Genomic DNA, 115,343 nt, shown 5'->3' with positions numbered 1-115,343 from the left:
CTGGCCGCGCTGGCCGTCGCGCTCGGCGTCGAGAAGAACAAGCGCCCGCGCGACACCGCCGCGGCGATCGAGGCCGCACTCGGCGCGCTGCAGGCCGGCGGCGAGGCGGCCGCGGCGTTCGATGCGCTGTGGTCCGCGCTGCACACCAAGGACGACACGTTGCGCGCCCATCTCGCAGGGCCGCTGTCCGAAGCGGCGGCGCAGGTGCTGGCGCAGTTGCGCCTTGCGCGCGACCAGCAAGCCGCGCACGAGGACCACGTCGCGATGGCGCGACTGGCGCGCGCGCTGCTGGCCTGCTGGCGCGAGCTCAAGCGTGCGCGGGGCCTGGCCGACATGGCCGACCTCGAGGTCGCCGCCGAACAGCTGCTCGCCGATGCGCCGCTGGCCGGCTGGGTGCTCGAGCGGCTCGACGCGCGCGTGCGCCACCTGCTCGTCGACGAGTTCCAGGACACCAGCCCGCTGCAGTGGCGCACGCTGTCGTCGTGGCTGGCCGGCTATGCCGGCGCCGGCGGCGGCGCGAGCGGCCAGCGGCCCTTGTCGGTCTTCATCGTCGGCGACCCCAAGCAAAGCATCTATCGTTTCCGCCGCGCCGACCCGCGCGTGTTCGCGGCGGCCGGCGATTTCGTCGTCGGCGCGCTGGACGGTGCCCACCTGGCCTGCGACCACACGCGGCGCAACGCCCCGGCGGTGATCGACGTGCTCAACCGCGTGTTCGATGCCGCGCAGGTGGCAGGCGAGTTCGACGGCTTTCGTGCCCACACGACGGCCAGCGCGGCGCACGGCCGTGTCGCGCTGCTCGCGCCGGTGGACCGCGCCGAGCGCGCGCCGCGGCGCGAGGCGCAGACCACCTGGCGCGACAGCCTCACGCAGCCGCGCGACGAGGCCGAGGTCGCGCACCGCATGGTCGAGGCGCGGCGCGTGGCCGCCGCGATCGGCCGGCGGCTGCAGGCCGGCTTGCACCCGGGCGAGGTGATGGTGCTGGCGCGCAAGCGCGCGGCGCTCGCGCTGGTGGCGCAGGCGCTGCGAGAGCTGGGCGTGCCCTGCGTGGTGCCGGAGGAGCGCGAGCTGATGGCCTGTGTCGAGGTGCGCGATCTGGTCGCGCTGCTCGACGCGCTGGTCTCGCCGGCGCATGCGCTGTCGCTCGCGCAGGCGCTGCGCAGTCCCTTGTTCGGCATCGACGATGCGACGCTCGCCGCGCTGGCGCCGCGCGCCCGCGCGCTGGGCTGGTGGCAGGCGGTCACGGCCGGCGAGGCCTGGCCGCTGCCGCCGGACCAGGCGGCGGCGCTGGCGCGCGCCGCGCGCTTGCTGATCGCCTGGCGCGAGGCTGCGCGCTGGCTGCCGCCGCACGACCTGCTGGACCGCATCGTGGGCGAGGGCGAGCTGCGCGAGCGCGTCGCGCAGGCGGTGCCGGCGGCCCAGCGCGAGACGGCGCTGGAGGCGATCGACGCGCTGCTGGAGCAGTCGCTGTCGCTCGACGGGGGCCGGCTGCTCACGCCCTACGGCTTCGTGCGCGCCCTCAAGCGCCGGCGCCTGCTGCTGCCGCGCCGCCCGCGCGGCGACGCGGTGCAGCTGCTCACGGTGCACGGCGCCAAGGGGCTGGAAGCGCAGGTGGTGTTCCTGGTCGACGCGCTGCCGCAGCGCCCGCAAGGCGATCTCGCGAGCCTGCTGGTGGACTGGCCGCCGCATGCGCAGGCGCCGGCCTGCCTGGCCTTTCTCGCGTCGGCGCGGCGTTGTCCGCCCTCGCTGCGGCCGGCCTACGAGGCCGAACTCGCGGCGCGCTCGCGCGAGGAACTCAATGCGCTCTATGTCGCGATGACGCGCGCCGAGCACGAGCTGGTGCTCAGCGCGACCGAGCCCTACGCCGCCGCGCCGGGCAAGGCGCCGTGGCAGCGTCTGGCCGACGCGGGCGTCGCGCTCGAGGAGGCGGGCGACGAGGGCGCGTCGCCGTCGCCGCGCGAGGCGACGCGTTTCGAGCTGCTCGAACTGCCGCGCCTGTCAGCGCCGCCGGTGGTGGCGGCCCCGGTCGAAGCGGACGCCGGTTCGGCCGCGGCCGAGCTGGGTCGTGCCCTGCATCGCGTGCTGGAGTGGCTGCCCGCGCCGAATGAACTCGATGACGCCTGCCAGGCCGCCGCCGAGCAGCACGCGCTCGACGACCTCGCGCGCCAGACGCTGGCGCAAGCCGCGCGGCGCGTGCTCGAAAGCCCGCAGCTGCGCCGCTGGTTCGACCCCGAAGGCATCGCCTGGGCCGCCAACGAATTGCCGCTGCTGTGGCAAGGCGCCTGGCTGCGGCTGGACCGGCTCGTCGCGCTGCACACGCCGCAGGGCCGCGAATGGTGGGTGCTGGACCACAAGCTGCATCCGGCGCCGCAGACGCAGCCGGCATTGCGTGCGCAGCTGGCGCGCTACCGCGACGCGGTGCGCGCGCTGCAGCCGGGCGAACGCGTGCGCGCGGCCTTCATCACCGCCGAGGGGCAAGCGGTCGAGCTGACCGACGACTGAGCCACGCTCAGCAAAGTGCGTCGGCGGCCGCCAGCCCCGAGCGCACCGCGCCCTCGATCGTGGCCGGGTAAGGACCTTCGACGTGGTCGCCGCAGGCCAGCAGGCGCGCAGCGATCGCCATCGGCGCGCGCGCCAGGCCGGGGGTGCAGAGAAAGGTCGCGCGCTTCTCGACGAAGCTGCGCAGCAGCGCGGGCGGGCCGTCGAGCCAGTCGGCGACCTGGCTCGCCACCTGCGCCTGCACCGCCGCCGCGGTGGCATCCAGTCCGCGCTCGACCCACGGTGCCGCGCCGCTGATCACCGCGGCGAGCACGCCCTGCGCGCCGGGTTCGCGCGCCGGGTCGCGCAGCTGGCCGAGATCGAACAGGAACTGCGCGGGCGCTTCGGGGCCGTCGTCCAGCGCGACCATCGGGGCGGGCAGGTGAACGGCTTCGGCCTGCAACAGCACGGTGACGATCGGCTCGTGGCGCAGGTCGGCGGCGCGGCGCGACCAATCGGGCGCAATCGACGCGGCCAAGCGGGCCGACTCGCCTGCGGCCGCGGCGAGCAGCACGGCATCGAAGTCATCGCCGTCGAGCGCCCAGCCCTGGCCCTGGCGATCGATCGCGTGCACGCGTTGCGACAGGCGCAGCGTCGCGCCGCGCTCGCGCAGCCGCGCGCTCGCGGCATCCGGCAGCAGCGCGCCGAGGTCGACGCGCGGCAACAGCAGGTCCGAGGCGCCGCGGCCCGCGAACAGCGCGTCGCGCAGCACGCGCAGGAAGACCTGCGCGCTGGCAGTCTCGGCCGGTGTGTTCAGTGCCGCGACGCACAGCGGATCGATCAGCCGCCGGCGCAGCGTCGCGGGCAGGTCTTGCGTCAACCGCGCCACGGTCCAGGCCGGGTCGCAGCGAAAGCCGCGCACGAGCCAACCGCCGGCGCAGGTGAGCAAGGCCCAGCGCTCGCGCACCGACCAGCCGCGGGCGGCCAACGCGCCGCGCGCGAACGCAACGAGCGCCGGCCCCGGCGGCAGCGCGAGCCCGTGGCCGCGCGCGTCCAGCAGCGTCAGCGGGCGGCGTTGCAGCACGGCGCGCTCGTCGATGCCGAGCTCCTTCATCAGGCCCAGCGTCGCGCTGTAGGCGCCGATCATGATGTGCTGGCCGTTGTCGAGCGCGAGGCCGGCGCGCGGCGAGGCGCCCTCGGGCAGCCGGCGCGCACGCCCGCCCACGGCGGGTGCCATCTCGAACACGGTGACCGCATGGCCGCGCGTGGTGGCGCGCCACGCGGCGGCCAGGCCGGCCCAACCCGCGCCGACCACCGCGACCCGCAAGGCCTTGCTCACCGTTCCTGCCAGTTCGTCTTCCAGGCCAGCCACAGTTTGCGCAACGGGGTCAGGCTCACGCGCTGGTGCAGCACCTGGAAGCCGCCGCGCTCGATCTCGTCGAGCAGCTTGCGGTAGATCGCGGCCATCATCAGGCCGGGGCGCTGGGCGCGGCGCTCGTCGGCCGGCAGCAGGGCCAGGGCCTCGTCGTAGCAGGCGCGCGCGCGCTCGGCCTGGAAACGCATCAGCGCGGTGAAGCGTTCGCTGTAGCCCCAGGGCGGCTCGCGCTTGAGCAGCTCATGGGCCTTGACGTCGAAGCGCTGCAGCTCGTTGACCGGCAGGTAGATGCGCCCGCGCCGTGCGTCGTCGCCGACATCGCGAATGATGTTGGTGAGCTGGAACGCGCGCCCGAGCCTGTGCGCGTAGGCGCGCGTCGCGTCGGACAGCGGCCGCTCGGACGTGGCGCCAAAGATGCTGGCCGCGACCTCGCCGACCACTCCGGCAACCAGGTGGCAGTAGCCGAGCAGCGCGGCCTCGTCGAGGTAGCGGTTCTGGCGCAGGTCCATTTCGCAGCCCTCGAGCACCTGCAGCAGGTGCTCGGCCCGGATGCCGAACGCCGCGACGTGCGGCATCAGGGCCTTCGTCACCGGATGCTGCGGCAGGCCGGCGAAGGCGCCTTGCACCTCCGCGCGCCACCAGGCGAGCTTGGTCGCCGCGACGCCTGGGTCATGGACCTCGTCGACCACGTCGTCGATTTCGCGGCAGTAGGCATAGAACGCGGTGATCGCGGCGCGCCGCTGCGGCGGCAGGAACATGAAGGCGTAGTAGAAGCTTGAGCCGCTGGCGGCGGCCTTCTCCTGCACGTACTGTTCCGGAGTCATCGATGTCGGTGTTGTCGTTGGGCGATGCGCGGCGGATTGTCGTTGCAAATCGTTGGCCCCCACGCTTGCGGCTGCGCCGCTGCGCTGCCCCCCCGAGGGGGCTGGCCGGCCTTGGGGCGGCCCGGCGGCCGGCCGGGGCGGACTACCAATGCATCGTCAGCACGCGCCAGGCCAGCAGGGGCAGATCGCGCCGGGCCAGCGCGGGGCGCCGCGAGAGCGTGGTGTGGTCGAGCGCGGCGATCTTGTCGAGGATCGCCAGTCCGCCTTGCACGACACCGCGCAATTCCCAGCCGATGCGCCCAGGCAGGTCCAGCGCGAGCGATGCGCCGGAGTTCATGAGCTGGCGTGCCCAGTCGCACTGCTGCGCAACGAGCGCCTGCGTCGCGGGCGTATCGAAGCCCGCGGCCAGCGTGGCCTGATCGACGCCGTGCGCGGCCATCGCGTCCTGCGGCAGGTAGCAGCGCCCGCGCGGCAGGTCGACGCTCAGGTCCTGCCAGAAATTGATCAGCTGCAAGGCCGTGCAGATGGCGTCGGAGCGCGCGAGCGACGGCGCCGCGGTCGCCTCGGGTGCGCGCTTGCGGTACAGGTGCAGCAGCAGCCGCCCGACCGGATTGGCCGAGCGCGCGCAGTAGTGCAGCAGCTCGCCGCGGTCGGCGTAGCGATGCTTGACGACGTCCTGCTCGAAGGCGTCGAGCAGAGCTTCGAGCAGCGGCACGGGCAGCTCGTGGCGCTGGATCGCGCGCGCCAGCGGCGCGAACACCGCGCGCCAGCGCGGCGAGGGCGCTTCGCTGGCGGCGGCGCGCCGCAGCTCGGCGCGGTAGGCGGCGAGGTCGGCCTGGCGCTGGGCCGGCGCCGCATCGCCCTCGTCGGCGATGTCGTCGGCCGTGCGCGCGAACCAGTAGATCGCCGCGACCGCCGGGCGCAGCTCGGCCGGGCACAGGATCGACGCGACCGGGAAGTTCTCGTAGTGATCGACGCTCATGATGGCGGCGCGCATTGTCGTTGCGCCGGTCCTGCCGCAACGCGTTGACGCGCCGGAAGCGCGCGAATACATTACTGACCGGTTAGTCAGTTACTGATTCAGGTGCCCCGAATGCCGTTGTCCGATCCTTTCGCTCGCGCGCGCTCTCTCGCCTGGTGGCTGCCCGCCATGGCCGCCGTGGCCGTGCTGGCGGCTTGTTCCAAGGCCGCACCGGCGCCCGAACCGGTTCGCGCCGTGCGCACCCAGACGATCGCGGCCGATTCCGCCGGCGCGACGCACGAGTACGCCGCCGAGGTGCGCGCACGCGTCGAGTCGCGGCTGGGCTTTCGCGTCGCCGGCAAGGTGGCGCGCCGCAACGTCGATCTCGGCGACGCGGTGAAGGCGGGGCAGGTGCTGGCGCAGATCGATCCGCAGGACCTGCGGCTGGGCCAGGAGTCGGCGCAGGCCGCGCTGGCAGCGGCACAAGCCAACTTCGTGCAGGCGCGGGCTGATTTCCAGCGCTACCAGGAACTGCGCGCGCAGGGCTTCATCGGCGCGGCCGAGCTCGAGCGCCGCGAGACGACGCTCAAGTCGGCACAGGCGACGCTGGACCAGGCCAAGGCGCAGGCGGCGGTGCAGGGCAACCAGGCCGCGTACTCGGCGCTGGTTGCCGATGCGCCCGGCGTCATCACCGCGGTCGAGGCCGAGCCGGGCCAGGTGGTCGCTGCCGGCACGCCGATCGTGCGGCTCGCGCACGACGGCCCGCGTGACGTGGTCTTCTCGGTGCCCGAGGACAAGCAGGCGCTGGTGCGCCCGCTCGAGGGCAAGCCGGGTGCGCTGCGCGTGCGGCTGTGGGGCAGCGACACGGTGCTGCCGGCCACGGTGCGAGAAGTCGCGGCCGCGGCCGATGCGACGACGCGCACCTTCCTCGTCAAGGCCGATCTGGGCCGCGTCGACGTCAAGCTCGGCCAGACCGCCACGGTGCTGCTCGACGCGCCGCGCGTGGACGGCGTGATCAAGCTGCCGCTGGCCGCGGTGTTCGAGCACCAGGGGCAAAGCGCCGTCTGGCGGCTCGATCCGCAGCAGATGACGGTGCAGCCGCAGCCGGTGAAGGTGGTGGGGGCCGAAGGCAACCTCGCGCTCGTCGCCGCCGGCATCGCGCCGGGGCAGGAGATCGTGACCGCCGGCGTGCATGTGCTGACGCCGGGCCAGCCCGTCAAGCGCTACGGCGTCGCCGCGGCGGGGCCGGCTGCGGCCGCTTCGGCTCACTGACCGCGAAGGGCTCCCATGGACGCCAAGGTGCACGATGTGCAGACCCAACTGCGCCCGCAATCCGGCGCGGCAGCGAACGACACGCCCAAGCGCTTCAACATCTCGCGCTGGGCGCTCGAACACCCCGAGCTGACGCGCTACCTGATGGTGGTGCTGATGGTGCTGGGCTTTGCGGCCTATTTCCAGCTCGGGCAGGACGAGGACCCGCCGTTCACGTTCCGCGCGATGGTCGTGCAGGCCTACTGGCCGGGCGCAAGCGCGCAGCAGATGGCCGAGCAGGTGACCGACAAGATCGAGCGCACGCTGCAGGAGGTGCCGTATGCCGACAAGATCCGCAGCTACACGAAGCCGGGTGAATCGCTGACGATCTTCCAGCTCAAGGACAGCTCGCCGCCCAAGGAGGTGGCCAACGTCTGGTACCTCACGCGCAAGAAGATCGGCGACATGCGCGGCCAGCTGCCGCAGGGCGTGCTGGGCCCGTTCTTCAACGACGAGTTCGGCGACGTCTACGGCTCGATCTATGCGCTGTCGGCCGACGGCTTCTCCGACGAGGAGCTGCGCCAGAAGGCCGAGGACGTGCGCTCGCGGCTGCTGCGCGTCAAGGACGTGGCCAAGGTCGAGCTGTTCGGCGTGCAGGCCGAGAAGGTCTTCGTCGAGATCTCACAAAAGCGCCTGGCCCAGCTGGGCATCGACCTCAACGCCGTGCTGGCGCAGCTGTCGGCGCAGAACGCGGTCGAAGGCGCGGGCATGCTCAACGTGGCCGGCCAGACGCTGCAGGTGCGCATCGGCGGCGTGTTCAAGTCGATCGACGAGCTGCGCGCGTTCCCGATCCGCGCGGTGAACCCGCAGACCGGCGCGGCCAGCAGCCTGCGCCTGGGCGACATCGCGCAGGTCACGCGTGCCTACGTCGATCCGCCGACGCTGAAGGTGCGCCACCAGGGCAAGAACGTCGTGGGCCTGGGCATTTCGATGGCCAAGGGCGGCGACATCATCGAGCTCGGCAAGCAGCTCCAGGCTGCGACCAGCCAGATCCAGTCGGAGCTGCCGGCGGGCATTGAGCTGGCGCAAATCCAGGACCAGCCGCAGGCGGTGTCGCGCTCGGTCGGCGAGTTCGTGCGCGTGCTGATCGAAGCGGTGGTGGTGGTGCTGGCGGTGAGCTTCATCAGCCTGGGCCTGCACACCAAGCCCACCGGCCTGCGCTTTCGCATCGACGTGTGGCCCGGCATGGTGGTGGCGATCACGATTCCGCTGGTGCTCGCGATCACCTTCGTGACCATGTACTACTGGGGCGTGGGGCTGCACAAGATCTCGCTGGGTGCCTTGATCATCGCGCTGGGCCTGCTGGTCGACGACGCCATCATTGCCGTCGAGATGATGGTTCGAAAACTCGAGGAGGGCTACGACAAGGCGCGCGCGGCCACCTTTGCCTACGAGATCACCGCGATGCCGATGCTCACCGGCACGCTGATCACTGCGGCGGGCTTCCTGCCGATCGGCCTGGCCAAGTCGGCGGTGGGCGAATACACGTTCGCGATCTTCGCGGTCACCACCGCGGCGCTGCTGATCTCGTGGCTGGTGTCGGTGTACTTCGTGCCTTACCTGGGCACGGTGCTGCTGCACACCAAGCCGCATGCGGTGAAGCCGGGCGAGGACCCGAGCCCGCACGAGCTGTTCGACACGCCGTTCTACCTGCGCTTTCGCGCGCTGGTGAACTGGTGCGTCGAGCACCGCTGGATCACGATCGGCGCGACGCTGCTGACCTTTGCCCTCGGCATCGTCGGCATGGGCCGAGTGCAGCAGCAGTTCTTCCCCGACTCCAGCCGGCCTGAGATCCTGGTCGACCTTTGGTTGCCCGAGGGCTCGAACTTCGAGGCCAGCGAGGAGGTGGCCAAGCGCTTCGAGGCGCGCATGATGAAGGAGCCCGGCGTGCAGAGCGTGAGCACCTGGGTGGGCTCGGGCGTGCCGCGCTTCTATCTGCCGCTGGACCAGGTGTTCCCGCAGACGAACGTCAGCCAGGCGATCCTGATCCCCAAGGACCTCGCGGTGCGCGAATCGCTGCGCCAGAAGCTGCCCGCGCTGCTGGCCGAGGAGTTCCCCGAGGTGCGCGGCCGCGTGAAGCTGCTGCCCAACGGCCCGCCGGTGCCGTATCCGGTTCAATTCCGCGTGGTGGGCGACGACGCCAAGGCCGTGCGCGCCTGGGCCGACCAGGCCAAGGAGATCCTGCGCGCGAATCCGAACATGCGCGGCGTCAACGACAACTGGAACGAGTCGGTCAAGGTGCTGCGCATGGAGATCGACCAGGACAAGGCGCGCGCGCTCGGCGTCACGAGCCAGGCGATCGCGCAGGCGTCACGCACCATCCTGTCGGGCACCACGGTCGGACAGTACCGCGAGGGCGACCGGCTGATCGACATCGTGCTCAGGCAGCCGGCCGACGAGCGCAACGCGATCACCGATCTGGGCAATGCCTATGTCCCGACCAGCAGCGGCCGCTCGATCCCATTGACGCAGATCGCCAAGATCAGCAACACGTGGGAGCCGGGCGTGCTGTGGCGGGAGGGCCGGCATTTCGCCGTCACCGTGCAGGGCGACGTGGTCGAGGGCATGCAGGGCGCAACGGTGACCGCGCAGGTGTGGCCCAAGCTGCAGGAACTGATGGCCCGCATGCCGGCCGGCTACACGATCCAGGTGGCCGGCGCGGTGGAGGAGAGCAGCAAAGGCCAGGGCTCGATCGCCGCCGGCGCGCCGCTGATGCTCTTCATCATGTTCACGCTGCTGATGCTGCAGCTGCACAGCTTCAGCCGCGCAATGCTGGTGTTCCTGACGGGACCGCTGGGCATCGCCGGCGTCGCCGCCGCGCTGCTGCTGCTGAACCGGCCGTTCGGCTTTGTCGCGCTGCTCGGCGTGATCGCGCTGACCGGCATGATCATGCGCAACTCGGTGATCCTGATCGACCAGATCGAGCACGATCGCCTGCGCGGCGTGCCGGCCTGGGATGCGATCGTCGATTCGGCGGTGCGGCGTTTCAGGCCGATCGTGCTCACCGCCGCGGCGGCGGTGCTGGCGATGATCCCGCTGTCGCGCAGCGTGTTCTGGGGCCCGATGGCGGTCGCGATCATGGGCGGCCTGATCGTTGCGACGGCGCTCACCTTGCTGGCGCTGCCGGCGATGTACGCGGCCTGGTTCCGCGTGAAGCGCGAACCCATGCTGGGAAGCGCCGCCGCGGCCGGTTAAAATCCCCGGCTCAGCGTACGCCACGGGGCGCCTGCGCTGCAGGATGCGAGAGCGTCATTGCAGCGACGGCACCCCGTTTCCATCCGCGCGGGTGGCGAAATTGGTAGACGCACCAGGTTTAGGTCCTGACGCCAGCGATGGTGTGCGGGTTCGAGTCCCGCCCCGCGCACCAGTCACAACAACGCAGCAAGAGTTCTCACCATGGCCGTCACTGTCGAAACCCTCGAAAAGCTCGAGCGCCGCATCACGCTGACCCTCTCGGCCGACGTCATCAAGAACGAGGTCGAGTCGCGCCTGAAGCGCCTCGCCAAGACCGTCAAGGCCGACGGCTTCCGCCCCGGCAAGGTGCCGATGAGCGTCGTCGCCCAGCGCTACGGCTACTCCGTGCAGTACGAGGTGATGAACGACAAGGTCGGCGAGGCCTTCAACAAGGCCGCCAACGAGGCCAAGGTCCGCGTCGCCGGCATGCCGCGCATCAGCGAGAAGGAGGGCGCGCCCGAGGGCCAGCTGGCCTTCGATGCGACCTTCGAGGTCTATCCGGAAGTCAAGATCGCCGACCTGTCGGGCGTCGAGGTCGAACGCGTCTCGAGCGAGGTCACCGAAGAGGCGATCGACAAGACGCTCGAGATCCTGCGCAAGCAGCGCCGCACCTTCGCGCAGCGCCCGGCCGCCGAGGGCGCCGCCGACGGCGATCGCGTGACGATCGACTTCGAGGGCAAGATCGACGGCACGCCGTTCGAGGGCGGCCGAGCGGAGGGCTTCCAGTTCATCCTGGGCGAAGGCCGCATGCTCGAGGCCTTCGAGAAGGCCGTGCGCGGCATGAAGGCCGGCGAGTCCAAGACCTTCCCGCTGCAGTTTCCCGAGGACTACCACGGCAAGGACGTGGCCGGCAAGGAAGCCGACTTCCTGGTGACGCTGAAGAAGGTCGAGCAGCAGAACCTGCCGGAAGTGAACGAGGCGTTCGCCAAGTCGCTGGGCATTGCCGACGCCACGATCGAAGGCCTGCGCGCGGACATCAAGAAGAACCTCGAGCGCGAGGTCAAGTTCCGGGTCGCGGCGCGCAACAAGGCGGCCGTGATGGAAGCGCTGGTCAAGGCGGCCGAGCTGGAACTGCCGAATGCGCTGGTGCAAAACGAGATCGGCCGCATGACCGAGCAGGCCCGCGCCGACCTGAAGCAGCGCGGCATCAAGGACGCCGACAACGCGCCGATCCCGGCCGAGGTGTTCCAGCCGCAAGCCGAGCGCCGCGTGCGCCTGGGCCTGGTGGTGGCCGAACTGGTGCGCGCCAACCAGCTGCAGGCCAAGCCGGAGCAGATCACCGGCCACATCGAGGAGCTCGCCCAGAGCTACGAGAAGCCCGACGACGTGAAGCGCTGGTACTTCGGCGACTCGCAGCGCCTGGCCGAGGTCGAGGCGGTGGTGATCGAGAACAACGTCGCCGAGTTCGTGCTCGGCAAGGCGAAGGTCTCCGACAAAGCTGTCGCGTTCGACGAGCTGATGCAGCAGGCCTGATCCGCCGGCCTGCCAGGGCCGTCGAAGCGCCGGAAGGCGTCGCTCCTGCGGGGCGACGCCTTCGTCGTTTCAGGGCCTTCTTGTGACCGTATGATCCGTCCGCATCTACCGACGATTCCAACCACGGAACGAGCCATGAGCGCGCTGGAAACGCAGAACCTGGGCATGGTGCCCATCGTGATCGAACAATCGGGCCGCGGCGAACGCGCCTACGACATCTACTCGCGCCTGCTGCGCGAGCGTGTGATCTTCCTCGTGGGCCCGGTCAACGACCAGACCGCCAACCTGGTCGTCGCGCAACTGCTGTTCCTGGAAAGCGAGAACCCCGACAAGGACATCTCGCTTTACATCAATTCGCCCGGCGGCAGCGTCAGCGCCGGCATGGCGATCTACGACACGATGCAGTTCATCAAGCCGGCGGTCTCGACGCTGTGCATGGGCATCGCGGCCAGCATGGGCGCCTTCCTGCTGGCAGCCGGCGAGAAGGGCAAGCGCTTCGCCTTGCCGAACTCCAAGATCATGATCCACCAGCCGCTGGGCGGCGCCCAAGGCCAGGCCACCGACATCGAGATCCACGCGCGCGAGATCCTGAAGACGCGCGAGCAGCTCAACCGGATCCTGGCCGAACGCACCGGCCAGAGCCTGGAAAAGATACAAGCCGATACCGAGCGCGATTTCTTCATGGACGCGCCCGATGCCCGCACCTACGGGCTGGTCGACGAGGTGATCGCCAAGCGCGGCTGAGGCTGACGCTGCTTGCGCCTCAACAGCGTCGGCAACGGGGCCTTTTTCCAGTGGAAGGCCCCGTTTTCTTTTGCACTATCATCCCCTCGAACCCCTCCCTGTAGCACCGCACGCCCATGCCCGAGAAAAAAGGCTCCTCCAGCGAAAAGGTGCTGTATTGCTCGTTTTGCGGCAAGAGCCAGCACGAGGTCAAGAAGCTCATCGCAGGACCGTCGGTCTTCATCTGCGACGAGTGCATCGAGCTGTGCAACGACATCATCCGCGACGAGGTCCCGGCCGAGTCGCCTGACGCCAAGGGCGGCAAGAGCGACCTGCCCGTACCCGGCGAGATCAAGGCCATCCTCGACCAGTACGTGATCGGCCAGGACACGGCCAAGCGCACGTTGGCCGTGGCGGTCTACAACCACTACAAGCGGTTGAAGCACGTCGGCGAAGGCGCCGGCAAGAAGAAGGATGACGTCGAGCTCGCCAAGAGCAACATCCTGCTGATCGGCCCCACCGGCTCGGGCAAGACGCTGCTCGCGCAGACGCTCGCGCGCCTGCTGAACGTGCCGTTCGTGATCGCCGACGCGACGACGCTGACCGAAGCCGGCTACGTCGGCGAGGACGTCGAGAACATCATCCAGAAGCTGCTGCAGAACTGCAACTACGACGTCGAGCGTGCGCAGCGCGGCATCGTCTACATCGACGAAATCGACAAGATCTCGCGCAAGGCCGACAACCCCAGCATCACACGCGACGTGTCGGGCGAAGGCGTGCAGCAGGCCTTGCTGAAGCTGGTCGAAGGCACCATGGCCAGCGTGCCGCCGCAAGGCGGGCGCAAGCACCCGAACCAGGATTTCCTGCAGATCGACACGACGAACATCCTGTTCATCTGCGGCGGCGCCTTCGATGGCCTCGAGAAGGTGATCCAGAACCGCTCGGAGAAGTCGGGCATCGGTTTCGGCGCGGCGGTGCGCAGCAAGTCGGAGCGCAAGATCAGCGAGGTCTTCCGCGAAGTGGAGCCCGAGGATCTGATCAAGTTCGGCCTGATCCCGGAACTGGTCGGCCGCCTGCCGGTGGTCGCCACGCTGGGCGAGCTGACCGAAGACGCGCTGGTGCAGATCCTGACCGAGCCCAAGAACGCGCTGCTCAAGCAGTACCAAGCGCTGTTCTCGATGGACGGCGTCGACCTCGAGATCCGCAGCTCGGCGCTGCTGGCGATCGCCAAGAAGGCCCTCGCGCGCAAGACCGGCGCACGCGGCTTGCGTTCCATCATGGAGCAAGCGCTGCTGGACACGATGTTCGACCTGCCCACGCTCGATGGCGTGGCGAAGGTGGTGGTCGACGAACACACCATTGACGAGGGCACGAAGCCCTTGCTTGTCTACCGCGAACAGGCGAAGGCCAGCGCCTGAACGCCCCGAGCCGACGCAATGATTGATGCCCAACGCCGCCATGCACCGTGCGGCGCTGCGGCACCGCGATTGCCGCACTTGCAATTCCCGTCTGGGCCCGCACCTCTGTGCCATCGTGCACGCCTGAAGTTGCGCGTCGCCTGAGAAAGTGAGAACCCCCATGTCCGGACATCCGATCCTGCCTGCCGAGCCGATCACGCTGCCGCTGCTGCCGCTGCGCGACGTGGTGGTCTTCCCCCACATGGTCATCCCGCTGTTCGTCGGGCGGCCGAAATCGATCAAGGCGCTCGAAGCGGCCATGGAAGCCGGCCGCCAGATCATGCTGGTCGCCCAGAAGGCCGCCGGCAAGGACGAGCCCAAGGCCGACGACATGTTCGAAGTCGGCTGCGTCTCCAGCATCCTGCAGATGCTCAAGCTGCCCGACGGCACCGTGAAGGTGCTCGTCGAGGGCATGCAGCGCGCGACCACCACGTCGATCGAAGACAACGGCGAGCACTTCGTCGCGAGCATCGTGCCCGTGGCGCCCGAGCAGACCGTCTCGCCCGAGGTCGAGGCGCTGCGCCGCGCCGTGACGCAGCAGTTCGACCAGTACGTCAAGCTGAACAAGAAGATTCCGCCGGAGATCCTGACCTCGATCGCAGGGATCGACGACGCCGGCCGCCTGGCCGACACGATCGCCGCGCACCTGCCGCTCAAGCTCGAGAACAAGCAGGCCGTGCTCGATCTGATCTCGGTGTCCTCGCGTCTTGAGAAGTTGCTCGAGCAGCTCGAGCACGAGGTCGACATCCTGCAGGTGGAAAAGCGCATCCGCGGCCGCGTGAAGCGGCAGATGGAAAAGAGCCAGCGCGAGTACTACCTCAACGAGCAGGTCAAGGCGATCCAGAAGGAGCTCGGCGAGGGCGAGGAAGGCGCCGACCTCGAAGAGCTCGAGAAGAAGATCACCGCCGCGCGCATGCCCAAGGAGGCGCGCAAGAAGGCCGAGGCCGAGCTCAAGAAGCTCAAGCTGATGTCGCCGATGTCGGCCGAAGCCACGGTCGTGCGCAACTACATCGACACGTTGGTCAACCTGCCCTGGAGCAAGAAGACCAAGATCAAACACGACCTCGCGCACGCCGAGGAGGTGCTCAACGAGGACCATTACGGCCTCGAGCGGGTCAAGGACCGCATCCTCGAGTACCTTGCCGTGCAGCAGCGCGTCGACAAGGTGAAGGCGCCGATCCTGTGCCTGGTCGGCCCCCCGGGCGTGGGCAAGACCTCGCTCGGCCAGAGCGTGGCGCGCGCCACCGGCCGCAAGTTCGTTCGCATGGCGCTGGGCGGCGTGCGCGACGAGGCCGAGATCCGCGGTCACCGCCGCACCTACATCGGCTCGATGCCGGGCAAGGTGCTGCAGAACCTCGCCAAGGTCGGCACGCGCAACCCGCTGTTCCTGCTCGACGAGATCGACAAGCTCGGCATGGACTTCCGCGGTGACCCGTCGTCGGCGCTGCTCGAGGTGCTCGACCCGGAGCAGAACCACACCTTCGGCGACCACTACATCGAGGTCGACTTCGACCTGTCCGACGTGATGTTCGTGGCCACCTCGAACTCGATGAACATCCCGCCGGCGCTGCTCGACCGGATGGAAGTGATCCGCCTGTCGGGCTACACCGAGGACGAGAAAGTCAACATCGCGCAGAAGTACCTGCTGCCCAAGCAGCGCAAGAACAACGGCGTGAAGGACGAGGAACTCGACGTCACCGAAGGCGCGATCCGCGGAATCATCCGCTACTACACCCGCGAGGCCGGCGTGCGTTCGCTTGAGCGCGAGATCAGCAAGATCTGCCGCAAGGTGGTCAAGGGCCTGTCGCTGAAGAAGTACGAAGGCCGCGTCGTCGTGGACGACGAGAACCTCAATGACTTCCTCGGCGTGCGCAAGTACGACTTCGGCCGTGCGGAGAAGCAGAACCAGGTCGGCCAGGTCGTCGGCCTGGCATGGACGGAAGTCGGCGGCGACCTGCTGACGATCGAGTCGGCGGTGATGCCGGGCAAGGGCAACATCATCCGCACCGGCTCGCTCGGCGACGTGATGAAGGAGTCTGTCGAGGCTGCTCGTTCGGTGGTGCGTTCGCGTGCCGCTCGGCTGGGCATCAAGGACGAGCTTTTCGAGAAGCGCGACATCCACATCCACGTGCCGGATGGGGCGACGCCCAAGGATGGTCCCAGCGCCGGCATCGCGATGACGACGGCGTTCGTCTCGGCGCTCAGCGGCATCCCGGTCAAGGCCGATGTGGCGATGACTGGCGAGATCACGCTGCGCGGCGAGGTCACGGCGATCGGCGGTCTGAAGGAGAAGCTGCTGGCCGCCCACCGCGGTGGCATCAAGACCGTGCTGATCCCTGAGGAGAACGTCAAGGATCTTCAGGAGATTCCCGAGAACGTGAAGAACCATCTCGAGATCGTTCCGGTGAAGTGGATCGACCGCGTGCTGGAACTCGCGCTCGAGCGACAGCCGCAGGCCCTGTCCCTCGATGACGAGGTCAAGGCCGAAGCGGCGCCTGCGAAGGCCGATGCAACGACCACGGGCACCGCTTCGCAGGAGGCCGTGAAGCATTGAAGCGAAGGGGCTTGCAATGCCTGCGCAAGGCCCCCTATAATGCGAGGCTCACGACAACGATGAGGCCAGGACGAAACGCCAGGCAGCAACGGCATCGTGAGCAATGCGGGAGTAGCTCAGTTGGTAGAGCGTAACCTTGCCAAGGTTAAGGTCGCGAGTTCGAGACTCGTCTCCCGCTCCAGATACACAAAGGGAAGCAGCCGCTTCCCTTTTTTGTCGGTTAAAGTGCGGCGCGTTGCTCGCAACGTTCTTCACCGGCGCGGTAGCAAAGCGGTTATGCAGCGGATTGCAAATCCGTTTAGGTCGGTTCGATTCCGGCCCGCGCCTCCAAACATGTGAACGGCCCCCTCGGGGGCCGTTTTTCTTTGTCCGCCCGGAGACGCGTGCGGCTAGAAGGTGATCTCGAAGCGCTGGTCGCGATAGCGCAGCACGGCCGCCTTCAACTTGATCTGTTCGACGACGAGATCGGGCGCCACGCGGTCTTGCTCGCGATGGATCAGGCCGTTGAGGATCACGAAGCGCGCCGAAGGCGTATCCGAGTAGACCGCGCCTCCGAAGGCCAGCGGTGGCAGTTCCCGACGCAGGCTCTCTGGCAGCTCCGACAACTTGGGGATGCGTTCGGACGACTCCACCTTGGCGGCTGGCGGTGGCGTCGGTGCCAAAGCCCGTGGCGGAGTTCTCGGTGCCGTGCGCGACGGTTCGTCGGCTGGCTGGCGCGCCGGCATCGCGGCGGCTTCGATCGCTAGGCTGTGCGGTCCCGGGCCTTGCGGAGCGGTCGGTAGAGCCGCTCGTTCGAGCGGTCGCGGCTCCGCGGCCTGGCGGGGCACGGCCTCAGGCTGTGGTTGCGACCGTGGCGCAGCATTTGGCGGTGCAGGCATCGCCGGCATCGTGGTCGGGCCGTGGCCGGTCGCCTGAGGCACTGGCATGGGGTCAGGGCCGCTGCGGCCGAGCGCGAACCATAGGGCCGGCGCCGCCAGCCCAAGAGCGATGCCGATCATCACCCACAACAACACCGGTCGTTCACGGGGGACGGCCGGGTCGGCGCGCGACAGCGGTCCGGCAGCTTGCTGAGTGAAGAGCTTCGGTACGCCCGCCTGCTCGCGTTCGCGTTCGGCATCGGAGCGGCGCAGCGCGTCGAGGATGTACGACATGGCTTAACTCCCGCTCGCCAGCAGTCGCGGCTCGTCGATGCCGGTCGCGCGGTTGAGTTGCATCAGCGTCGCAGGGCCTGCGAGGCCGTCGGGACGCAGGCCCTGCGCGATCTGGAAGGCCTGGACGCGTCCCTTGAGCTCGGCGTCCAGCGTCTGGGGCGCGGCGGGCGCCGATCGGCCCTGCGCGGCGGCCAGTCGTGCGGCCAGCCAGTCGACAGCCGGGCCGCTGCTGCCTTCAGGCAGCGCGCCACCGCGGTAGCCGGGCGGCGCGCGCCAGAAGGTGCTGAACTCACCGCGCCACGAACTGGTCAGGCTGTCCAGCGGCAGCCGGCGGCTGCCACCATCGTCGGTGCCCAGCACGAGGCGGTCGCCTTCGATGGCGGCGAGCACGGCGTAGCTCGCGCGTCCGGCGTCGTCGTACAGGGTCAGCACGACCGGTCGATCGAGCCGGCGAATGAGGCCGAGCCCGCCGCTGATCTTGAAGCAGCGCATGCCGTGTCGCGTGGCTTGCTGGCACGGATCCTCGTCAGCCCCGATCGTGACGTTCCATCGCGCTGCGAGCCGACGCAGGGCCTGCGCTTCGGAGCGCAGCCACTCGGGTGCTGACGCCGTGGTCGCTTCGGCCGCCGACGCGGCCGCATCGCCGCTCATGGCTCGCCGCTCGATCGGCGCGGACGCGCCTGTCGGTGCAGGCGGTGTCAAGGCCGCGGTCCGCGACGCCGCGACAGCGGCGGGCGCCGCCGCCGTCGCGGCATGCGTCTCCGAACGGCTGCCCATCGTCCAGTACGTGCCGCCGCCGGCGGCCAGCATCAGCACCGCCGCCGTGCCGGCCGCGAGCGCGACGCGGCGACGAGGCGCCGGCTCGGCGTCCCCGAACACTTCGGCGGCTGCCTTGTCGACGGTCTTGCGGTCGACACGGGCCACGCCCGACGCGTAGGCGCCAAGCATCGCGCGATCGCAAAGCAGGTTGATGCGCCGCGGCACGCCGCGCGAGAGGCGATGGATGCGATCGAGCGCCGCCGGCTCGAACGGCAAGGCGGCGGTCAGGCCCGCCACGCCGAGGCGGTGCCGCACATAGTGCACCGTCTCCTCAGGAGACAGCGCGCCCAGGTGATAACGCGCGACCACGCGCTGCGCCAGTTGCTCGAGCTTGGGGCTGGCCAGCAGCCCGCGCAGCTCGGGCTGGCCGATCAGCACGATCTGCAGCAGCTTGCGTTCATTGGTCTCGAGGTTGGTGAGCAGGCGCAGCTGCTCGAGGACGTCGATCGAGAGGTTCTGCGCCTCGTCGACGATGAGGATGTTGTTCTGACCGACCGCGTGCGTCTTCAGCAGGTACTCGTTGAGCGGATCGACGTAGTCCTTGACTGTCGGTGCGCCTTCGCCGATGTGCCGGTACGGCACGTGGAACTCGTCGCAGATTGTGCGCAACAGTTCCTCGACGGTGAGCTTGGGGTTGAAGATGTAGGCGACGTTGCAGCGCTTGGGAATCTGCTCGAGGAAGCAGCGGCACACGGTGGTCTTGCCCGCGCCGATCTCGCCCGTGAGCAAGACGAAGCCGCCGCCGCTGCCGAGCCCGTAGAGCAGATGCGCCAAGGCCTCCCGATGGCGCTCGCTCATGTAGAGGTAGCGCGGGTCCGGGGCGATGGAGAACGGCTCGTGCTTCAGGCCGAAGAAGGGCGCGTACATGGGCAAAGCATAGCGGGCGCGCAACGCCGCGCCCGCAAATACGTCAGCAATCGGTCATGGGGCCGGCATTCGCGGGGCGGCGCGCGTGGCTAGAGTGCATCGGCAACCTCGTGCGTGTCCATGTCACCGTGCTCGACGACCTTGATTTCGCTTCGACCGCCTGGGTCATCGGTGCGGCCGCGCTCGCGCCCTGGCTGAGCCAACGCGGCGCGTCGGCGCGGCTGCCGGTGATTGCGCTGGAGCTGCTCCTGGGCGTTGCGATCGGCCCTCACGGCCTGCAGCTCGCCGAGGTCGATGGCGGCCTGCAGGTTCTTGCCGTGATGGGCATGGCCTTGCTGTTCTTCCTGGCTGGCATGGAGATCGATGTCCGCGAGTTGCGTGGGCCGTCGCTGGCTCGCGGCGTCGGCAGTTGGGCGATCTCGCTGGGGCTGGCGACTGTTGCTGCATGGGGCCTCGGCAGCGCGGGCGTCATCACCGATCGTCATGTGGTCGCGATCGCACTGGCGACGACCGCGCTGGGCATCGTCGCGCCGGTGCTGCGCGACATGCAGTGCGGTGCGAGCGACTTCGCACGTGCGGTGATCGCCTGTGCCGTGATAGGAGAGCTCGGGCCTGTGCTGCTGATGTCGCTGCTGTTGGCCGGACGAGGCGGCGAAGCGCGGCAGATCGGCGCGACGCTCGTGTTCATGCTTGCCGCGCTGGCGGTGTGCTGGGCATCGTTGCGCGTGCGCCCGCCAGGCTTGATCCGCGAGATCGGCCGCGCGATGCATCGCAGCGGCCAATGGCCGATCCGGCTGTGCCTGTTGCTGATGGTCGCGATGATGGGGCTGGCGCATTGGCTGCGCCTGGAGCTGGCGCTGGGCGCGCTGGTGGCCGGGCTGGCCGTTGGGCTGGCTCGACGCGAGCAGCGCGGCGCGCCGCTCGATGACGAGCTGGGCCACAAGCTCGATGCGGTGGGCTTCGGCCTGCTGGTGCCGATCTTCTTCGTCACGAGCGGCATGCGGCTCGAAGTGCGGCCCCTGATGGCGGACGCGGCATCGTGGCCCGACGTCGTGCTGCTGACCGCTGCGTTGCTCGCCGTGCGCGGGCTGCCGGCCGTGCTGTTCGTCCGCGATCTCGGCGTGCGGCAGACGCAGGCGCTGGCGCTGCTGTCGGCCACGTCGCTGTCGATGATCGTCGCGCTGTCTTCCGCGGCCGTGGCGGCGGGGCACATGGCGCCGCTCGAGGCGACGCGGCTGGTGGCCGCGGGTTTGCTGAGCGTCCTGCTGTTCCCGTGGCTGGCCATGTGCCGGCTTTCGCCCGGATGTGTCCGTGCTGCGGCTACGATCGCGCCTGGCCCCGATGGCGAAACAGGCAGACGCAGCGGACTTGATTCATCTTGAGCACCTGCACGGAAACGTGCAGCGTGAATCCCGTCAAACTCGGTGAACCCCCTGCGAGTCTGCTCGCGAGGCAACGCCGAGCCAAGCCGCGCGGCCGGTCCGTGCGGAAGGTGTAGAGAGCGGACGGCGGGCACCTACAGCGTCGGCAACGGCGCCAGGGTGAAGGCGCGCTCCAGACCCCAAACGCGATGTGCGAGCGTCGCGGCGGCGAAAGCCGTGGCGGGTAAGAAAATCCGCGGGACCGAGAAGGTCCATCCCGGTTCGATCCCGGGTCGGGGCACCAGGCTCGATCGAGCGCTTCAGGTGTCGATGCGCAAGGGCGGCACGTCGAACGGGAAGTCCAGCCACGCGCGCGCGATGTCGGCGAGCGCCTGCGGATCGCCGGTGGTCCCGAGCGTGGTGCTGGCGTCGGTGATGGCCAGGGGTTCGAGGTTGGCCGCCAGGCGCGCCGCCTGCTGTGCCACCGCGACGGCGGTGTCGAGCAGCGTCACATCGGGCCCGAGCGCGGCCGCGATCTCGGCTGCTGCGAACGGATAGTGTGTGCAGCCAAGCACGACGACGTCGACCCGAGCCTCGCGCAAGGGCCGCGCGTAGCGCTGCGCGAGTTCGGCTACCTGGGCCATCCCCGCGGGGCCCTGTTCGAGCGCGCGGGCGAGACCGGGGCACGGCTGCAATGCGACGTCCACCGAGGGATGAAGCGCGGCCTGCGCTTGCAGCAGCCGGCGAAAGCGCTCGCTGGACAGCGTGGCGCTCGTGGCCATCACACCCACGCGGCCAACGCGTGTGGCAGCCAGCGCCGGCTTGATACCCGGCTCGACGCCGACGAAGGGCAAGGACGGATGCGCTTCACGCAGCCCGTCGATCGCCAGCGCGGTGGCCGTGTTGCAGGCGACGACGACCAACTGTGCGCCCCGCTCGACGAGCACGCTCGTCATCGCGCGCGAGCGCTCGGCAACGAAAGCGGCATCGCGCTCGCCATACGGCGCATGTGCCGAGTCGGCGAGGTAGCTCAGGCGCGCGCCCGGCAAGTGCCGACGCAGCGCGCGCAACACAGACAGCCCTCCCACGCCGGAATCGAACACGCCGACATGGAGAGTGGGCGAGCCAATGGCTGCGGGTTCGGGCGACACACGGGCGGCGGACACGGCGCGCGAGTCTAGCTGCGGTGCCGGTTGTCGCGCAGGTGGCAGGCGGTCGAAGCCATTCGAGTAGAATCTGAAATCGAACGATCGTGCTTTTTTGTGGCCGACCCAGGCAGTTGCCTCCTCGTCGCTCCATAGAATGCCGTCAGGTTTTGCACAGACTTCCTTCGAGGAGAGCGTTTCATGAAGGCCCTGGTTCCGGTCAAGCGCGTGGTTGACTTCAACGTCAAGGTGCGCGTGAAGAGCGACGGCAGCGGTGTGGACATCGCCAACGTCAAGATGAGCATGAACCCCTTCGACGAGATCGCCGTCGAAGAGGCCACGCGCCTGAAGGAAAAGGGCATCGTCACCGAGATCGTCGCGGTGTCGTGCGGCGTGACCCAGTGCCAGGAGACGCTGCGCACGGCGATGGCCATCGGCGCCGACCGCGCCATCCTGGTCGAGACGGACGCCGAGCTGCAGCCGCTGGCCGTGGCCAAGATCCTCAAGGCCCTGGTCGACAAGGAGCAGCCCGGCCTCGTGATCCTGGGCAAGCAGGCCATCGACGACGACTGCAACCAGACCGGCCAGATGCTGGCCGCGCTGGCAGATCTGCCGCAAGCCACGTTCGCCTCCAAGGTCGAGGTGGCCGATGGCAAGGTCAAGGTCACGCGGGAGGTCGACGGCGGCCTGGAGACCGTGTCGCTGTCGCTGCCGGCCGTGATCACCACCGACTTGCGCCTCAACGAGCCGCGCTACGTGACGCTGCCCAACATCATGAAGGCCAAGAAGAAGCCGCTCGAGACGGTCAAGCCGGCCGATCTCGGCGTCGATGTCACGCCGCGCATCAAGACGCTCAAGGTCAGCGAGCCGCCCAAGCGCTCGGCCGGCATCAAGGTGCCCGACGTCGCCACGCTGGTGGCCAAGCTCAAGAACGAAGCGAAGGTGATCTGACCATGACCGTACTTGTCATCGCTGAACACGACCACGGCACCCTCAAGGGCGCCACGCTCAACACCATCACCGCCGCGACTCAGTGCGGCGGCGATGTCCACGTGCTGATCGCCGGCCACAACGCGGCCGGCGCCGCGCAGGCGGCCGCGCAGGTCCAGGGTGTCGCCAAGGTGCTGCTGGCCGACGCGCCGCAGCTGGGCGAGCAACTCGCCGAGAACGTGGCCGCGCAAGTGCTGGCCATCGCGGGCAGCTACAGCCACCTGCTGTTCCCAGCCACCGCGCACGGCAAGAACGTCGCGCCGCGCGTGGCCGCCAAGCTCGACGTCGCGCAGATCAGCGATATCACCAAGGTCGATGCGCCCGACACCTTCGAGCGCCCGATCTACGCCGGCAACGCCATCGCCATCGTGCAGACCAGCGATGCGGTGAAGGTCATCACCGTGCGCACCACCGGCTTCGACGCCGCGGGCACCGGCGGCAACGCGGCGGTCGAGAACATCCCCGCGGTGGCCGACTCCGGCAAGAGCGCCTTCGTCGGCCGCGAGGTCACCAAGAGCGACCGCCCGGAGCTCACCGCCGCGAAGATCATCGTCTCCGGCGGCCGTGCGCTGGGCTCGAGCGACAAGTTCAACGAGGTGCTCACGCCGCTGGCCGACAAGCTCGGCGCCGCGCTCGGTGCGAGCCGTGCCGCGGTCGACGCCGGCTACGCGCCCAACGACTGGCAGGTCGGCCAGACCGGCAAGATCGTCGCGCCCAGCCTGTATGTCGCCTGCGGCATCAGCGGCGCGATCCAGCACCTGGCCGGCATGAAGGACTCCAAGGTGATCGTCGCGATCAACAAGGATCCGGAGGCGCCGATCTTCAGCGTGGCCGACTACGGCCTCGAGGCCGACCTGTTCGAGGCCGTGCCCGAGTTGGTCAAGCAGCTCTGAGCTGCATTGCGCGTGATCTTCAAGCGCCTCGACGTCCTTGCGTCCGGGCGCTTTTTCTTCGGCTGTTGAGGAGACAAGAATGAGTTACCAGGCGCCCGTGAAGGACATGCTGTTCTGCATGAAGGAGCTGGCCGGCATCGAAGCGGTGGCCCAGTTGCCCGGCTACGAGGACGCCGGCTTCGAGACCGCGCAAGCCGTGCTCGAGGAATGCGCCAAGCTCAACGAGGGCGTGATGGCGCCGCTGAACTGGACCGGCGACCAGCAACCCAGCTTCTGGAAGGACGGCAACGTCACCACCACGCCGGGGTTCAAGCAGGCCTTTCGTCAGTTCGTCGAAGGCGGCTGGCAGGGCCTGCAGCATCCGGTCGACTTCGGTGGCCAGGGCCTGCCCAAGACCATCGGCGCGGCCTGCATCGAGATGGTCAACAGCGCCAACCTGAGCTTCGCGTTGTGCCCGCTGCTGACCGACGGCGCGATCGAGGCGCTGCTGACCGCCGGTACGCCCGAGCAGCAGCAGACCTACATCCCGAAGATGATCTCCGGCGAGTGGACGGGCACGATGAACCTGACCGAGCCGCAAGCCGGCAGCGATCTCGCGCTGGTGCGCACGCGCGCCGAGCCGCAGGCCGACGGTTCGTTCAAGCTCTTCGGCACCAAGATCTTCATCACCTACGGCGAGCACGACATGGCGGACAACATCGTCCACCTGGTGCTCGCGCGCGTGGCCGGCGCCCCGGAGGGCGTGAAGGGCATCTCGCTTTTCATCGTGCCCAAGTTCATGGTGAATGCCGATGGCTCGCTGGGCGAGCGCAACGACGTGCACTGCGTGAGCATCGAGCACAAGCTGGGCATCAAGGCCAGCCCGACCGCGGTGCTGCAGTTCGGCGACCATGGCGGCGCGACCGGTTATCTCATCGGCCAGGAGAACCGCGGCCTCGAGTACATGTTCATCATGATGAACGCGGCCCGCTACGCGGTGGGCATGCAGGGCATCGCGGTGGCCGAACGCGCCTACCAGAAAGCTGCCGCCTACGCGAAGGACCGCGTGCAAAGCCGCCCGGTCGACGGCTCGCTGCCGGGCAGCGGTCCGATCATCCACCACCCCGACGTCAAGCGCATGCTGATGACCATGCGCGCGCTGACCGAAGGCTGCCGCGCGATGGCGATCACCGCCGCGGCCGCGTACGACGCCGCGCACGCGCATCCCGATGCAGAGGTGCGCAAGCAGAACCAGGCCTTCTACGAGTTCATGGTGCCGCTGGTGAAGGGCTACAGCACCGAGATGAGCCTGGAGGCCACGTCGCTCGGCGTGCAGGTGCACGGCGGCATGGGCTTCATCGAGGAAACCGGCGCGGCGCAGTACTACCGCGACGCGCGCATCCTGCCGATCTACGAGGGCACGACGGCGATCCAGGCCAACGACCTCGTCGGGCGCAAGACGGCGCGCGACGGCGGCCAGGTCGCCAAGGCGATCGCACGGCAGATCGCCGCGACCGAAGCCCAGCTGTCGGATCGCAAGAGCGATGCGGCCAAGTCGATGCTCAAGCGCCTGAGGGCTGCGCGCGAGGCCTTCGAGCAGGTGGTCGACTTCGTGGCCGGACAAACCAAGGCGAGCCCCAACGCGGTGTTCGCGGGCTCGGTGCCCTACCTGATGCTGGCAGGCAATGTGGTGGCCGGCTGGCAGATGGCGCGCGCGCTGATTGCGGCCGAGGACAACGCCGCGAGCGATGCCGCCTTCATGGCCGCCAAGGTCGTCACCGCGCGCTTCTACGCCGAGCACATCCTTTCGCGCGTGCCGGCGCTGCGCGATGCCATCGTCGAAGGCGGCGAGAGCGTCAACGCGCTGGCGCCCGACGCCTTCTGATCTCCTTGCCGTTCGGAGTCCTCATGCCTTTGCCGCCCGTTCTTGCGAACCTGCCGCTGCCGATCATCGGCTCGCCGCTGTTCATCATCAGCAACCCCAAGCTCGTGATCGAGCAGTGCAAGGCCGGCATCGTCGGCTCGATGCCCGCGCTCAACGCGCGCCCGGCCTCGCAACTCGACGAGTGGCTGGCCGAGATCACCGAAACGCTTGCGGCCTACAACCGCGCCAATCCCGACAAGCCGGCCGCGCCGTTCGCGATCAACCAGATCGTGCACAAGAGCAACGACCGGCTCGAGCACGACATGAGCGTGTGCGCGAAGTACAAGGTGCCGATCGTGATCACGTCGCTCGGCGCGCGCACCGACGTGAACGAGGCCGTCCACGGCTGGGGCGGCGTGGTGCTGCACGACATCATCAACAACACCTTCGCGCGCAAGGCGATCGAGAAGGGCGCCGACGGCCTGATCGCCGTGGCCGCCGGTGCCGGCGGCCATGCCGGCACCAAGAGCCCGTTCGCGCTGGTGCAGGAGATCCGCCAGTGGTTCGACGGCCCCGTCGCACTCAGCGGCGCGATCGCCACCGGACGCGCGGTGCTGGCGGCACAGGCGATGGGCGCGGACTTCGCCTACATCGGCTCAGCCTTCATTGCCACCGAAGAAGCGCGCGCGGTCGAGGGCTACAAGCAGATGATCGTCGACAGCAGCTCGGACGACATCGTCTATTCGAGCCTGTTCACCGGCGTGCACGGCAACTACCTGAAGGGCTCGATCCTCAATTCGGGTCTCGATCCCGACAAGCTGCCCGAGGCCGATCCGAGCTCGATGAACTTCGGCGGCGGCGACAGCGCCAAGAAGGCCTGGAAGGACATCTGGGGTTGCGGGCAGGGCATCGGCGTCGTCGATCGCGTGGTGCCGGCGCGCGAGCTGATCGAGCGGCTCGCGCGCGAGTACGCCGAGGCGAAGCGGACCTTGCTCGCGGCCGCCTGAGCGGGCCGCTCAGATCGGCTCGGTCGGAACCGCCGGCGCGCGCTGGCGGTAGGCCTCCACCCACTCCGGCACGGCCGCGGCCGGCATCGGCCCGGCAATGCCATAGCCCTGGCCGACCACGCAACCGGCGGCCACCAGGGCGCGCGCCTGCGCTGCCGATTCGATGCCCTCGGCGATCACGGTGCAGCCGAAGGTGCGCGACAGCGCGATCACGCCTTCGACGATGGCCAAGTCCGCGCTGCTGGTCAGCATGCCGTGCACGAAGGAGCGGTCGATCTTCATCGAGTCGACCGGCAGCTCGCGCAGATAGGTGAGCTGCGAATAGCCGGTGCCGAAGTCGTCGAGCGCGAAGCGCACGCCCAGCGTGCGGCAGCGGTCCATCACCTGCGAGGTGCGGCCCAGGTCGGCCAGCGCAGCGGTCTCCAGCACCTCCAGCTCCAGACGACGCGCGAGCAGCGGGTCGTGCTCTTCAAGCAGCTCGCGCAGCCGTTCGGCGAAGTTGGGATGCTGAAGGTGACGGCCCGAGACGTTGACACTGAGCGAGAAGCGATGGCCCTGCTCGGTCCAGTGGCCAAGCTGGCGCAGCGCCTCGTTGAGGACCCAGTCGCCCAGCTTGACCGCTAGCTCGGCGTTCTCGACCAGCGGCAGGAATTCCGCCGGAGGCAGCAAGCCATAGTGCGGGCGCTGCCAGCGCAGCAGCGCCTCGAAGCCCAGCACCTCGCGGCGCTGCATGTCGACCTTGGGCTGGTAGTAAAGGCAGAACTCGCCGGCATCGAGCGCATGCTCGATGCGCAGCGCCGCCTCGCGCCGCGCGATGGTCTGGCGATCGAGCTCGGGATCGAAGAACTGCACCTGATTGCGGCCGGCCTGCTTGGCGCCGTACATCGCGTGGTCCGCATGGCGCAGCAGCGTGTCGGCATCGGCCCGGTCGAGCGGGTACACGGTGACCCCGATGCTCGCCGTCACGTGCCATGCGCGCGGCATGCCCACGGTGTAGGGCTGCGTCACCGACTGCAGCACGCGTTGCAGCCCCTGGGCGCATTCGGCCAGCGACGTGGTGCGCATCAGCAGCACGAACTCGTCGCCACCGAGGCGCGCGACGACATCGTGGCCGCGCAGCGTGGCCCGCAGGCGCCCGGCCAGCTCGGCCAGCAGGCGGTCGCCGGCGTCATGGCCGAACTGGTCGTTGAGCGGCTTGAAGTGGTCGAGGTCGAGATAGGCCACCGCGAGCCAGTGGCCATCGCGGTCGGCGGCGGCGATCGCCTCGCGCAGCAGCGTCGCGAGCCGCACGCGGTTGGGCAATTCGGTCAACGGGTCGTAGTGCGCCAGCCGCTCGAGCTGCTCGCGATGCTGGCGCGCGGTGGTGATGTCCGACACGGCCATCACGTGGTGCTCGATCTCGCCCGACGCGCCGCGCACCACCGACACCGTGGTCTGCTGGGTGTAGCGCTCCCCGTTGCGGCGGATGGCGACCAGCTCGCCTCGCCAGACGCCGCCTTCCGCGAGCGCATTGCGCACGTCTCCGCGCAGGGCATCGAGCTCGTCGGGCCGCGACGGGTCGGTCGCAGCGAGCAATGCGGGGACGCTGCCGATGAGCTCGTCGCGCGCGGTGCCCGTCAGTCGCGTGTAGGCAGGGTTGACGTGCAGGATGCGGCATTGCGCATCGGTGATCACCAGGCCTTCGTGAAGATGCTGCACGAGATGCGACGACAGGCGCTGACGGTCCTCGGCCATGCGTCGTTCGGTGATGTCGGTGCCGGCAGCGATCACGCGCAGCGCTTCGCCGCGCGGGCCGCGCTCGACCACCCGTGCATGCAGCTCGAACCATTTCCAGCGTCCGTCGCGGCATTGCAGGCGGTGCTCGATACGCAGCTCCTTGCTGCGCTGTGCCAGCAGGTCCTCGAGCGCTGCGCGCAGGCGCGGGTCGTCCTCGGGGTGGACTCGCGACTGCCACTCCTCGAGCCGGTCGCCGATCTCGTGGTCGCGATAGCCCAGCATGGCCTTCCAGCGTCGCGAATAGAAGATGCGACCGCTGCGCAGGTCCCAATCGCCGACGCCGGTGGCCGCGCCCTCGAGCGCGAGCTGCCAACGCTCCTCGCTTCGAAGGCGCTCGCCGATCAGTACCGAGATCGTCAGCGGTACGACGGCGAGCGTGGCGATGTAGCCCCATAGCAGCGCAAGTCCGCGCTGCACTTCGCCGCTGAAGAAGGGGCCAAGCCCGCGAGCGGTGCCCCAGGCAGCCGTAGCGGCCAGCGCCAGCGAGGCCAGCGATGCGACGTGCAGGCCCGCGCGCAGGACCAGCCAGCACAGCAGGGCATGCGGCACGAAGATGAGCGGCGTGAGGTCCGCCGAGGCCGGCCGCGTGAATGTGATCGCGCCACACAGCACCGTCACCGCGATCAGCGTGAAAGTCCCGATGTGCCGGCGCAGCTGGGCACGGTGACGCGCCGGCACCGGCTCCGTGGGCCAGGTCAGCAGTGGAACGCCAACCAGCAGGGCACCGACCGCGTCGCCAAGCCACCAGGCGAGCCATGCCACCGGCGCTCGCGGTGCCGGCAACAGGCCCGCGAAGTGAAGCGACAGTGCGCCGCACAGCGAGGTGATGGCCATTCCCGCCCCGACGCCGAGGACGAGGAAGGCAAGCACATCCTGCCGACGGTCGAGCTCGGTTCGAAAGCCGCGGCGCGCGAGCCAGTCGGCCGCGAAGGCCGGCCCAAGCGCGTTGCCGATCGACAAGGCCGCGGCCAGTGGCGCCGAGGAGCCCACGGCCAACGCAACGGCCAGCGCGCCGGCGGCCACGGCCGGTGTCATCGATGGCCCCCAGCGCAGCAACGCCGCGAGCGCGATGCCCGAGGGCGCCCAGATCAGCGTGACATACGCGCCCTGATACGGCAGCTGCAGGCCCAGACGACCGGTGATGTAGTACGCCAGTGCAACGACCAGCGAACGCAGGATCCAGCGCACGACATCGTCGATGCGACGCGAAGCAATAGCAGCAGTCCTGGCGTCGGGCGTGGCGCTCATGCGGTCAATGTCCTACGGCGGATCCGCCATGGACTGCCGCGCGACTGTCGACTGTAGCAATCGCGGCGGCGCTGCAAAACGATGAATGTCGAGCGGTCTGACGCGCCTGGACGAGAGGCTGCGGATCCGCTGTCGCCTATTGCGCGAGGCCGAAAAAGTGATGTATCATTTCAGCTTCACCGAAACGCTCAAACGCATTGAGGTGGACCGACGCGGAGTGGTAGTTCAGTCGGTTAGAATACCGGCCTGTCACGCCGGGGGTCGCGGGTTCGAGTCCCGTCCACTCCGCCAACAAATTTCAAAGGCCAGCTGCTGAAAAGCCGCTGGCCTTTGTCCTTTTGGGCGTCTTGCGTCGTGATGGTTGGGCGTCGTGCCGACGAACGAAGCGGATCAATCAGCCTCGGCCGCTACGCGCAACTGTTCGACCGTATAGCCTTCCAGCAGCAAGGCACGCTTGAGCCAATCGGGCTGCTCACCGAAGCCGTCCCAGGTTTCGCCGTTGGAGGGGTGCCGGTATTTGGGGCCGGCCAGTTGCGTTGGCGCGGGAACTGGCGAGGTTGGTTCCTGGGGTGCCGTCTCGATCTCGTCGATCGTGATGCCCCAGAACTCCATCAGGAAGCGGATGCGCTTCAGTGCGACGACCCTCTCGGGCGTCGAGTCGTCGTCGTGGGCCGTGGTCATTGCGATCCGCGGTGCACGAAACGGGCGGTAGGGCACCGCCCGCGACCGGTGCTCAGCCGGTCTGGCCGCAGGCAGGATCGCAGACGACCTGCGACTTGCCGAGGATGCGCTGGGTCTTCAGCTGGGCACGCGGACGGTGCTTGCCACACTTGAAGCAAGACATCGTCGCGGCCGAGAACACACCGCCAGTGCCAAACGGGGAGCCGGAGGCCTTCGAGCGATAACGCAGCCCGTCGGCGGTCACTTTGGTTTGAACGTCGTCTTTCGCCATCCGTCTATTGTCGCATTGCGCGGAAGGATTTGCGCGCTGCATCGACGAGACCGCGCGAGCAGGTGGCCCATCGTCGATTTTTTGCCTCAACGCGCGGTGCTCGGCGCGTTCGCCGTGCGCGAGCTGGGAGACCAGAAGCCGGTGGCCAGGCTCGTGCCGAGCAGGATCACCGCGCAACCCGCCAGCATCACGGTGCTCACGGCCTCGTGGAGGAAGATCCCGCCCCACAGCACGGCGAAGACCGGGATCAGGAAGGTGACCGCGATGGCGTTCGCCGGCCCGACGTGCGCGATGAGCCTGAAGTACAGCAGATAGGCCAGGGCCGTGCTGAGCAGCGCGAGCAGCACAGCGGCAATCCATGCGGTGCTCGAGATGGGCTGCGCCGGCCATGCCAGCAGCGCCAAGGGCAGCAGCGCGACGGCCGCGGCACATTGGCTGCCGGTGGCCACGGCCAGCGGCGGCACGCCGGTCAGGCGCCGCTTGGTGAAGCTGGCCGACCAGCCGTACAGCAGCGTCGCGCCCAGGCAGGCCAGCACCGCCCAGCCGGTCTGTTGCGCTCCGGGCTTGAACGAGGCCTTGTCCCACGCCAGCCACAGCACGCCGGCGAAGCCGATCACGAGTCCGACGACGCGCCACGGCGTGAGCCGGTCGCGCAGCCACAGCCATGCGATCAGCGCGCCCCACAGCGGTGTGGTCGCGTTGAACACCGACGCAAGCCCGGCGGTGATCGACAGGGCCGCGAAGCTGTAGGCCAGGAACGGCAGGGCGGAGTTGCTGATGCCCACCACCGCGATGGCGCGCCAGTGCTGCCTCAGCGCGGTGCCCTGTCCGGCGGCCAACGCGAGCGGCAGCAGTGCGAGACTGGCCAGGCCCACGCGCACGGCGGCCAGCGCGACCGGGCCGAACTCGCCCGCCCCCAGGCGCATGAACAGAAATGACGCGCCCCACAGCGCGGCCAGCAGCAGCAGTTCACACAGGTCACGAGGCTTCATGCGGCGAGCTCCAGGGGGCGCTGGAGGCCGGCACGAGCGCCCTCCAGGCGTAGCAAGGCGGCCTTGCGGTCGAGCCCGCCGGCATAGCCGGTGAGCGAACCGTTCTGGCCGACGATGCGATGGCAAGGTACGACGATCGACACCGGATTGCGTCCGACCGCCGCGGCGACGGCGCGCACCGCGTCGGCGCGACCGAGCGAACGGGCCAGCGCGCCGTAGGTCGGCGTCTCGCCGGCGGGCACGCTCAGCAGGGCTTGCCAGACGCTGCGCTGGAAGTCGCTGCCGGCGAGATCGAGCGGTGTCGCGAAACGCATCGACGCGCCGCGGAAGTAGGCCCACAACTCCTCGCGCAGCTGGGCGATCCAGCGCTGTGTCGAGTCGCTCGGCACGTCGAGCGCGCCGGGGTGGTGACGCTGACCGTCGAACCACAGGCCGGCGATGCCGCGCGCAGTGGCGGCGGCGAGCATGCCGCCCAGGGGCGTCTCGAAGCGGCCCTGCGCAACGAGCGCGCGGTGGTCGATCGTGTTCATGTTCCGGTCTCCAGGTGGTGCCACAAGCGCATCACGGCGTAGGAGCGCCAGGGGCGCAGCGGCTCGGCCAGGGTGTCGAGCGCGCGCTTGTCGCGCGTGCCGAGGGCATTCATCAGCCCGATGTCCGACGACGGCCAGGCATCGGGCCACGACAGCGCGCGCATCGCGATGACCTGCGCGGTCCACTCGCCGACGCCGGGCAACGCCCGCAATGCATCGAGCGTGGCTTCCAGGGGGGCGGCGCGGTGCAGCGCCAGGCTGCCGTCGGCCACGCCGGCTGCGATGGCCTGCAGCGCGCGCACGCGCTGGCGCACGATGCCCAGCGTGCCGATCGCTGCCGGGTCGGCCTGCGCGATCGCCTGCGCGCTCGGGAACAGGTGAGTGATGTCGGCCCAAGGCGTCGCGATCGGCGTGCCGAAGCGCTCGACCAGGCGCTGCGCCAGCGTGCGAGCCGCCGCGACGGTGACCTGCTGCCCCAGCACCACGCGCACCGCGGTCTCGAAGCCGTCGAGGGATCCGGGCAGTCGCAGGCCGGGGCGCACCGCCAGCGGCAGCGCGGCCAGCGCGGCATCGATCGACGGCGGCTCGACATCGAGATCGAAGGCCTGGCGCAGCCGTGCGCTGATCAGGCCCAGCGCAGGTGCGAGCGTCGGCGCCAGGCTCACGAGCAGTTCGCTGCGCTCGAGGTCGATGCGCGCATGCAGCCAGCCGGCCAGTTCGCGGCCGGCGTGCGTCACGCGAAGGCTGCGGCGATAGCCGTCGCCATCGACGGCCTCGATGCCGCGCATCGCGCGCCGCGCGATGAAGCCGAGCAGCGCCTCATGGTCGTAGGGCGGGCGCAGGCCGAGCCGCACGCGCAGCGCCGCGGCCGGCGGCGCCGCCGATTCGCCGCGGTCGCGGCGCAGCCGGCTCGGGCTCAGCCGGTAGCGCTCGGCAAAGGCCGCGTTGAAGCGCCGCAGACTCGCGAAGCCGCTCGCCAGCGCGACTTGCGTGATCGGCTGCTCGGTGTCGCTGAGCAGTTGCTTGGCGAGCAGCAGCCGGCGCGTGGTGAGGTAGTCAACAGGGCTCACGCCATGCTCGCCCTGGAAGATCCGGCGCAGGTGGCGATCGGTCACGCCCAGGCGCTCGGCAATCGTGGGCAGCGTGACGGCCTCGCCGGCATAGACCGCCTCGTCGAGCATCGCGGCGGCGGCTTGCGCGAGGCTGGACGAGGAATCCACCAACGACAGGCCCGGCGCGAGTTCGGGGCGGCAGCGCAGGCAGGGCCGAAAGCCGGCATGTTCGGCGCGCACGGCGCTGTCGAAGAAGCGGCAATTCGCGCGACGCGGCAGCCGCACGCGGCACACCGGCCGGCAATAAACGCCGGTGGAGGTGACGCCGACGAACAGCCGCCCGTCGAAGCGCGCATCGCGTGCTTGCCAGACGCGCCAGGCCGCGTCGGCATCGATGCCGGCGCCGGGCACGGTCTCGACGGCCGCGGGGACGTGGGTGGTTTGCGGGGGCATGAGGCGATGGTAGGTCGCCCACCGAGTGTGACTCGCCGTTTTCGGACGTGTGCCTGGAGGGGCTTGGCGCCCACATGGCGTCCCTACAATCCGCCGTCCCTTCTACACGGCGCGCCGGCGTCGATGTGTCCATGCAAGTCGATCCCAGCATCTTCAAGGCCTATGACATCCGCGGCGTTGTCGGGCGTTCGCTCGACGAGCGCGTTGCCGAGCATCTCGGTCGGGCCTTCGGCACCGAGGCGTTGCGGCAGGGCGAGAAGGCCGTGGCGCTGGGGCGCGATGGTCGGCTGTCCGGCCCGTCGCTCGTCGCGGCGCTGGCGCGCGGCCTGCGCTCGACCGGCATCGACGTGGTCGATATCGGGGCCGTGACCACGCCGATGCTGTACTACGTGGCCGCGACACGCGGCGCGCATGGCTGCAACTCGGGCATCCAGGTCACCGGCAGCCACAACCCGAAGGACTACAACGGCTTCAAGATGGTGCTGGCCGGTCGCGCGATCTATGGCGAGGACATCCAGGGCCTGCGTCGGCGCATCGAGGCCGAGGACTACGCCAAGGGCCGCGGCCGACTGGGCCGCATGGACATCCTGGCCGAGTATTCGCATCGCATCGCCAGCGACGTGAAGCTGGTGCGGCCGATGAAGATCGTGGTCGATTCCGGCAACGGCATCCCCGGCGCATCGGCGCCGGGCATCCTGCGCGCGCTGGGCTGCGAGGTGATCGAGCTCTATTCCGAGGTTGATGGCGACTTCCCCAACCATCATCCCGATCCGTCCAAGCCGGAGAACCTCGTCGACCTGATCCGCACCGTGCGCGAAACCGGCGCCGAGCTCGGGCTCGCGTTCGACGGCGACGGCGACCGGCTGGGTGTCGTCACGCGCGAGGGCAACAACATCTTCCCGGACCGCCAGTTGATGCTGTTCGCGCGCGACATCCTTTCGCGCGTGAAGGGCGGCACAGTGATCTTCGACGTCAAGTGCACGCAGCGTCTTGCACCGGCGATCCGCGAGGCCGGCGGCGAGCCCTTGATGTGGAAGACCGGGCATTCGCTCATCAAGGCCAAGCTCAAGGAGACCGGCGCGCCGATCGCCGGCGAGATGAGCGGGCATATCTTCTTCGCCGAGCGCTGGTACGGCTTCGACGATGCCACCTACACCGCGGCGCGGCTGCTCGAGATCCTGTCGCGCGAGCGCGACCCGAGTGCGCTGCTCGATGCGCTGCCGGCCAACATCAGCACGCCGGAGCTCAACGTGCCGTGCGCCGAGGGCGAGCACCATGACGTCATTGCCCGATTGCGCGAGACCGCCACGTTCCCCGGTGCCCGCGAGGTGATCACGATCGACGGCCTGCGCGCCGAATACGACGACGGCTTCGGCCTCGTGCGCGCCTCCAACACCACGCCGGTGCTGGTGCTGCGCTTCGAAGGCCGCACGCAGGCGGCGCTGGAGCGCATCGAGGCGCAGTTCCTCGCGGCGATCCGCGCGGTCAAGCCGGACGCGAAGATCGCGGCCGCGGCGCACTGAGCGAGCGCGCATGCAGATCGCGCGCTGGCTCTACAGCGGTTTGCTCGTGGCGCTGGCGCCCGCCTACCGGCTGCGGCTGGCATGGCGCGGCCGCCGCGAGGCCGGCTACAACGAAGCGGTCGGCGAGCGCTTCGGCCGCTACGAGTCTTCGCCGCCGACGCCCGGCGCGGTATGGATCCATGCCGTGTCGCTGGGCGAGACGCGCGCAGCCGCTGCGCTGATCGATGCCTTGCACGCGCGCCGCCCGCGCCTGCGCATCCTGCTGACGCATGGCACGGCCACCGGCCGCGAAGCAGGCCGTGCTTTGCTGCGCGAGGGCGATCGACAGGTCTGGCTGCCTTATGACACGCCGGGTGCCGTGCGCCGCTTCCTGCGTCATCACCGACCGTCGATCGGCGTGCTGATGGAAACCGAGCTCTGGCCCAATCTCGTGGCGATCGCGAACGAGCTGGGCGTGCCGCTGCTGCAGGCCAATGCGCGCCTGAGCGAGAAGAGCCTGCGGCGCGGCGAGCGCTTCGCCGCCCTGCTGCGCCCGGCGGTCGCCGGGCTGACCGAAGTGCTGGCGCAGACCGAAGCCGACGCCCAGCGTCTGCGCGGCGCCGGCGCGCGCACGGTGCAGGTGGTCGGCAACCTCAAGTTCGACATGACGCCGTCGCCCGATCTGATCGCGCGCGGCGCGGCCTGGCGCGCGGCCAGCGAGCGACCGCTGGTGCTCGCGGCCAGCACGCGCGAGGGCGAGGAGGCCGCATTGCTCGCGGCCTGGCGCGAGGCGGCCCCGCCGGCGCGGCTGCTGCTTGTGCCGCGCCACCCGCAGCGCTTCGACGAGGTCGCCCGGCTGGTCGGCGATGCAGGCTTGAGCCTCTCGCGCCGCAGTGCGTGGCAGGCCGATCGACCCGACGACGGCGATGCGCAGGTCTGGCTCGGCGACTCGCTCGGCGAGATGCCGGCCTACTACGCCGCGGCGCGCCTCGCGCTACTGGGCGGCAGCTTCGAGCCGCTCGGCGGCCAGAACCTGATCGAGGCCGCGGCGTGCGCCTGCCCGCTGCTGATCGGGCCGTCGACCTTCAACTTCGCTCAGGCGGCCGAGTTGTCGTTGGCCGCCGGTGCCAGCGAGCGGCTGCCCGGCCTTGACGCGGCGGTCGCCCGCGCGGTCGAGTTGCTGGCGGCCGAGCCCGCCACGCTGGAGGCGATGAGCCGCAAGGCGCTCGACTTCGCGGCTGCCCATCGCGGCGCCGCCGATCGCATGGCCGCCGCGATCCTGGCGCGGCTGCCCGCCGAACCGGATCAGCCGCGCAGCGCCTTTGCGGCCTCGCTGACCAGCGTCGAGCCGCGATAGATGAGCCCGGTGTAGATCTGCACGAGGTCGGCGCCCGCGTCGCGCTTGGCGCGCGCGTCGGCGCCGGACAGCACGCCGCCGACGCCGATGATCGGAAAGCCCGCGCCCAGCGCGAGGCGCAGCTGCCGGATCACGCGATTGCTGGCCTCGAGCACCGGCCGACCGGAGAGGCCACCGGCTTCGTTGGCATGCGCCAAACCCTGAACGGCCTCGCGCGAGATCGTCGTGTTGGTGGCGATCACCCCGTCGATCGCGTTCTTCTTCAGCGTCGCGGCGATCACGGTGACCTGCTGCTCGTCGAGGTCGGGGGCGATCTTCACGAACATGGGGACGGTGCGGCGATGCGTCGCGATCAGCTGCTGGCGGCGCTCCTGCAGGGCGCCTAACAGGCGGTCGAGCGCCTCGTCGCTTTGCAGGCTGCGCAGGTTCTGCGTGTTGGGGCTGGAGATGTTGACGGTCACGTAGTCGGCGTGCGGATACACGCCGGCCAGGCCGATCAAGTAGTCGTCGACCGCGTTCTCGATCGGCGTTGCGGCGTTCTTGCCGATGTTCAGGCCGAGCACGCCGCCGCCGTCGCGAAAGCGGGCGCGCGAGACGTTGGCGATGAAGGCATCGAGCCCGTCGTTGTTGAAGCCCAGGCGGTTGATCAGCGCCTGCGCCTCGGGCAGGCGGAACATGCGCGGCTTGGGGTTGCCCGGCTGAGCCTTCGGCGTGACGGTGCCGACCTCGATGAATCCGAAGCCCATCGCGCCCAGGCCGTCGATGCAGCGACCGTTCTTGTCGAGCCCGGCGGCCAGGCCGACCCGGTTCGGGAAACGCAGCCCGGCCACATGCACCGGATCGTCGACGCGTGCCTCGCGCCACAGGCAGGCCAGCGGCGTGTGCTGGAAGCGCGCCAGCGCGTCGAGCGTGAGTTCGTGGGCCTGTTCGGGATCCATGCCGAACAGGAAGGGGCGGGTGAGGGCGTAGGGAACGAGGGCCATGATCGGCGCGGATTGTCTCCGAGCCGAGCGCGCGGGCCGAGCAGGCGCGTCCTCGATAATCGCGGCCATCCCCGTGCGAGCCCCACCATGAACCAGGACGAACTCAAGGCCCTCGTCGGCCGTGCAGCGATCGAATACGTGCCCGAGGGCTCGATCATCGGCGTGGGCACCGGCTCCACGGTCAACTGTTTCATCGACGCGCTGGCCGACGTGAAACGGCGCATCCGCGGCGCAGTGTCGAGCTCGAACGCCAGCACCGAGCGGCTCAAGCGCCACGGCATCGCGGTGCTGGAAGCCGCCGATGTCGTCGCGCAGGGCGCGCGCCTGCCGGTCTACATCGACGGCGCAGACGAGATCGACGGTCGCGGCTGCATGGTCAAGGGCGGCGGCGCGGCGCTCACGCGCGAGAAGATCGTCGCCGACCTGGCCGAGCGCTTCGTCTGCATCGCCGATGCCTCCAAGCGCGTCGACGTGCTGGGCCGTTTTCCGCTGCCGGTCGAGGTGATCCCGATGGCGGCCGCGCAGGTCGCCAAGCGCTTCGAGGCGATCGGCGGCCAGGCCCTGCTGCGCGCGGGCGTGGTGACCGACAACGGCAACGCGATCCTCGACGTGCGCGGACTTGCGATCGCCGATCCGCTGGCGATGGAGACCGAGATCAACCAGTGGCCCGGCGTCGTCACCGTCGGCATCTTCGCGCGCCACCGCGCGAGCGTCTGCCTGCTCGGCACGCCCGAGGGCGTGCAGACCTTGAACTTCGCGTGATCAGAACTTGAAGCCGGGCGGGATCGGCGTGGCCGGTTCGTCCGGCCGCCGCTGCGGCGCATCCGACAGCGGCGTGCGCGGCACCGAGGGCGCGCGAGCGGCGTCGCCCGCGCGCGGCGCCAGCGGCGTTGGTGGCGTTGGCGTGTAGCCCACCGGCAGCGCCGACGACTTGGGATAGCCCGCGGCATCGAGATAGCTGGCCCAGGTCGATTCCTCGAAGGCCTCGAGCTTCTGGCTGCCGATGGTGAGCACCGGCACGGTCAGCGAGTTGTTGAAGCGCGCGGCGAACAGCGAGCGGTCCTCGATCGTGCTGATGGTGCTCTCCGCATACGGGATGCCGCGGCGGCGCAGGTAAGCGCGCGCGCTGTCGCAGACATTGCAGTCGGGCATCGTGTAGAGCGTGACCGGATAGCGTGCCGTGGCCTCGCGCAGCACCGGCGGCAGGTTGTTCGCCGGCAGCGGCGTCGCCTGCGGGCTGAGCTGCTGCACGCGCGCGGCCGGCTCGGACGGCGGCCGGTCCGAGTAGGTGACCTGGCCGTTGGGTCCGATGACCTTGAACACCGCCCATGCGGGCGACGCTCCGAGCAGCAGCGGCAGCGCGGCGAGCGCGATCGAGCGAATCGAGCGAATCGAGGGGGTGGGAGGACGTGACTTCATGGCCGGCAACCTCCGCTTCGGCAGACCTTGCCGGGCATGCTAGCAGTGCCGCGCCGGCCGGCAGCGATGAACATGTCTCAAGCCATGCCCTGGTGTCGCAGCAGCGCGTCGATGCTGGGCTCGCGGCCGCGGAAGGCCTTGAAGCTTTCGATCGCCGGGCGGCTGCCGCCGGCCTCGAGGATGGCTTCGCGATAGCGACGGCCGGTCTCGGCATCGAGCACGCCGGCTTCCTCGAAAGCGCTGTAGGCGTCGGCCGAGAGCACTTCGGCCCACTTGTAGCTGTAGTAGCCGGCCGCGTAGCCGCCGCCGAAGATGTGCGAGAAGCTGTGCGCGAAGCGATTGAAGGCCGGCGGCACGATCACCGCGACTTCGGCGCGCACTTCGTCGAGCAAGGCCTGCAGGCGCTGCTCCTGGCCGGGCTCGGCATGCATACGCATGTCGTACAGGGCGAACTCGACCTGGCGCAGCATCGCCAGTCCGCTCTGGAAGTTCTTGGCCGCGAGCATCTTGTCGAACAGCGCGCGCGGCAGCGGCTCGCCGGTCTCGACATGGGCTGTCATGCGCTGCAGCACCTCCCACTCCCAGCAGAAGTTCTCCATGAACTGGCTGGGCAACTCGACCGCGTCCCACTCGACGCCCGAGATGCCGGCGACGCCGCGCTCGCTGACCTGCGTGAGCAGGTGGTGCAGTCCGTGGCCGGCCTCGTGGAAGAGCGTGGTGACGTCGTCGTGCGTCAGCAGCGCCGGCTGGTTGCCGACCGGCGAGGCGAAGTTGCAGATCAGGTGCGCCACCGGCGTCTGCAGCGCCGCCGCGCCCTGCATGTCGGGGCGTTGCCAGCGGCCGCGCACGTCGTCCATCCAGGCGCCGGGCTGCTTGCCGTTGCGCGCGTAGGGGTCGAGGTAGAACTGGCCGACGAGCTGCGGCGCGGCGTCGCCCGAGCCGATGCCCGCGCGCCGCTCGATGCGGAAGAAGCGCACGTCGGGGTGCCAGGCCTCGGCATGGTCGGGGCGGATCGACACGTCGAACAGCGTCTCGACGATGCGGAACAGCCCGTCGAGCACCTTGGGCTCGGTGAAGTACTGCTTCACCTCGGTGTCGCTGAAGGCATAGCGCGCCTGCTTGAGACGCTCGGACGCATAGGGGATGTCCCAGGCCTGCAGCTGGGGCAGGCCCAGCTCCTTCGCGGCGAACTCGCGCAACTCGGCGAGGTCGCGCTCGGCGTGCGGGCGCGCCCGCGCGGCGAGGTCGCGCAAGAAGGCAAGCACCTCCCCGGGCGAACGCGCCATCTTGGGCACCAGCGAGACGTCGGCGTAGGTCTTGTAGCCCAGCAGCGCGGCCTCTTCCTGGCGCAGCGCGACGATCTCGCGCATCACCGGCGAGTTGTCGAGCTCCGTCGGACCATGCTCCGATGCGCGCGTGACGTAGGCGCGGTAGACACGCTCGCGCAGCGAGCGGTCGTGCGCGTACTGCATCACCGGCAGGTAGCTGGGCATGTGCAGCGTGATCTTGTGGCCGTCCTTGCGCTCGGCCAGGGCGGCGCCGCGCATCGCGGCGACCGCGTCCTCGGGCACGCCGGCCAGCTCCTCGGCGCTGGCGTAGTACGCGAAGGCGTCGGTCGCGTCGAGCACGTGCTCGGAGAATGACTGGGCCAGCGCCGCGAGGCGATCCTGGATCTCGGCGAAGCGCAGCTTGGCGGCGCCTTGCAGCTCGGCGCCCGAGAGCACGAAGTCGCGCAGCGCGTTGTCGAGCGCGCGCTTGCGTGCCGGCGCCAGTTGCGACGCCGAAGGCGCGGCGGCGATCGCCTTGTACTTGGCATACAGGCGCTCGTCCGAGCCGAGCTTGGTGAAGAAGGCGGTGACCTTGGGCAGGGCCTCGTTGTAGGCGGCGCGCAGCGCCGGCGTGTCGGCCACGGCGTTGAGGTGGCCGACCACGCCCCAGGCGCGGCCCAGGCGCTCGGTGGCCACGTCGAGCACGCTCGACAGCGCGTCGTAGTCGGCAGGCACGTCGGGGCCGGTGGCGCGCTCGAGCGCGGCTTCGCATTCGGCGATCAACGCGTCGACGGCCGGGCCGACATGCTCGGCGCCGATCTCGGCGAAGCGCGGCAGGTCGCTGGTGTCGAGCAGGGGATTCTGGGGCTGCGTCATGTTCAACCTCGGTTCAACCTCGTGGGTCGTGTCTCGAGCGATCTTGCCTTGCTCGCGCGGTGGCGCGATTGGATTCGGCCAATGTCTGCGATGGATCGCGGAAATCAGGTGGCGGCGCGTTCCGCCGCTTCAATGGTATTGACCAGCAGCATCGTGATGGTCATCGGACCGACGCCGCCCGGCACCGGCGTGATCCAGCCGGCAACTTTGGACACGCCGGCGAAGTCGACGTCGCCGCAGAGCTTGCCGGCGTCGTCGCGGTTCATGCCGACGTCGATCACCACCGCGCCGGGCTTGACCATCTCGGCGGTCAGCACGTTGCGCTTGCCGACCGCGGCCACCACGATGTCGGCCTGGCGCGTCATCGCGCCGAGATCCGGCGTTGCGCTGTGGCATACCGTGACCGTGGCGCTGGCGGCGAGCAGCATCAGCGCCATCGGCTTGCCGACGATGTTGCTGCGGCCGATCACCACCGCATGCTTGCCCTTGGGGTCGCAGCCGATCGATTCCAGCATCTTCATGCAGCCGTAGGGCGTGCAGGGCTTGAAGCCGGGCTGGCCGACGACCAGCGCGCCGGCGCTGGCGACATGGAAGCCGTCGACATCCTTGGCCGGCGAGATGGTCTCGATGACCTTGTGCGCGTCGATGTGCGCCGGCAGCGGCAGCTGCACCAGGATGCCGTGGATCGCTGCATCGGCGTTGAGCGCCTCGATGCGCGCCAGCAGCTCCGCCTCGGACATCGTCGCCGGGTACTGCTCCAGCACCGAGTGCAGCCCGCTGTCATGGCAGGCCTTGACCTTGTTGCGCACGTAAACCTGGCTGGCCGGGTTGTCGCCGACCAGGATCACGGCCAGGCCGGGTGTGGTGCCGCGCGCGCGCAGCGCCGCGGCGCGGGCGGAGACCTCGGCGCGCAGTTGCTTGGAGAGCGCGTTGCCGTCGATGAGTTGGGCGGACATGTTGCGGAATTCCTCGGTCTTGAAGCGCGAAGGCCGCTCGTCGGAGCGGCCTTCGGCGGGAGCGGGCGGTTCAGGCCTTGGCCTGGGCGCCTAGCGCGATCTTCAACAGATCGGCCACGGTGTTGGCGTTGAGCTTTTCCATGATGTTGGCGCGGTGCGCCTCCACCGTCTTGATGCTGATGCCCAGGTCGTCGGCGATCTGCTTGTTCAGGCGGCCGGCGACGATGCGCTCGAGCACCTGGCTCTCGCGCGTGGTCAGGCGCGACAGCAGCGCCTCGCGGCTGGCCTGTTCCTGGTGCTGGCTGAAGGCGGTGCGCGCCTGGTCGAGCATGCGCTCCACGAGGCCGAGCAGCTCTTCTTCCTTGAAGGGCTTCTCGATGAAGTCCATCGCGCCCTTCTTCATCGTGGTCACGGCCATCGGCACGTCGCCGTGGCCGGTGATGAAGACGACCGGCAGCGGGCTCTTGCGCTCGAGCAGGCGGTCTTGCAGTTCCAGGCCGCTCATGCCGTCCATGCGGATGTCGGCGATCAGGCAGGCCACCTCGCGAGGATCGAAGCGGGAGAGGAAGGACTCCGCCGAGTCGAAGCACTTGACCCGGTAGTCCTTGCCCTCGAGCAGCCACTGGAGCGAGTCGCGGACCGCTTCGTCGTCGTCGACGACGTACACGGTGCCTTTCTTGGGGATCAGGCTCATGCGTTGGGTGTGAGTGACGGTGAGGGCGGAGGAGCGGCCACCGCGTCGGCCGGGCTGCGCTCGTGGCTCGCGGATCCGGCCTCGACCGGCAGCGTGAACGAGAAACGGCATCCGATCACGGTCGAGCCATTGTAGAGGTTCTCCGCGCGAATCCGGCCCCGGTGCGACTCGACGATCGAGCGGCACAGCGACAGTCCGATGCCCAATCCGTCACTCTTGGTCGAGAAGAATGCTTCGTACAGCCGCGCGATCACTTCGTCGGGCAGCCCGGGGCCGTTGTCGGTGACGCTGAACTCGATCACGCCGCCTTCGTCGGGTGTGTGGCGCGGGATCACGCGCAGCTCGATGTGGCGCCGCGCGCTCGGCAGGCGCGCGTTGTCGATCGCCTCGGCCGCGTTCTTCAGCAGGTTGAGCAGCACCTGCTCGATCAGGATCGGGTCGACCATGATCGTCGGCAGGCGCTGCGCGACGTAGCTGTGGATCTCGACGTTGCGACGACGCAGCTCGATGCCGGCGAGCTCGACCGCGTCCTCGACGATCTCGCGCGCCTGCGCCGGCTGGCGCTGCGGCTCGCTGCGCTTCACGAAGGCGCGGATGCGGTGAATGATCTGGCCCGCGCGCTGCGCCTGCTTGCTGGTCTTCTCGAGCGCGGCGATGAGATCGGGCTCGCCGATCGAGCCGGCCTTCACGCGCGAGACCATGCCGTTGCAGTAGTTGACGATCGCCGTGAGCGGCTGGTTCAGCTCGTGCGCGACCGAGCTGGCCATCTCGCCCATCGTGATCAGGCGGCTGGTCTCCTGCGCCTTCTCGGCCTGGTGCTGCGCCTGCTCCTCGGCGCGGCGGCGCGCGGTGATGTCGGTCGCGATGATCATCTGCGCGAGGCGGCCGTCGGTCCACTGCAGGTAGCGCGCGCGCACGTCGAACCACTTCTGCTGGGGCGCGACGAAGACCTCGCGCGCATCGGACTTGGCTTCGGTGAGCTCCTGCGTCGGCAGGCCGCCCAGGCCGTCGACCTCGTCGTCGCGGTCGGCCGGAGACGGCGGCGGCGCCGCATTGCCGCCGGCCAACAGCGCATGGCCTTGCGCCTCGGCGCCGAACCACAGGCGGTAGGAGCGGTTCGCGAACAGCAGCTCGCCCTCTTGCACCGAGAGCACCGAGACGGCGGCCTCCAGACCTTCGAGCACGGTGGTGAAGCGTTCGTGCGAAGCCGAGAGCTGGTCGCGGATGCGCTTGGCCTCGGTGATGTTGGTCATCGAGGTCATCCAGCCGGTCTGGTGGCCGCGCGCGTCGATCAGCGGCGAGACGTACATGCGCGCGTCGAAGACGCTGCCGTCCTTGCGCAGCACCTTGACCTCGATGCCGCCGGCCGGGCTCTTGCCCTGCAGCTCCTGCTGGAACAGGCGCATGCTTTCCTCGATGCGGTCCGGCGGCCAATGAGGGAAGGGCGGCAGGCGGCCGATCAGTTCGTGCTCCGCAAAGCCGGTCATCGCGCAGAAGGCCGGGTTCACGTAGGTGATGCGGCCCTCCAGGTCCATCGCGCGCATGCCGGTGAGCATGGAGTTCTCCATCGCGCGACGGAAATTGGTCTCGGCGATCAGGGCCGACTGCATCTGCCCGCGCCGGCGCATGTGGCGCCAGGTGCCGCCGAGCATCCAGACGGTCAGCGCCGACAGCGCGACGACCATCCAGAACAGCGTGTTGCCGATCAGGCCGATGGAGGTGCGCCAGCCCTGGCCGCGCAGCGTGAGCCCGTTGCCGACCGGCGAGACCACCACGTCCTCGACGAAGGCCGGGCGCCGGCTGCTGTCGGCCAGCTCGCGCGAGACGGTGCTGGCCAGCACGCGACGGTCGGCGTCGAGCAGCGAGATGGCGTGGCGGCGCGTCACCTCGCCGGGCACGAAGTGGCGCAGCAGCGACTCGAGCGAGTACTCGGCGATCAGCACGCCCGAGAAGGCGCTGCGGTCGATCAGCGGCACGTGGATCTGGAACACCGGCTGGCCGCCCGCACCGGTGAACGGGCGCGAGTAGACGGGCTGGCGCAGATCGCGCGCGGCGCCGAAGGCCCAGTCGGGTTCGGCGCCCAGGCTGGGTGGCGCCGCCGGCGTGGCCGGCGGCGCCGACACGGCAGCGGACGGACGCTGGCCGCTGCGCGGCGCGAGCATGGCGCTGGCGGCCGGCGACGACGGATACGGCGCGCGCCGCTCGATCGCGCGCGCCGCGTCCATCGGATGGTTCGGCGAGAAGTGCTGGGTGCGGATCGCGCGGTCGGCGCCGACCCAGGTCAGGCTCACGACCTCCGGGCGCTCGCGCACGAAGCTGACCGATTGGCCGATCAGCTCGTCCTGGTCGATCGCCTTGGTTGCGAGCTCGCGCGCCATGCGCACCAACTGCTCCTGGTTCTCGATGAGGCGCAGGCGGATCTGCTGCTGCGCGATCTCGGTGTCGCGCTTGACGGACTCCTGCTCACGCTCGAACTCCTCGTTGCGCAGGTACCAGAAGGCCGCAATGATCGCCGCCAGGAACAGCAGCACCGACAGCACCGGGCCGAGCGTGACGAAGCGGTCCTGGCGCGCCGGCGACTGGCGCTTCCACCAACTGCCGAACAGGCGCCGGCGCCGGTCGCGGCGGGGATTGAATGAGGAATCGCTCGGCAACGTGGAAGCCATCGCGCGATTATCGAAGGGGATCGACGCGAAGGACCTGGCCGCTCGACAGCCCTCAAACCGGCGCGAGCCATGTTTTCATATTAAGAAATCGACTCGCATGATTTGGAAGTTCGCGGGAGCTATGCCAAACTAGGGGCGTTCACCTAAGACCGCCGGCGATCCGCGCGCCGCACCAGGAGACAAGCATGTCCGCACTGCCCGACAACCTGCCGGCCGCCGGCGCTGCCAACGACGCCGATGCCGGCGAAACGCGCGAATGGCTGGACGCCCTGTCCGCCGTGATCGGCGCCGAAGGCCCCGAGCGCGCCCACTTCCTCCTTGAACAGCTGATCGACCACGCCCGCCAGGCGGGCATCGACGTGCCGTTCTCGGCCACCACGGCCTACGTCAACACGATTCCCGCCGAGCAGGAAGAGCGCTGCCCCGGCAACCTCGAGATCGAGGAGCGCCTGCGCGCCTACATGCGCTGGAACGCGATGGCGATGGTGGTCAAGGCCAACCGGCTCGATCCGGCCGACGGCGGCGACCTCGGCGGCCACATCTCCAGCTTCGCGTCGGTCGCGACGATGTTCGGCGCCGGCTTCAACCACTTCTGGCACGCCGACACGCCCGACCACGGCGGCGACCTGCTCTACATCCAGGGCCATTCGGCGCCCGGCATCTACGCGCGCGCCTTTATGGAAGGCCGCATCAGCGAGGAGCAGCTGCTCAACTTCCGCCAGGAAGTGGAGGGCAAGGGCCTGTCGAGCTATCCGCACCCGAAGCTGATGCCGGAGTTCTGGCAGTTCCCGACCGTCTCGATGGGCCTGGGGCCGATCATGGCGATCTACCAGGCGCGCTTCCTCAAGTACCTGCACGCCCGCGGCATCGCCGACACCTCCAAGCGCAAGGTCTGGGTCTTCTGCGGCGACGGCGAGATGGACGAGCCCGAGTCGCTCGGCGCGATCGGCCTGGCCGCGCGCGAGAAGCTCGACAACCTGATCTTCGTCGTCAACTGCAACCTGCAGCGCCTCGACGGTCCGGTGCGCGGCAACGGCAAGATCATCCAGGAGCTCGAGGGCGAGTTCCGCGGCTCGGGCTGGAACGTCATCAAGCTGCTGTGGGGCAGCTACTGGGATCCGCTGCTCCAGCGCGACAAGGACGGCGAGCTGCGCAAGATCATGATGGACACCGTGGACGGCGACTACCAGGCCTTCCGCGCCAACGACGGCGCCTTCGTGCGCAAGCACTTCTTCGGCCGCCATCCCAAGACGCTGGAGATGGTCGCCAAGATGAGCGACGACGACATCTGGCGCCTGCAGCGCGGCGGCCACGATCCGCAGAAGGTCTACGCGGCCTACCACCGCGCGGTCAACCACAAGGGCCAGCCGACGGTGCTGCTGATCAAGACCGTCAAGGGCTTCGGCATGGGCAAGGCCGGCGAGGGCAAGAACATCGCTCACCAGGCCAAGAAGCTGACCGACGAGGACATCAAGACCTTCCGCGACCGCTTCAACATCCCCATCACCGACGAGCAGCTCGCCAAGGACATTCCGTTCTACAAGCCGGCCGAGCACACGCCGGAAATGAAGTACCTGCACGAGCGCCGCGCCGCGCTCGGCGGCTACCTGCCGCAGCGCCGCACCAAGGCCGAGGAACAGCTGCCGGTGCCGCCGCTGGACACCTTCAAGGCCGTGCTTGAGCCCACCGCCGAGGGCCGCGAGATCAGCACCACGCAGGCCTACGTGCGCTTCCTCACGCAGCTGCTGCGCGACCAGACGCTGGGTCCGCGCGTCGTGCCCATCCTCGTCGACGAGGCGCGCACCTTCGGCATGGAAGGCCTGTTCCGCCAGATCGGCATCTACTCGCCCGAGGGCCAGAAGTACACGCCGCAGGACCGCGACCAGGTCATGTACTACCGCGAGGACAAATCGGGCCAGATCCTGCAGGAAGGCATCAACGAAGCGGGCGGCATGAGCAGCTGGATCGCCGCGGCGACGTCGTACTCGACGAACAACCGCGTGATGATCCCGTTCTACGTCTACTACTCGATGTTCGGCTTCCAGCGCATCGGCGACCTGGCCTGGGCCGCCGGCGACATGCAGGCGCGCGGCTTCCTGCTGGGTGGCACCTCGGGGCGCACCACGCTGAACGGCGAGGGCCTGCAGCACGAGGACGGCCACAGCCACATCCTCGCCGGCACGATCCCCAACTGCGTGAGCTACGACCCGACCTTCGCGCACGAGGTCGCGGTGATCATGCACGAAGGCCTCAAGCGCATGGTCGAGCGGCAGGAGAACGTCTTCTACTACCTGACCCTGCTCAACGAGAACTACCCGCACCCCGGCCTCAAGCCCGGCACCGAGGAGCAGATCCTCAAGGGCATGTATTTGCTGGAAGAAGGCGCCAAGAAGACGCCGCGCGTGAATCTCATGGGCAGCGGCACCATCCTGCGCGAGAGCCAGGCCGCCAAGCAGTTGCTCGAAAGCGATTGGGGCGTGGCCGCCAACGTCTGGAGCTGCCCGAGCTTCAACGAACTGGCGCGCGACGGCCAGGCTTGCGAGCGCTGGAACCTGCTGCATCCGACCGAGGCGCCGCGCCTGCCGTTCGTGACGCAGCAGCTCAGCGCGCATGCCGGCCCGGTGATCGCGTCGACCGACTACATGAAGAACTACGCGGAGCAGATCCGCGCCTTCATCCCCAAGGGGCGCGCCTACAAGGTGCTCGGCACCGACGGCTTCGGCCGCAGCGACTTCCGCTATCGCCTGCGCGAGCACTTCGAGGTCAACCGCCACTACATCGTCGTCGCAGCGCTCAAGGCGCTGGCCGAGGAGGGCTCGGTGCCGGCCGCCAAGGTCGCCGAGGCGATCAAGAAGTACGGCATCGACGCCGACAAGATCAATCCGCTTTACGCGTAAGAACAACGAGCCGCACGGAGACAACGCATGGCGCTCATCGAAGTGAAGGTGCCCGACATCGGCGATTTCAAGGACGTCGAGGTCATCGAGGTGCTGGTCAAGCCGGGGGACGCGATCAAGGCCGAGCAGAGCCTGGTCACGGTCGAAAGCGACAAGGCCTCGATGGAGATTCCTTCGAGCCACGCCGGCGTGGTCAAGGAGCTGAAGGTCAAGCTCGGCGAAAAGATCAACGAGGGCAGCGTGGTGTTGGTGCTCGATGCTGAAGGCGCAGCCGCGCCGGCATCGGCTGCGGCCGCGTCCGCTCCTGCGCAAGCGCCCGCGCAGCCGCCGGCGCCTGAGGCCACGCCGCCTGCGGCGGCTGCCGCGCCTTCGGCCGGCAGCGGCCCGGTCACGGTCGTCGTGCCCGACATCGGCGACTTCGACGAGGTCGCGGTGATTGAGCTGCTGGTCAAGCCGGGCGATGCCGTGAAGACGGAGCAAAGCCTCATCACCGTCGAGAGCGACAAGGCCTCGATGGAGATTCCGTCGTCGGCCGCGGGGACCGTCGAGCAGCTGCTGGTGAAGGTTGGCGACAAGGTCTCCAAGGGCACGCCGATCGTCGTGCTCAAGGGCGCGGCCGGCGCACCCGCCGCGTCACCTGCGCCGGCTGCTGCGGCACCGGCGGCCAGCGCGCCCGCCGCGAGCGCGCCGCCGGCGCGCACCTCGCCGACGGCGGCGCTGCCGCCCCATGAACCGGCGCCGCCGACCGGCGCGCTGCCGCACGCCTCGCCGTCGATTCGCAAGCTCGCGCGCGAACTCGGCGTGCCGCTGGCCGAGGTGAAGGGCAGCGGCCCCAAGGGCCGCATCACGCAGGACGACCTGCACAACTTCGTCAAGGGCGTGATGGCCGGCGACGTGCGCACGCAGGCCCAGGCGGCCAAGGCGCCGGCGGCTGCCGCCGGCGGCGGTGCGGGTCTCGACCTGCTGCCCTGGCCGAAGGTCGACTTCGCGAAGTTCGGCCCCATCGAGCGCAAGGACCTCTCGCGCATCAAGAAGATCAGCGGCGCGAACCTGCATCGCAACTGGGTGATGATCCCGCACGTCACCAACAACGACGAAGCCGACATCACCGAGCTCGAAGCCCTGCGCGTGCAGCTCAACAAGGAGAACGAGAAGAGCGGCATCAAGGTCACGATGCTCGCCTTCGTGATCAAGGCGGTGGTCTCGGCGCTGAAGAAGTTCCCCGAGTTCAACGCCAGCCTGGACGGCGACGCGCTGGTCTACAAGCAGTACTTCCACATCGGCTTCGCGGCCGACACGCCCAACGGCCTGGTGGTGCCGGTGCTCAAGGACGCCGACAAGAAGGGCATCCTGCAGATCAGCGCCGAGATGAGCGAGCTCGCCAAGAAGGCGCGCGACGGCAAGCTCGGCCCGGCCGACATGACCGGAGGCTGCTTCTCGATCAGCTCGCTGGGCGGCATCGGCGGAACGCACTTCACGCCCATCATCAACGCGCCCGAGGTCGCGATCCTGGGCCTGAGCAAGAGCTACATGAAGCCGGTGTGGGACGGCAAGCAGTTCGCGCCGCAGCTCACGCTGCCGCTGTCGCTTTCGTATGACCACCGCGTGATCGACGGCGCCGCCGCGGCGCGTTTCAATGCCTACCTCGCGGGCCTGCTGGCGGACTTCCGCCGCGCCTTGCTGTGATCGGGGAGCGCTGAACATGGCCCTCATCGACATCAAGGTCCCCGACATCGGCGACTTCGAATCGGTTGCCGTCATCGAAGTGCTGGTCAAGCCCGGCGACACCGTCAAGCCGGAGCAAAGCCTCATCACCGTCGAGAGCGACAAGGCCTCGATGGAGATCCCGTCGTCGCACGGCGGCGTGATCAAGGAGCTCAAGGTCAAGATCGGCGACAAGGTCAGCGAAGGCACGGTGATCGCCGTGGTCGAGGGCGAGGCGGCTGCCGCCGCGCCCGCGCCGGCTGCATCGGCGCCGACCCCTGCACCGGTCGCGGCGCCTGTCGCCGCACCTGTCGCGGCCTCGACTTACGCCGGTGGCGTCGACCTCGAGGTCGACGTCGTCGTGCTCGGCGGCGGCCCCGGCGGCTACTCGGCGGCCTTTCGCGCCGCCGATCTCGGCCTCAAGGTCGCGCTGGTCGAGCGCTACGCCACACTCGGCGGCGTGTGCCTGAACGTCGGCTGCATTCCCAGCAAGGCGCTGCTGCACGTGGCCGCCGTGATGGACGAGGTCAAGCACTTTGCCGACGTCGGCGTCGCGTTCGGCGCACCGACGGTCGACATCGACAAGCTGCGCGCGCACAAGCAGAAGGTGATCAACAAGTTCACCGGCGGCCTGGCGGGCATGGCCAAGATGCGCAAGGTCAGCGTGGTGCGCGGCGTCGGCGCCTTCCTCGACGCGCAGCATCTCAAGGTGGAAGAGACCACCGGCAGCGGCCAGGAGAAGACCGGCAAGTCGCGGACGATCCGCTTCAAGCGCGCGATCGTCGCGGCCGGTTCGCAGGCGGTGCGCCTGCCGTTCCTGCCCAACGATGCGCGCATCGTCGACTCCACCGGCGCGCTCGAGCTGCCGCCCAAGGTCGAGAAGATGCTCGTCGTCGGCGGCGGCATCATCGGCCTCGAGATGGGCACGGTGTTCTCGACGCTGGGCGCACGGCTCGACGTGGTGGAAATGCTCGACGGCCTGATGCAGGGTGCCGACCGTGACCTCGTCAAGGTCTGGCAGAAGATGAACGCCCCGCGCTTCGACCGCGTGATGCTGAAGACCAAGACCGTGGGTGCCGAGGCCAAGCCTGATGGCATCTGGGTCAGGTTCGAAGGCGAGAACGCGCCGGCCGAGCCGCAGCGTTATGACCTGGTGCTGCAGGCCGTGGGCCGCAGCCCCAACGGCAAGAAGATCGGCGCCGAGAACGCCGGCGTCGCAGTCGGCGATCGGGGCTTCATTCCGGTCGACGTGCAGATGCGCACCAACGTGGCGAGCATCTTCGCGATCGGCGACATCGTCGGCCAGCCGATGCTCGCGCACAAGGCGGTGCACGAGGGCCATGTCGCGGCGGAGGTCATCGCCGGCGAGCTGCTCGGCGATGCGGCGCTGGCCAAGACGGCGTTCGATGCCCGCGTGATCCCGAGCGTGGCCTACACCGATCCCGAGGTCGCCTGGGTGGGTCTCACCGAGGACGAGGCCAAGGCAAAGGGCATCGCGATCAAGAAGGGCCTGTTCCCGTGGACGGCCTCGGCGCGCGCGCTGGCCAACGGCCGCGACGAGGGCTTCACCAAGCTGCTGTTCGACGCGGCCACGCACCGCATCCTCGGCGGCGGCATCGTCGGCACGCACGCGGGCGACATGATCGGCGAGATCGCGCTGGCCATCGAGATGGGGGCCGACGAGGTCGACATCGGCAAGACCATCCACCCGCACCCGACGCTGGGCGAGACGATGGGCCTGGCGGCCGAGGCCGCGCACGGCAGCTGCACCGATCTGCCGCCGCAGCGGCGCTGAAGCGCCCAGGGCGCAGCCGCGCCTTCTCGGCCGCCGCGGGCTCAAGTGCAGCCCGCGGCGGCCGAATACCATCCGGCATCCGCTCCCTCATCGTGCTGGGCCCCGCCGGCGGGCCGGGGGAGCCAGCGCCGTCATGCCGGTCCTCTACCCGATCGCCTTTCTCGCCGTCCAGCTCGCGATCTTCGTCTTCCTGCCGTCGGTGGCCGCGGCGGCGGCGTATGTCGCGATGGTCGCCGCGCCGCTGCTCGCCGCGCTGGCGCTGGCTGGGCGCGCCCGGCGCGAGACGGGTCCGGCGCGCGCCGGCTGGCGGGTGCTGGCGCTGTCTCTGACGATCTGGTCGCTCGGCGCTTTCGGCAACCTCTGGTACGAACTGATCGAGGCGCGCCAGTACGAGATGTACCGCGACGCGATGCTGGCGTTCAACCTCGCAGCCGTGCCGATCGCTTTCTTGCTGGCCAGCGATTGGCGAGCCACCGGCCATCGGCTGGTGCGCCTGATCGATGCCGTGCTCGCGTTGTCGCTCGGCCAGGGCTTCTTCCTCTACACCTGGGCGATGCTGACCGCGCATGGCGGGACGCCCGACGACGCCGGCGTCACGGCCATGGTGTGGCTGCTCGATGCGCAGAACCTGTTCCTCGCGATCGGCACCCTGGTGCGCTGGCGCGCCGCCGAAGACGAAGCCGAGCGCAGCCTGTTTCGCGCGCTGTCGTCCTACGAGCTGGTCTATCTCGGCATCGTCTTTATCAACAACCACTTCCTGGCCGGCAATCCGAGCTTCGGACCGCAGGAAAGCTCGATCGTGACGCTCGCCTTTGCGCTGCTGGCGTGGTGGGCCTTGCGCGGGCCGTCCGCGGCGGCCGAGCTGCATCGACGCAGCCCGGTGCTGGTGCGCGCGGTGCGCAGCGCGCGTCCCATCCTGCTGGCCGGTGCGCTGCTGATCGTCTCGCTGTTCCTGATCCGCGTCGACTACGCCTACGGCGCCGCCGGCGTGCTGATCGCGGTGATCGGCTACGCGATGCGCAACACGCTGGCTGAGGTGCGCCACATCGAGCACGGCGAGCTGCTACAGCGCGAACACTCCGAGCTGCGCAGCATCGCCTGGACCGACGCGCTGACCGGCGTGGCCAACCGCCGCGCGCTCGAGCACGCGCTCAGCGGCGCGGCTCGACGCGAGCTGCAGGAGCGCCAGTCGGTGGCCGTGCTGATGATCGACATCGATCACTTCAAGCTGCTCAACGACCGCTGTGGCCACGTTGCCGGCGACGCCTGCCTGCGCGCCGTGGCCCAGGCGCTTCGCCACGCGCTGGCGCGACCCGGCGACGTGCTCGCACGCTACGGCGGCGAGGAGTTCATCGCGCTGCTGCACGAGGCCGACGCGGCCGGCGCGATGGTGGTCGGAGAGCGGCTGCGTGCCGCCGTCGAGGCGCTACGCATCGAGCATCTGGGCAGCCCGTTCGGCGTCGTGACGGTCAGCGTCGGCGTGGCCGGTGCGATCCTGCACGACGACGCGGCCGCGGCGGCGCTGGTCGACGCCGCGGACCGTGCGCTCTATGACGCCAAGTGCGACGGCCGCAACCGCGTTGCGACCGCCCCGATTGGCGTCGCCGCGCGTCAGGCGCTCAGCTGATCGCGGATCGGCAGGCTGCGGATGCGCTTGCCGGTGGCAGCGAAGATCGCGTTGCACAGCGCCGGCGCGATCGGCGGTACGCCCGGTTCGCCCACGCCGCCCAGCGGCGCGTCGTAGTCGCCCGGGATCAGGTGCACGACGATGCGCTTGGGCGCCGCATTCATGCGCAGCACCTCGAACTGGTGGAAGTTGTCCTGCTGTGCGCGGCCGTCCTTGAACGTGATCTCGCTGCTCATCGCGTTGCCGATGCCCATGATGCAGGCGCCCTCCATCTGCGATCGCACACGCTCCGGATTGACGATCGCGCCGCAGTCGACCGCGATGTCGACGCGCGGGATCGTCAGTTCGCCCTTGGCATTGACCGCGACCTCGACCACGCTCGCCACGTAGGTGGTGAAGCTGTAGTGCGCGGCGATGCCGAGCCCGCGGCCCTTGGGCATCGGCCGTCCCCAGTTGGCGGCCTTGGCCGCCGTGGTCGTGACACGGCGCAGCCGGCCGATGTCGATCGGGTAGGCGGTCGGGTCCTCGCCGTGGTTCCAGGTGTCGTTGATCGAGCGCGGATCGATCAGGCGCGGCGGGCCGAGCAGTTCGAGCAGGAAATCCTTCGGATCGCGGCCGGCCGCATGCGCCATCTCGCAGACGAAGGACTGCACCGCGAACGCGTGCGGGATGTTGGAGACCGAGCGGTACCAGCCGATGCGCGTGTGCGCCGCCGCCTCGGGGTTCTCGACGCGCAGGTTGCCCACCGCGAACGGCACGTTGGTCAGGCCCATGCCGAGCTCGATCGGCGACTCGAGCTTGGGGTCGGGCATGAACAGCGACAGCAGCGTCGGCCCGACGCTGCGGTGCAGCCACGCGACCGGCTTGCCCTTCGCGTCGAGCCCGGCCTCGAGGTGCTCGACCGAGACCGTGTGGTAGTAGGAATGGTGCAGGTCGTCCTCGCGCGTCCAGACCACCTTGACGGGCTTGCCCTCGGTCTCGCGCGCGAGCAGCGCGGCTTCGGTCGCGAAGTCGCCCTTGCTCTTGCGCCCGAACCCGCCGCCCAGCAGCGTGACGTGGACGGTGATGCGATCGATCGGCATCTCGAGCCGCTTGGCGAGGTCGGTGCGCACCGCCTGCGGGCTCTGGAACGGCCCCCAGACCTCGCAGCGGCCGTCCTTGATCTGCGCGGTGGCGGCGGGCGGCTCCATCGGCGCTTGGGTGATGTGCGGGATGTAGTACTGCGCCTTCACCACCTTGGCGGCGGATTTCAGCGCCGCGTCGACGTCGCCGGCATTGCGGATCACCTTGCCCGGCCGGTTGGCCGCCTGCTCCATCGCGGCGCGGTAGCCCTGCGATTCGTAGCTGGCGTTGGGGCCGCCGTCCCAGTCGAGCTTGAGCGCCTTGCGGCCTTGCATCGCGGCCCAGGTGCTGGTGGCGATTACGGCCACGCCTGCCAGCGGCTGGAAGGCGCTGGGCACCGGCGAGCCCTTGATCTCGACCACCTTGACGACGCCCGGCACCTTCTTCGCGTCGGCCGCGTCGAAGCCGCGCAGCGTGCCGCCGTAGACCGGCGTGCGCGCGACCACGGCGAACAGCATGTCGGGCTGCACGACGTCCTGGCCGTAGACCGCGCGGCCGGTCGTCATGTCGAAGCCGTCGACGATCGGGACCTTGCCCTTGCCGATGTAGCGGAACTCGGCGGGCTTCTTGAGCCTGAGGTCCGCGGTGGCGGGCACCGGCAGCGCGGCCGCGGCGCGCGCGACCTCGCCGTAGCCCAGCGTGCGGCCGCTCTTGCGGTGCACGAGCTGGTGGTTGCGCGCCATCACCTCGCTGGCCGGCACGTTCCAGCGCGCGGCCGCGGCGGCCTCGAGCATCTGGCGCGCCGCGGCGCCGCAGCGGCGCATCGGCATGAAGAAGTGGCGCGTGGTGCGCGAGCCGTCGGTGTCCTGGTTGCCGAAGCGCGGCTCGTCGCCCGGCGCCTGCACGACGCGCACCTTGGACCACTCGGCCTCGAGCTCGTCGGCCAGGATCATCGGCACGCCGGTACGCACGCCCTGGCCCATCTCGGCGCGGTGGCAGGTGATGGTGACGATGCCGTCGTCGGCGATCGAGACGAACACCAGCGGGTTCTCGACCACGCCATGGGGCATGCCATAGGCGCCGTACTTGGGCGGGCCTTCCGGAGCAGCTTCCTGGGCGAACAGCTCGCCCGACGCGCCGAGCGCGAGCGCGAAGCCGCCGGCAGTCGTCGTGGTGATGAAGTCGCGGCGGGTGGCTTGCAAGGGCGCGTCCATGTCATGCCTCCTTCTGGCCAGAGGCCTGCTTGATCGCGGCCTTGATGCGCGTGTAGGTGCCGCAGCGGCAGATGTTGCCGGACATGGCGTTCTCGATATCGGCATCGCTCGGGCGCTTGTTGGTCTTGAGCAGCGCCGCGGCCTGCATGATCTGGCCCGACTGGCAGTAGCCGCATTGCGGCACGCCCTGGTCGCGCCAGGCCTTCTGCAGCGGATGCTGGCCCTTGGGGTCCAGTCCTTCGATGGTGGTGACGCTCTTGCCCGCGACGGCGCTCATCGGCGTGCTGCAGGAGCGGACCGCGGCGCCGTCGAGGTGCACGGTGCAGGCGCCGCACAGCGCCATGCCGCAGCCGAACTTGGTGCCGGTCATGCGCAGCTCGTCGCGCAGGTACCAGAGCAGAGGCATCTCCGGGTCGCCGTCGAAAGTACGCGGCGTGCCGTTCACGGTCAATGAAGCCATGGTCCGGTCTCCTTCGTCGGGGGTGTGCGCAATCTATGCCCGTGCAATGACCCACGCAAGGACGGGGCTTACCGGCGGCGCGCGAGCATGAAGAAGGGGCCCCGCAGGGCCCCTTGGCTGGTCTCGTGGCGCAGTGTTGTCAGCGCACGATGGCCGGTGTTGTGACGGCTGCCACCGGCTTGGCAGCCGATGCCTCGGCCTTGTGTGCAGGGCTGCCGCCGGTGCCCGGCAGCAGCGGCACGATCAGCAACGCCACGATGTTGATGATCTTGATCAGCGGGTTCACCGCGGGGCCGGCGGTATCCTTGTACGGGTCGCCGACCGTGTCGCCGGTCACCGCGGCCTTGTGCGCCTCGCTGCCCTTGCCGCCGTGGTGGCCTTCCTCGATGTACTTCTTGGCGTTGTCCCAGGCGCCGCCGCCGGTGCACATCGAGATGGCGACGAACAGACCCGTGACGATGGTGCCCATCAGCAGGCCGCCGAGCGCGGCGGGGCCGAGCAGCAGGCCCACGAGGATGGGCACGACCACCGGCAGCAGGCTCGGGACGATCATTTCCTTGATCGCGGCCGAGGTCAGCATGTCGACGGCGCGGCCGTACTCCGGCTTGGCGGTGCCTTCCATGATGCCCTTGATGTCGCGGAACTGGCGGCGCACTTCTTCGACCACCGCGCCCGCGGCGCGGCCGACGGCCTCCATCGCCATCGCGCCGAACAGGTAGGGGATCAGGCCGCCGATGAACAGGCCGACGATCACCATGTGGTTGCTGAGATCGAAGCTCACGCTCTTGCCCGCGGCCTCGAGTGCGTGCGTGTAGTCGGCAAACAGCACCAGCGCGGCGAGGCCGGCCGAGCCGATCGCGTAGCCCTTGGTCACCGCCTTGGTGGTGTTGCCGACGGCATCCAGCGGGTCGGTGATGTCGCGCACCGAATCGGGCATCTCGGCCATCTCGGCAATGCCGCCGGCGTTGTCGGTGATCGGGCCGTAGGCGTCGAGCGCGACGACGATGCCGGCCAGGCTCAGCATCGAGGTCGCCGCGATCGCGATGCCGTACAGGCCGGCGAGCCAGTACGCGCCGATGATCGACAGGCACACGAAGATCACCGGCCAGGCGGTGGACTTCATGCTCACGCCCAGGCCGGCGATGATGTTGGTGCCGTGGCCGGTGGTCGAGGCCTTGGCGACGTGCTTGACCGGTGCGTAGTCGGTGCCGGTGTAGTACTCGGTGATCCACACCAGCAGCGCGGTCAGCAGCAGGCCGACGACCGCGGCGCCGAACAGGCGCCACTGCGTACCGCTCGCATAGATGGCGTTGTCGGGCATCACCCACAGCGTGATGAAGTAGAAGCCGACCAGCGAGATCAGGCCCGAGACGATGAGGCCCTTGTAGAGAGCGGGCATCACGTTCTTCATGCCCGGCGTGGCCTTGACCGCGCCGCAGCCGATGATGGAGGCGATGATCGAGAAGCCGCCGAGCGCCAGCGGGTAGAGCACCGCTTCCATCGCGGCGCCGGTGATCATCAGCGCGCCGAGCACCATGGTCGCGATCAGCGTGACCGCGTAGGTCTCGAACAGGTCGGCAGCCATGCCGGCGCAGTCGCCGACGTTGTCGCCCACGTTGTCGGCGATCACCGCCGGGTTGCGCGGATCGTCTTCAGGAATGCCCGCCTCGACCTTGCCCACCAGGTCGGCGCCGACGTCGGCGCCCTTGGTGAAGATACCGCCGCCCAGGCGCGCGAAGATCGAGATCAGGCTGGCGCCGAACGCAAAGCCCATCAGCGGCTTGAGCGCATTGGACAGCGGGGCGGTCGGCGTGACCTGGCCGTTGGCGGTAAGGAACCAGAACAGGCCGCCCACGCCCAGCAGGCCCAGGCCCACGACCAGCAGGCCGGTGATCGCGCCGCCCTTGAAGGCCACCGCGAGCGCCGGCTCGATGCCCTTGGTCGCCGCCTGCGCGGTGCGCACGTTGGCGCGCACCGAGACATTCATGCCGATGAAGCCGCAGGCGCCCGAGAGCACCGCGCCGATCACGAAGGCCACCGCGGTTGGCAGGCCGATGAACAGGCCGATCAGCACCGTGAGCACGACGCCCACGATCGCGATCGTGCGGTACTGCCGCGCGAGGTAGGCGGCGGCGCCTTGCTGCACCGCCTGCGCGATCTCCTGCATGCGGGCGTTGCCCGCGTCCTGCTTCAGGATCCAGCTGCGCTGGATGAAGCCGTACGCCACCGCGGCAAGGCCGCACAACAGCGCGAAAACGAGCGCCCAGGAACTCGACATGAAGAAGATCTCCTTCTCCTCGGATTGAGGATTCCTCGATTGATTGGCGCGCTCCGCTTCTTGGACGGGCCCGTGGTGGACCCGGTCGGAGTCGCCGCGGCATGCTAGGGGAGGGCGGCAGGCGTGGCAACGCGCGGCGCATGGTGTTTTCCTGCGGAAACAACGCCGCGCCATGCCGGTGCACGTCAGGTCATGACAAGCTCGGCCCGTAGAATCCGGGTTTCCCCGCAGATCGATCTCCACGAGACAAGCCAGCCATGAGCCTTCACAACGTGACGCCCGGCGCCAAGGCGCCCGATCAGTTCAACGTCATCATCGAGATCCCGATGAATGCCGACCCGATCAAGTACGAGGTCGACAAGGACACGGGCGCGCTGTTCGTCGATCGCTTCATGAGCACGGCGATGCACTACCCGTGCAACTACGGCTACATCCCCCAGACGCTGTCCGACGACGGCGATCCGGTCGACGTGCTGGTGATCACGCCGTTCCCGCTGGTGCCCGGCGTGGTGGTGCAGTGCCGCCCGATCGGCATCCTCAAGATGGAAGACGAGGCCGGCGGCGACGCCAAGCTGCTCGCGGTACCGATCGACAAGATCCTGCCGATCTACACGCATTGGCAGAAGCCCGAAGACATGAACCCGCTGCGCCTGAAGCAGATCCAGCACTTCTTCGAGCACTACAAGGACCTCGAGCCGGGCAAGTGGGTCAAGGTGGTCGGCTGGGACGGCCCCGATGCCGCGAAGGAAGAAGTCCGCGCCGGCATCGCAAGCTACGCCAAGAAGCCTGCCTGACACGGCGGCCACGCAGCGCGGCGCACGCCGCAGGGCTCGTTAAACTGCCGGTCACTTTCTGCTGACCGGCCCACGAGGCCCGAGAGTGCGCTCATGACTGCTGAGAAGCTGCAATCCCCCTTCGGCCGCCTTCGTGCGGCCGTTGTCGTTTCTGGGCTGGCCTTGGTGGCGCTGTGTGCGACGCCGGCGCACGCCGCGCCGCCCGCCAAGCTGCCGCCGGGCATGAAGGCGGTGACCGAGGTCGAGGGCATCCAGGAGATCCGCCTGGCCAACGGGCTTCAGCTGCTGCTCGCGCCCGACGACTCCAAGCCCACGACGACGGTCAACCTGACCTACCACGTCGGCTCGCGCCACGAGAACTACGGCGAGACGGGCATGGCCCACCTGCTCGAGCACCTCATCTTCAAGGGGACGCCGAAGAACCCGGCCGTGTGGGCCGAGTTCAGCAAGCGCGGCCTGCGCGCCAACGGCAGCACCTGGTTCGACCGCACCAACTACTTCGCCAGCTTCGCGGCCAACGACGACAACCTGAAGTGGTTCCTGTCGTGGCATGCCGACGCGATGGTCAACAGCTTCATCGCGAAGAAGGACCTCGACTCCGAGATGACGGTGGTGCGCAACGAGATGGAGATGGGCGAGAACGATCCCCAGCGCATCCTCTACCAGCGCCTGCTGTCGGCGATGTTCGACTGGCACAACTACGCCAAGGACACGATCGGTGCGCGCGCCGACGTCGAGAACGTCGACATCGGCCGGTTGCAGGCCTTCTATCGCCAGTACTACCAGCCCGACAATGCGACGCTGATCGTCTCGGGCAAGTTCGACACGGCCAAGGTGCTCACCTGGGTGCAGCAGTCGTTCGGCGCGATCCCCAGACCCAAGCGCGTGCTGCCGCGCCTGTACACGCTCGATCCGGCGCAAGACGGCGAGCGCGTGATCCACGTGCGCCGCGTCGGCGGCACGCCGCTGCTCTACGTCGGCTACCACACGCCGCCGGGCGGCCATGCCGACAGCGCTGCGCTCAAGATGCTCGAGCTCATCTTCGGCGACGCCCCTGCCGGCCGTCTGCACAAGCGCCTGGTCGAGACGCGGCTGGCCTCGAGCGTGGGCGCGGAGAGCTTCTCGTTCCACGACCCGAGCGCGGCGCTGTTCGTCGCGGTGCTCGGTGCGGAGCACGACGTCGACAAGGCACGCGACGCCATGCTCGGCGCGCTCGAGTCGGTGGCGCGCGAGCCGATCACCGCCGAGGAGCTCGAGCGGGCGCGCGCCAAGTGGCTCAAGGGCTGGGAGCAGGAGTTCGCCAACCCCGAGGCGGTGGGCGTGAACCTGTCGGAGGCAATCGCGCTGGGCGACTGGCGCTTCTTCTTCCTGCAGCGCGACCGCGTCGCCAAGGTCACGCTGGCCGACGTGCAGCGCGTCGCCGAGCAGAACCTGCTGCCTTCGAACCGCACGCTGGCGCGCTACGAGCCGACGACCGAGCCCCGGCGCGCACCCGCGCCGGCCACGATCGACGTCGCAGCGCAGTTCAAGGGCTGGACGCCGTCGGCCGCTGCCGCCACCGTCGCGGCCTTCGACGCGACGCCCTCGAACATCGACGCCAAGACGCAGAAGTCGCAGCTGGCCAGCGGCCTGAAACTCGCGTTGCTGCCCAAGCCGACGCGCGGCAATGCGGTGCGCGCGACGCTCGTGCTGCGCTTCGGCGACGAGAAGAGCCTCGCGAACCAGGGCGACGTGCCGGAGATGGTGGCCGCCATGCTCGACAAGGGCACGGCCAGGCTGAGCCGCCAGCAGATCCAGGACCGGCTCGACGAACTCAAGACCGAGCTGAAGATCGCGCCGTCGAACGGCGCGGTGACGCTGGCCTTCGCGTCGCGCCGCGACACGCTGCCGCAAGCCATCGCGCTGGTCGGCGAGCTGCTGCGCGAACCGAACTTTCCGCCGGCCGTGCTGGAGGAGCTGCGTGCGCAGGGCCTGACGGCCATCGAGCAGCAGCGCCACGAGCCCGAGGCCGTGACCGAGAACGCGCTGGCGCGTCATGGCAACCCGTACCCGCGCGGCGACGTGCGCCATGCGCGCAGCTTCGACGAGCAGGTCGCCGACCTGAAGGCGGTGACCGCGGACCAGCTTCGCGCCTTCCACCAGCGCTTCTACGGCGCCTCCTACGGCGAGTTCGCGGCGACCGGCGACTTCGATCCCGCGGCGGTGCGCCAGGCGCTCGATGCGGCGCTGGGCAACTGGCGCAGCACGGCGACCTATGCACGGGTGCCGGAGCCCGCGCATCCGGTGCCGCCGACGCTGATGAAGCTGCCCACGCCCGACAAGCAGAACGCGCTGATGCTCGCGCAGCAGTCGGGCGTGCCGCTGAACGATCTCGATGCCGACTACCCGGCGCTGATGACCGCCAACTTCCTGCTCGGCGGCAGCGGCAGCTCGCGGCTGTGGGTGCGCATCCGCGAGAAGGACGGCCTGTCGTACGGCACCGGGAGCTTCGTCAAGTGGAGCCAGTTCGAACCCAATTCGAGCTGGGGCGCCTACGCCATCTTCGCGCCGCAGAACCGGCCGAAGGTGGAGAAGGCGTTCCGCGAGGAAGTCGCGCGCGCGCTCAAGGACGGCTTCACCGCCGCCGAGCTCGCCGAGGCCAAGCGCGGCCTGATCAGCCGGCGCAGCCTCGCGCGCGCGCAAGACGACCAGCTCGCCGCCAGCCTGGCGAGCAACCTTTACCTCGGGCGCGACTTCGCGGTCTCGCAGAGGGTCGACGACGCGATCGCCGCGCTGACGCTGGAGCAGGTGAACGCGGCGCTGCGCAAGTACGTCAAGCCGGATGCCTTCGTCCTGGCCTTCGGCGGCGACTTCAAGGAGTGAGGTTCAACGGCGTGACGCTGGGAAGCGTCACGCCGGCCGCTTGAACGGCGTGCGCTGCTCCAGTTCGTCGACGTAGGCCTCGACGCCTGCGCCCTCGCGCTCGAGGAAGCGGGCCACCGCATCGGCGAAAGCGGGGTGGGCGAGCCAGTGCGACGAGAAGGTGCGCACCGGCTCGAGGCCGCGCGCCATCTTGTGCTCGCCTTGCGCGCCGCCCTCGAAGCGAAGGTAGCCCTGCGCGATGCACCATTCCAGCGGCGCGTAGTAGCAGGCCTCGAAATGCAGGCAGCGCACCGGCGCGAGCGCGCCCCAGTAGCGGCCGTAGGCGACGCGACACGCGGGATCGAGCGCGATCAGCGAGCAGCCCAGGCGCTCGTCGCCGCGCTCGGCGATGAACAGCAGCCAGTGCTCGGCCATCCCGCGCGCCATGCGCGCGAAGAAGTCGCGCGTCAGGTAGGGCGTCGAGCGGTGCTCGCGGTAGGTGCGCTGGTAGCAGCGGTAGAAGAAGTCCCAGTCGGCGCCGGTGATCTGCGCGCCGGCCAGCGCGCGCATCGTCACGCCGGCTTCGCGCACGTAGCGGCGCTCCTGCGCGATCTTGCGGCGCTTGTCGCGCGTGAGACCGGCGAGGAAATCATCGAAATCGGCGTAGGGCCGGTGCTCGCGGTTGCGCCAGTGGAACTGCACGGTGCTGCGCTCGAGCCAGCCTTGCGCCTCGGCCGCGCGGCGGTCGGCTTCGTCGATGAACAGCAGGTGCACCGACGACAGCGCTTGCGCGCGTGCGAACTGCTCGATGCCGGCCAGAAGCGCCGCGCGCGCATCGTCGTCCACCGCCAGCAAACGGCTGCCGGGCACCGGCGTGAACGGCACGGCGCCGAGCAGCTTGGGGTAATAGGGCCGGCCCGCGCGCTCCCAGGCGTCGGCCCAGGCCCAGTCGAACACGTACTCGCCGTAGCTGTGGCTCTTGAGGTAGAGCGCGGCCGCCGCGACGAGCACGTCGCCGCGCTCCAGCGTCGCGAAGCAAGGCGTCCAGCCGGTCTCGGCAACCGCGCTGCCCGAGTCATGCAGCGCACACAGGAAGGCGTGGCGCAGGAAGGGCGTCGGGGCCGGGCTGGCCTCGAGCAGCGCATCCCAGGCCGAGGCCTCGATCGCATGCGGGTCGCCGGCAATGCGCATCACGAGCGCATCGGACCGGGCGCTACCATCGGCGCGAGCATCCTGCGTATCGTGATCCTTCATGGCCTCGTCGTCTTCCACGCTTCCTGTCGCGCTCCTGCAGTTCAATGCCACGGTCGGCGATCTCGATGGCAACGCGCGTCGCATTGCCGCGATGGCGCGCGAGGCGCACGCGGCCGGCGCGCGCCTCGCGGTGACGCCGGAGCTCGCGCTGACCGGCTACCCGCCCGAAGACCTGCTGCTGCGCCCGGCCTTCATGCAGGCCTGCGATGCCGCGCTGGCGCAGCTCGCCAAGTCGCTGGCCGATCTGCCGGACCTGCACCTCGTGGTCGGCCATCCGAAGACCGTCGGCGACGATGTTCGCACGCGCTCGATGGCCGTGCTGCGACGGGTGAATGCGGCTTCGGTGCTGCACGCCGGCCGGGTGGTCGGCGGGTACGCCAAGCGCGAGCTGCCGAACTACCAGGTGTTCGACGAGCGACGCTACTTCACCACCGGCCGCGAGCTCGGCCTCGGCCCGCTGGTGGTCGATGCGGGCGGCTTCAAGGTCGGCGTGCTGATCTGCGAGGACGCCTGGTTCGACGAGCCCGGCGCTGCGGCCAAGGCGGCCGGCGCGCAGGCGCTCGTGGTGCTCAATGCGTCGCCGTTTCATCTCGGCAAGGCGGCCGAGCGCGAGGCGCGCATGGCCGAGCGAGCGCGTGCGCTCAGTCTGCCGCTGGCCTATGCGCATCTCACCGGCGGGCAGGACGAGATCGTGTTCGACGGTGCCTCGTTCGCGGTCGATGCGACAGGTGCGGTACGCGCGCGCGCACACAGCTTCGAGGAGCAGGTGTTACCGCTGCGCTTCGACATCGCCGGCGGCGCGAGCGGCGAGCTCGCACCATTGCCGGGCGAAGAGGCCCAGGCCTGGGGCGCCCTCGTGACGGGCGTGCGCGACTACCTCGGCAAGAACGGCTTCCCGGGCGCGATCATCGGCCTGTCGGGCGGCATCGACTCGGCGCTGGTGCTGGCGATCGCGGTCGACGCGCTGGGCGCCGACAAGGTGCGTGCGGTGATGATGCCGTCGCCCTACACGGCCGACATCTCGTGGATCGATGCGCGCGAGATGGCCAGGCGCCTTGCGGTGCGCTACGACGAGATCGCGATCGAGCCGATGTTCGACGCCTTCCGCCAGAGTCTCGCGAGCGAGTTCGCCGGCCTGCCCGAGGACGCGACCGAGGAGAACATCCAGGCGCGCATCCGCGGCACGCTGCTGATGGCGCTGTCCAACAAGAGCGGGCGCATCGTGCTGACCACGGGCAACAAGAGCGAGATGGCCACCGGCTACTGCACGCTCTACGGCGACATGGCCGGCGGCTTCGCAGTGATCAAGGACGTGGCCAAGACGCTGGTCTACCGGCTCGCGAACTGGCGCAACGCGCAGGCCGAGGCGCGCGGCGAGCCGGCGCCGATTCCCGAGCGCATCATCACGCGCCCACCGTCGGCCGAGCTGCGCCCGGGCCAGCTCGACCAGGACAGCCTGCCGCCCTACGACGTGCTCGACGCCATCCTCGCGCGCTACATGGAAGAGGACCGCTCGGTCGACGAGATCGTCGCCGACGGCTTCGAGCGCACCACGGTGGAGCGGGTCGCGCGCCTCATCAAGGTGAACGAGTACAAGCGGAGGCAAGCGCCGGTCGGCATCCGCATCACGCACCGGTCGTTCGGCAAGGACTGGCGCTACCCGATCACGTCCAAGTTCCGCGCCTGACGTGCTTAAATCCGCTCAAGACCAACCTGCGCACCCGGAGCCCGCCATGAAGCAGATCACCGCCGTCATCAAACCGTTCAAGCTCGAGGAGGTGCGCGAGGCGCTGGCCGACGTGGGCGTCTCCGGCCTGACCGTGACCGAGGTCAAGGGCTTCGGGCGCCAGAAGGGCCACACCGAGCTCTACCGCGGCGCCGAGTACGTGGTCGACTTCCTGCCCAAGGTGAAGGTCGAGGTCGTGGTCAAGGACAGCGACGTCGAGCACTGCATCGAGGCCATCGTCAAGGCCGCCAAGACCGGCAAGATCGGCGACGGCAAGATCTTCGTGACGGCGGTCGAGCAGGTGGTGCGCATCCGCACCGGCGAGACGGACGAATCGGCGGTCTGAGCTAGATGCGCGTGTAGTCGTCCGCAGCTCGCGCGCTCGGGACGAGCCGTGCGAGCCGATCCACGAGGCGCTCGGGATCGTCGTCGGCGAGCAGCAGCGCGCGCACGTTCTCGCCCAGGAAGCCCTCGGCCACCGAGCGGTCCAGGAAGGCCAGCAGGCCGTCGTAGTAGCCCTCGATGTTGAGCAGGCCGATCGGCTGGTCGTGGTAGCCCAGCTGGCGCCAAGTCCAGACCTCGAACAGCTCCTCGAAGGTGCCGATGCCGCCCGGCAAGGCGATGAAGGCGTCGGCGCGCTCGGCCATCATCTGCTTGCGCTGGTGCATCGTCTCGACCACGTGCAACTCGCTCAAGCCTCGATGGCCGACCTCGCGCTCCATCAGCGAGCGCGGAATCACGCCGCAGACAAAGGCGCCGGCCGCGAGCGCGGCATCGGCGACGATGCCCATCAGGCCCACGTTGCCGCCGCCGTAGACCAGGCGGCTGCCGCGCGCGGCGATCGCGGTGCCGGTGCGGCGCGCGGCATCGGCATAGGCGTCGCGGTGGCCGGGGCGCGAACCGCAGTAGATGCAGAAGGACAGCGGCGCAGGGGCGTTCATCGTTCGCGGTGGGTCGTCAGTGGCCGAAGCGGTGCCAGAGTGCGGCGACCCAGATGCCGCCGCACAGCAGCAGCGAGAGCAGGACGGCCGCGCTGGCGATGTCCTTGGCCCGCTTGGAGAGGTCGTGCAGCTCGTAGCTCACGCGGTCGATCGCCGCCTCGACGCTGGAGTTGAGCAGCTCGACGATCATCACCAGCAGCACCGAGCCGACGAGCAGCGCGACCTCGACCCAGCCGCGGCCGATCCAGAACGCGGCCGGCATCAGCACGAGGGCCGCCCACACCTCCTGGCGGAAGGCGCTTTCGCCTTGGTAAGCCGAGCGCAGGCCGTCGATGGAGTAGCCGCAGGCGCGCCAGATGCGATCGAGGCCGGTGCGGCCTTTGTAGGGGTTGCCGTTCATCGCGCGCGATCCTAACGGGCCAAGATCACCGCGCCGCGACAACGGGCCGCCAACTGATCAGCCGCGTGCCGCACAGCACGTCATGCCAGAACTGGCGCTGCGGCTGCAGCTTGGACAGCAAGGCATAGCCGGCGATCCAACCCAGCACGATCGCGGTCGCCCCGCCGCCGCCGAGCGTCTTCACGCCGAGCACGCCGACGCCGGCCAAGGGCGGCAGCAACCAGATCCAGCTGGCGACGTAGCGGGCCAGCGCGCGCGTTTGGGAGACCGGGCTGCCGTCGGCGCGCACCAGTCGCACGTGCCACGTCTTCATCGCAAGCGTCTGGCCGCCATGCGACCAGAACCACGTGAAGTAGATGCCCAGCACGATGAAGAGAAAGGCCATGCTGGCCTCGCGCAGGTAGAGCGCGTGCCGCTGCTGGGTCAGGGCGGAGAACAGGTACTCGGCGATCATCACGACGCCGAACAGCAGCACGCCTTCGTAGAAGAAGGCGGCCATGCGTCGCCGCAGGCTCGGCGGCGTCAGGAGGGGGGCGGACATGAAAACAAACCAGGGCGCGGCGCTTGCGGCCGCGCGGGCAGCAAAGTCCGCGAGCCTAACAGGCGCGCGGACTCAGGGCTTCTGGTTGACCGGCTCCGCGGCGGCGGCCGCCTGAGGGCCTCGCTGCGGCAGCAGGGTGTTGCGGTCGACGAAGGTGGGCGTCGCGGCGATCTTGGGCAGGCCCGGCTGCTGGTGCAACGGGGGTGTCGCCGGCTGCGAGATCGGGCGCGTCGTCGCACCGGGCTTGGCCTGCACGGTCGATGGCGCGACCGGTCGCGGCCGCGCCGCCTCGAGGGGGCTCGGGACGGTATTCACCTTGGGTTGCGGGCCGGTGGCCGCCGTGCCGGCGGTCTTGGCCGCTCCCGGGCGGGGCGCGGCGCCTGCCTTGCGTGCGTCATTGCGCGCCGTCGCCGCGAGCTGCTTGCGCTGGTCTTCGGGCAGCTCCTGGTAGGCCTGCCAGCGGGCCTGGCGCTCCTCGGCCGGCAGCTGCTTGGCGCCTTGGTAGTTGAGGCGCGCCTGGCCGCGCTGCTGCGGGCTCAGCTTGGCCCAGTCGGCCATGCGTTCCTGGATGCGCCGGCGTTCGTCGGGCGACATCTTGTCGAAGCGGGCCGTCACCTCGAGCCACTTCTGCTTGCGCGGCCCGTCCATGCCGCCCCATTCACGCTCCAGCGGCTTGAGCGCATTGCGCTGGGCCGGGCTGAGCTCGGACCACGTCGGGCCGCCTGCATCGGGCGCGGCAACGACCGCGCCGGCCAGCAGGGCGGCGCAAACGAAGGCGAGCAGGCGGCGTGTGGTCATTGGCGCCGCGTCAATCGGCCGGCTGGCGCAGGAACTCGGCGAAACCCGGATCGGCATAGGCGGCGGGCGGAAGGTCGTCGGACAGCAGGGCTGCGTCGATCTCGGCGGCGTCGGCAGCCTGCTCGTCCTCGCTCTGGATCTGCACCGTCACCATGCCCACCACCAGCGCCACGACCGGCAGCAAGGCGGCCAGGCGCCACCAGCCGGAGCTGCCGTCGCCGCCGAACAACAGGGAGCCGCGCCCGGCATTGAGCACCGCCGGCGCCGTTTGCGGGGCAGCGACCGTCTTCGCGCGTGCCCGCTCGAGGGCCTGCTGGCGGGCGATGCGCAGGCGCTCGTTGATGTCATGGGGCAGCGCGGCGCTGCGCTCGGTCAACCGGGCGGCCACACGCAGCGCGAAACGGGCCTCGCGAGCCTCGCGGTCGAAGGGAGAAATGGCGGTGGAACGGTTCATGGTGCGACACCCTTCGCCCTGAGGGCCTTGGCCAAGGCGTGCACTGCGCGCGAGCAGTGCGTCTTGACGCTGCCCTCGGAACAACCCATGGCAGCAGCCGTCTCTGCGACGTCGAGTTCTTCCCAGTAACGCAGAAGAAATGCCTCGCGTTGACGCCCCGGCAGGCGGCTGACCTCTTCCTCGATCGTTAGCAGGAACTGCGCCCGCTGGACAGCATCGGCAGCGCTTTCGACGCCTTCGCCGGTTCCCAGCGCCAGAGTTTCCAGCAGGTCGAAGTCGCCGTCGCCGCCATCGGACTCGAAATCCGAGAACGATTGCATGATCGCGCCGCGCACCTTCTGGCGGCGAAACCAGTCCATCGTCGCGTTCGAGAGGATGCGCTGGAACAGCAGCGGCAGCTCGGCCGCCGGCCGATCGGCGTACTTCTCGGCCAGCCGGATCATCGCGTCCTGGACGATGTCGAGCGCGGCATCGTCATCGCGCACCGCATAGACGGTGCGCTTGAAGGCCCGCTTCTCGACGCTCTTGAGGAAATCGCTGAGTTCGTGGTCGGAGGCCAAGGGGGCGCTGTCGCGTTGCTGATCGCGTGGGCGAAAACGCGGCGGATTATGTCACCGGGTCATGCACCAGCGTGGCGCGGCCCCGCCTCAGTGCATAATGCTGCTTCGCACAACGCAGTTTGGGTCTTCATTGGCCGCCCGACCCGGGCGCCCGATCCGTTGACCGCGCAGGCTCCACACCCGCCTCACGAGGGCGCGGAGAGGGGCACCGAAGGTTCTTCGTTAGAGAACAACCAAGAGGTTCTAAATGGACATGTCTGCCGCGGAAGTCAAGCGTGCCGCTACGGCACAACCGCACACCCCCTCCAAGGAGCTGAACGGCTCCGACATCCTCGTCCGCTGCCTGCAGGCAGAAGGTGTGAAGCACCTCTGGGGCTACCCCGGCGGCGCCGTGCTCTACATCTACGACGCGCTGTACAAGCAGGATTCCATCGAGCACGTGCTCGTGCGCCACGAGCAGGCAGCGATCCACGCGGCCGACGGCTACGCGCGCGCAACCGGAGAGGTCGGCGTCGCGCTGGTGACCTCGGGGCCGGGCGTCACGAATGCCGTGACCGGCATCGCGACCGCCTACATGGACTCGATCCCGATGGTCATCATCACGGGACAGGTCCCGACGCCGGCCATCGGCCTCGACGCGTTCCAGGAATGCGACACCGTGGGCATCACGCGCCCCATCGTGAAGCACAACTTCCTGGTCAAGGACGTGCGCGACCTGGCGACGACGATCAAGAAAGCCTTCCACATCGCCCGCACCGGCCGTCCCGGCCCGGTGGTGGTCGACATCCCGAAGGACGTCTCGCTCAAGACCACGGCGTTCCACTACCCCGAGCGGGTGGAGATGCGTTCGTACAACCCGGTGCGCAAGGGCCACAGTGGGCAGATCCGCAAGGCGGTGTCGCTGCTGCTGGCGGCCAAGCGGCCCTACATCTACACCGGTGGCGGCGTGATCCTGGGCAATGCCAGTGCCGAACTGCGCGAGCTGGTCAACCTGCTGGGCTATCCCTGCACCAACACGCTGATGGGCCTGGGCGCGTTCCCGGCCACCGACCCGCGCTTCCTGGGCATGCTCGGCATGCACGGCACCTACGAGGCCAACATGACGATGCAGCACTGCGACGTGCTGCTCGCCGTGGGCGCGCGCTTCGACGACCGCGTGATCGGCAACCCGAAGCACTTCTCGTCGGTGGAGCGCAAGATCGTCCATGTGGACATCGACCCCTCGTCGATCTCCAAGCGCGTGAAGGTCGACATCCCCATCGTCGGCGACGTCAAGGACGTGCTGCAGGAGCTGATCGCGCAGATCAGGGAAGCGCAGGCGAAGCCGGATTCGGCCTCGATCAACGCCTGGTGGAGCCAGATCAACGAGTGGCGCAAGAAGGACTGCCTGTCGTTCAAGCGCAGCAGCGAGGTCATCAAGCCGCAGGCGGTGGTCGAGAAGCTGTGGGAGCTCACGCGCGGCACCGACTGCTACGTCACCTCGGACGTCGGCCAGCACCAGATGTGGGCCGCGCAGTTCTACCGCTTCGACGAGCCGCGTCGCTGGATCAACTCAGGCGGCCTCGGCACGATGGGCGTGGGCCTGCCCTACGCAATGGGCATCAAGCTCGCCAAGCCGGATTCGGATGTGTTCTGCATCACCGGCGAGGGCTCGATCCAGATGTGCATCCAGGAGCTCTCGACCTGCCAGCAGTACAAGACGCCGGTCAAGATCATCAGCCTGAACAACCGCTACCTGGGCATGGTGCGGCAGTGGCAGGAGCTCGACTACGGCGGGCGCTACTCGCACAGCTACATGGATGCCTTGCCGGACTTCGTCAAGCTCGCCGAGGCCTACGGGCACGTCGGCCTGCTGGTCGAGAAGCCTTCGGATGTGGAGCCCGCCCTGCGCGAGGCCATCCGCCTGAAGGACCGGACCGTCTTCCTCGACGTGCGCACCGACCCGACCGAGAACGTCTGGCCGATGGTGCAGGCCGGGAAGGGCATCACCGAGATGCTGCTGGGCTCCGAGGACCTGTGAGGCCGTAGCGCCGACGGTGCAAGGGCGCGAGGCTTGCCGGCTTCGCGTCAGGCGCACCGGAGGCGATGCGGTCGGGTTCGACGAGCGTCATCCAACCATCAAGGGCGTGGCCAAGGGCCGGCGGTTACCGCCGACGGCTTGAAGAGCGCGTCGCACGATCGTGAAACACATCATTGCCCTCTTGCTGGAGAACGAGCCCGGAGCGCTCTCCCGCGTGGTCGCGCTGTTTTCGGCGCGCGGCTACAACATCGAAAGCCTGACCGTTGCGACCACCGAGGACTCCTCGCTGTCGCGCATGACCATCGTCACCACCGGCAGCGACGACGTGATCGAGCAGATCACCAAGCACCTGAACCGGCTGATCGACGTGGTCAAGGTCGTCGACCTCACCGAAGGCGCCTACCTCGAGCGCGAGCTTATGCTCATCAAGGTGCGCGCCGTCGGCAAAGAGCGCGAGGAGATGAAGCGCATGGCCGACATCTTCCGCGGACGCATCATCGACGTCACCGAGAAGACCTACACGATCGAGCTCACCGGCGACACGTCGAAGCTCGATGCGTTCATCGAGGCGGTGGACCGCACCGCCATTTTGGAAACCGTGCGCACCGGCACCAGCGGGATCGGTCGCGGCGAGCGCATCCTGCGCGTCTGAACTGAACCCCCGCAGCATTTCGACTGGAGAAGCCAACATGAAGGTCTACTACGACAAGGACACCGACCTCTCCCTGATCAAGGGCAAGAACGTCACGATCGTGGGCTACGGCTCGCAGGGCCACGCACACGCGCAGAACCTCAACGACAGCGGCGTCAAGGTGACGGTCGGCCTGCGCAAGAGCGGCGCGTCGTGGAGCAAGGCCGAGAAGGCCGGCCTCAAGGTCGCCGAGGTGGCCGAGGCCGTGAAGGGCGCCGACGTGGTGATGATCCTGCTGCCCGACGAGCAGATCGCTGCGGTCTACAAGAACGACGTCGAGCCGAACATCCGCGAGGGGGCGTCGCTCGCTTTCGCTCACGGCTTCAACGTGCACTACGGCCAGGTCGTGCCGCGCGCTGACCTCGACGTCTGGATGGTCGCGCCCAAGGCGCCGGGCCACACGGTGCGCAACACCTACGTGCACGGCGGTGGCGTGCCGCACCTGGTGGCCGTGCACGCCGACAAGTCCGGCAAGGCGCGCGACCTCGCGCTGAGCTATGCGGCGGCCAACGGCGGCGGCAAGGCCGGCATCATCGAGACCAGCTTCCGCGAGGAGACCGAGACCGACCTGTTCGGCGAGCAGGCCGTGCTGTGCGGCGGCACCGTCGAGCTGATCAAGGCCGGCTTCGAGACGCTGGTCGAGGCCGGCTACGCGCCCGAGATGGCGTACTTCGAGTGCCTGCACGAGCTCAAGCTCATCGTCGACCTGATCTACGAAGGCGGCATCGCGAACATGAACTACTCGATCTCGAACAACGCCGAGTACGGCGAGTACGTGACCGGGCCCAAGGTTGTGACCGAGGCGACCAAGGACGCGATGCGCCAGTGCCTGAAGGACATCCAGACCGGCGAGTACGCCAAGAGCTTCATCCTCGAGAACCGCGCCGGCGCGCCGACGCTGCTGTCGCGCCGCCGCCTGACCGCCGAGCACGACATCGAGGTCGTGGGCGCCAAGCTGCGCGCGATGATGCCGTGGATCGCGAAGAACAAGCTGGTCGACCAGTCCAAGAACTGAGCGTCCTTGCCGGCAGGAAGGCCGCGCAGCCGCAAGGCGCGCGGCCTTTTTGCTTGGGGACCCTGCGTTATCCTTTCAGTCCATGCACCCCACCTCAACCGACGCGAGCGGTACCCCGATGCACGACGGCGCAGCGTTGCCCGAAGACCAGCACGACGACGAGACCGAAGAGCCCGCGCGCCGTCCGCGCCGCAAGGGCATCTACATCCTTCCCAACCTGTTCACGCTCGCGGCGCTGTTCGGCGGCTTCTACGCGATCGTGATGGCGATGAATGGGCGCTTCGAGAACGCCGCGATCGGCATCTTCAGCGCCATGGTGCTCGACAGCCTCGATGGCCGCGTCGCGCGCATGACCAACACGCAAAGCGCGTTCGGCGAGCAGATGGACAGCCTGTCGGACATGGTGTCCTTCGGCGCCGCACCGGCGCTGATCGTCTACGAATGGGCGCTCAAGGGCCTGGGCAAGCTCGGCTGGATCGCGGCCTTCGTCTATTGCGCGGGCGCCGCGCTGCGCCTGGCGCGCTTCAACACCAACATCGGCGTCGTCGACAAGCGCTTCTTCCAAGGCCTGCCGAGTCCGGCGGCGGCGGCGCTGGTGGTGGGCTTCATCTGGCTGATGGACGACGCCGGCTTCCACGGCGCGCGCGAGATCGAATGGCTCGCCTGGGTTGCCTTCGGGTTCACGCTCTTCGCCGGTTTGACGATGGTCACCAACGTGCCCTTCTACAGCTTCAAGGACGTGAGCTTCAAGCGCTCGGTGCCCTTCATCGTGATCGTCGCGATCGCGCTGGGCATCGCGGTGATCAACATCCATCCGCCGACGGTGCTGTTCGGGCTGTTCGTGATCTACGGACTGTCGGGCTACGGCGTCTATGTCTGGAAGCGCCTCAAGGGCAAGCCCGTCAGCGTGATCGCCACCTCGACCGACGAGCCCGACGAGCGCGGCCTGCACGGCTGATAGCGAAATCCTGAGCCGCGCCCGCAAGGCTGCGTGCTATATTGGCCGCCATGACGTTTCGCCGCATTTCGCTGCTACTTCTTCTAGGAGTGCTTCGCGCGCGCTGATCGTCTTCGTCCATCCGAATTCCGCATCACGGCCCGCGCGCATACCAGCGTCGCGGGCCGTTTTCATTTCCCTCTCGAGCGACGCTGGCCACGGAGAGTCCCATGTCCGACAAGCTGATCATCTTCGACACCACCTTGCGTGACGGCGAACAGTCGCCCGGCGCCTCGATGACGCGCGAGGAGAAGCTGCGCATCGCGCGCCAACTGGAGCGACTGCGTGTCGACGTGATCGAAGCCGGCTTCGCCGCGTCGAGCAACGGCGACTTCGAGGCCGTGAAGTCGATCGCCGACGCGATCAAGGAGTCCACCGTCTGCTCGCTCGCGCGCGCCAACGACCGCGACATCGCGCGCGCGGCCGAGGCGCTCAAGGGCGCGGCGCGCTCGCGCATCCACACCTTCATCGCCACCAGCGAGCTCCACATGGAGAAGAAGCTGCGCATGACGCGCGAGCAGGTGCTCGAGCAGGCGAAGCTGGCGGTGCGCTTCGCGCGCAACCTCTGCGGCGACATCGAGTTCTCACCCGAGGACGGCTACCGTTCCGATCCCGACTTCCTGTGCCGCGTGCTCGAGGGCGTGATCGCCGAAGGCGCAACGACGATCAACGTGCCCGATACCGTGGGCTACGGCATCCCCGAGCTCTACGGCGAGTTCATCCGCATGCTGCGCGAGCGCGTGCCCAACTCCGACAAGGCGATCTGGTCGGTGCACTGCCACAACGATCTCGGCATGGCGGTCGCCAACTCGCTGGCCGGCGTCAAGATCGGCGGCGCGCGGCAGGTCGAGTGCACGATCAACGGCCTGGGCGAGCGCGCGGGCAACTGCTCGCTGGAGGAGGTCGTGATGGCGGTGAAGACCCGCCGCGACTACTTCGGCCTCGAGGTCGGCATCGACACCACGCAGATCGTGCCGGCTTCGCGCATGGTCTCGCAGACCACCGGCTTCGTCGTGCAGCCCAACAAGGCCGTGGTGGGCGCGAACGCCTTCGCGCATGCCTCTGGCATCCACCAGGACGGCGTGCTCAAGGCGCGCGACACCTACGAGATCATGCGCGCCGAGGACGTAGGCTGGAGCGCCAACAAGATCGTGCTCGGCAAGCTGAGCGGGCGCAACGCGTTCAAGCAGCGCTTGCAGGAGCTGGGCATCGAGCTCGAGTCCGAGGCCGACATCAACGCCGCCTTTGCGCGCTTCAAGGATCTGGCCGACCGCAAGAGCGAGATCTTCGACGAGGACATCATTGCCCTGGTCGGCGACGAGAGCGTGACCCACGAACAGGAAACCTACCGCTTGCTGTCGCTGGACCAGCACTCCGGCACCGGCGAGCGCCCGCATGCCAAGGTGGCGTTTGCGGTCGGGGAGGTCGAGTACCACGCTGAAAGCGACGGCAATGGCCCCGTCGACGCGAGCCTGAAGGCGATCGAATCCAAGGTGGAAAGCGGTGCGGAAATGCTGCTTTATTCGGTGAACGCCATCACCTCGGGCAGCACAGAATCGCAGGGCGAGGTCACGGTTCGGCTCCAGCATGCGGGCCGCGTCGTCAATGGGGTTGGAGCGGACCCGGACATCGTCGTCGCGTCGGCAAAGGCCTACCTCGCGGCGCTGAACAAGCTCCATAGCAAGCAGGAGCGCGTGGCCGCCCAGGGATGAAACCACGGGTAAACCTCGAAGGTTTCGAGGAAAGGTGCGCAAGTTCTTGATCTTGCGCACCTTTTTTCTTTGGCCTAGACTCGCGCCACGTTCTGGGGATTTGACTGTGTCGATTCGTTCCTACCGCTTGCTGATGCAGTCCCTGTGGATCCTGGGTCTGGCCGCCTTCGTGCTGATGGCCGCGCCGCAGGCCGCGTCTGCTCAGACGCAGAAATCCCGCGCCGCGACGGCGAAGGCGGCCAAGAAGCCGTCGGTCAAGGCGACCAAGCGCCGCGCCAGCGCCAAGGTCGTCGCCGAGCGGCCGTCCGCCGGCCAGCTCGCCGGGCTGCGCAAGACCGATGATCCGCTCGACCTGAAGTCGAGCGTCGCCTTCGTGATCGACCAGGACACGAACGAGGTGCTGGTCGACAAGAATGCCCAGGCCGTGCTGCCGATCGCTTCGCTGACCAAGCTGATGACCTCGGTCGTCGTGCTCGATGCCGGGCTTTCGATGGACGAGCCGTTGACCATCACCAGCGAGGACATCGACACCGAGAAGGGCAGCGGTTCGCGCCTGCGCCCGGGCACCACGCTGACGCGCGGCGAGATGCTTCACCTGGCGCTGATGTCGTCCGAGAACCGCGCCGCCCACGCGTTGGGCCGCGCCTACCCGGGCGGGCTCGAGGCCTTCGTCGCGGCGATGAACGCCAAGGCCAAGTTGCTGGGCATGCATGACACGCACTATGTCGAGCCCACGGGCCTGTCCAGCCGCAACCAGTCGAGCGCGAAGGACCTGGCGGTGCTGGTGGGCGCGGCGTCGAACTATCCGCTGATCCGCGAGCTGTCGACCTCGCCCGAGTACGCGGTGTCGGTGGGCCGGCGCACGCTGCAGTACCGCACGACGAACCGCCTGGTGCTCAACCCCGAGTGGGAGATCGACCTCCAGAAGACCGGCTACATCTCCGAGGCCGGCCGCTGCCTGGTGATGCAGGCCCGCCTGGCCGGCCGCAAGCTGGTGATGGTCTTCCTCGACTCGGCCGGCAAGTACACCCGCCTGGGCGACGCCGAGCGCGTGCGTCACTGGATCGAAGCCAACATGCCGGGCAGCTCGGCCGACCCGGTCACCGCCGGCACGGCGGCGCGCACCGGCTCCTGAGCCGCGGTCGAAGGATCACGTTTTCAGCATCCGACGTCGTTGGGAAGGTATTGCGGATGCAACACGGCCTGGGTTCACCCAGGCCGTTTTCTTTGGTGGGCCGTACGGGCGGCGCTCAGGCGCCGCGGTGCCCGAGCTTGGCGGAGATCTGCGAGGCCGTCGCCTTGAGCCGATCCATCCAGCCTTCTTCGAGGCGGTCGGCCGGCGCGCTGATCGACAGGCCGGCAACCAGCTTTCCCTGGTCGTCGAAGATGCCAGCGGCCATGCAGCGCACCCCCAGCTCGAGTTCCTCGTTGTCGCGCGCGGTCCCGTACTGCGAGACCCTGGCGAGCTCGCGCTCGAGCGCTGGCAGGTCGGTGATGCTGTTGCGCGTGTGGCCCGCCAGGCCGGTGCGCGTCGCGTAGGCGCGCACGCGCTGCGGATCGTCGTGCGCCAGGAAAAGCTTGCCCACCGATGTCAGGTGCAGCGGCGCGCGACCGCCGACGGCGCGCACGACCTGCATGCCGGAGCGCTCGCTGTAGGTGCGCTCGATGTACACGATCTCATCGCCCTGGCGCACCGACAGGTTGACGGGCTGGTGCGTGAGCTTGTGCAGCTCGCGCATCGGCGCGAGCGCCGCGTCGCGCACGTCGAGCCGCGCCTTGACCAGGTTGCCGAGCTCCAGCAGGCGCATGCCGAGCCGGTAGCTTCCGGCCTCGGGTCGGTCGACGAAGCGCCCGATCGTCAGGTCGTTGAGGATGCGGTGCGCGGTCGAGGGGTGCAGTCCGGTCTGCTCGCTGAGCTCCTTGAGCGACACCGGATCGGGGTGGGCGGCCAGGACGTCGAGCAGCGAGAACATGCGCTCGATGACCTGGATCGTCGGGTGCTGGGCCTCGGTACGCTTCATCGGCTCATTGTCGCTCAGCCGCCGCATCGTTTTGTATCGCGAAACCTTCGAATGAGCGGATCGCGGTATCGCGCGGCTACGCTTCCCGCATGGCGAATGCATCGTTGAGGGTTCTCGCGGCCGCCGCGGCCGTGCTGCTGGCGGCCGCGGCGGCGGCCCATGAAGCCGAACCGCCGGCCGGCTCCACCGGCGTTCACGTGCCGCGCGTGACCGGGCGGCTGACCGCCAACGACATCGGCCTGGTCATCAACACCGCCGATCCCTACTCGGTGGCCGTGGGCGAGCACTACATCCGCGCCCGCGCGCTGTCCGACGAACAGGTGCTGCGCGTCGAGCTGCCGGTGCGCGGCACGCTCTCGCGCGACGAGTTCGCGCTCCTCGAGCGCCGCCTGCGCGAAGGCTTCGCCGGCGAGCGTATCCAGGCGGTCGCGCTCGCATGGCGCCAGCCGTACGCGGTCGCCTGCCTGTCGATCACCGGCGCGATCGCGCTCGGCGCCGATGCGGCCGACTGCAGCCACAGCTGCGCACCGACGCGCCCGTCGCCCTACTTCAACAGCGCCAGCGTGCGACCGGCCGGCGAGATCGGCCTGCGCCCGTCGATGCTGCTGGCCGCGCGAAGCGTCGACGAGGCGCGCGCGCTGATCGACCGTGGCGTCGCGGCCGACCGCACGCTGGGGCGCCGCGGTTCGCCGGCGGTCGAAGCCCTGCTGCTGAGCAGCGACGATGGCCACCGCAACGTGCGCGCCGCGCTGTTCCCGGCCTCGGGCACGATCGAAGGGCTGCACGTCACCATCACCCAGGCGCGGCTGGACGAGCGCGTCGGCCAGCCCGCCGAGGTGTTGCTGCTGCAGACCGGCATTGCGCGGCTGCCGCCGCTGACGGCGCTGCATTTCGTGCCGGGCGCGCTCGCCGACCATCTCACGTCGATGGGCGGCCGCCTGGGCGAGTCGGGCGACCAGAGCGATGCCCTCGAGTGGATTGCCGCCGGCGCGACCGCGAGCTACGGCACCGTCAGCGAGCCCTGCAACCACCTGCACAAGTTTCCCCACCCGCAAGTGCTGCTGCTGCACTACCTGCAAGGCGCCAGCGCCATCGAGGCCTACTGGAAGAGCGTCGCGTGGCCAGCGCAGGGCGTCTTCGTCGGCGAGCCGCTGGCTGCGCCCTTCGCTCGCTAGCGCGCCGCCCGACGCGGACAGTCCAGAACTCCCGACAGCGCGACCATCCGCGCGCCGATACCGCGCGCGACGGCCGCGGCACACGATGGTGCCCGTCATCGAGCCATAGCGGCGATGCGAGAGGGTGACCATGGCACAGACCACCGGGAGGAGACGGCCTGCAGCAGCGCAGCGGCGCCACGCCGCTGCGCTGCTGGCCGCCGGTGCGCTCGCACTGTGCGGCACCGCGCTGGCCGCGCTCGACGAACCGGTCAAGCCGGTCCCCGCGACGCTGATGCAGGATCCGGCGCGCGTGGAGATCGGCCGGCGCTTGTTCAACGACGTGCGCCTGTCGGCCAACGGCAAGGTGTCCTGCGCCAGCTGCCACGACCCGGCCAAGGGCGGCGCCGACGGCCGCGCTCGCTCGATCGGCTTCGACGGGCGCGCCACCGCGGTGAACGCGCCGACGGTGTTCAACGCCGCGCTGAACTTCAGGCAGTTCTGGAACGGGCGCGCCGACTCGCTCGAGGCGCAGGTCGGCCTGGTGGTCGAGAACCCGGTCGAGATGGGCTCGAACTGGCGCGACGTGGTGGCGATGATCGTGCGCGACGCGGACTACGCCCGCGCGTTCGCCGCGGCCTACCGCGACGGCGTGACGCGCTCGAACATTCAGGACGCGATCGCCAGCTACGAGCGCACGCTCGTCACGCCGGGCTCGCGCTTCGACAAGTACCTGGGCGGCGACCAGACCGCCATGTCGAGTGACGAGAAGGCGGGCTATGAGAGGTTCAAGCGATACGGCTGCGTGGCCTGCCACCAGGGTGTGAACCTCGGCGGCAACATGTTCCAGAAGTTCGGCGTGATGGGCGACTACTTCGCCGCGCGCGGCAATCCCACCGAGGCCGATCTCGGGCGCTTCGGCGTCACCGGCGACGCGGCCGACCGCAACGTCTTCAAGGTGCCCGGCCTGCGCAACGTGGCACTGACCGCGCCTTATCTCCACGACGGCAGCGCGCGCACGCTCGAAGACGCCGTCAGGGTGATGTTCCGCTACCAGCTCGGCCGCACGCCGTCGGCCCAGGACACGGAATCGATCGTCAAGTTCCTTCAAACCCTGACGGCGCTGCCGGAGGCTTCCAAGTGAGCGAGAAAGCCGCTTCCACACGCTGGCTGCCGGTGGCCGCCTTGGCCGCGGTGCTGGCGGCCATCCTCGCGCTGCTCTACGAGCGTACCCAGGGCTACGACGCGGCAGGCCACCTCGAGGACGTGGCCGTGCTGCGCCAGATCAAGCAGCTCGACGCCCAATGGGAGCTCGACGTCCTGAAGGCACGCATGGGCCTGCGCGCCGACTACGACCCGCTCGTCGATCCGCTGCGCCAGCTCAACGACTTGCAGCAGGCGCTGCAGGCCGGCACCGCCGGCGAGGCGCATCTCGAGGCGGCCGCGCTGGCGCGCACCGGCGAGCTGATCGGGCAGGCGGTGCAGGGCAAGACGCGGCTGGTGGAGCGCTTCAAGTCGCACAACGCGCTGCTGCGCAACTCGCTTTCCTTTCTTCCCACCGCGGCCGACGAACTGCGCGAAGCGCTCGAAGGCCAAGGCGCGGCCAGCCCTCGAGGCGGCAGCGACATCGCCGCGCGCGTCAACGACGTGCTGCTGGACACCCTTGTCTTCAGCCACGACGTCTCGCTCGATCGCGTGCCCACGATCGAGGCCAAGCTGGCCCTGCTGTCGGCGGACCGGCCGGACGTACCGCCTGAGACCGCTGAGCGCATCGAGCTGTTCCTGGCCCACGTGCGCACGGTGCTGCGCGAGCAGCCGATCGTCGAGCGCCTGCTGGCCGACATTGGCGCGGTGCCGACCGCTGCGCTCACCGACGAGCTGGAGAACGTGCTGGCCAGGGAACAGCGCGACGGCGCCGAGCGCAGCGAACTCAACCGCCTGTACCTGCTGGCCTTCGCCGCGGCGCTGGCCGGCCTGATCGTCTACGCCGCAGCGAGCCTGATCCGCAGCCACGCGGTGATCAAGCGCGTCAACCAGGCGCTGCGCGGCGCCAATGCCAAGCTGGAGCAGCGGGTGGCGGAGCGCACGCGCGAGCTGGATGCGGCTCAACGCGAAGCCACAGCGGCCGCGCGCCAGGCCGGCATGGCGGAGATCGCCAACGACGTGCTGCACAACGTCGGCAACGTGCTCAACAGCGTCAACGTCTCGGTGGGCATCGTCAGCGGCCGGCTGCGCGAGTTCCCGGCCGCGAAGCTGGCCCAGGTGGCCGCGATGCTGAAGCAGCATGCGGGCGATCTCGGCGCCTTCTTCGCCCATGACGAGCGCGGCCGGCTGCTGCCGGAGTACCTCGATCGGCTGGCGGGCGCCTACGAGGCCGAGCGCCAGGGCGTGGTCAAGGAGCTCGACGCGCTGGTGCGCAGCGTCGACCACATCAAGGACATCGTCGCCGCGCAGCAGGCGCATGCCGGGACCGCCAGCCTGGTCGAGGCGGCGTCGGTGAGCGACCTCGTCGACGACGCGCTGCGCATGAGCTCCGCCAGCCTGACGCGTCACCACGTGGCGGTGGTCAAGGATCTCGCAGAGGTGCCCGCGCTGCTGCTCGATCGCCAGCGCCTCGTGCAGATCCTGGTGAACCTGATCAACAACGCCAAGCAGGCAATGGGCGAGGTCCTCGACCATCCGCGTCAGATCACGCTGCGCACGCGCCTGGCCGAGCATGCCGACGGACGCCGGCTCGTGCTCCAGGTGGCCGACGTCGGCGAGGGCATCTCGGCCGAGAACATGAAGCGCATCTTCAGCCACGGCTTCACGACCCGCCGCAACGGCCACGGCTTCGGCCTGCACAGCTGCATCCTGGCCGCCAAGGAAATGGGCGGCACGCTGCGCGCCCACAGCAACGGTCCGGGCCACGGGGCCACGTTCACGCTGGAGCTGCCGGTCGCTCTTCCAGGAGTCCACCCATGATCGTTTCGCCTTCGCGCATCCTGCTGGTCGATGACCTGCCGTCGATCCACCAGGATTTCCGCAAGATCCTCGCGCCGGCGGTGCATGACGATCTCGCGGCGATCGAAGCCTCGCTGTTCGGCGAGAAACCGGCGGCCGCAGGGCCGGTCTTCGAGCTCGACTCGGCCTACCAGGGCGAAGAGGCGCTCGGCATGCTGCAGTCGGCGCTCGGGGCAGGGCGCCCCTACGAGCTGGCCTTCGTCGACATGCGCATGCCGCCCGGCTGGGACGGCGTGCAGACGATCGAGCGGCTGTGGCGGGTCGATCCACGCCTGCAGGTCGTCATCTGCACCGCCTTTGCCGACCATGCGTGGAGCGACGTGCTGCGGCGCCTGAACGGCAACGACAGCCTGCTGATCCTCAAGAAGCCCTTCGATGCCATCGAGGTGAGCCAGCTGGCGCGCGCGCTGACCGCCAAGTGGCGCCTGGCGCGCCAGACGGAGGCCCACGTCGACGCGCTCGAGGCGGCGGTGCAGCAGCGCACGCTGGAGCTCAGCACGGCCAACGACGGGCTGCGCGCCGAGATCATGCTGCGCCACGAGGTCGAGCGCTGCCTGCGCGTCTACGCCGCGGTGATCCGCAGCACCGGCGAGGCCGTCGCGATCACCGACGTGCGCGGCGAGATCGTCGAGGTCAACCCGGCCTACGAACACACCGTCGGCCGCACGCGCGACGAGCTCGTCGGGCGGCCGGTTCACGGGCTGGATTTCGACACCCCGCAGGCGCGCGAGGTCTGGCGCGCGCTGCACCGCGAGGGGCGCTGGTCGGGCGAGATCCTCGACCGTCGCAGCAGCGGCGAGCTGTTTCCGGCGCTGGTGCAGATCAACACGGTGCAAGGCGACGAGGACGAGCCGCGGCGCTATGTCTGCCTGTCGCGCGATATCACTGGCGTCAAGCAGACCGAGCAGCAGCTGCAGAAGCTGGCCTTCTACGATCCCTTGACCGAGCTGCCGAACCGTGCGCTGTTCGGCGACCGGCTGCGCGTCGCGCTGGCGACGGCGCAGCGCCAGTCGAGCCGCCTGGCGGTGATGTACATCGACCTCGATCACTTCAAGGACGTCAACGACTCGCTCGGCCACCAGGCCGGCGACCGCCTGCTGGTCGAGGTCAGCCACCGCATCGCCGGCTGCGTGCGCGCCGTCGACACGGTCGCGCGCATGGGCGGCGACGAGTTCACCGTGCTGCTCAGCCAGCTGAGCGGGCCCGACGACGCGCAGCAGGTCGCGCGGCGCATCATCGAGGCGATGCACGAGCCGGTGAAGCTCGGCGAGGCGACGGTGCACGTCGGCGCGAGCATCGGCATCAGCCTGTACCCGCAGCACGGCAACGACGCCGTGGCGCTGCAGCAGAACGCCGATCTCGCGATGTACGAGGCCAAGAGCGCCGGCCGCGGGCAGATGCGCCTGTACAGCGAGGACATGTCGGCGCGCAGCGGCGAGCGGCTGCAGCTCGCCGCCGCGATCGAGCAGGCGCTCGAGCGGCACGAGTTCACGCTGGCCTACCAGCCGATCGTCAATGCCGCGACCGGCGCTGCCGACAAGGCCGAGGCGCTGATCCGCTGGCGCGGCGCCGACGGCAAGCCGATCTCGCCGGCCACCTTCATTCCCTATGCCGAGGAAAGCGGGCTGATCTGCCGCATCGACCGCTGGGTGCTCGAGCGCGCCTGCACCGATGCCGTCGAGTGGCGGGCGGCCGGCCATGCCGTGGGCGTGTGCGTCAACCTGTCGGCGCTGACCGTGCAGCAGCCCGAGCTGGCGGACACCATCGCCGAGGTGCTGCACCGCACCGGCCTGCCGCCGGCCGGCCTGACGATCGAGATCACCGAGACGGCGGTGGTCGGCGACCCCTACGCCGCGCGCCGCATCCTCGAATCGGTGATGGCGCTCGGCGTCGGCGTCTCGGTCGATGACTTCGGCACCGGTTATGCGTCGCTGAGCTACCTGACGCTGTTTCCGATCAACTGCATCAAGCTCGACCGCAGCTTCGTCGACCGCATCGGCAAGGACGCCGCGAGCGAGGAGGTGATCCGCAGCATGCTCGAGCTGGCGCGCAAGCTGCGGCTGAACGTCGTCGCGGAGGGCATCGAAGAGGCCGACCAGGAGCGCTTCCTCGGTATCGCCGGCTGCGACCACCTGCAAGGCTTCCTGCTGGCCAGGCCGATGGGCGTCGAGCAGTTGCTCGAATGGCTCGCCGGCGGCGCGCAGCCGACCGCGGCGTCGTGCCGCGCGAGCTCGCCGCAAGGCCTGCATGGCGGCCTGCCGTCGGTCGAAGCGGCGCATTGACGCCTGGCTCGCGCGCCGCGGCGTCCACCATATTGCGGAGGTATTGACCCCAGGCGGGGCGCCTGTCTGAAAGCTTGCGTCGATCGCGCTTTCGCCAGACGATCAGGCCAAGTTCGCGCGGGCCGATGTCGCCTGCGCGAGGGAGGTCGAAGTGTCGCGACAGTGGTGGTCCGCGAGATCGCTGTTTGGCCCGCGGAGCTGGTCGCTGCGGGTGCGCGTGGCCACGCTGCTGGTCTTCGCCTCGCTGCTGCCGCTGGTGGTCGCCGCCTACCTGGAAGTGCAGCAGACGCGGCAGCGCCTCGTCGACGACATGGGCGAGCTGCTGCAGGCGCGCGGCGAGCAGGTCGTGCGCGACGTGGACGGCTTTCATGCCGGCCACCAGCGCGCGGTCGGACGCATCGCGCGCTTCCCCGACGTCGCCGGCTACTGCGCGGCCGACGCCGCGGGTCGGGCCGCTCGGCATGCCGACTTGCTCGGTCTGCTGGCGGCGTTTCCCGGCAGTGATTCGTCGATCGGCGGTGCGGCCGTGGTCGGGCCCGACGGCCGGATCCTCGTCGCCACCAATGCGGCGGTCGTCGGCCTCGACATCTCGTTTCGACCGCACGTGCGCGCGGCGCTGGCCGGCCAGCCGGCGGTGTCGGACATCCACCTGTCGGTGACCCAGGCGGGCGAACAGGCGCAGATCGCCTACCTCGCGCCGGTGCGCGCGGGCGGCGACCGCGGCGAGGTGTTGTGCGCCGCGTTGCTGATCACGCGCGCGCAGGCCCTGTGGGACCTGCTGCGCGGCAGCAACGGCCGGGCCGGCCCCGGCAGCTACGCGGTGGCGTTCGATCGCCTGGGCATTCGGGTGGCCCACTCCCACAGCGACAGCGTCGTGTTCCGGCCCGGCGGCCGGCTCGATCCGGCGACGATTGAAAGCCTGGTCGCCGAGCGGCGCTTCGGCATGGGGACGCGCCAGTTCCTCGATGACGTGCAGCCGTATCCGGAGCAGTTCGAGCGCGCACGCGCCGACGCGCTCGATGCGACCTTGTTCAGGGGCTTTTCGCCGGTCAACCGCAGCTGGACCTACGGCGTCGCGCTGCGCGCCAGCACGGTGCCATGGACCGTGTTCTACATGGTGCCGGCGACCAACCTGGAAAGCTTGATCGCGCAGACCATGCGCCAGCAGGTCGCGCTCGCGGCGGCGATCATCGCGCTGGCGCTGATCGTCGGGCTCGTCTTCGCCGCCAGCATCGTGCGGCCCGTGCGCGCACTGACGGCCGCGAGCGAGGCCATCGGACGGGGCGACCTGTCGACGCGCGTGGGCGGCGTCGGCGAGGACGAGCTCGGGCAACTCGGGCAGACCTTCAACGCGATGGCCGAGCGCATCGAGCACCAGGCGCGGGCCCTGGAGGGCGCGCGCGACGAGATGCAGCAGCGAGTCGTCGAGCGCACGGCCGAACTCAGCGCCACCGCCGAGCGGTTGAGCGCCGAGGTCGCCGAGCGGAAGCAGGCGCAGCTGCGCCTGCAGGCCCAGCTCGCGCGGCTGAACCTGCTCGACCAGGTCACCTGCGCGATCGGCGAGCGCCAGGACCTGCAAAGCATCTACCAGGTCACCATCCGCAGCCTCGAGGAGCGCCTGCCGGCCGACTTCTGCTGCATCTGCCGCTACGACGCCGCCGAGGCCCAGCTGACCGTCACGCGCGTCGGGGTGCACAGCGCGGCGCTGGCGCTCGAGATGGCGATGACCGAGAGCGCGCTCGTGCCGATCGACCGCAACGGACTGTCGCGCTGCGTGCGTGGCCACCTGGTCTATGAGGAGGACATCGGCCAGACCAGGTTCCCGTTTCCGCAGCGCCTGGCCAGCGGCGGCCTGCGCTCGCTGGTGATCGCGCCGCTGCAGTCGGAAAGCCGCGTGTTCGGCGTGATGGTCGTTGCGCGCCGCGAGCCGCACGCCTTCAGCAGCGGCGACTGCGAGTTCCTGCGCCAGCTGAGCGCGCACGTCGCGCTGGCCGCGCGCCAGGCCGAGCTGCACAGCTCGCTGCAGCGCGCCTACGACGACCTGCGCCAGACGCAGCAGGCGGTGATGCAGCAAGAGCGCCTGCGCGCGCTCGGCCAGATGGCCAGCGGCATCGCGCACGACATCAACAACGCGATCTCGCCGGTCGTGCTCTACACCGAAAGCCTGCTGGAGCACGAGCCCAACCTCAGCCCACAGGCGCGCAGCTACCTGGAGAACATCGCGCGCGCGGTCGACGATGTTGCGGCCACCGTGCAGCGCATGCGTGAGTTCTACCGCCAGCGCACCCCGCAGCTTGCGCTGACCGGGCTGTCGCCGAACAAGCTGGTGCGCGAGGTCGCCGAGATGACGCGCGCGCGCTGGAGCGACATGCCGCAGCAGCGCGGCATCGTGATCCGTCTGTCGACCGACCTGGCCGACGACGTGCCCGAGATCGCCGGCGTCGAGAGCGAGGTGCGCGAGGCGCTGATCAACCTGGTGTTCAACGCCGTCGACGCGATGCCCGACGGCGGCGAGCTGACGCTGCGCACGCGCCGCGTGACTGATGCGCAGGGCGCCCCCGCCGCGCGCATCGACGTCGCGGACACCGGCATCGGCATGGACGAGCAGACGCGCCGGCGCTGCCTCGAGCCGTTTTTCACCACCAAGGGCGAGCGCGGCACCGGCCTGGGCCTGGCCATGGTCTACGGCGCGGCGCAGCGCCACGGCGCGCAGGTCGACATCGACAGCGAGCCCGGCCGCGGAACGACGGTGATGCTGCGCTTCCCGCCGCCCTCCGAGGCGACGACGAACGCGGTGGCCGGCGCCGAAGCGCCGGCGCGCTCGCAGCGCCTGCGCATCCTGCTGGTCGACGACGACCCGCTGCTGCTCAAGACACTGCAGGACATGCTCGAGCGCGACGGCCACGTTGTCGTCGCGGCCAACGACGGCCAGGCCGGCATCGACGCCTTCGAGGCTTCGACGCGCAGCGGCGAGGCGTTCTCGCTCGTGCTGACCGACCTCGGCATGCCCTACGTCGACGGCCGCAAGGTGGCCGATGCCGTCAAGCGCGCCTCGCCATCGACGCCGGTCGTGCTGCTCACCGGTTGGGGCCAGGGCCTGCTCGGCGATGACGAGACCCTGCCGCACGTCGACGAGGTGCTCAGCAAGCCGCCCAAGCTCGCCGACCTGCGGCGCGCGCTGCTGCGCCATGGCGGACGGCCCCAGCCCAGCGTCGCGCCTGCCGGCGCCATGGCCACCCAGCAGGGATGAAGCGATGATCAAAGCCGCCGATTCGCTACCACCGCGCCTGCTCGTCGTCGACGACGAGATCGCCCACATGCGCGCGCTGTGCGACACGCTCAAGGCGCAGGGCTTCGACGTGGTCGGCTGCGAGCACGGTGAGGCGGCGCTGGCCGCGCTGCGCCAGGCGCCGTTCGACCTGCTGCTGACCGACCTGATGATGCCGGGCATGAGCGGGATCGCGCTGCTGCGCCGCGCGCTCGAGATCGATGCGACCCTGGTCGTCGTCATCATGACCGGCGAGGGCACGATCGGCTCGGCGGTCGAGGCCATGCAGTCGGGCGCGCTCGACTACGTGCTCAAGCCGTTCAAGCTGAGCGCGATGCTGCCCGTCATCTCGCGCGCGCTGGCGGTGCGGCGGCTGCGGGCGCACAACGCCGAGCTGGAGCGGCGCGTGCGCGAGCACACGGCCGAACTCGAAGCCACCAACCGCGAGCTCGACGCCTTCACGCGCTCGGCCTCGCACGACCTGCGCTCGCCGCTGAACATCGTGCTGGGCTTCTCGGCGCTGCTATCCGAGGAGCTCGCGCCGCAGCTGTCGGACAAGCATCGCACGTGGCTGTCTTTCATCGACCGAGCGGCCCACCAGATGCAGGAGCTCGTCGAGGCGCTGATGCGGCTGTCGCGCGTCGGGCGCAAGACCCTGAACGTGCAGGCGGTCGATGTCGGCCCGCTGGTGTGGGAGGTCGTTGCCGACCTGCGCCGCGAGCAGCCCAAGCGCGATGTCACCGTGCAGATCGGCGAGCTGCCGCGCGTGATGGCCGATGCGCCCCTGCTCAGGCAACTGCTCGTCAACCTGCTGTCCAACGCCTTCAAGTACACGCGCCAGTCCGAACGCGCCAGCGTGGAGATCGGCGTCGAGGCGCGCGGCGACGAACTGGTGTTCTTCGTGCGCGACAACGGCGTCGGCTTCGACATGGGGCGCGCCGAGCGGCTGTTCGACGCGTTCCAGCGGCTGCACCGCGAAGACGAGTTCGAGGGTCACGGCGTCGGCCTGTCGATCGTGCAGCGCGTCGTGCAGCGACACGGCGGGCGCATCTGGGTGGACGCGGCCGTGGGGCGCGGCGCGTGCTTCTTCTTCACGCTCGGCCCGGGTGCCCGGTTGCCGGCGCCGCCGACCGCGGTGCCGGCGAAGCAGCGCCTGGGCTGAGCGGGTTGCCCCGCCGCACGCCCTACGGGTAAGCCCCAGCAATTCGGCGCATTGAGTCCGGCAATTGGACGCGCGGCCCGCGCTGCGGTACGGTCTTGTACGGCGGTGCCTGCCGCCGACTCGCTGGTTCCGTTCGCCTAGCCACAAGGAGACCTCCATGCAGCTGAAGGGTTCGAAGACCGAGCAAAACCTCAAGGACGCGTTCGCCGGCGAATCGCAGGCCAACCGCCGCTACCTCTACTTCGCGAACAAGGCCGACATCGAAGGCCAGAACGACATCGCCGCGCTGTTCCGCTCGACGGCCGAAGGCGAAACCGGCCACGCGCACGGCCACCTCGAGTTCCTCGAGACGGTCGGCGATCCGGCCACCGGCCTGCCGATCGGCTCGACGCGCTGCAACCTCAAGGCGGCGGTGGCGGGTGAGACGCACGAGTACACCGACATGTACCCGGGCATGGCCAAGCAGGCCCGCGACGAAGGCTTCGACGAGATCGCCGACTGGTTCGAGACGCTGGCCAAGGCCGAGCGCTCGCACGCCAATCGCTACCAGAAGGCGCTCGACGCGCTGGTCGACTGAGCCTGGGCGCTCGCCCTTTTCGGGCCGGGACGCGACGCGCCCCGGCCCGTGCCTGCACGTTGCCCAGGACCAACCGATGAGCACAAGAGAAGGCAACCTCGAAGCGCCGACGCGCCATGCGGTCGACTGGAAAGGCGAGACGTTCTACGACGAGGGCGAGTGCCTCCACGAGCTGGAGCGCATCTTCGACATCTGCCACGGCTGCCGCCGCTGCGTCGGGCTGTGCCATGCCTTTCCGACCCTGTTCGACCTCGTCGACGAGGGCAAGACCGGCGAGCTCGACGGCGTCGACAAGCGGGACTTCTGGAAGGTGGTCGACCAGTGCTACCTGTGCGACCTGTGCTACATGACCAAGTGCCCCTACGTGCCGCCGCACCCGTGGAACCTGGACTTCCCGCACGCGATGCTGCGCGCCAAGGCGATCCGCTTCCGCAAGGGCGAGGTCAAGGCGGCCGAGAAGTTCCTCGCCTCGACCGACGTGCACGGCCAGTTCGCCGGCATCCCGGTCGTCGTGCAGCTGGTCAACGCAGTCAACCGCACGGGCTTTGCGCGCGGGCTGATGGAGACCCAGCTCGGCGTCGACCGCAAGGCCTGGATGCCGGAGCTGGCGAGCCAGCGGTTCCGCTGGGGCGCGGCCAAGAGCGCGGCCAGCGTCGTCACCAACGGGCAGCGCACGCCCGGCAAGGTGGCGATCTTCTCGACCTGCTACGTCAACTACAACGAGCCGGGCATCGGCTTCGACCTGCTCAAGGTGCTGGCCCACAACGACATCCCCTACGTGGTCGTCGAGAAGGAGCAGTGCTGCGGCATGCCCAAGTTCGAGCTCGGCGACCTCGAGTCGGTGGAGCGCAGCAAGGATGCCAACATTCCCGTGCTCGCGAAGTACGCCAAGGAGGGCTACGCCATCCTCAGCGCGGTGCCCTCGTGCACGCTGATGTTCAAGCAGGAGCTGCCGCTGCTGTTTCCCGGCGAGGCCGACGTGCTCGCGGTGCAAGACGCGATGTGGGACCCGTTCGAGTATCTCGTCGCGCGCCACAAGGACGGCCTGCTCAAGACCGACTTCAACACCGCGCTCGGCAAGGTCAGCTACCACGTCCCCTGCCATGGCCGCGTGCAGAAGATCGGCCGCAAGACCGAGGAGATGTTCAGGCTGATCGGCGAGCGCGTGAGCGTCGAGCTCAACACCGTGGAGCGCTGTTCCGGCCACGCCGGCACCTATGGCGTCAAGAAGCCCTATCACTCGATCGCGATGAAGATCGGCAAGCCGGTGTTCAAGGCCATGGCCAAGCCCGGCGCCGACGGCCAGGGGCCCGACTGGATCAGCTCCGACTGCCCGCTCGGCGGCCACCACATCGCGCAGGGCATGGGCAATAACGACTTGCCGGTGCCCAGGCTCGCCCATCCGCTCAGCCTGCTGCGCACGGCCTACGGACTGGCTTGAATCGCTTCGAGGAGCGCCCGATGACGATCACCCGCGACAGCCTGATGACGCTCGAGGCCTACGCCAAATACCGCAAGGAGCACAAGCCGCGCATCGTCGCGCACCGCAGGCTGCGCTCGGTGCGCCTGGGCGAGCACATCAACGTCCAGTTCGAGGACGAAACGACCATCCGCTACCAGATCCAGGAGATGCTGCGCGTCGAGAAGATCTTCGAGGAAGAGGGCATCGAGCAGGAGCTGTCGGTCTACGCGCCGCTGGTGCCCGACGGCACGAACTGGAAGGCGACGATGCTGCTCGAGTACCCCGACGTGCACGAGCGCCGTCGCGAGCTGGCGCGCCTGATCGGCGTCGAGGACCGCATGTTCGTCGAGGTCGAGGGGCATGCGCGCGTCTATGCGATCGCCGACGAGGACCTGGATCGCGAGAACGACGAGAAGACCTCGTCGGTGCATTTCCTGCGCTTCGAGTTCGGCCGCGCCGTGATCGATGCGATCCGCGCCGGCGCGCAGGTCAAGCTGGGTTGCGACCACACCAACTATCCGGCCCATGTGCTGATTGCGGCCGACACGCTGGCGAGCCTGGCGGGCGATCTGCGCTGATCTCGCGCAGCAGCGCCTGCCAGTCGGCGTTCCAGGCCGCATCGAGCGGCGAGGCCACGCGCAGCCGGCCGCCGTCGGGGTGCGGCACGTCCAGCTCCAGCGCATGCCGCCACAGGCGCGTGATGCCCAGGCGTTGCGCCCACCAGCGGTTGTGCGGCCCCTTGCCGTGGGTCGCGTCGCCAATGATCGGGTGCGACAAGTGCTTGAGATGGCGGCGGATCTGGTGCCGGCGGCCGGTCAGCGGGCGCGCCTCGACCAGCGCGTAGCGCGACCGCGCGTAGCGGTCGACGCCGTTGGCCACCTCGATGCAGGCGCCGCGCGCGAACTCGGTGACGGCATCCTGCGCCGGCGCGTCGGCAGGCGCGTCGTCGGGACGCAGCGCGTGCTCGACGCGCGCCTGCTCGGGCGGCCAGCCGCGCACGAAGGCGAGGTAGCGCTTGCCGGTCTCGCGCGCCATGAAGGCCGCGCCGAGCCGCGCGGCGGCATGTGCGTCGCGCGCGAGCAGCAGCACGCCCGAGGTGCCCTTGTCGATGCGGTGGATGGCGTGCAGCCGGGCATCGAACTGGCGGCGCAGCAGTTCCATCACGGTGCGCGTCTCGTGCGGATCGAGCGCCGTGCGATGCACCAGCAGGCCGGCCGGCTTGTGCACCGCGAGCACGACGCCGTCGTCGTGCAGCACGGGCAGGATGTCGTCGCTCACCGTGCCCCCTTGGCGCTGCGCGCCATGCCCTCGAGAGGGAGCGCCGGACGCTCGCGCGGATCGGTGCCGTCGACGTAGTACCAGCGCCCCTGCTCGTGCACGAAGCGGCTGAGCTCGTGCAGCCGCGTCGCGCGGCCGCCTTGCTTGCAGCGCGCGACGAACTCGACCGTGGCGTGGTCCTCGTCCTGTCGGGCATGCGCGCGCACCTCGAGGCCGAGCCAGCGCAGGCCGGGCTCGTCGGGCTCGAGCGAGGCCGGCCGCGTCGACGCATGCCAGGTCGCGAGCAGGTAGTCGGCCAGGCCGAGCACGAAGGCGCTGTAGCGCGAGCGCATGAGCGCCTCGGCATCGGGGGCCGGTTCGCCGGCATGCCAGGGGCCGCAGCAAGCCGCATAGGGCCGCCCGCGGCCGCAAGGGCAGGGCGCGTTCGGGAGATGCTTGGCGGTCGCGGGCATCGGCCGAGCATGCCACGCCGTCGCGGCTGGTAGCCTTGCGGCCCCGTTCGCCACCGGCCCCGTTTCGCGTTCCCATGCTGTTCCTGCTGTCGCCCGCCAAGTCGCTCGACTACGAAACCCCCACGCCCGAAGGCCTGCAGCCGACGCAGCCGCTGTTCGCCGATCGCGCCGCCGAACTGGTGGCGCTGCTGCGAGAGAAGTCGCCCGCGCAGGTGGCCGAGCTGATGGACCTGAGCGATGCGCTGGCCGAGCTCAACGTCGGCCGCTACGCCGCCTGGCAGCGCCGCCACACCGCGCGCAACAGCAAGCCGGCGGTGCTGGCCTTCGACGGCGACGTCTACGGCGGCCTGCAGGCCGCCACGCTCGACGCCGACGACCTCGCCTGGGCGCAGCAGCATGTAGCGATCCTCTCCGGCCTGTACGGCGTGCTGCGCCCGCTCGACCGCCTGCAGCCTTACCGCCTCGAGATGGGTACTGCGCTGGGCAACCCGAAGGGCAAGGATCTCTACGCCTGGTGGGGCAGCGCGATCGCCGAGCACCTGGACGCGCGGCTGCGCGGCGAGCGCTCGCCGGTGGTCGTGAACCTGGCGTCGCAGGAGTACTTTCGCGCGGTCGACCGCAAGGCCTTGAAGGCGCGCGTCGTCGACTGCGTGTTCGAGGAATGGAAGAACGGTGCATGGAAGATCATCAGCTTCCACGCCAAGCGCGCGCGCGGCCTGATGGCGCGCCACGCCATCCGTTCACGGGCCCGCTCGGTGGCGGCGCTGGAGCGCTTCACCGACGAGGGCTATGCTTTCGACGCGGCGGCCAGCGAGCCGCAGCGCCTCGTGTTCCGACGCCGAATCTCGCCATGAGCGCCATGAGCCAGCAAACCATCACCGCCGAACTGCGCCAGTGGATCGTCGACCAGGCCCGCGCCGGGCACCGGCCCGAGGCCGTGCTCGAGGCCATGAAGTCCAGCGGCTGGAACGAAGACGTCGCGCTCCAGGCCATGGAGTCGGTGCTGCAGAACGCGCTGGCCGAGCAGCGCGCCCAGCAGGAGGCCGAAGCCGCCGCGCCCTCCGGGCCGATGCCCGGGCCCGATCTGCGCGGCTCGCCGCCGGCCTTGTGGGCCCACGACCGCGAGGTGCGCATCGTGATGTCGATGGACTCGCCCAGGGTCGTGGTCTTCGCCGACCTGCTCTCCGAAGAGGAGTGCGATGAGCTGATCGGCCATGCGCGCGCGCGGCTGGAGCGCTCGCATACGGTCGACATGAGCACCGGCGACAGCGAGATCAACGCCGCGCGCACCAGCGAGGGCATGTTCTTCGCCCGCGGCGAGCACCCGATCTGCACCACCATCGAGACGCGGCTCGCGGCGCTGCTGCACTGGCCGATCGAGAACGGCGAGGGCCTGCAGGTGCTGCGCTACCGCCCGGGCGCCGAGTACAAGCCGCATTACGACTATTTCGACCCGTCGCAGCCCGGCACGCCGACCATTCTCAAGCGCGGCGGCCAGCGCGTCGGCACGGTCGTGATGTACCTCAACACGCCCGAGAAGGGCGGCGGCACGACGTTCCCCGACGTCAAGCTCGAGATCGCGCCGCAGCGGGGCTCGGCGGTGTTCTTCGCCTACGACCGCCCGCATCCCTCGACCCGCACGCTGCATGGCGGCGCGCCGGTGCTCGAAGGCGAGAAGTGGGTTGCCACCAAGTGGCTGCGGCAGGGGCGCTTCGATTGAGCGCGGCGTCGTCTGACGCTGCGCTGTCGACCCGACTGTCGAGCGGCTGACGCGGCGGCGCCGGCGTCAACAGGCGCCCGGCGGCGCCGTTGGATGAGCGAGCAGACCGCTCGCATCCAACAAGGAGTGAACTCCATGCGCAAGCTGATTCCCGCCCTGATCGCATCGCTCGTGGCCGCCGGCGCCTACGCCCAGACCGCATCCCCCGCGACGCCTGCGGCGCCTGCCACCGCAGCCACGCCGGCGCCTGCGGCGTCCAAGCCCGTCGAGGCCAAGCACACGGCCGCGGCCAAGAAGAGCACCGCTCACAAGACGAGCAAGAAGACCACCAAGAAAGTCGAGAAGACGGAGAAGCCCGCCTCCTGAGAACCCATCCACTTCGGCAGAAGAACCACGGCCCGGTGATCCCGGGCCGTGTTCATTGGCGAGCGGCGGAAAGGGCGGTGCGCCGTCAGCGCAGCGAAGCCGCGCCGCCATGCCCCGACGACGCGAAGGGACGATTGCGCTCGATGCGCTGCCAGCGCCGCTGGTCCCAGCTTTGCGGCCCTTGCAGCGACCAGCGCTCCAACCAGGGCGAGAGTTCGGCGCGCGTGAGCCGCGCAAAGCGCACGCGCCTCTGCAGCCAGCCGAAGCCGCCGCGCGCCATGCAGGAGTTGGGCAGGGCGGCGGTGCGGAGGTCGGCCCAGTAGACGCAGGCTCGCGCGTCCCAGAACGACTGCCGCTCGAAGTGCACGCGGCCTGCGAAGCCGGTGTCCGCCGGCAGCACGATGGCCTCCTCGGCCAGTTCGACCACCGCGAACGGCAGCTCGCCGGCCGACTGCGGCAGGCCGTCGTGCACGAAGATCACGCGCTCGATCTGGTCGGCCGCAAAGCGGTCGATCTCTTCGTCGTCGCGGAAGACGACGATGTCACTGCCTTGCCAGGCGGTGTGCCATGTCGAATGCCAGCGGGGGTACGCGCTCATCGTGCCAAGTGACTCCTGTGTGGAAAGTCACTTTAGGCGCCATGGCCCCGTCACACTGTGACGAGGCGCGACGATTTGTGAACGAGCGGCTCCCGCGGCCGCCGGGCGTCAGCGCCCGCGCGGCGGACGTCCGCTGCCTTGGCCCGGGCGGCCGTTGCCGGTGCCGGTGCGGGCGGTGGCCGGGCGGCCTTGCCCCTGGCCTTGGCCCTGGCGCGGCGCGTGGCCGCCGCCGCGACCGTCGCGCGCGCTGCCATGGCCTGCATGGCCGTGGCCGCCGCGCGGGGCGCTATGGGCACCGCGCGGCGCCCCGTTGAGCGTGCGCCGCCCGACCTGGATCGGCTGCGGGCGCTCGTTCGGATCGGGCTGGAAGCCTGGCACCGTCTCGCGCGGGATGCGTTGCTTGATCAGCTTCTCGATGTCGGCCAGGAAGCCTTCCTCGTCGACGCACACGAGCGACACCGCCTCGCCCTCGGCGCCGGCACGGCCGGTGCGGCCGATGCGGTGCACGTAGTCCTCGGGCACGTTGGGCAGCTCGTAGTTCACGACGTGCGGCAGCTGGTCGATGTCGATGCCGCGCGCGGCGATGTCGGTGGCCACCAGCACCGCCAGCTCGCCGCTCTTGAACTCGGCCAGCGCCTTGGTGCGCGCGCCCTGGCTCTTGTTGCCGTGGATCGCCATCGCGCTGATGCCGCACCCGTTGAGGAATTCGGTCAGGCGGTTGGCGCCGTGCTTCATGCGCGTGAAGACCAGCACCTGGTGCCAGTCGTTCTGCTTGATCAGGTGCGCGAGCAGCTCCTTCTTGCGCTCGCGGCCGACCGGGATCACCTTCTGTGCGATGGTCTCGGCGGTCGTGTTGCGGCGCGCGACCTCGATCACCTGCGGCTTGTTGAGCAGCCGCTCGGCCAGCGCCTTGATGTCGTCGCTGAAGGTGGCCGAGAACAGCAGGCTTTGCTTTTCGCGCGGCAGGACCGCCAGCACCTTCTTGATGTCGTGGATGAAGCCCATGTCGAGCATGCGGTCGGCTTCGTCGAGCACGAACACCTCCACGTGCGACAGGTCCAGCGTGCCTTGCTGGTGGTGGTCGAGCAGGCGTCCCGGCGTGGCGACGAGGATGTCGACGCCGCGCTTGAGACGGTCAATCTGCGGCTGCATGCCGACGCCGCCGAACATCACCATCGAGCTGAGCTTGAGGTACTTGCCGTAGGTGCGCACGCTTTCCTCGACCTGTGCGGCGAGTTCGCGGGTGGGCGTGAGCACGAGGGCGCGGATGGCCCAGCGGCCCTTGCTGTCCTTGCGCGCGTGGCCGGCGGCCAGGCGGTGCAGCAGCGGCAGCGTGAAGCCGGCCGTCTTGCCGGTGCCGGTCTGGGCGCCGGCGAGCAGATCGCCGCCGGCGAGCACGGCGGGGATCGCCTGGCGCTGGATCGGGGTGGGGGTGTCGTAGCCGGCGTCGTGGACGGCCTTCAGCAGGGGCTCGGCGAGCCCCAGGTCCTTGAATGACATGGAGTGGCGCCCGGTGTGCGGGCGTCGAGATCGGCCCGCCGCCGCGCGCGAAGCACACAGCGCCAGTCGACAGGCACGGGGAAGAGTGGGAGTCGGAATCGACTGCAACGCAGGGACTGGTACAGCGCGTCGCGGCAGTGATTGTAGCGGGCGGTGCCGGGCGCACGCCGCGTTGCGGCGACAATAGCGGCTGCACCGCCGGACCGTCGCCCCCCCGCGACCCGCCACCCAGGCCCGCGCGCACCCCATTCGAAGAGCACACCAGGCAGGAGCCCCATGGCCCAGTACGTTTTCACGATGAACCGCGTCGGCAAGATCGTTCCGCCGAAGCGCCAGATCCTCAAGGACATCTCGCTGTCGTTCTTCCCCGGCGCCAAGATCGGCGTGCTGGGCCTGAACGGCTCGGGCAAGTCGACGCTGCTCAAGATCATGGCCGGCCTCGACAAGGACATCGAGGGCGAAGCCGTGCCGATGCCCGACCTGCGCATCGGCTACCTGCCGCAGGAGCCCGAGCTCAATCCCGAGCACACGGTGCGCCAGGCGGTGGAAGAGGGCATCGGCGGTGTGCTCAAGGCCAAGAAGCGCCTCGAGGAGGTCTACGCCGAGTACGCCGAGCCCGATGCTGACTTCGACAAGCTCGCCGCCGAGCAGGCCGAGCTGGAGGCCATCATCGCCGCGGCCGGCAGCGAGAACACCGACCTGCAACTCGAGATCGCCGCCGACGCGCTGCGCCTGCCGCCGTGGGACGCGGTGATCGGCCAGCTGTCGGGCGGCGAGAAGCGCCGCGTCGCGCTGTGCCGGCTGCTGCTGAGCCAGCCCGACATGCTGCTGCTCGACGAACCCACCAACCACCTCGACGCCGAATCGGTCGAGTGGCTGGAGATCTTCCTCAAGCGATTCCCCGGCACCGTGGTCGCGATCACCCACGACCGCTACTTCCTCGACAACGCCGCCGAGTGGATCCTCGAGCTCGACCGCGGCCGCGGCATCCCCTACCAGGGCAACTACAGCACCTGGCTGGACCAGAAGGAGCAGCGCCTCGAGCAGGAGCAGCGCACCGAAGATGCGCGCACCAAGGCGATGAAGCGCGAGCTCGAATGGGTGCGCAAGAACCCCAAGGGTCGCCAGGCCAAGAGCAAGGCGCGCCTGGCGCGCTTCGAGGAACTGAGCGACGTCGAATACCAGAAGCGCAACGAGACCAACGAGATCTTCATCCCGGTGGCCGAGCGCCTGGGCAATGAAGTCATCGAGTTCGAGAACGTCACCAAGAGCTTCGGCGACCGCGTGCTGATCGACGACCTGAGCTTCAAGGTGCCGGCCGGCGCGATCGTCGGCATCATCGGCCCCAACGGCGCCGGCAAGTCGACGCTGTTTCGCATGATCTCCGGCAAGGAGCAGCCGGACACCGGCACGGTGAAGATCGGCCCGACGGTCAAGATGGCCTTCGTCGACCAGAGCCGCGAATCGCTCGAGGGCGACAAGACGGTGTGGGAAGACGTCTCGGGCGGCCTCGACAACATCGTCGTCGGCAAGTTCGTGATGCCCTCGCGCGCCTACATCGGCCGCTTCAACTTCAAGGGCAACGACCAGCAAAAGCTCGTCAAGAACCTTTCGGGCGGCGAGCGCGGCCGCCTGCACCTGGCCAAGACGCTGGCCAAGGGCGGCAACGTACTCCTGCTGGACGAACCCTCGAACGATCTCGACGTGGAAACGCTGCGCGCGCTCGAAGACGCGCTGCTCGAGTTCGCCGGCTCGGTGATGGTGATCAGCCACGACCGCTGGTTCCTCGACCGCATCGCGACGCACATCCTGGCCTGCGAGGGCGACTCCAAGTGGTTCTTCTATCACGGCAACTACCAGGAGTACGAAGAGGACAAGAAGCGCCGCCTGGGCGAGGAGGGCGCCAAGCCGCACCGCCTGCGCTTCAAGGCGCTGACCAAGTAAGCCGGCTGCCGCGCGGGAGAGTCCCGATGGCAAAACGCCGTCGGGTGGCGCAGCATCCGGCACGCGTCGTGCAAGAGGGCCCAAGCGCCTTGCGTGTCCTGCGCGGCGGGCTCATCCGCTTCGCCGCCTCGTTCCGGCCTGCCGATCGGCAGGCCGGTGTCGTTTTCGAACCCAGACGATGATCCGTCCGATGAAGAAGCTGCTTCGCGTGTCGCCGGCCGCTGCCGCCGCGGCCCTGTTCCTTGCCGGTTGCGCGACGACCGCGCCGACGACGCCCTCGGCGAGCGCCCCGGCGGCCGCCGCGGCCCCGGCAAACGGCGCCTCCGCGCCGAAGCCGGCGGCGTCGGCGCCCACGCCCGGCGCACCGCAGCCCTTTGCCACCGTCGTCAAGGACGCCAAGGCCAGCGAGGGCCTGATCCCGGTGTGGCGCAAAGACGAGAAGGTCTGGCTGGAACTCTCGCCCGAGGCCTTCAAGCGCACCTATTTCCTCAGCCCCAAGCTGGCCACCGGCATCGGCGAGGCCGGCTTCTTCGGCGGCCTGATGGCGAGCAACTGGGGCGGCTTCGGCCGCGCGCAGGCGGTGCAGTTCCGCCGCGTCGGCAACCAGGTGCAGCTGATCGCGCTGAACAACGCCTACGCGGCCAAGGACGGCTCGCCGTCGGCCGCGGCGGTCAAGAGCGCGTACTCGCCGAGCCTGGTGGCGAGCGCCGCGGTCGCGAGCGCCGCGCATCCCGAGAAGCAGTCGATCCTGGTCGACGCGAGCGCGCTGTTCGTGGCCGACATTCCCGGCTTCGGCATCAATCTGCAGCGCGTCTACCGCCAGAACTACGGCCTCGACCGCGCCAACTCGGCGATCACCGGCGTGCGCAACGCGCCCGAGCTGCTGGTGATCGAGACGCTGAACCACTACCAAACCGCCGGCATCGCGATCCCGCAGCCGAACACGCCGCCCGGAACGCCCGCGCCGACGACGCCGGACACGCTGCCCGACGTGCGCAGCCTGTTCCTGACGATGCACTACTCGCTGGTCGCGCTGCCCGAGACGCCGATGCGCCCGCGCAAGGCCGATCAGCGTGTCGGCTTCTTCGAGACGCAGGTCTCCGACTTCACCGACGACCTCGCGAGAACGCCCAAGCAGCGCTACGTGAACCGCTGGCGCCTCGAGAAGAAGGACCCGGCCGCCGCAGTCTCCGAGCCTGTCAAGCCGATCACCTTCTGGCTCGACAAGAACATTCCCGAGAAGTACCGCGGCTCGATCGCCGCCGGCATCCTGGAGTGGAACAAGGCGTTCGAGAAGATCGGCTTCAAGAACGCGGTCGTCGTGCAGCAGCAGGCCGACGCCGCCGACTTCGACACGCTCGACGCCAACCGCGCGTCGGTGCGCTGGATGACCAACGCCAAGCCCTCGTTCGGGGCGATCGGCCCGAGCCACGTCGATCCGCGCTCGGGCGAGATCCTCGACGCCGACATCGGCTTCGAGAGCCTGTCTTCGCGCAACCGTCGCGCGGAGCGCTCGCAGATCCTCGTGGCGGGTCATTCGGCGCGCGACCACGAGGACGGCGCGTTCGATCCGCTGCGCTGCGACCACGCCGATTTCGCCGCCGAGCAGCTCGGCTACGCGCTCGACGTGCTCGAAGCGCGCGGCGACCTCGATCCCGACAGCCCTGAGGCCGATGCCTGGGTGCAGGCCTACCTCAAGGACGTCTCGATGCACGAGGTCGGTCACACGCTGGGGCTGCGCCACAACTTCCGCGCCTCGCGCATCTACAGCGACGCGCAGCTGTCCGATCCGGTCTTCACCGCGGCCCACGGCAACACCGGCTCGGTGATGGAGTACGCCCCGGCCAACCTGCCGGCGCCGGGCAAGCCGCCGGTCGCCGCGTTCGAGAGCACGCTCGGCCCCTACGACTACTGGGCGATCGAGTACGCCTACAAGCCGCTTGCGCCCGAGGCCGAGGCCGCCGAGCTGCAGAAGATCGCCGCGCGCAGCGCCGAGCCGCAGCTCGCCTACGGCACCGACGAGGACAACTACCTCGGCATCGATCCCGACGCGGTGCAGTTCGACCTGGGCAACGACGTCGTCGCGTTCGCGCGCAAGCGCTTCGACATCGCCCGCGACCTGGTGACGCGGCAGGAGACGCGCGCGCTCAAGCCCGAGCAGGAATACCCGCTGCTGCGCCGCGCGGTCGGCTATGCGCTGCGCGACGCGGCGCGCGCGGCCGGCGTGCTGGCGCGCCAGATCGGCGGCGTGCGCACGCTGCGCGACTACCCGGGTACGGGCCGCGATCCGCTGCAGCCGGTGCCGGCCGCGACGCAGCGCGAGGCGCTCGACCTGCTGGCCACGCGCCTGCTCGCGGCCGACGCGTTCCGCTTCTCGCCGCAGCTGCTGCGCCGCATGGCGCCCAACTATGAAGAGCGCCTCGACGCGCTGCGCGAGGGCGACGGCCCGGTCGCGACCGACTTCTCGCTCACGCAGACCCTGCTCGACGGCCAGCGCGGCGTGCTCGGCCAGCTGATGAGCGACGGCGTCGCCGCGCGCATCCTCGACAGCGAGCCCAAGGCCGACAAGCCGTCCGAGGCTTTCCGTCTCAGCGAGCTGTACGGCCGCCTGACCAAGGTCGTGTGGAGCGAGCTGGCCGGCGGCGGCGATATCCCCGCTCAGCGCCGCGAGCTGCAGCGCGAGCACGTCAACCGCCTCGCCGGCCTGCTGCTGCGCCCCTCGGCACTCAGCCGCGCCGACGCGCGCAGCCTGCTGCGCGCCGAGGCGCGTGCGCTGCGCAGCCAGCTGCTGGCGGCCGAGAAGCGCGGCGGCCTCAACGCCGAGACGCGCGCTCACCTGCTCGATGCGGCCGACACGCTGGGCCTTGCGCTCGACGCCAAACTGCAGCGCGCCGGCGCCTGAGCGCCGCTGACGCGATCCCGCGATCGAAGGGCCGCCGAGAGGCGGCCCTTCCTGTTTCTTGGGGATGGACGCTGGCATGCGGCCTCGGGAGAGTCGCGCCGTCGAGGTATGACGACGGGGGGCTCTCGATGGCCAGCAAGTCCGGCAAGGCGGCGCGTGCGCCGCGATCGCAAGGCGTTCCTCGCATCTCGGCCGCGCAGCTTCGCCGCGTCGCGCGCCCTGACGCGATCGACTTTCGCGACCGGCCCTTCGTGCCGATGGTGTCGCTGACGCCGCAGCTCGAGCGCCTGCCCGACGTCGTGCTGCCGATCAAGCATCAGGGCCAGACCAACGCCTGCACCGGCTTCGCGCTGGCGCTGGTGGTCGAGTACCTGCAGCGCAAGTCGCTGCGCGAGAAGGACGCGAGCGTTTCGCCCTTCATGCTGTACTCGATGGCGCGCCGCTACGACGAGTTCCCCGGCGCGCAGGAGGACGAGGGCTCGAGCGCGCGCGGCGCGCTGAAGGGCTGGTTCAAGCACGGCGCCTGCCGCGAGCGGCTGTACCCGACGATCGACATGCCCCCGGCGAGCGATTCGCTGGCCGACGACTGGTGGTTCGATGCCGTCAAGCGCCCGCTGGGCGCCTACTACCGCGTCGATCCCAAGCGCATCGCCGACATGCACGCCGCGCTCAACGAGGTTGGCATCCTGCTGGCGACCTGCGGCTGCCACAGCGGCTGGGACGATGGGCTCGAACTCGAGCCGCAACGGCGCGTGCCGAAGTCATACAAGTCGATCTGGCGCATCCCGCGCCGCGGCGGCCGGGCCCAGCATCCGGGCCATGCCTTCGCGATCGTCGGCTACTGCGAGGACGGCTTCCTGATCCAGAACTCCTGGGGCCCCGACTGGGGCAGCCACGGCTGGGCCGTGCTCGGCTACGACGACTGGGTCGACAACGCGATGGACTGCTGGGTCGCGCAGCTCGGCGTCGTGACCGCCGAGCACCGGGCGATCGCGCGCTCGATGACGCTGCGCACCGACGCGTCGACCGGCCGCGTCAAGCTGGCCGCCAGCGAGGTGCTGCGCGAACGCGAGATCGCGCCCTTCGTGATCAACATGAGCAACAACGGCGAGCTCTCCAACAGCGGCAGCTTTCGCACCATGCCCGACGACGTGCGAGCGATCGTCGACGTGCAGCTGCCGCTGGCGCGCGAGAAATTCGGCCTGAAGCCCGCCGAGCCGATCGACGTGTGCGTCTACGCGCACGGTGGCCTGGTCGGCGAGAAGGCCGCGGCACAGATCGCCGCGCGCTGGATCCCCAGGCTCTACGACGCGAAGATCTTTCCCATCTTCCTGATGTGGGAGACCGGCGCCTTCGACACCATCATGAACCGCCTGTCCGACGCGGTGAAGGACGTGCCGCGCACGGCCGGCGGCATCGGCGAGCAGATCGAGCGCTGGTGGAACCGCCGCCTCGAGCGCGCGCTCGCGCGCCCCGGCACGCAGCTGTGGGGCGAGATGAAGCAAAACGCCGATGCGATGAGCAAGCCGGTGTTCGATCCGCGCGGCCCGCTGCTGCCGCAGGATCAGCAGCCCGGCGCCGTGCAGCTGTGGATGCACTTTCGGGAGCGCGCCGCGCAGCACAATCTGCGCGTGCACCTGGTCGGCCACTCGGCCGGCAGCATCGTCGCGAGCTTCGTCATCGACCGCGTCGCCGATGCGATGCCCATCGAGTCGCTCGCGCTGATGGCGCCGGCGGTGCGCATGCAGACGTTCCGCGACCTGGTCGTGCCGCGCCTGCAGTCCGGCGCGGTCAAGCGCTTCGTGCAGTTCCACCTGAGCGACCACGCCGAGCAGGACGACCCGACCTGCGGCCCCTACCGCCGCTCGCTGCTCTACCTGGTCAGCGAGTCCTTCGAAGGCGGCGCGACGACGCCCATCCTCGGCCTGCAGAAGGACTTCGACCGCCACATCGCGCCGCTGCTGCCGAAGGTCGAGGTGCATGTCGCGCCCGGGCCGGTGAGCACCAGCACGACGCACGGCGGCTTCGACGACGACCCGGGCACGATCGAGCGGATCGTCGAGTTCATCAAGGGGCGCTGAACAGCGTCACGGCCAGGCCGAGCACGGCGCACGCCGCCAGCACCTCGATCACGCCGCTCCTGAACCGAAACAGCGCCAGTGCCGCCGCCAGGGCGATCAGCGCGGCGGTGAGGTCGAACGCGCCGTCGCGGCCCTGCGGCCACAGCACGTGCAGCGCGAAGAACAGCGCCAGGTTCAGGATCACGCCGACCACGGCGGCGGTGATCGCCGTCAGCGGCGCGGTGAAGCGCAGGTCGCGGTGGGTCGACTCGACCAGCGGCCCGCCGAGCAGGATGAACACGAACGACGGCAGGAAGGTGAACCAGGTCGCCACGCAGGCCGCCACGATGCCGGCCGCCGGCAGCGCCTCGGGCCCGAACACGGCCTGCTGCCAGCCGCCGACGAAGCCGACGAAGGCCACCACCATGATCAGCGGGCCGGGCGTGGTCTCGCCGAGCGCGAGGCCGTCGATCATCTGCGCGGCGCCGAGCCAGCCGTGGTGGTCCACGGCGCCCTGGTAGACATAGGGCAGCACCGCATAGGCGCCACCGAAGGTCAGCAACGCCGCCTTGGTGAAGAACCAGCCCATCTGCGCCAGCGTGCCGTGCCAGCCCAGCCAGGCCGCCAGCGCCGCCAGCGGCGCGGCCCACAGCGCCAGGCCGACGGCGGCGACGCGCGCAAAGCGCGGCCAGCGGTGACGTGCGTGGGCGGGCGTCGGCGTGTCGTCGTCGATCACCGCCACGCCGTGGCGGGTCCGCGCGGCGGCATGGCCGCCGGCGGCGAAGCGCTGCGGCGCCACGCGAGCGCCGACTGCGCCGAGCACCGCGGCCGCGAGCACGATCAGCGGGAAGGGGACGGCAAACGCGAAGATCGCGACGAAGGCCGCCGCGGCGATCGCCCACAGCCAGGCGTTGCGCAAGGCCCGCGAGCCGATGCGGTGCGCGGCGTGCAGCACGATGGCCGTGACCGCCGGCTTGATGCCGTAGAACAGGCCCGCGACCAGCGGCGTGTGGCCGAAGGCGAGGTAGATCCACGACAGCGCGATCAGGATCGCCAGCGACGGCAGCACGAACAAGCCGCCGGCGACGATGCCGCCCCAGCTGCGGTGCAGCAGCCAGCCGATGTAGGTGGCGAGCTGCTGCGCCTCGGGCCCGGGCAGGACCATGCAGTAGTTCAGCGCGTGCAGGAAGCGCCGCTCCGAGATCCAGCGCCGGCGCTCGACCAGTTCCTGGTGCATCACCGCGATCTGCCCGGCCGGCCCGCCGAAGCTGATGAAGCCCAGCTTGAGCCAGAAGCGCAGCGCCTCGGCGAAGCTGGGGGCGGGCGGGCGTTCGGTGGGCGGTGTCATCGGGCCGCGAGGCTAGCATCGGCCGCCCCGCGCGGCTTTGCGGCGCCGCGACTCGCGGCCCCGCAACCGCGCTTCGTCGCACCGCTCGCCCCGGCGGCTTGGCGAGCGGGCCGGCGCGGGGCTATCGTGGCTCCCCATGCAACCCCTCGTGCAGCCCTCCGCCGACAACGACGACGCGAACGCTGCGCGCGCCCAGCGATCCTGGCGCGACTGGTTGGCCGGCTTCGGCTGGCGGCGGCTCATCGTCGTTGCCTTGATCGCCAGCCTGGTCACCGTGGTGATCAAGCCGATCTTCATCAACTCGCTGGTCGACCTGTGGCTGCGCGCGCTCGTGATCGCCTGGGGCCTGGCCCTGGTCTACACCGTGGCGGGCAACTGGCGCCAGACCTGGCTGCCGGCGTGGCTGGCCCAGGTGCTGGCGGTGGTGACGATGGCGCCGATCTTCGCGGTCGTCGAGTCGCTGCAGGACGTCGGCTGGCAGCTCGGCGCGGTGCTCGAGAACCGGCACCGGATGATGGGCTTCGTCTGGGTGCTGGGCCTGAGCCTCGTGGTCGGCCTGATCGCCTCGCTCGCGGCGCTGGTGCGCGAGCGCGAGGAGCGCGCCAGCGCGCAGGCGCTGCGCTTCGCGCTGGAGCGCGAGACGCTGGAGCGCCAGGCGCTGGACGCGCGGCTGCGGCTGATGCAGGCGCAGATCGAACCGCATTTCCTGTTCAACACGCTGGCCAACGTGCAGGCCCTGGTCGAGGCCGGCTCGCCGCGCGCGGCGACCGTGCTCAAGAACCTGATCGCCTACCTGCGCGCCGCGCTGCCGCGGCTGCGCGCGGCCGACGAGACGCTGGGCAATGAGTTGGCGTTGGTGCGCGCCTACCTGGAGGTGATGACCTCGCGCATGCCGGACCGTCTGCAGTACGCGATCGACGTGCCGGCGCCGCTGCACGGCCTGCGCTTTCCGTCGATGGGCCTGCTGACGCTGGTCGAGAACGCGCTGCGCCACGGCATCGATCCGTCGGAGTCGGGCGGGCACATCGAGGTCGGCGCGCGCGCCGAGGGCGAGCGCGTGCGGATCTGGGTGCAGGACTCCGGGGTCGGGCTCGACGAGACCGCACAGCCGGGTTTCGGCCTGTCGCAGCTGCGCGAGCGGCTCGCGGCCTACTTCGGCGCGTCGGCCAAGCTCGAGCTCGGCATGCCCGACGGCGGGCGGGGCCTGCGCGCGGAGATCGTGTTCGAGCCCGAAGCCGGGCCGCGCGCCGATTGAACCGCGCGTTCCGAACTGCACAATCCCGAGCGCGATGCCGATCCGTCCCACTGCCATCGTTGCCGACGACGAGCCGCTGCTGCGCGAGCGCCTGGTGCGCCTGCTCGGCGAGCTGTGGCCCGAGCTCGAGGTGCTGGGCGAGGCGCGCAACGGGCGCGAGGCGGTGGAGCTGGCCGCCCAATGCGCGCCGGCGGTGGTGTTCCTCGACATCCGCATGCCGGGGCTCAACGGCGTCGAGGCGGCGCGCGCGATCGGCCGCAAGGCCCTGGTCGTCTTCGTGACGGCTTATGACGAATACGCGGTGCAAGCCTTCGAGCAGGGCGCGATCGACTACCTGATCAAGCCCTTCGAGCCGCAGCGCCTGGCCGATACGGTGGCGCGCCTGAAGGAGCGTCTCGAAAGCGCCGGCGCCGGCATCGACGACGAACAGCTCGACGCGGTGCTGCGCCGCCTGGCCGCGCGCATCGACGGCCCGCGCCCGACGGCCTGGCTGCAGTGGATCCGCGCGTCGGTGGGCCCGGCGATCAAGCTGATCCCGGTCGAGCAGGTGCTCTACCTGCGCTCCGACGAGAAGTACACGCTGGTGGTCTGGGAAGGCGGCGAGGCGCTGATCCGCAAGTCGATCCGCGAGCTGATCGAGGAACTCGATCCCGAGCGCTTCGTGCAGATTCACCGCTCGGTGATCGTCAACCTGCACCGCGTCGTGCAAGTGCTGCGCGGTGCCAACGACACCGCCGAGCTGCAGATCAAGGGGCGCAGCGAGACCTTGCCGGTCAGTCGCAGCTACCTGCATCGCTTCCGGCAGATGTGAGCCCGGCCGTCAGGCCGCCGCAAAGTGCCCCGGTACACTGGCGGATTGCGTTGTCGGGGTACGTGTTGAAGCGTTCGATGTTGAGCCCGCGGAGTGGATCGGCTCTCGCGCGGCGGACGATGGTGATGACCGCCGTGAGGGCCGCCGCGGGCGCGGCCGTCGGGTCGATCGGCAGCCTGCTGGTCGCCAGCGTGCAGGCGCAGCCCGGCCAGGCGGCGAGCGCCGCGGCCAGCGCCCCTGCCGCAGCGCGCTCGCCGGTGTTCGTGCTGAACTCGCTCGACGCGACCATCAGCGTGATCGATCCGGCCACCTGGACCGAACTGCGTCGCCTGCCCACCGGCAAGGAGCCGCACCACCTCTACCTCACGCCCGACGAGCGCGCGCTGCTGGTGGCCAACGCGATGAGCGACTCGATCACGGTGGTCGACCCGCGCAGCGGCGCCGTGCTGCGCACCATCGCCGACATCGGCGACCCCTACCACCTGCGCTTCTCGCCCGACATGAAGTGGCTGGTGACCGCGGCGAACCGGCTCGACCACCTCGCGATCTATCGCTGGCAGGGCTCGGCCGCGCAGGCCGGCGGCCAGTTCGAGCTGGTCAAGAAGGTGCCGGCCGGACGCACGCCCAGCCACCTGGCGATCGACAGCAAGAGCAGCGTCGTCTATGCCTCGCTGCAAGACAGCGACCAGCTGATCGCCGTCGACCTCGCGACGCAGGCGCCGCGCTGGACGGTGGCGGTCGGCAAGATGCCGGCCGACGTCTACCTCGCGCCCGACGACAAGACGCTGCTGATCGGCATGACCGGCGAAGACGTGGTCGAGGCCTGGGACGTCACGCAGAACCCGCCGGTGCTCACCAAGCGCATCAAGACCGGCGCCGGCGCGCACGCGTTTCGCGCCTGGGGCGATGGCCAGCACGTGCTGGTCAGCAACCGCGTGGCCAACACGATCAGCCGCATCGACCTGAAGACGCTGGCCGTCGTGGACCAGTACGCCGCGCCCGGCGGCCCCGACTGCATCGACGTGCTGGTCGACCCGGCCAGCAAGGCGAAGCTGATCCTCGTGACCTCGCGCTGGTCGCGCCGGCTCACGGTGATCGATCCGGCAACGCGCCAGATCGTGCGCCAGGTGCCGGTAGGCCGTTCGCCGCACGGCGTGTGGACGCTGGAGCATGCGTCGCGCCGTTGAGTTCGCGCTGGCCGCGGCTGCGGCGCTCTGGCAGCCGGTGCAGGCCGCGCCGGCCTGCGAGCGGCCGGTCTACCTCACGTTCGACACCGGTCACATGGGCGTGGCCGACTTGGTGGCCGACGTGCTCGCGCGCCACGATGTGAAGGTCACGTTCTTCCTCGCCAACGAGAAGACGCAGGACGGCGGCTCGAGCCTCGATGCCCGCTGGGCCGCGTGGTGGAAGGCGCGCGCGGCCGAAGGCCATGCCTTCGGCTCGCACACCTGGGACCATGTGGTCTGGCAGGCGGACGTTGCCGCCGGCCTGAAGGCCCGGCCGACGGCCGGCGAGCAGGCGGGGCAAACGCAGGTGCTCGATGCCGCGGACTACTGCGAGCAGCTGCGCCGTCCGGCGCGCTGGTTCACCGAGGCGACGGGCCAGGCGATGCTGCCCTTGTTTCGCGCGCCGGCCGGGCGCACCTCGGCCAGGCTGCTCGAGGCCGCGCGGCAGTGCGGCTTTCGGCACGTCGGCTGGGCACCGGCGGGTTTCCTCGGCGACGAACTGCCGAGCGAGCGTTTCCCGAACCGGCTCCTGCGGGACACCGCGTTGCGCGACATCCGCGAAGGCGACATCCTCGTCGCCCACCTGGGCATCTGGTCGCGCAAGGATCCCTGGGCGCCCGCGGTACTGGAGCCGCTGATCGAGGGTCTGAAGGCGCGCGGCTTTTGCTTTCGCACCCTGGCCGAGCATCCGCAGTACCGTGACTGGATCACGAAGCATCCGCTGAACTGATGGACGGGTTGATCGATCTCTTTGCGCGCGCGCAGCAGGCGCTGTTCGAAGGCGCGGTCCAGCCGCTGCTGTTCGCCGTGGGCCAGGCCAACCTGCTCGAAGACGCGTTCGACGCCACCGGCTGGCTGCTCGTGGGCCTGCTGCAGGTCGCGGTGATCGCCTTCGTCTTCGCGCCGCTTCAGCGCCTGCGGCCGGTCGAGCCGCTGCGCGACCGGCGCGCGGTGCGCGTCGACGTGGTCTACACGCTGATCCACCGGCTCGGGCTGTTCCGCCTCGGTGTGTTCTTCGCGATCGAGCCGCTGACCGACGCGCTGTTCGGTCGCGCCGCGATCTACGGCTTCTCGGGCTGGCAGCTCGACGCCGCGGTGGCACCCTGGTGGCCCGGCGTGACCGACAGCGCGTGGTTCGCGTTCGCGCTCTACCTGGTGGTGTTCGACTTCGTCGATTACTGGATCCACCGCGGCCAGCATGGCGTGGATGCCTGGTGGCAGCTGCATGCGCTGCACCACAGCCAGCGGCAGATGACGGCCTGGTCCGACAACCGCAACCACCTGCTCGACGACCTGCTGCGCGACACGATCATCGCGCTGGTCGCGCGCGCGATCGGCGTCGCGCCGGGGCAGTTCGTCGCCATCGTCGCGGTGACGCAGCTGCTGGAGAGCTTCCAGCACGCCAACCTGCGCGTCTCGTTCGGACGCATCGGCGAGCGGCTGCTGGTGAGCCCGCGGTTCCACCGGCTGCACCACAGCATCGGCGTCGGCCACGAGTCGAAGGGCGCAGGCACGCTGGGCGGCCACAACTTCGCGGTGCTGTTCCCGTGGTGGGACGTGCTGTTTCGCACCGCCAACTTCGAGTTGGAGCGCTTCGACGCCACCGGCATCCGCGACCAGCTGCCGCCGCCGGCTGGCCGCGCGCGCGACTATGGCCGCGGCTTCTGGTCGCAGCAGTGGCTCGGCCTGGTGCGCCTGTTCGGACGGGACTGAATGAACCTGATGTTCGACGCCTTCTGGCGCTCGGTGGCCTATTGCCTGCTGCCGCGCGTGATCCTGCTGTCACTGCTGCCGTTGCTGATCACCAGCGTTGCGGCCTGGGCGCTGGGCTGGTTCTTCTGGGAGCCGGCGGTCGACGGCGTGTCGACGTGGCTTTCCAGCTGGTCGCTCGGCGAGACGGTGATGACCTGGCTCGACGGCGTCGGCGCGAGCGGCTTTCGCGCGGTGATCTCGCCGTTGATCGTGGTCGCGATTGCCGCGCCGCTGCTGGTGATCGCCTCGCTGCTGGTGGTGGCGGTGGCGATGAGCCCGGCCATCGTCGAGCTGGTCGCCAAGCGGCGTTTCCCGGCGCTCGAGCGTCGCCAGGGCGAGCCGGCCTGGCGTTCGGTGCTGTGGTCGCTGGTGTCCACTATCGCGGCGGTGGCGCTGCTGGTGGCGAGCATGCCGCTGTGGCTGATCCCGCCGCTGGTGCTGGTGCTGCCGCCGCTGATCTGGGGCTGGCTGAGTTATCGCGTAATGAGCTTCGACGCGCTGGCCGAGCATGCCTCGCGCGACGAGCGCCGCGCATTGATGCGCGAGCACCGCTGGCCGCTGCTGGCAATCGGCGTCGTCACCGGCTTTCTCGGCGCGGCGCCGTCGCTGGTGTGGGCGGTGAGCGCGATGGCGCTGGTGCTCGCGCCGCTGCTGATCGTCGTGTCGATGTGGCTGTACACGCTGGTGTTCGCGTTCTCGTGCCTGTGGTTCACGCATTACGCGCTGGCCGCGCTCGACGCGCGCCGCCGCGCCGAGAACCCGGCGCCCGTCGCGCCAGACCTGCGCCAGTTCGGCGCGCTGCAGGAGCCTTGAGCCATGGCCTTCGGACTCATCATCGTCGGCGACGAGATCCTCTCGGGCAAGCGTGAGGACAAGCACCTCGCCAAGGTGATCGAACTGCTCGGCGAGCGCGGCCTCGCGCTCTCGTGGGCGCGCTATGTCGGCGACGAGCCCGAGCGCATCACGCAGATGCTGCGCGAGGCCTTTGCCAGCGGCGACGCGGTGTTCAGTTGCGGCGGCATCGGCGCGACGCCCGACGACCACACGCGCCAGTGCGCCGCGGCGGCGCTGGGCGTCGAGCTGGAACTGCATCCGAAGGCGCGCGAGCTGATCCTCGAGCGCATGCGCGACGTCGCGATGGAGCAGGGCGTGCCGTACGAGCCCGACCGGGCCGACAACGTCCACCGGCTCAACATGGGCGTGTTCCCCAAGGGCGCGACGCTGATCGCGAACCCCTACAACAAGATCCCCGGCTTCAGCTGCGAAGGGGTGGCCGGCGGTGCGGTGCACTTCGTGCCGGGCTTTCCGGTGATGGCCTGGCCGATGATCGCCGCGGTGCTCGACGAGCGCTATCGCGCGCTGCACGGCAGCGCGCGCAGCGAGGAGCGCTCGGTGATCGTCTACGGCGCGATGGAAGCGACGCTGACGCCGCTGATGAACGAGGTCGAGGCGCAGCACCCTGGCGTGAAGGTCTTCAGCCTGCCGAGCGTCGACCATCCGGTCCATGGCCGTCACATCGAGCTGGGCGTCAAGGGCCGGCCGGGCGAGTTGATCGCGTCGGCCTACGCGACGCTGCGCGCCGGTCTCGAGCGGCACGGCGTGCGCCTGGGCCCCGAAGCGGTGCGCTGACGCGAGGCCGCGGGCACCAACGACGTGCGATCGGCGCACCGAACTGGCGCGTCCCGTCCGCCTGTGCTGGCCGAAGCGGCCGTTCGTGGCGGTTCGAGGCCGCTTTAGCGGGCTGTGCCAGCCTCGACAGCCCCGAATCTGGGCATGGATTCTGCTAAATTGCCGCGTGCCTTTTTGGGGCCTCTCTCTGGGGAATCGAAGGCTTTGACGTCTTTGCCGACCCTCCCAACCAACTCCACGACCAGCGCCCTCGCAGGAGAACCTGAATGTCCAAGACCGTCGCCGACGTGATGAACATGGTGAAGGACAACGAAGTCAAGTTCGTCGACTTCCGCTTCACCGACACCCGCGGCAAGGAACAGCACGTGACCGTGCCGGTGTCCGCCTTCGAAGAAGACAAGTTCACGTCGGGCCACGCCTTCGACGGCTCCTCGATCGCCGGCTGGAAGGGCATCGAAGCCTCCGACATGCTGCTGATGCCGGACCCGAACACGGCCAACATCGACCCGTTCTTCGAAGAGCCGACGCTGATCCTGACCTGCGACGTGCTCGAGCCGGGCGACGGCAAGCCCTACGAGCGCGACCCGCGCTCGCTGGCCAAGCGCGCCGAGGCCTACATGAAGTCCTCCGGTCTGGGCGACGCCGCCTACTTCGGCCCCGAGCCCGAGTTCTTCGTGTTCGACAGCGTGCGCTGGAACGTCGACATGTCGGGCTCGTTCTCGAAGATCGAGTCGGAAGAAGCGGCCTGGAACACCGGCAAGGAGTACGAGCACGGCAACTCGGGCTACCGTCCCACCGTCAAGGGCGGCTACTTCCCGACGCCGCCGATCGACAGCATGCAGGACATGCGCTCGGAGATGTGCCTGATCCTCGAGTCGCTGGGCATCCCGGTCGAAGTGCATCACCATGAAGTGGCCAACGCCGGCCAGATGGAGATCGGCACCAAGTTCAGCACGCTCGTCGAGCGCGCCGACTGGCTGCAGCTGCAGAAGTACGTGATCCAGAACGTCGCGCACGCCTACGGCAAGACCGCGACCTTCATGCCCAAGCCCGTCGTCGGCGACAACGGCTCGGGCATGCACGTGCACCAGTCGGTCTGGAAGGACGGCAAGAACCTGTTCGCCGGCGACGGCTACGCGGGCCTGAGCGAGTTCGCGCTGTACTACATCGGCGGCATCATCAAGCACGCCCGCGCGCTCAACGCGATCACCAACCCGGGCACCAACAGCTACAAGCGCCTGGTGCCGGGCTTCGAGGCGCCGGTGAAGCTGGCTTACTCGTCGCGCAACCGCTCGGCGTCGATCCGCATCCCGTACGTGGCCAACCCGAAGGGCCGTCGCATCGAGGCGCGCTTCCCGGATCCCCAGGCCAACCCGTACTTCGCGTTCGCCGCGCTGCTGATGGCCGGCCTCGATGGCGTCGAGAACAAGATCCATCCGGGCGAAGCCGCCACGAAGGATCTGTATCACCTGCCGCCGGAAGAAGACGCGAAGATCCCGACCGTCTGCCACAGCCTGGACCAGGCGCTCGAGTATCTGGACAAGGACCGTGCCTTCCTGACCAAGGGCGGCGTGTTCACCGACGGCCTGATCGATGCCTACATCGAGCTCAAGATGCAGGAAGTCCAGCGCTTCCGCATGACCACGCACCCGGTCGAGTTCGACATGTACTACAGCCTGTGATCCGTGCGAACGCAGCCGCGCCGCGGCTGTGTTTTCCGACACGAAGGGACGGCCGCGCGCCGTCCCTTTTTCTTTGCGGCCGTGCACCCGCACCGCCCGCGCCGCGTTGGGGCGGTATCCTCCGACGATCACGCCAACGAGATGGAGATTGCGATGCGTACGCCGGACCGATGGACCGCCACGAGGCGATGCGCCAGCGGCCTCCTCGCCGCGGCGGCCGTGCTGGCCTGCGCGCCGGCGCTGGCCCAGGAGCGCACGGTCTATCGCTGCCCGGGCAACGTCTACACCGACGGCCTGACGGCCAAGGAAGCCGCCGCCAAGGGCTGCAAGACCCTCGAGGGCGCCCCGGTCACGGTGATCCAGTCGACCGTGCCGCGCCGCAGCGAATCAGGCGCGGCGGCGCGTTCGGGCGGCGAGGGCGCCAAGGTCGATCCCGCCGACCAGCGCGCGCGCGACGCCGACAAGCGCCGCATCCTCGAAGACGAGCTACGGCGCGAGGAAGAGCGCCTTGCCTCGCTGCAGAAGGAATACAACAACGGCGAGCCGGAGCGCCGCGGCGACGAGCGCAACTACCAGAAGTACCTCGACCGCGTGGCCGACCTGAAGGCCAGCATCGAGCGCTCGCAGGCCGACATCGCCGCGCTGCGGCGCGAGATCGGCAAGCTGCCCGGCGGTGGAGGCTGATCCGCGCGCCGGCGGCCCGCGCCAGGTCGCGCCGGCCGGGGCCGACGTGATCGCGGCGGGCGCCGAGGGCTTTGACCTGCTGGCGACCATGGTCGCGATCGTGCGGCCCGACGGCCGCTGCCTGTTCGCCAACACCGCCTTCGAGAACGTGCTCGGCCAGTCGCGCCGCAGCGTGCTGCGCCGGCCGTGGTTCGACTGGTTCGTCGAGGTCGAGCTGCTGCAAGACACCGTGGCGGCGGTCGCGCGCAACGAGTTCTCGACCAGCCGGCTCGATGCCCAGCTGCGCCGCCCGGCCACCGCGGCCGAGCCGCTGCGCGTGCACGTGATCGTCAACCAGATCGAGGCGCCGGGCACCGCCGATGCCGCGGTGCTGATCGAGCTGATCGAGATCGAGCAGCAGGCGCGCCAGGACCGCGAGGAGCGGACGGCCGACCAGGTGCAGGCGAACAAGGAGCTGATCCGCAACCTCGCGCACGAGATCAAGAACCCGCTGGGCGGCATCCGCGGCGCGGCGCAGCTGCTGCAGATGGAGATCGAGTCCAAGCGCGAGCTGACCGAGTACACGCAGGTCATCATCCACGAGGCCGACCGCCTGCAGGCGCTGGTCGATCGCCTGCTCGCGCCGCACCGCCGGCCGCACGTGGTGGCCGACATGAACATCCACGAGGTCTGCGAACGCGTGCGCTCGGTGGTGATGGCGGAGTTCCCGCGCGGCCTGCGCATCGAGCGCGACTACGACATCTCGATTCCCGACTTCCGCGGCGACCGCGAGCAGCTGATCCAGGCGGTGCTCAACATCACGCACAACGCCGCGCAGGCGCTGGCCGAGCGCATCGCCGCCGGCGACGCACGCATCTGGATACGCACGCGCATCGCGCGGCAGGTCACCATCGGCAAGCAGCGCTATCGTTTGGCACTGGAATTGCATATCGAGGACAACGGACCGGGCGTGCCGCCCGAGATCCGGGACCGCATCTTCTACCCGCTGGTATCGGGTCGGGACGGCGGCTCGGGGCTCGGGCTCACGCTGGCGCAGACCTTCATCTCCCAGCACCAGGGGACGATCGACTGCGAGAGCGAACCGGGCCGAACGTTGTTCCGCATCACGATCCCGCTGCCCTGATCCGCACGATGGGCCTTGGCAACGGAGTCGCCCACCTCAGCCAAGAACGAGAACGCACGAGCGCATGAAGCCCATCTGGATCGTCGACGACGATCAATCCATCCGATTCGTGCTCGAGAAGGCGCTCACGCGCGAGGAGCTGCCGGTGCGCAGCTTCGCGAACCCGCGCGACGTGCTCGCTGCGCTCGACGAGGACGATGTGCCGCAGGTGCTCGTGAGCGACATCCGCATGCCCGGCGGCTCGGGCATCGACCTGCTGGCCAAGGTCAAGGAGCGCATGCCCGGGCTGCCGGTCATCATCATGACGGCCTACTCCGATCTCGACAGCGCGGTCTCGGCCTTCCAGGGCGGCGCGTTCGAGTACCTGCCCAAGCCCTTCGACGTGCCCAAGGCGGTGGAGCTGATCCGCCGGGCGGTCGAGGAGAGCCTGCGCGAGGACGTCTCCGACGAGCGCCTGGCGCAGATGCCCGAGATGCTCGGCCAGGCGCCGGCGATGCAGGATGTCTTCCGCGCGATCGGGCGGCTCAGCCAGAGCAACGTCACGGTACTGATCACCGGCGAGTCGGGTTCGGGCAAGGAGCTGGTCGCTCGCGCGCTGCACAAGCACAGCCCGCGCGGCAGCGGCCCCTTCGTCGCGATCAACACCGCGGCGATCCCCAAGGACCTGCTCGAAAGCGAGCTGTTCGGCCACGAGCGCGGCGCCTTCACAGGCGCGCAGACCACGCGGCGCGGTCGCTTCGAGCAGGCCGACGGCGGCACGCTGTTCCTCGACGAGATCGGCGACATGCCGTTCGACCTGCAGACGCGCCTGCTGCGCGTGCTCAGCGACGGCCAGTTCTACCGCGTCGGCGGCCACAACCCGATGCGCGCCAACGTGCGCGTGATCGCCGCGACGCACCAGAACCTGGAGCAGCGCGTCAAGGAAGGCGTGTTCCGCGAGGACTTGTTCCACCGCCTCAACGTCATCCGCCTGCGCCTGCCGCCGCTGCGCGAGCGCCGCGAAGACATTCCCACGCTGGCGCGCTACTTCCTTCAGCGCAGCGCCAAGGAACTGGGCGTCGAAGCCAAGCGCATCTCGGATGCCGCGCTGGCGCGGCTCACCGCATTCGACTTTCC

At 69.5% G+C, this 115,343-nt stretch carries 89 protein-coding genes and 4 tRNA genes (2 of these 93 cut by a window edge); 59 read left to right on the top strand and 34 right to left on the bottom strand.

The features are described 5' to 3' along the window. A protein-coding gene (locus ACO2TI_RS21040) for a UvrD-helicase domain-containing protein (RefSeq protein ID WP_423287135.1) crosses the window boundary here: on the top strand, window positions 1-2,499 show its 3' portion. The gene continues 768 nt to the left of window position 1, outside the view; only the last 2,499 of its 3,267 coding nucleotides appear in the window; its start codon lies beyond the left edge, outside the window; its stop codon occupies window positions 2,497-2,499. Window positions 2,500-2,506: 7 nt separating this feature from the next. Here the strand turns inward: ACO2TI_RS21040 and hpnE are convergent, their stop codons facing one another. The 3 genes from hpnE to hpnC form a co-directional block, all read right to left on the bottom strand. Next, a complete protein-coding gene (gene hpnE, locus ACO2TI_RS21035) occupies window positions 2,507-3,814 on the bottom strand; it encodes a hydroxysqualene dehydroxylase HpnE (RefSeq protein WP_423287134.1) in 1,308 nt (435 codons plus the stop codon). Beyond that, complete coding sequence (gene hpnD, locus ACO2TI_RS21030; protein WP_423287133.1) at window positions 3,811-4,674, bottom strand: presqualene diphosphate synthase HpnD; 864 nt, start codon at window positions 4,672-4,674, stop codon at window positions 3,811-3,813. The genes hpnE and hpnD overlap by 4 nt, the downstream gene beginning before the upstream one ends. Before the next feature lie 142 nt (window positions 4,675-4,816). Continuing rightward, window positions 4,817-5,656 (bottom strand): squalene synthase HpnC, encoded by an 840-nt coding sequence (gene hpnC, locus ACO2TI_RS21025; protein ID WP_423287132.1) that lies wholly within the window; start codon window positions 5,654-5,656, stop codon window positions 4,817-4,819. Window positions 5,657-5,824: 168 nt separating this feature from the next. Between hpnC and ACO2TI_RS21020 the strand changes: the two genes are divergently transcribed. The 9 genes from ACO2TI_RS21020 to ACO2TI_RS20980 all read left to right on the top strand — a co-directional run bounded on the left by ACO2TI_RS21020 (window position 5,825) and on the right by ACO2TI_RS20980 (window position 16,717). Further along, entirely contained in the window at window positions 5,825-6,907 is a 1,083-nt protein-coding gene (locus tag ACO2TI_RS21020; protein WP_423287131.1) for an efflux RND transporter periplasmic adaptor subunit, read from the top strand. A 15-nt stretch (window positions 6,908-6,922) separates the two neighbouring features. Further along, the gene (locus tag ACO2TI_RS21015) at window positions 6,923-10,141 is read left to right on the top strand and encodes an efflux RND transporter permease subunit (protein ID WP_423287130.1); all 3,219 of its coding nucleotides are present in this window, start codon (window positions 6,923-6,925) and stop codon (window positions 10,139-10,141) included. An 85-nt stretch (window positions 10,142-10,226) separates the two neighbouring features. Next, window positions 10,227-10,313 (top strand) — tRNA-Leu (locus ACO2TI_RS21010). Window positions 10,314-10,342: 29 nt separating this feature from the next. Beyond that, on the top strand, window positions 10,343-11,653 hold the full coding sequence (gene tig / locus ACO2TI_RS21005; RefSeq protein ID WP_423287129.1) for a trigger factor: 1,311 nt from the start codon (window positions 10,343-10,345) through the stop codon (window positions 11,651-11,653). Window positions 11,654-11,788: 135 nt separating this feature from the next. Further along, window positions 11,789-12,397, top strand: coding sequence for an ATP-dependent Clp endopeptidase proteolytic subunit ClpP (gene clpP / locus ACO2TI_RS21000; RefSeq protein ID WP_423287128.1), 609 nt, complete (start codon window positions 11,789-11,791; stop codon window positions 12,395-12,397). 116 nt (window positions 12,398-12,513) lie between these two features. Beyond that, entirely contained in the window at window positions 12,514-13,794 is a 1,281-nt protein-coding gene (gene clpX, locus ACO2TI_RS20995) for an ATP-dependent Clp protease ATP-binding subunit ClpX (RefSeq protein ID WP_423287127.1), read from the top strand. A 160-nt stretch (window positions 13,795-13,954) separates the two neighbouring features. Next, window positions 13,955-16,387, top strand: a complete 2,433-nt coding sequence (gene lon, locus ACO2TI_RS20990; RefSeq protein ID WP_423287126.1) for an endopeptidase La — start codon at window positions 13,955-13,957, stop codon at window positions 16,385-16,387. A gap of 105 nt (window positions 16,388-16,492) precedes the next feature. Next, window positions 16,493-16,568, top strand: a tRNA-Gly gene (locus ACO2TI_RS20985). A gap of 75 nt (window positions 16,569-16,643) precedes the next feature. Next, window positions 16,644-16,717 (top strand) — tRNA-Cys (locus ACO2TI_RS20980). A gap of 59 nt (window positions 16,718-16,776) precedes the next feature. Here the strand turns inward: ACO2TI_RS20980 and ACO2TI_RS20975 are convergent. Beyond that, window positions 16,777-17,538 (bottom strand): general secretion pathway protein GspB, encoded by a 762-nt coding sequence (locus tag ACO2TI_RS20975; protein ID WP_423287125.1) that lies wholly within the window; start codon window positions 17,536-17,538, stop codon window positions 16,777-16,779. A gap of 3 nt (window positions 17,539-17,541) precedes the next feature. Then, the gene (locus tag ACO2TI_RS20970; RefSeq protein WP_423287124.1) at window positions 17,542-19,224 is read right to left on the bottom strand and encodes an AAA family ATPase; all 1,683 of its coding nucleotides are present in this window, start codon (window positions 19,222-19,224) and stop codon (window positions 17,542-17,544) included. A 56-nt stretch (window positions 19,225-19,280) separates the two neighbouring features. Here ACO2TI_RS20970 and ACO2TI_RS20965 point away from each other — a divergent pair, with 56 nt between their 5' ends. After that, entirely contained in the window at window positions 19,281-20,606 is a 1,326-nt protein-coding gene (locus ACO2TI_RS20965) for a cation:proton antiporter (RefSeq protein WP_423287123.1), read from the top strand. Window positions 20,607-20,905: 299 nt separating this feature from the next. Here the strand turns inward: ACO2TI_RS20965 and murI are convergent, their stop codons facing one another. Beyond that, the gene (gene murI, locus ACO2TI_RS20960) at window positions 20,906-21,751 is read right to left on the bottom strand and encodes a glutamate racemase (RefSeq protein ID WP_423287122.1); all 846 of its coding nucleotides are present in this window, start codon (window positions 21,749-21,751) and stop codon (window positions 20,906-20,908) included. Window positions 21,752-21,931: 180 nt separating this feature from the next. Here murI and ACO2TI_RS20955 point away from each other — a divergent pair, with 180 nt between their 5' ends. The 4 genes from ACO2TI_RS20955 (at window position 21,932) to ACO2TI_RS20940 (ending at window position 26,463) form a co-directional block, all read left to right on the top strand. Beyond that, window positions 21,932-22,681 carry an electron transfer flavoprotein subunit beta/FixA family protein gene (locus ACO2TI_RS20955; protein WP_423287121.1) on the top strand — a complete coding sequence of 250 codons (750 nt, stop codon included), beginning with the start codon at window positions 21,932-21,934 and terminating at the stop codon, window positions 22,679-22,681. A gap of 2 nt (window positions 22,682-22,683) precedes the next feature. Beyond that, complete coding sequence (locus ACO2TI_RS20950) at window positions 22,684-23,613, top strand: electron transfer flavoprotein subunit alpha/FixB family protein (protein WP_423287120.1); 930 nt, start codon at window positions 22,684-22,686, stop codon at window positions 23,611-23,613. Window positions 23,614-23,692: 79 nt separating this feature from the next. Continuing rightward, window positions 23,693-25,477 (top strand): acyl-CoA dehydrogenase, encoded by a 1,785-nt coding sequence (locus tag ACO2TI_RS20945; RefSeq protein ID WP_423287119.1) that lies wholly within the window; start codon window positions 23,693-23,695, stop codon window positions 25,475-25,477. Between the two features lie 23 nt (window positions 25,478-25,500). Beyond that, the gene (locus ACO2TI_RS20940; protein WP_423287118.1) at window positions 25,501-26,463 is read left to right on the top strand and encodes an NAD(P)H-dependent flavin oxidoreductase; all 963 of its coding nucleotides are present in this window, start codon (window positions 25,501-25,503) and stop codon (window positions 26,461-26,463) included. Window positions 26,464-26,472: 9 nt separating this feature from the next. On the opposite strand, the gene ACO2TI_RS20935 is transcribed toward ACO2TI_RS20940, so the two are convergent. Continuing rightward, window positions 26,473-29,487 carry an EAL domain-containing protein gene (locus tag ACO2TI_RS20935; protein ID WP_423287117.1) on the bottom strand — a complete coding sequence of 1,005 codons (3,015 nt, stop codon included), beginning with the start codon at window positions 29,485-29,487 and terminating at the stop codon, window positions 26,473-26,475. Between the two features lie 214 nt (window positions 29,488-29,701). On the opposite strand from ACO2TI_RS20935, the gene ACO2TI_RS20930 reads away from it, so the two are divergent. Continuing rightward, window positions 29,702-29,778 (top strand) — tRNA-Asp (locus ACO2TI_RS20930). Between the two features lie 99 nt (window positions 29,779-29,877). Here the strand turns inward: ACO2TI_RS20930 and ACO2TI_RS20925 are convergent. The 5 genes from ACO2TI_RS20925 to ACO2TI_RS20905 all read right to left on the bottom strand — a co-directional run bounded on the left by ACO2TI_RS20925 (window position 29,878) and on the right by ACO2TI_RS20905 (window position 33,466). Further along, window positions 29,878-30,168: an H-NS histone family protein gene (locus tag ACO2TI_RS20925; protein ID WP_423287116.1), complete on the bottom strand. Its 291-nt coding sequence runs from the start codon at window positions 30,166-30,168 to the stop codon at window positions 29,878-29,880. Window positions 30,169-30,220: 52 nt separating this feature from the next. After that, window positions 30,221-30,439 (bottom strand): hypothetical protein, encoded by a 219-nt coding sequence (locus ACO2TI_RS20920; protein WP_423287115.1) that lies wholly within the window; start codon window positions 30,437-30,439, stop codon window positions 30,221-30,223. Window positions 30,440-30,525: 86 nt separating this feature from the next. Continuing rightward, window positions 30,526-31,431 carry a DMT family transporter gene (locus tag ACO2TI_RS20915; protein ID WP_423287114.1) on the bottom strand — a complete coding sequence of 302 codons (906 nt, stop codon included), beginning with the start codon at window positions 31,429-31,431 and terminating at the stop codon, window positions 30,526-30,528. Next, entirely contained in the window at window positions 31,428-31,961 is a 534-nt protein-coding gene (locus ACO2TI_RS20910) for a methylated-DNA--[protein]-cysteine S-methyltransferase (RefSeq protein ID WP_423287113.1), read from the bottom strand. The genes ACO2TI_RS20915 and ACO2TI_RS20910 overlap by 4 nt, the downstream gene beginning before the upstream one ends. Beyond that, window positions 31,958-33,466, bottom strand: a complete 1,509-nt coding sequence (locus tag ACO2TI_RS20905; protein WP_423287112.1) for a DNA-3-methyladenine glycosylase 2 family protein — start codon at window positions 33,464-33,466, stop codon at window positions 31,958-31,960. Before ACO2TI_RS20905 ends, ACO2TI_RS20910 begins: the two co-directional genes overlap by 4 nt. 131 nt (window positions 33,467-33,597) lie before the next feature. On the opposite strand from ACO2TI_RS20905, the gene ACO2TI_RS20900 reads away from it, so the two are divergent. Continuing rightward, the gene (locus tag ACO2TI_RS20900) at window positions 33,598-34,989 is read left to right on the top strand and encodes a phosphomannomutase/phosphoglucomutase (protein WP_423287111.1); all 1,392 of its coding nucleotides are present in this window, start codon (window positions 33,598-33,600) and stop codon (window positions 34,987-34,989) included. 10 nt (window positions 34,990-34,999) lie between these two features. Next, window positions 35,000-36,325, top strand: coding sequence for a lipid IV(A) 3-deoxy-D-manno-octulosonic acid transferase (gene waaA, locus ACO2TI_RS20895; protein WP_423287110.1), 1,326 nt, complete (start codon window positions 35,000-35,002; stop codon window positions 36,323-36,325). On the opposite strand, the gene ACO2TI_RS20890 is transcribed toward waaA, so the two are convergent. Beyond that, a complete protein-coding gene (locus tag ACO2TI_RS20890) occupies window positions 36,274-37,308 on the bottom strand; it encodes a quinone-dependent dihydroorotate dehydrogenase (RefSeq protein ID WP_423287109.1) in 1,035 nt (344 codons plus the stop codon). The two genes, waaA and ACO2TI_RS20890, sit on opposite strands and share 52 nt — an antisense overlap. An 87-nt stretch (window positions 37,309-37,395) precedes the next feature. Between ACO2TI_RS20890 and rpiA the strand changes: the two genes are divergently transcribed. Next, entirely contained in the window at window positions 37,396-38,070 is a 675-nt protein-coding gene (rpiA, locus tag ACO2TI_RS20885) for a ribose-5-phosphate isomerase RpiA (protein WP_423287108.1), read from the top strand. Here the strand turns inward: rpiA and ACO2TI_RS20880 are convergent, their stop codons facing one another. From ACO2TI_RS20880 to ACO2TI_RS20860, 5 genes are all read right to left on the bottom strand, one after another. Further along, a complete protein-coding gene (locus ACO2TI_RS20880) occupies window positions 38,071-38,727 on the bottom strand; it encodes a glutaredoxin family protein (protein ID WP_423287107.1) in 657 nt (218 codons plus the stop codon). Between the two features lie 77 nt (window positions 38,728-38,804). Continuing rightward, window positions 38,805-40,871 (bottom strand): M3 family metallopeptidase, encoded by a 2,067-nt coding sequence (locus ACO2TI_RS20875; RefSeq protein WP_423287106.1) that lies wholly within the window; start codon window positions 40,869-40,871, stop codon window positions 38,805-38,807. 104 nt (window positions 40,872-40,975) lie between these two features. Continuing rightward, window positions 40,976-41,827 (bottom strand): bifunctional methylenetetrahydrofolate dehydrogenase/methenyltetrahydrofolate cyclohydrolase FolD, encoded by an 852-nt coding sequence (gene folD / locus ACO2TI_RS20870; protein ID WP_423287105.1) that lies wholly within the window; start codon window positions 41,825-41,827, stop codon window positions 40,976-40,978. A 70-nt stretch (window positions 41,828-41,897) separates the two neighbouring features. Continuing rightward, entirely contained in the window at window positions 41,898-42,521 is a 624-nt protein-coding gene (locus ACO2TI_RS20865) for a response regulator transcription factor (protein WP_423287104.1), read from the bottom strand. Continuing rightward, window positions 42,518-45,187 (bottom strand): PAS domain S-box protein, encoded by a 2,670-nt coding sequence (locus ACO2TI_RS20860; protein ID WP_423287103.1) that lies wholly within the window; start codon window positions 45,185-45,187, stop codon window positions 42,518-42,520. Before ACO2TI_RS20860 ends, ACO2TI_RS20865 begins: the two co-directional genes overlap by 4 nt. Before the next feature lie 185 nt (window positions 45,188-45,372). Between ACO2TI_RS20860 and aceE the strand changes: the two genes are divergently transcribed. From aceE to ACO2TI_RS20840, 4 genes are all read left to right on the top strand, one after another. After that, window positions 45,373-48,084, top strand: coding sequence for a pyruvate dehydrogenase (acetyl-transferring), homodimeric type (gene aceE, locus ACO2TI_RS20855; protein ID WP_423287102.1), 2,712 nt, complete (start codon window positions 45,373-45,375; stop codon window positions 48,082-48,084). 27 nt (window positions 48,085-48,111) lie between these two features. Further along, entirely contained in the window at window positions 48,112-49,770 is a 1,659-nt protein-coding gene (gene aceF / locus ACO2TI_RS20850) for a dihydrolipoyllysine-residue acetyltransferase (protein ID WP_423287101.1), read from the top strand. A gap of 16 nt (window positions 49,771-49,786) precedes the next feature. Further along, the gene (gene lpdA, locus ACO2TI_RS20845) at window positions 49,787-51,583 is read left to right on the top strand and encodes a dihydrolipoyl dehydrogenase (protein WP_423287100.1); all 1,797 of its coding nucleotides are present in this window, start codon (window positions 49,787-49,789) and stop codon (window positions 51,581-51,583) included. A 133-nt stretch (window positions 51,584-51,716) separates the two neighbouring features. Then, window positions 51,717-53,210, top strand: a complete 1,494-nt coding sequence (locus tag ACO2TI_RS20840) for a GGDEF domain-containing protein (RefSeq protein WP_423287099.1) — start codon at window positions 51,717-51,719, stop codon at window positions 53,208-53,210. Here ACO2TI_RS20840 and ACO2TI_RS20835 read toward each other — a convergent pair. The 3 genes from ACO2TI_RS20835 to ACO2TI_RS20825 form a co-directional block, all read right to left on the bottom strand. Then, window positions 53,195-55,486, bottom strand: coding sequence for a molybdopterin cofactor-binding domain-containing protein (locus ACO2TI_RS20835; RefSeq protein ID WP_423287098.1), 2,292 nt, complete (start codon window positions 55,484-55,486; stop codon window positions 53,195-53,197). The genes ACO2TI_RS20840 and ACO2TI_RS20835 overlap by 16 nt on opposite strands. 1 nt (window position 55,487) lies before the next feature. Further along, window positions 55,488-55,946: a (2Fe-2S)-binding protein gene (locus ACO2TI_RS20830; RefSeq protein WP_423287097.1), complete on the bottom strand. Its 459-nt coding sequence runs from the start codon at window positions 55,944-55,946 to the stop codon at window positions 55,488-55,490. Window positions 55,947-56,085: 139 nt separating this feature from the next. Beyond that, window positions 56,086-58,224, bottom strand: coding sequence for a sodium-translocating pyrophosphatase (locus ACO2TI_RS20825; RefSeq protein WP_423287096.1), 2,139 nt, complete (start codon window positions 58,222-58,224; stop codon window positions 56,086-56,088). Between the two features lie 257 nt (window positions 58,225-58,481). Here ACO2TI_RS20825 and ppa point away from each other — a divergent pair, with 257 nt between their 5' ends. Together ppa and ACO2TI_RS20815 are read left to right on the top strand one after the other, a co-directional pair. Further along, the gene (ppa, locus tag ACO2TI_RS20820; protein ID WP_423287095.1) at window positions 58,482-59,018 is read left to right on the top strand and encodes an inorganic diphosphatase; all 537 of its coding nucleotides are present in this window, start codon (window positions 58,482-58,484) and stop codon (window positions 59,016-59,018) included. Between the two features lie 93 nt (window positions 59,019-59,111). Further along, window positions 59,112-61,880, top strand: coding sequence for a M16 family metallopeptidase (locus ACO2TI_RS20815; protein WP_423287094.1), 2,769 nt, complete (start codon window positions 59,112-59,114; stop codon window positions 61,878-61,880). 27 nt (window positions 61,881-61,907) lie between these two features. Here ACO2TI_RS20815 and ACO2TI_RS20810 read toward each other — a convergent pair whose 3' ends face one another. Further along, window positions 61,908-63,050 carry a GNAT family N-acetyltransferase gene (locus ACO2TI_RS20810; RefSeq protein WP_423287156.1) on the bottom strand — a complete coding sequence of 381 codons (1,143 nt, stop codon included), beginning with the start codon at window positions 63,048-63,050 and terminating at the stop codon, window positions 61,908-61,910. Window positions 63,051-63,111: 61 nt separating this feature from the next. Between ACO2TI_RS20810 and ACO2TI_RS20805 the strand changes: the two genes are divergently transcribed. Together ACO2TI_RS20805 and ACO2TI_RS20800 are read left to right on the top strand one after the other, a co-directional pair. Further along, window positions 63,112-64,800 carry an NAD+ synthase gene (locus ACO2TI_RS20805; protein WP_423287093.1) on the top strand — a complete coding sequence of 563 codons (1,689 nt, stop codon included), beginning with the start codon at window positions 63,112-63,114 and terminating at the stop codon, window positions 64,798-64,800. 46 nt (window positions 64,801-64,846) lie between these two features. Continuing rightward, a complete protein-coding gene (locus ACO2TI_RS20800; RefSeq protein ID WP_423287092.1) occupies window positions 64,847-65,185 on the top strand; it encodes a P-II family nitrogen regulator in 339 nt (112 codons plus the stop codon). 1 nt (window position 65,186) lies between these two features. Here ACO2TI_RS20800 and ACO2TI_RS20795 read toward each other — a convergent pair whose 3' ends face one another. From ACO2TI_RS20795 to ACO2TI_RS20770, 6 genes are all read right to left on the bottom strand, one after another. Next, the gene (locus tag ACO2TI_RS20795) at window positions 65,187-65,780 is read right to left on the bottom strand and encodes a TIGR00730 family Rossman fold protein (protein WP_423287091.1); all 594 of its coding nucleotides are present in this window, start codon (window positions 65,778-65,780) and stop codon (window positions 65,187-65,189) included. A 16-nt stretch (window positions 65,781-65,796) separates the two neighbouring features. Then, window positions 65,797-66,180 (bottom strand): diacylglycerol kinase, encoded by a 384-nt coding sequence (locus tag ACO2TI_RS20790; protein ID WP_423287090.1) that lies wholly within the window; start codon window positions 66,178-66,180, stop codon window positions 65,797-65,799. Window positions 66,181-66,205: 25 nt separating this feature from the next. Continuing rightward, the gene (locus tag ACO2TI_RS20785) at window positions 66,206-66,721 is read right to left on the bottom strand and encodes an RDD family protein (RefSeq protein WP_423287089.1); all 516 of its coding nucleotides are present in this window, start codon (window positions 66,719-66,721) and stop codon (window positions 66,206-66,208) included. 72 nt (window positions 66,722-66,793) lie between these two features. Beyond that, window positions 66,794-67,519, bottom strand: a complete 726-nt coding sequence (locus ACO2TI_RS20780; protein WP_423287088.1) for a DUF3106 domain-containing protein — start codon at window positions 67,517-67,519, stop codon at window positions 66,794-66,796. A gap of 10 nt (window positions 67,520-67,529) precedes the next feature. Continuing rightward, complete coding sequence (locus tag ACO2TI_RS20775) at window positions 67,530-67,973, bottom strand: DUF3619 family protein (RefSeq protein WP_423287087.1); 444 nt, start codon at window positions 67,971-67,973, stop codon at window positions 67,530-67,532. Beyond that, window positions 67,970-68,533, bottom strand: a complete 564-nt coding sequence (locus tag ACO2TI_RS20770; RefSeq protein ID WP_423287086.1) for an RNA polymerase sigma factor — start codon at window positions 68,531-68,533, stop codon at window positions 67,970-67,972. The genes ACO2TI_RS20775 and ACO2TI_RS20770 overlap by 4 nt, the downstream gene beginning before the upstream one ends. Window positions 68,534-68,780: 247 nt before the next feature. On the opposite strand from ACO2TI_RS20770, the gene ACO2TI_RS20765 reads away from it, so the two are divergent. The 6 genes from ACO2TI_RS20765 (at window position 68,781) to pbpG (ending at window position 76,103) form a co-directional block, all read left to right on the top strand. Next, entirely contained in the window at window positions 68,781-70,553 is a 1,773-nt protein-coding gene (locus ACO2TI_RS20765) for an acetolactate synthase 3 catalytic subunit (protein WP_423287085.1), read from the top strand. Between the two features lie 160 nt (window positions 70,554-70,713). Continuing rightward, window positions 70,714-71,205 carry an acetolactate synthase small subunit gene (gene ilvN, locus ACO2TI_RS20760; protein ID WP_423287084.1) on the top strand — a complete coding sequence of 164 codons (492 nt, stop codon included), beginning with the start codon at window positions 70,714-70,716 and terminating at the stop codon, window positions 71,203-71,205. Window positions 71,206-71,242: 37 nt separating this feature from the next. Continuing rightward, window positions 71,243-72,259: a ketol-acid reductoisomerase gene (gene ilvC / locus ACO2TI_RS20755; protein ID WP_423287083.1), complete on the top strand. Its 1,017-nt coding sequence runs from the start codon at window positions 71,243-71,245 to the stop codon at window positions 72,257-72,259. Between the two features lie 118 nt (window positions 72,260-72,377). After that, window positions 72,378-73,217 (top strand): CDP-diacylglycerol--serine O-phosphatidyltransferase, encoded by an 840-nt coding sequence (pssA, locus tag ACO2TI_RS20750; RefSeq protein ID WP_423287155.1) that lies wholly within the window; start codon window positions 72,378-72,380, stop codon window positions 73,215-73,217. A 209-nt stretch (window positions 73,218-73,426) separates the two neighbouring features. Continuing rightward, window positions 73,427-74,968, top strand: a complete 1,542-nt coding sequence (locus tag ACO2TI_RS20745) for a 2-isopropylmalate synthase (protein ID WP_423287082.1) — start codon at window positions 73,427-73,429, stop codon at window positions 74,966-74,968. Between the two features lie 133 nt (window positions 74,969-75,101). Further along, window positions 75,102-76,103 carry a D-alanyl-D-alanine endopeptidase gene (gene pbpG / locus ACO2TI_RS20740; RefSeq protein WP_423287081.1) on the top strand — a complete coding sequence of 334 codons (1,002 nt, stop codon included), beginning with the start codon at window positions 75,102-75,104 and terminating at the stop codon, window positions 76,101-76,103. Window positions 76,104-76,218: 115 nt separating this feature from the next. Here the strand turns inward: pbpG and ACO2TI_RS20735 are convergent, their stop codons facing one another. Continuing rightward, a complete protein-coding gene (locus tag ACO2TI_RS20735; RefSeq protein ID WP_423287080.1) occupies window positions 76,219-76,989 on the bottom strand; it encodes an IclR family transcriptional regulator in 771 nt (256 codons plus the stop codon). An 89-nt stretch (window positions 76,990-77,078) separates the two neighbouring features. Between ACO2TI_RS20735 and ACO2TI_RS20730 the strand changes: the two genes are divergently transcribed. The 9 genes from ACO2TI_RS20730 to ACO2TI_RS20690 all read left to right on the top strand — a co-directional run bounded on the left by ACO2TI_RS20730 (window position 77,079) and on the right by ACO2TI_RS20690 (window position 90,475). Then, window positions 77,079-78,164 carry a TIGR03790 family protein gene (locus tag ACO2TI_RS20730; RefSeq protein ID WP_423287079.1) on the top strand — a complete coding sequence of 362 codons (1,086 nt, stop codon included), beginning with the start codon at window positions 77,079-77,081 and terminating at the stop codon, window positions 78,162-78,164. Between the two features lie 130 nt (window positions 78,165-78,294). Beyond that, on the top strand, window positions 78,295-79,287 hold the full coding sequence (locus tag ACO2TI_RS20725; protein WP_423287078.1) for a cytochrome-c peroxidase: 993 nt from the start codon (window positions 78,295-78,297) through the stop codon (window positions 79,285-79,287). Further along, on the top strand, window positions 79,284-81,107 hold the full coding sequence (locus ACO2TI_RS20720) for a DAHL domain-containing protein (RefSeq protein WP_423287077.1): 1,824 nt from the start codon (window positions 79,284-79,286) through the stop codon (window positions 81,105-81,107). The genes ACO2TI_RS20725 and ACO2TI_RS20720 overlap by 4 nt, the downstream gene beginning before the upstream one ends. Continuing rightward, on the top strand, window positions 81,104-83,428 hold the full coding sequence (locus ACO2TI_RS20715; RefSeq protein WP_423287076.1) for an EAL domain-containing protein: 2,325 nt from the start codon (window positions 81,104-81,106) through the stop codon (window positions 83,426-83,428). Before ACO2TI_RS20720 ends, ACO2TI_RS20715 begins: the two co-directional genes overlap by 4 nt. A 217-nt stretch (window positions 83,429-83,645) precedes the next feature. Then, the gene (locus tag ACO2TI_RS20710; RefSeq protein WP_423287075.1) at window positions 83,646-86,678 is read left to right on the top strand and encodes an ATP-binding protein; all 3,033 of its coding nucleotides are present in this window, start codon (window positions 83,646-83,648) and stop codon (window positions 86,676-86,678) included. A gap of 4 nt (window positions 86,679-86,682) precedes the next feature. Continuing rightward, window positions 86,683-87,858 carry a sensor histidine kinase gene (locus ACO2TI_RS20705; protein ID WP_423287074.1) on the top strand — a complete coding sequence of 392 codons (1,176 nt, stop codon included), beginning with the start codon at window positions 86,683-86,685 and terminating at the stop codon, window positions 87,856-87,858. 157 nt (window positions 87,859-88,015) lie between these two features. Further along, window positions 88,016-88,435: a rubrerythrin family protein gene (locus ACO2TI_RS20700; protein WP_423287073.1), complete on the top strand. Its 420-nt coding sequence runs from the start codon at window positions 88,016-88,018 to the stop codon at window positions 88,433-88,435. 76 nt (window positions 88,436-88,511) lie between these two features. Beyond that, complete coding sequence (locus tag ACO2TI_RS20695; protein WP_423287072.1) at window positions 88,512-89,876, top strand: (Fe-S)-binding protein; 1,365 nt, start codon at window positions 88,512-88,514, stop codon at window positions 89,874-89,876. Between the two features lie 20 nt (window positions 89,877-89,896). Further along, window positions 89,897-90,475: a DUF3501 family protein gene (locus ACO2TI_RS20690; protein WP_423287071.1), complete on the top strand. Its 579-nt coding sequence runs from the start codon at window positions 89,897-89,899 to the stop codon at window positions 90,473-90,475. Here the strand turns inward: ACO2TI_RS20690 and ACO2TI_RS20685 are convergent. Then, window positions 90,387-91,175, bottom strand: a complete 789-nt coding sequence (locus ACO2TI_RS20685; RefSeq protein ID WP_423287070.1) for a pseudouridine synthase — start codon at window positions 91,173-91,175, stop codon at window positions 90,387-90,389. The two genes, ACO2TI_RS20690 and ACO2TI_RS20685, sit on opposite strands and share 89 nt — an antisense overlap. Further along, entirely contained in the window at window positions 91,172-91,627 is a 456-nt protein-coding gene (locus ACO2TI_RS20680) for a YchJ family protein (RefSeq protein WP_423287069.1), read from the bottom strand. The genes ACO2TI_RS20685 and ACO2TI_RS20680 overlap by 4 nt, the downstream gene beginning before the upstream one ends. A 74-nt stretch (window positions 91,628-91,701) precedes the next feature. On the opposite strand from ACO2TI_RS20680, the gene yaaA reads away from it, so the two are divergent. The 3 genes from yaaA (at window position 91,702) to ACO2TI_RS20665 (ending at window position 93,713) form a co-directional block, all read left to right on the top strand. Next, a complete protein-coding gene (gene yaaA, locus ACO2TI_RS20675) occupies window positions 91,702-92,481 on the top strand; it encodes a peroxide stress protein YaaA (protein WP_423287068.1) in 780 nt (259 codons plus the stop codon). Then, a complete protein-coding gene (locus ACO2TI_RS20670; RefSeq protein WP_423287067.1) occupies window positions 92,478-93,347 on the top strand; it encodes a 2OG-Fe(II) oxygenase in 870 nt (289 codons plus the stop codon). Before yaaA ends, ACO2TI_RS20670 begins: the two co-directional genes overlap by 4 nt. Window positions 93,348-93,440: 93 nt before the next feature. After that, the gene (locus ACO2TI_RS20665) at window positions 93,441-93,713 is read left to right on the top strand and encodes a hypothetical protein (protein WP_423287066.1); all 273 of its coding nucleotides are present in this window, start codon (window positions 93,441-93,443) and stop codon (window positions 93,711-93,713) included. Between the two features lie 85 nt (window positions 93,714-93,798). On the opposite strand, the gene ACO2TI_RS20660 is transcribed toward ACO2TI_RS20665, so the two are convergent. Then, a complete protein-coding gene (locus ACO2TI_RS20660; protein ID WP_423287065.1) occupies window positions 93,799-94,311 on the bottom strand; it encodes a hypothetical protein in 513 nt (170 codons plus the stop codon). A 108-nt stretch (window positions 94,312-94,419) separates the two neighbouring features. Continuing rightward, complete coding sequence (locus ACO2TI_RS20655) at window positions 94,420-95,811, bottom strand: DEAD/DEAH box helicase (protein ID WP_423287064.1); 1,392 nt, start codon at window positions 95,809-95,811, stop codon at window positions 94,420-94,422. Window positions 95,812-96,087: 276 nt separating this feature from the next. Here ACO2TI_RS20655 and ettA point away from each other — a divergent pair, with 276 nt between their 5' ends. From ettA to ACO2TI_RS20640, 3 genes are all read left to right on the top strand, one after another. Next, window positions 96,088-97,755 carry an energy-dependent translational throttle protein EttA gene (ettA, locus tag ACO2TI_RS20650; protein ID WP_423287063.1) on the top strand — a complete coding sequence of 556 codons (1,668 nt, stop codon included), beginning with the start codon at window positions 96,088-96,090 and terminating at the stop codon, window positions 97,753-97,755. A gap of 190 nt (window positions 97,756-97,945) precedes the next feature. Further along, window positions 97,946-100,657, top strand: a complete 2,712-nt coding sequence (locus tag ACO2TI_RS20645) for a zinc-dependent metalloprotease (protein ID WP_423287062.1) — start codon at window positions 97,946-97,948, stop codon at window positions 100,655-100,657. Window positions 100,658-100,785: 128 nt separating this feature from the next. Beyond that, on the top strand, window positions 100,786-102,738 hold the full coding sequence (locus tag ACO2TI_RS20640; protein WP_423287061.1) for a hypothetical protein: 1,953 nt from the start codon (window positions 100,786-100,788) through the stop codon (window positions 102,736-102,738). On the opposite strand, the gene chrA is transcribed toward ACO2TI_RS20640, so the two are convergent. Next, entirely contained in the window at window positions 102,725-104,065 is a 1,341-nt protein-coding gene (gene chrA, locus ACO2TI_RS20635; RefSeq protein ID WP_423287060.1) for a chromate efflux transporter, read from the bottom strand. The two genes, ACO2TI_RS20640 and chrA, sit on opposite strands and share 14 nt — an antisense overlap. Before the next feature lie 136 nt (window positions 104,066-104,201). Here chrA and ACO2TI_RS20630 point away from each other — a divergent pair, with 136 nt between their 5' ends. The 11 genes from ACO2TI_RS20630 to ntrC all read left to right on the top strand — a co-directional run. Beyond that, window positions 104,202-105,320, top strand: a complete 1,119-nt coding sequence (locus ACO2TI_RS20630) for a sensor histidine kinase (RefSeq protein WP_423287059.1) — start codon at window positions 104,202-104,204, stop codon at window positions 105,318-105,320. 34 nt (window positions 105,321-105,354) lie between these two features. Beyond that, complete coding sequence (locus tag ACO2TI_RS20625) at window positions 105,355-106,131, top strand: LytR/AlgR family response regulator transcription factor (protein WP_423287058.1); 777 nt, start codon at window positions 105,355-105,357, stop codon at window positions 106,129-106,131. 125 nt (window positions 106,132-106,256) lie between these two features. Then, on the top strand, window positions 106,257-107,318 hold the full coding sequence (locus ACO2TI_RS20620; RefSeq protein WP_423287057.1) for a YncE family protein: 1,062 nt from the start codon (window positions 106,257-106,259) through the stop codon (window positions 107,316-107,318). Then, window positions 107,302-108,087: a polysaccharide deacetylase family protein gene (locus ACO2TI_RS20615; protein WP_423287056.1), complete on the top strand. Its 786-nt coding sequence runs from the start codon at window positions 107,302-107,304 to the stop codon at window positions 108,085-108,087. Before ACO2TI_RS20620 ends, ACO2TI_RS20615 begins: the two co-directional genes overlap by 17 nt. After that, the gene (locus tag ACO2TI_RS20610; RefSeq protein WP_423287055.1) at window positions 108,087-109,070 is read left to right on the top strand and encodes a sterol desaturase family protein; all 984 of its coding nucleotides are present in this window, start codon (window positions 108,087-108,089) and stop codon (window positions 109,068-109,070) included. Before ACO2TI_RS20615 ends, ACO2TI_RS20610 begins: the two co-directional genes overlap by 1 nt. After that, entirely contained in the window at window positions 109,071-109,922 is an 852-nt protein-coding gene (locus ACO2TI_RS20605) for an EI24 domain-containing protein (protein WP_423287054.1), read from the top strand. A gap of 3 nt (window positions 109,923-109,925) precedes the next feature. Beyond that, window positions 109,926-110,738 (top strand): competence/damage-inducible protein A, encoded by an 813-nt coding sequence (locus ACO2TI_RS20600; protein ID WP_423287053.1) that lies wholly within the window; start codon window positions 109,926-109,928, stop codon window positions 110,736-110,738. A gap of 266 nt (window positions 110,739-111,004) precedes the next feature. Next, the gene (gene glnA / locus ACO2TI_RS20595) at window positions 111,005-112,420 is read left to right on the top strand and encodes a type I glutamate--ammonia ligase (RefSeq protein ID WP_423287052.1); all 1,416 of its coding nucleotides are present in this window, start codon (window positions 111,005-111,007) and stop codon (window positions 112,418-112,420) included. 153 nt (window positions 112,421-112,573) lie between these two features. After that, window positions 112,574-113,104, top strand: coding sequence for a hypothetical protein (locus ACO2TI_RS20590; protein WP_423287051.1), 531 nt, complete (start codon window positions 112,574-112,576; stop codon window positions 113,102-113,104). Continuing rightward, the gene (gene glnL, locus ACO2TI_RS20585; protein WP_423287050.1) at window positions 113,094-114,227 is read left to right on the top strand and encodes a nitrogen regulation protein NR(II); all 1,134 of its coding nucleotides are present in this window, start codon (window positions 113,094-113,096) and stop codon (window positions 114,225-114,227) included. Before ACO2TI_RS20590 ends, glnL begins: the two co-directional genes overlap by 11 nt. Before the next feature lie 64 nt (window positions 114,228-114,291). Further along, a protein-coding gene (gene ntrC / locus ACO2TI_RS20580) for a nitrogen regulation protein NR(I) (protein WP_423287049.1) crosses the window boundary here: on the top strand, window positions 114,292-115,343 show its 5' portion. 451 nt of this gene lie beyond the right edge of the window; 1,052 of the gene's 1,503 nt are visible here — the first part of the coding sequence; its start codon is at window positions 114,292-114,294; the stop codon falls past the right edge of the window.

It is taken from the genome of Caldimonas sp. KR1-144 (genome assembly GCF_049446155.1).
GTDB lineage: Bacteria > Pseudomonadota > Gammaproteobacteria > Burkholderiales > Burkholderiaceae_C > Rivibacter.
This window is presented reverse-complemented; position numbering and strand designations above follow the sequence as displayed.

Bases quoted from the DNA above. Each gene is read 5' to 3' on its own strand.
- ACO2TI_RS20670 (WP_423287067.1), top strand. From the start codon at position 92,478: ATGAGCGCCATGAGCCAGCAAACCATCACCGCCGAACTGCGCCAGTGG.
- ACO2TI_RS20660 (WP_423287065.1), bottom strand. From the start codon at position 94,311: ATGAGCGCGTACCCCCGCTGGCATTCGACATGGCACACCGCCTGGCAA.
- ACO2TI_RS20800 (WP_423287092.1), top strand. From the start codon at position 64,847: ATGAAGCAGATCACCGCCGTCATCAAACCGTTCAAGCTCGAGGAGGTG.
- ACO2TI_RS20905 (WP_423287112.1), bottom strand. From the start codon at position 33,466: ATGCCCCCGCAAACCACCCACGTCCCCGCGGCCGTCGAGACCGTGCCC.
- ACO2TI_RS20765 (WP_423287085.1), top strand. From the start codon at position 68,781: ATGGACATGTCTGCCGCGGAAGTCAAGCGTGCCGCTACGGCACAACCG.
- chrA (WP_423287060.1), bottom strand. From the start codon at position 104,065: ATGACACCGCCCACCGAACGCCCGCCCGCCCCCAGCTTCGCCGAGGCG.
- ACO2TI_RS20965 (WP_423287123.1), top strand. From the start codon at position 19,281: ATGGGGCCGGCATTCGCGGGGCGGCGCGCGTGGCTAGAGTGCATCGGC.
- ACO2TI_RS20745 (WP_423287082.1), top strand. From the start codon at position 73,427: ATGTCCGACAAGCTGATCATCTTCGACACCACCTTGCGTGACGGCGAA.
- ilvC (WP_423287083.1), top strand. From the start codon at position 71,243: ATGAAGGTCTACTACGACAAGGACACCGACCTCTCCCTGATCAAGGGC.
- ACO2TI_RS20690 (WP_423287071.1), top strand. From the start codon at position 89,897: ATGACGATCACCCGCGACAGCCTGATGACGCTCGAGGCCTACGCCAAA.
- ACO2TI_RS20890 (WP_423287109.1), bottom strand. From the start codon at position 37,308: ATGGCCCTCGTTCCCTACGCCCTCACCCGCCCCTTCCTGTTCGGCATG.
- folD (WP_423287105.1), bottom strand. From the start codon at position 41,827: ATGTCCGCCCAACTCATCGACGGCAACGCGCTCTCCAAGCAACTGCGC.
- ACO2TI_RS21020 (WP_423287131.1), top strand. From the start codon at position 5,825: ATGGCCGCCGTGGCCGTGCTGGCGGCTTGTTCCAAGGCCGCACCGGCG.
- ppa (WP_423287095.1), top strand. From the start codon at position 58,482: ATGAGCCTTCACAACGTGACGCCCGGCGCCAAGGCGCCCGATCAGTTC.
- ACO2TI_RS20620 (WP_423287057.1), top strand. From the start codon at position 106,257: ATGACCGCCGTGAGGGCCGCCGCGGGCGCGGCCGTCGGGTCGATCGGC.
- glnA (WP_423287052.1), top strand. From the start codon at position 111,005: ATGTCCAAGACCGTCGCCGACGTGATGAACATGGTGAAGGACAACGAA.
- ACO2TI_RS20590 (WP_423287051.1), top strand. From the start codon at position 112,574: ATGCGTACGCCGGACCGATGGACCGCCACGAGGCGATGCGCCAGCGGC.
- ACO2TI_RS20880 (WP_423287107.1), bottom strand. From the start codon at position 38,727: ATGAAGTCACGTCCTCCCACCCCCTCGATTCGCTCGATTCGCTCGATC.
- ACO2TI_RS20640 (WP_423287061.1), top strand. From the start codon at position 100,786: ATGGCCAGCAAGTCCGGCAAGGCGGCGCGTGCGCCGCGATCGCAAGGC.
- ACO2TI_RS20715 (WP_423287076.1), top strand. From the start codon at position 81,104: ATGATCGTTTCGCCTTCGCGCATCCTGCTGGTCGATGACCTGCCGTCG.
- clpX (WP_423287127.1), top strand. From the start codon at position 12,514: ATGCCCGAGAAAAAAGGCTCCTCCAGCGAAAAGGTGCTGTATTGCTCG.
- ACO2TI_RS20810 (WP_423287156.1), bottom strand. From the start codon at position 63,050: ATGCGCATTGCCGGCGACCCGCATGCGATCGAGGCCTCGGCCTGGGAT.
- ettA (WP_423287063.1), top strand. From the start codon at position 96,088: ATGGCCCAGTACGTTTTCACGATGAACCGCGTCGGCAAGATCGTTCCG.
- hpnC (WP_423287132.1), bottom strand. From the start codon at position 5,656: ATGAGCGTCGATCACTACGAGAACTTCCCGGTCGCGTCGATCCTGTGC.
- ACO2TI_RS20600 (WP_423287053.1), top strand. From the start codon at position 109,926: ATGGCCTTCGGACTCATCATCGTCGGCGACGAGATCCTCTCGGGCAAG.
- ACO2TI_RS20900 (WP_423287111.1), top strand. From the start codon at position 33,598: ATGCAAGTCGATCCCAGCATCTTCAAGGCCTATGACATCCGCGGCGTT.
- ACO2TI_RS20605 (WP_423287054.1), top strand. From the start codon at position 109,071: ATGAACCTGATGTTCGACGCCTTCTGGCGCTCGGTGGCCTATTGCCTG.
- ACO2TI_RS20735 (WP_423287080.1), bottom strand. From the start codon at position 76,989: ATGAAGCGTACCGAGGCCCAGCACCCGACGATCCAGGTCATCGAGCGC.
- ACO2TI_RS21015 (WP_423287130.1), top strand. From the start codon at position 6,923: ATGGACGCCAAGGTGCACGATGTGCAGACCCAACTGCGCCCGCAATCC.
- ACO2TI_RS20955 (WP_423287121.1), top strand. From the start codon at position 21,932: ATGAAGGCCCTGGTTCCGGTCAAGCGCGTGGTTGACTTCAACGTCAAG.
- ACO2TI_RS20975 (WP_423287125.1), bottom strand. From the start codon at position 17,538: ATGTCGTACATCCTCGACGCGCTGCGCCGCTCCGATGCCGAACGCGAA.
- ACO2TI_RS20730 (WP_423287079.1), top strand. From the start codon at position 77,079: ATGGCGAATGCATCGTTGAGGGTTCTCGCGGCCGCCGCGGCCGTGCTG.
- ACO2TI_RS20825 (WP_423287096.1), bottom strand. From the start codon at position 58,224: ATGTCGAGTTCCTGGGCGCTCGTTTTCGCGCTGTTGTGCGGCCTTGCC.
- ACO2TI_RS20615 (WP_423287056.1), top strand. From the start codon at position 107,302: ATGCGTCGCGCCGTTGAGTTCGCGCTGGCCGCGGCTGCGGCGCTCTGG.
- pbpG (WP_423287081.1), top strand. From the start codon at position 75,102: ATGCAGTCCCTGTGGATCCTGGGTCTGGCCGCCTTCGTGCTGATGGCC.
- ACO2TI_RS20680 (WP_423287069.1), bottom strand. From the start codon at position 91,627: ATGCCCGCGACCGCCAAGCATCTCCCGAACGCGCCCTGCCCTTGCGGC.
- ACO2TI_RS20700 (WP_423287073.1), top strand. From the start codon at position 88,016: ATGCAGCTGAAGGGTTCGAAGACCGAGCAAAACCTCAAGGACGCGTTC.
- ACO2TI_RS20695 (WP_423287072.1), top strand. From the start codon at position 88,512: ATGAGCACAAGAGAAGGCAACCTCGAAGCGCCGACGCGCCATGCGGTC.
- pssA (WP_423287155.1), top strand. From the start codon at position 72,378: ATGCACGACGGCGCAGCGTTGCCCGAAGACCAGCACGACGACGAGACC.
- ACO2TI_RS20925 (WP_423287116.1), bottom strand. From the start codon at position 30,168: ATGACCACGGCCCACGACGACGACTCGACGCCCGAGAGGGTCGTCGCA.
- ACO2TI_RS20865 (WP_423287104.1), bottom strand. From the start codon at position 42,521: ATGAGCCTGATCCCCAAGAAAGGCACCGTGTACGTCGTCGACGACGAC.
- rpiA (WP_423287108.1), top strand. From the start codon at position 37,396: ATGAACCAGGACGAACTCAAGGCCCTCGTCGGCCGTGCAGCGATCGAA.
- aceF (WP_423287101.1), top strand. From the start codon at position 48,112: ATGGCGCTCATCGAAGTGAAGGTGCCCGACATCGGCGATTTCAAGGAC.
- ACO2TI_RS20920 (WP_423287115.1), bottom strand. From the start codon at position 30,439: ATGGCGAAAGACGACGTTCAAACCAAAGTGACCGCCGACGGGCTGCGT.
- ACO2TI_RS20875 (WP_423287106.1), bottom strand. From the start codon at position 40,871: ATGACGCAGCCCCAGAATCCCCTGCTCGACACCAGCGACCTGCCGCGC.
- clpP (WP_423287128.1), top strand. From the start codon at position 11,789: ATGAGCGCGCTGGAAACGCAGAACCTGGGCATGGTGCCCATCGTGATC.
- ACO2TI_RS20665 (WP_423287066.1), top strand. From the start codon at position 93,441: ATGAGCGAGCAGACCGCTCGCATCCAACAAGGAGTGAACTCCATGCGC.
- ACO2TI_RS20780 (WP_423287088.1), bottom strand. From the start codon at position 67,519: ATGACCACACGCCGCCTGCTCGCCTTCGTTTGCGCCGCCCTGCTGGCC.
- ACO2TI_RS20790 (WP_423287090.1), bottom strand. From the start codon at position 66,180: ATGAACGGCAACCCCTACAAAGGCCGCACCGGCCTCGATCGCATCTGG.
- ACO2TI_RS20795 (WP_423287091.1), bottom strand. From the start codon at position 65,780: ATGAACGCCCCTGCGCCGCTGTCCTTCTGCATCTACTGCGGTTCGCGC.
- ACO2TI_RS20725 (WP_423287078.1), top strand. From the start codon at position 78,295: ATGGCACAGACCACCGGGAGGAGACGGCCTGCAGCAGCGCAGCGGCGC.
- ACO2TI_RS20970 (WP_423287124.1), bottom strand. From the start codon at position 19,224: ATGTACGCGCCCTTCTTCGGCCTGAAGCACGAGCCGTTCTCCATCGCC.
- ACO2TI_RS20785 (WP_423287089.1), bottom strand. From the start codon at position 66,721: ATGTCCGCCCCCCTCCTGACGCCGCCGAGCCTGCGGCGACGCATGGCC.
- lpdA (WP_423287100.1), top strand. From the start codon at position 49,787: ATGGCCCTCATCGACATCAAGGTCCCCGACATCGGCGACTTCGAATCG.
- ACO2TI_RS20940 (WP_423287118.1), top strand. From the start codon at position 25,501: ATGCCTTTGCCGCCCGTTCTTGCGAACCTGCCGCTGCCGATCATCGGC.
- ACO2TI_RS20775 (WP_423287087.1), bottom strand. From the start codon at position 67,973: ATGAACCGTTCCACCGCCATTTCTCCCTTCGACCGCGAGGCTCGCGAG.
- ACO2TI_RS20815 (WP_423287094.1), top strand. From the start codon at position 59,112: ATGACTGCTGAGAAGCTGCAATCCCCCTTCGGCCGCCTTCGTGCGGCC.
- ACO2TI_RS20910 (WP_423287113.1), bottom strand. From the start codon at position 31,961: ATGAACACGATCGACCACCGCGCGCTCGTTGCGCAGGGCCGCTTCGAG.
- lon (WP_423287126.1), top strand. From the start codon at position 13,955: ATGTCCGGACATCCGATCCTGCCTGCCGAGCCGATCACGCTGCCGCTG.
- ACO2TI_RS20805 (WP_423287093.1), top strand. From the start codon at position 63,112: ATGGCCTCGTCGTCTTCCACGCTTCCTGTCGCGCTCCTGCAGTTCAAT.
- ACO2TI_RS20950 (WP_423287120.1), top strand. From the start codon at position 22,684: ATGACCGTACTTGTCATCGCTGAACACGACCACGGCACCCTCAAGGGC.
- waaA (WP_423287110.1), top strand. From the start codon at position 35,000: ATGCAGATCGCGCGCTGGCTCTACAGCGGTTTGCTCGTGGCGCTGGCG.
- ACO2TI_RS20915 (WP_423287114.1), bottom strand. From the start codon at position 31,431: ATGAAGCCTCGTGACCTGTGTGAACTGCTGCTGCTGGCCGCGCTGTGG.
- ACO2TI_RS20630 (WP_423287059.1), top strand. From the start codon at position 104,202: ATGCAACCCCTCGTGCAGCCCTCCGCCGACAACGACGACGCGAACGCT.
- ACO2TI_RS20830 (WP_423287097.1), bottom strand. From the start codon at position 55,946: ATGGCTTCATTGACCGTGAACGGCACGCCGCGTACTTTCGACGGCGAC.
- ACO2TI_RS20655 (WP_423287064.1), bottom strand. From the start codon at position 95,811: ATGTCATTCAAGGACCTGGGGCTCGCCGAGCCCCTGCTGAAGGCCGTC.
- tig (WP_423287129.1), top strand. From the start codon at position 10,343: ATGGCCGTCACTGTCGAAACCCTCGAAAAGCTCGAGCGCCGCATCACG.
- ACO2TI_RS20705 (WP_423287074.1), top strand. From the start codon at position 86,683: ATGATCAAAGCCGCCGATTCGCTACCACCGCGCCTGCTCGTCGTCGAC.
- ACO2TI_RS20935 (WP_423287117.1), bottom strand. From the start codon at position 29,487: ATGAGCGCCACGCCCGACGCCAGGACTGCTGCTATTGCTTCGCGTCGC.
- ACO2TI_RS20945 (WP_423287119.1), top strand. From the start codon at position 23,693: ATGAGTTACCAGGCGCCCGTGAAGGACATGCTGTTCTGCATGAAGGAG.
- ACO2TI_RS20835 (WP_423287098.1), bottom strand. From the start codon at position 55,486: ATGGACGCGCCCTTGCAAGCCACCCGCCGCGACTTCATCACCACGACG.
- ACO2TI_RS20625 (WP_423287058.1), top strand. From the start codon at position 105,355: ATGCCGATCCGTCCCACTGCCATCGTTGCCGACGACGAGCCGCTGCTG.
- hpnD (WP_423287133.1), bottom strand. From the start codon at position 4,674: ATGACTCCGGAACAGTACGTGCAGGAGAAGGCCGCCGCCAGCGGCTCA.
- ACO2TI_RS20610 (WP_423287055.1), top strand. From the start codon at position 108,087: ATGGACGGGTTGATCGATCTCTTTGCGCGCGCGCAGCAGGCGCTGTTC.
- ACO2TI_RS20860 (WP_423287103.1), bottom strand. From the start codon at position 45,187: ATGGCTTCCACGTTGCCGAGCGATTCCTCATTCAATCCCCGCCGCGAC.
- ACO2TI_RS20645 (WP_423287062.1), top strand. From the start codon at position 97,946: ATGAAGAAGCTGCTTCGCGTGTCGCCGGCCGCTGCCGCCGCGGCCCTG.
- aceE (WP_423287102.1), top strand. From the start codon at position 45,373: ATGTCCGCACTGCCCGACAACCTGCCGGCCGCCGGCGCTGCCAACGAC.
- ACO2TI_RS20840 (WP_423287099.1), top strand. From the start codon at position 51,717: ATGCCGGTCCTCTACCCGATCGCCTTTCTCGCCGTCCAGCTCGCGATC.
- yaaA (WP_423287068.1), top strand. From the start codon at position 91,702: ATGCTGTTCCTGCTGTCGCCCGCCAAGTCGCTCGACTACGAAACCCCC.